Annotated in this window: 105 protein-coding genes and 1 tRNA gene (2 of these 106 running past the window's edge); 62 read left to right on the forward strand and 44 right to left on the reverse strand. The window is 67.2% G+C overall.

What is annotated here, in order from left to right; genetic code table 11:
- Both QUE68_RS26090 and QUE68_RS26095 read right to left on the reverse strand, forming a co-directional pair.
- Positions 1–369: the 5' portion of a ClpP family protease gene (locus QUE68_RS26090; protein WP_284234819.1), read on the reverse strand. The gene continues 222 nt to the left of window position 1, outside the view; the window shows 369 of its 591 coding nt (coding positions 1–369); the start codon lies at positions 367–369; its stop codon lies off the left edge, out of view.
- Complete coding sequence (locus QUE68_RS26095) at positions 366–977, reverse strand: ClpP family protease (protein ID WP_286274661.1); 612 nt, start codon at positions 975–977, stop codon at positions 366–368. Before QUE68_RS26095 ends, QUE68_RS26090 begins: the two co-directional genes overlap by 4 nt.
- A gap of 132 nt (positions 978–1,109) precedes the next feature.
- Here QUE68_RS26095 and QUE68_RS26100 point away from each other — a divergent pair, with 132 nt between their 5' ends.
- The 3 genes from QUE68_RS26100 to QUE68_RS26110 are packed head-to-tail and all read left to right on the forward strand — an operon-like array spanning position 1,110 to position 3,883.
- Positions 1,110–1,760: a GAP family protein gene (locus tag QUE68_RS26100; protein ID WP_286274662.1), complete on the forward strand. Its 651-nt coding sequence runs from the start codon at positions 1,110–1,112 to the stop codon at positions 1,758–1,760.
- Between the two features lie 35 nt (positions 1,761–1,795).
- The gene (locus QUE68_RS26105) at positions 1,796–2,962 is read left to right on the forward strand and encodes an FAD-binding oxidoreductase (RefSeq protein WP_286274663.1); all 1,167 of its coding nucleotides are present in this window, start codon (positions 1,796–1,798) and stop codon (positions 2,960–2,962) included.
- A gap of 18 nt (positions 2,963–2,980) precedes the next feature.
- On the forward strand, positions 2,981–3,883 hold the full coding sequence (locus QUE68_RS26110; RefSeq protein ID WP_286274664.1) for an aldose 1-epimerase: 903 nt from the start codon (positions 2,981–2,983) through the stop codon (positions 3,881–3,883).
- 13 nt (positions 3,884–3,896) lie between these two features.
- Here QUE68_RS26110 and QUE68_RS26115 read toward each other — a convergent pair whose 3' ends face one another.
- From QUE68_RS26115 to dnaK, 4 genes are read right to left on the reverse strand one after another with little or no spacing between them, the layout of a single operon-like run.
- A complete protein-coding gene (locus tag QUE68_RS26115) occupies positions 3,897–4,298 on the reverse strand; it encodes a heat shock protein transcriptional repressor HspR (RefSeq protein ID WP_284236111.1) in 402 nt (133 codons plus the stop codon).
- Positions 4,298–5,476 carry a molecular chaperone DnaJ gene (dnaJ, locus tag QUE68_RS26120; RefSeq protein WP_284234814.1) on the reverse strand — a complete coding sequence of 393 codons (1,179 nt, stop codon included), beginning with the start codon at positions 5,474–5,476 and terminating at the stop codon, positions 4,298–4,300. Before dnaJ ends, QUE68_RS26115 begins: the two co-directional genes overlap by 1 nt.
- Positions 5,477–5,516: 40 nt before the next feature.
- Positions 5,517–6,131, reverse strand: a complete 615-nt coding sequence (grpE, locus tag QUE68_RS26125) for a nucleotide exchange factor GrpE (RefSeq protein WP_286274665.1) — start codon at positions 6,129–6,131, stop codon at positions 5,517–5,519.
- Positions 6,128–7,984 carry a molecular chaperone DnaK gene (gene dnaK, locus QUE68_RS26130; protein ID WP_284234812.1) on the reverse strand — a complete coding sequence of 619 codons (1,857 nt, stop codon included), beginning with the start codon at positions 7,982–7,984 and terminating at the stop codon, positions 6,128–6,130. Before dnaK ends, grpE begins: the two co-directional genes overlap by 4 nt.
- 384 nt (positions 7,985–8,368) lie before the next feature.
- Here dnaK and QUE68_RS26135 point away from each other — a divergent pair, with 384 nt between their 5' ends.
- The 11 genes from QUE68_RS26135 (at position 8,369) to QUE68_RS26185 (ending at position 18,233) form a co-directional block, all read left to right on the forward strand.
- Entirely contained in the window at positions 8,369–8,584 is a 216-nt protein-coding gene (locus tag QUE68_RS26135; RefSeq protein WP_284234811.1) for a hypothetical protein, read from the forward strand.
- A gap of 176 nt (positions 8,585–8,760) precedes the next feature.
- Complete coding sequence (locus tag QUE68_RS26140) at positions 8,761–9,777, forward strand: methionine ABC transporter ATP-binding protein (RefSeq protein WP_286274666.1); 1,017 nt, start codon at positions 8,761–8,763, stop codon at positions 9,775–9,777.
- Positions 9,774–10,514 carry a methionine ABC transporter permease gene (locus QUE68_RS26145; RefSeq protein WP_286274667.1) on the forward strand — a complete coding sequence of 247 codons (741 nt, stop codon included), beginning with the start codon at positions 9,774–9,776 and terminating at the stop codon, positions 10,512–10,514. Before QUE68_RS26140 ends, QUE68_RS26145 begins: the two co-directional genes overlap by 4 nt.
- Before the next feature lie 16 nt (positions 10,515–10,530).
- Positions 10,531–11,433 carry a MetQ/NlpA family ABC transporter substrate-binding protein gene (locus QUE68_RS26150; protein ID WP_286274668.1) on the forward strand — a complete coding sequence of 301 codons (903 nt, stop codon included), beginning with the start codon at positions 10,531–10,533 and terminating at the stop codon, positions 11,431–11,433.
- 19 nt (positions 11,434–11,452) lie between these two features.
- Positions 11,453–12,253: a class II aldolase/adducin family protein gene (locus QUE68_RS26155; RefSeq protein ID WP_284234807.1), complete on the forward strand. Its 801-nt coding sequence runs from the start codon at positions 11,453–11,455 to the stop codon at positions 12,251–12,253.
- Positions 12,254–12,305: 52 nt separating this feature from the next.
- On the forward strand, positions 12,306–12,845 hold the full coding sequence (locus QUE68_RS26160; protein ID WP_284234806.1) for a hypothetical protein: 540 nt from the start codon (positions 12,306–12,308) through the stop codon (positions 12,843–12,845).
- A gap of 94 nt (positions 12,846–12,939) precedes the next feature.
- Positions 12,940–14,352, forward strand: coding sequence for a glucose-6-phosphate dehydrogenase (zwf, locus tag QUE68_RS26165; RefSeq protein ID WP_286274669.1), 1,413 nt, complete (start codon positions 12,940–12,942; stop codon positions 14,350–14,352).
- Positions 14,345–16,171, forward strand: coding sequence for a glycoside hydrolase family 15 protein (locus tag QUE68_RS26170; RefSeq protein WP_284234804.1), 1,827 nt, complete (start codon positions 14,345–14,347; stop codon positions 16,169–16,171). Before zwf ends, QUE68_RS26170 begins: the two co-directional genes overlap by 8 nt.
- Before the next feature lie 2 nt (positions 16,172–16,173).
- Positions 16,174–16,803 carry a TIGR03085 family metal-binding protein gene (locus QUE68_RS26175; protein ID WP_286274670.1) on the forward strand — a complete coding sequence of 210 codons (630 nt, stop codon included), beginning with the start codon at positions 16,174–16,176 and terminating at the stop codon, positions 16,801–16,803.
- 22 nt (positions 16,804–16,825) lie between these two features.
- A complete protein-coding gene (locus QUE68_RS26180; RefSeq protein ID WP_284234802.1) occupies positions 16,826–17,758 on the forward strand; it encodes an LLM class F420-dependent oxidoreductase in 933 nt (310 codons plus the stop codon).
- Between the two features lie 40 nt (positions 17,759–17,798).
- Positions 17,799–18,233: a hypothetical protein gene (locus tag QUE68_RS26185; RefSeq protein ID WP_286274671.1), complete on the forward strand. Its 435-nt coding sequence runs from the start codon at positions 17,799–17,801 to the stop codon at positions 18,231–18,233.
- On the opposite strand, the gene QUE68_RS26190 is transcribed toward QUE68_RS26185, so the two are convergent.
- From QUE68_RS26190 to QUE68_RS26205, 4 genes are all read right to left on the reverse strand, one after another.
- Positions 18,230–19,726, reverse strand: a complete 1,497-nt coding sequence (locus QUE68_RS26190; protein ID WP_284234800.1) for a dynamin-like GTPase family protein — start codon at positions 19,724–19,726, stop codon at positions 18,230–18,232. The genes QUE68_RS26185 and QUE68_RS26190 overlap by 4 nt on opposite strands.
- A gap of 14 nt (positions 19,727–19,740) precedes the next feature.
- The gene (locus QUE68_RS26195) at positions 19,741–21,609 is read right to left on the reverse strand and encodes a dynamin-like GTPase family protein (RefSeq protein WP_286274672.1); all 1,869 of its coding nucleotides are present in this window, start codon (positions 21,607–21,609) and stop codon (positions 19,741–19,743) included.
- Positions 21,610–21,688: 79 nt separating this feature from the next.
- Positions 21,689–22,732 carry an IniB N-terminal domain-containing protein gene (locus QUE68_RS26200; RefSeq protein ID WP_284234798.1) on the reverse strand — a complete coding sequence of 348 codons (1,044 nt, stop codon included), beginning with the start codon at positions 22,730–22,732 and terminating at the stop codon, positions 21,689–21,691.
- Between the two features lie 272 nt (positions 22,733–23,004).
- Positions 23,005–23,586, reverse strand: a complete 582-nt coding sequence (locus tag QUE68_RS26205; protein ID WP_284234797.1) for an Rv0340 family IniB-related protein — start codon at positions 23,584–23,586, stop codon at positions 23,005–23,007.
- Positions 23,587–23,801: 215 nt separating this feature from the next.
- Here QUE68_RS26205 and QUE68_RS26210 point away from each other — a divergent pair, with 215 nt between their 5' ends.
- The 3 genes from QUE68_RS26210 (at position 23,802) to QUE68_RS26220 (ending at position 31,434) form a co-directional block, all read left to right on the forward strand.
- Positions 23,802–25,658: an Hsp70 family protein gene (locus QUE68_RS26210; RefSeq protein ID WP_286274673.1), complete on the forward strand. Its 1,857-nt coding sequence runs from the start codon at positions 23,802–23,804 to the stop codon at positions 25,656–25,658.
- The gene (gene iniR, locus QUE68_RS26215; protein WP_286274674.1) at positions 25,655–28,141 is read left to right on the forward strand and encodes an isoniazid response ATPase/transcriptional regulator IniR; all 2,487 of its coding nucleotides are present in this window, start codon (positions 25,655–25,657) and stop codon (positions 28,139–28,141) included. The genes QUE68_RS26210 and iniR overlap by 4 nt, the downstream gene beginning before the upstream one ends.
- 215 nt (positions 28,142–28,356) lie before the next feature.
- The gene (locus QUE68_RS26220) at positions 28,357–31,434 is read left to right on the forward strand and encodes a heterodisulfide reductase-related iron-sulfur binding cluster (protein WP_286274675.1); all 3,078 of its coding nucleotides are present in this window, start codon (positions 28,357–28,359) and stop codon (positions 31,432–31,434) included.
- A gap of 16 nt (positions 31,435–31,450) precedes the next feature.
- Here QUE68_RS26220 and QUE68_RS26225 read toward each other — a convergent pair whose 3' ends face one another.
- Positions 31,451–31,861 carry a hypothetical protein gene (locus tag QUE68_RS26225; RefSeq protein ID WP_286274676.1) on the reverse strand — a complete coding sequence of 137 codons (411 nt, stop codon included), beginning with the start codon at positions 31,859–31,861 and terminating at the stop codon, positions 31,451–31,453.
- Between the two features lie 145 nt (positions 31,862–32,006).
- Here QUE68_RS26225 and QUE68_RS26230 point away from each other — a divergent pair, with 145 nt between their 5' ends.
- Together QUE68_RS26230 and QUE68_RS26235 are read left to right on the forward strand one after the other, a co-directional pair.
- Positions 32,007–33,296: a pyridoxal phosphate-dependent aminotransferase gene (locus QUE68_RS26230; RefSeq protein ID WP_286274677.1), complete on the forward strand. Its 1,290-nt coding sequence runs from the start codon at positions 32,007–32,009 to the stop codon at positions 33,294–33,296.
- A 104-nt stretch (positions 33,297–33,400) separates the two neighbouring features.
- Entirely contained in the window at positions 33,401–34,624 is a 1,224-nt protein-coding gene (locus QUE68_RS26235) for a YibE/F family protein (RefSeq protein ID WP_284234791.1), read from the forward strand.
- On the opposite strand, the gene QUE68_RS26240 is transcribed toward QUE68_RS26235, so the two are convergent.
- From QUE68_RS26240 to dcd, 6 genes are all read right to left on the reverse strand, one after another.
- On the reverse strand, positions 34,621–35,370 hold the full coding sequence (locus QUE68_RS26240) for a maleylpyruvate isomerase family mycothiol-dependent enzyme (RefSeq protein WP_284234790.1): 750 nt from the start codon (positions 35,368–35,370) through the stop codon (positions 34,621–34,623). The two genes, QUE68_RS26235 and QUE68_RS26240, sit on opposite strands and share 4 nt — an antisense overlap.
- Positions 35,371–35,372: 2 nt before the next feature.
- Complete coding sequence (locus QUE68_RS26245; RefSeq protein ID WP_284234789.1) at positions 35,373–36,710, reverse strand: cytochrome P450; 1,338 nt, start codon at positions 36,708–36,710, stop codon at positions 35,373–35,375.
- The gene (locus tag QUE68_RS26250) at positions 36,707–37,033 is read right to left on the reverse strand and encodes a DUF1330 domain-containing protein (RefSeq protein ID WP_284234788.1); all 327 of its coding nucleotides are present in this window, start codon (positions 37,031–37,033) and stop codon (positions 36,707–36,709) included. The genes QUE68_RS26245 and QUE68_RS26250 overlap by 4 nt, the downstream gene beginning before the upstream one ends.
- 9 nt (positions 37,034–37,042) lie before the next feature.
- The gene (locus QUE68_RS26255; RefSeq protein WP_284234787.1) at positions 37,043–38,383 is read right to left on the reverse strand and encodes a UDP-glucose dehydrogenase family protein; all 1,341 of its coding nucleotides are present in this window, start codon (positions 38,381–38,383) and stop codon (positions 37,043–37,045) included.
- 85 nt (positions 38,384–38,468) lie between these two features.
- Positions 38,469–40,088, reverse strand: coding sequence for a DUF7159 family protein (locus tag QUE68_RS26260; RefSeq protein ID WP_284234786.1), 1,620 nt, complete (start codon positions 40,086–40,088; stop codon positions 38,469–38,471).
- 157 nt (positions 40,089–40,245) lie between these two features.
- Positions 40,246–40,815, reverse strand: a complete 570-nt coding sequence (gene dcd, locus QUE68_RS26265; RefSeq protein ID WP_284229520.1) for a dCTP deaminase — start codon at positions 40,813–40,815, stop codon at positions 40,246–40,248.
- Between the two features lie 57 nt (positions 40,816–40,872).
- Between dcd and QUE68_RS26270 the strand changes: the two genes are divergently transcribed.
- Positions 40,873–40,946 (forward strand) — tRNA-Gly (locus tag QUE68_RS26270).
- A gap of 203 nt (positions 40,947–41,149) precedes the next feature.
- Here the strand turns inward: QUE68_RS26270 and QUE68_RS26275 are convergent.
- From QUE68_RS26275 to QUE68_RS26305, 7 genes are all read right to left on the reverse strand, one after another.
- A complete protein-coding gene (locus QUE68_RS26275) occupies positions 41,150–42,157 on the reverse strand; it encodes a YihY/virulence factor BrkB family protein (protein ID WP_286274678.1) in 1,008 nt (335 codons plus the stop codon).
- Between the two features lie 18 nt (positions 42,158–42,175).
- Complete coding sequence (locus tag QUE68_RS26280; RefSeq protein WP_286274679.1) at positions 42,176–43,072, reverse strand: diacylglycerol/lipid kinase family protein; 897 nt, start codon at positions 43,070–43,072, stop codon at positions 42,176–42,178.
- Positions 43,069–43,758 carry a phosphatase PAP2 family protein gene (locus QUE68_RS26285; RefSeq protein ID WP_284229527.1) on the reverse strand — a complete coding sequence of 230 codons (690 nt, stop codon included), beginning with the start codon at positions 43,756–43,758 and terminating at the stop codon, positions 43,069–43,071. Before QUE68_RS26285 ends, QUE68_RS26280 begins: the two co-directional genes overlap by 4 nt.
- Before the next feature lie 77 nt (positions 43,759–43,835).
- Positions 43,836–44,570 (reverse strand): phosphatase PAP2 family protein, encoded by a 735-nt coding sequence (locus QUE68_RS26290; RefSeq protein WP_284229529.1) that lies wholly within the window; start codon positions 44,568–44,570, stop codon positions 43,836–43,838.
- A gap of 103 nt (positions 44,571–44,673) precedes the next feature.
- Positions 44,674–45,021 (reverse strand): hypothetical protein, encoded by a 348-nt coding sequence (locus tag QUE68_RS26295; protein WP_284229530.1) that lies wholly within the window; start codon positions 45,019–45,021, stop codon positions 44,674–44,676.
- Between the two features lie 103 nt (positions 45,022–45,124).
- Positions 45,125–46,297 (reverse strand): BTAD domain-containing putative transcriptional regulator, encoded by a 1,173-nt coding sequence (locus QUE68_RS26300; protein ID WP_284229531.1) that lies wholly within the window; start codon positions 46,295–46,297, stop codon positions 45,125–45,127.
- Positions 46,294–48,147 (reverse strand): serine/threonine-protein kinase PknD, encoded by a 1,854-nt coding sequence (locus tag QUE68_RS26305; protein ID WP_284229532.1) that lies wholly within the window; start codon positions 48,145–48,147, stop codon positions 46,294–46,296. Before QUE68_RS26305 ends, QUE68_RS26300 begins: the two co-directional genes overlap by 4 nt.
- A gap of 187 nt (positions 48,148–48,334) precedes the next feature.
- On the opposite strand from QUE68_RS26305, the gene QUE68_RS26310 reads away from it, so the two are divergent.
- Positions 48,335–49,150, forward strand: coding sequence for a cutinase family protein (locus QUE68_RS26310; RefSeq protein ID WP_284229533.1), 816 nt, complete (start codon positions 48,335–48,337; stop codon positions 49,148–49,150).
- A 26-nt stretch (positions 49,151–49,176) separates the two neighbouring features.
- Here the strand turns inward: QUE68_RS26310 and QUE68_RS26315 are convergent, their stop codons facing one another.
- A complete protein-coding gene (locus QUE68_RS26315; protein ID WP_284229535.1) occupies positions 49,177–49,938 on the reverse strand; it encodes a class I SAM-dependent methyltransferase in 762 nt (253 codons plus the stop codon).
- 218 nt (positions 49,939–50,156) lie between these two features.
- On the opposite strand from QUE68_RS26315, the gene QUE68_RS26320 reads away from it, so the two are divergent.
- A complete protein-coding gene (locus QUE68_RS26320; protein ID WP_284229537.1) occupies positions 50,157–50,678 on the forward strand; it encodes a hypothetical protein in 522 nt (173 codons plus the stop codon).
- Between the two features lie 7 nt (positions 50,679–50,685).
- Here the strand turns inward: QUE68_RS26320 and QUE68_RS26325 are convergent, their stop codons facing one another.
- Positions 50,686–51,978 (reverse strand): hypothetical protein, encoded by a 1,293-nt coding sequence (locus QUE68_RS26325; RefSeq protein ID WP_286274680.1) that lies wholly within the window; start codon positions 51,976–51,978, stop codon positions 50,686–50,688.
- A 363-nt stretch (positions 51,979–52,341) separates the two neighbouring features.
- Here QUE68_RS26325 and QUE68_RS26330 point away from each other — a divergent pair, with 363 nt between their 5' ends.
- The 7 genes from QUE68_RS26330 to QUE68_RS26360 all read left to right on the forward strand — a co-directional run bounded on the left by QUE68_RS26330 (position 52,342) and on the right by QUE68_RS26360 (position 61,799).
- Positions 52,342–53,490: a zinc-dependent alcohol dehydrogenase gene (locus tag QUE68_RS26330; RefSeq protein ID WP_284229541.1), complete on the forward strand. Its 1,149-nt coding sequence runs from the start codon at positions 52,342–52,344 to the stop codon at positions 53,488–53,490.
- A gap of 12 nt (positions 53,491–53,502) precedes the next feature.
- Positions 53,503–54,078, forward strand: coding sequence for a hypothetical protein (locus QUE68_RS26335; protein WP_286274681.1), 576 nt, complete (start codon positions 53,503–53,505; stop codon positions 54,076–54,078).
- Between the two features lie 178 nt (positions 54,079–54,256).
- Positions 54,257–55,627, forward strand: a complete 1,371-nt coding sequence (locus QUE68_RS26340; protein ID WP_286274682.1) for a glycosyltransferase family 2 protein — start codon at positions 54,257–54,259, stop codon at positions 55,625–55,627.
- 166 nt (positions 55,628–55,793) lie between these two features.
- A complete protein-coding gene (locus QUE68_RS26345; RefSeq protein WP_286274683.1) occupies positions 55,794–57,764 on the forward strand; it encodes a glycosyltransferase in 1,971 nt (656 codons plus the stop codon).
- The gene (locus QUE68_RS26350) at positions 57,761–58,096 is read left to right on the forward strand and encodes an STAS domain-containing protein (RefSeq protein ID WP_286274684.1); all 336 of its coding nucleotides are present in this window, start codon (positions 57,761–57,763) and stop codon (positions 58,094–58,096) included. Before QUE68_RS26345 ends, QUE68_RS26350 begins: the two co-directional genes overlap by 4 nt.
- Positions 58,089–60,545, forward strand: coding sequence for a SpoIIE family protein phosphatase (locus tag QUE68_RS26355; protein WP_286274685.1), 2,457 nt, complete (start codon positions 58,089–58,091; stop codon positions 60,543–60,545). Before QUE68_RS26350 ends, QUE68_RS26355 begins: the two co-directional genes overlap by 8 nt.
- A 117-nt stretch (positions 60,546–60,662) precedes the next feature.
- On the forward strand, positions 60,663–61,799 hold the full coding sequence (locus tag QUE68_RS26360) for a fatty acid desaturase family protein (RefSeq protein ID WP_286274686.1): 1,137 nt from the start codon (positions 60,663–60,665) through the stop codon (positions 61,797–61,799).
- Here the strand turns inward: QUE68_RS26360 and rfbA are convergent.
- The 3 genes from rfbA to QUE68_RS26375 all read right to left on the reverse strand — a co-directional run bounded on the left by rfbA (position 61,758) and on the right by QUE68_RS26375 (position 64,985).
- On the reverse strand, positions 61,758–62,621 hold the full coding sequence (gene rfbA, locus QUE68_RS26365; RefSeq protein ID WP_286274687.1) for a glucose-1-phosphate thymidylyltransferase RfbA: 864 nt from the start codon (positions 62,619–62,621) through the stop codon (positions 61,758–61,760). The two genes, QUE68_RS26360 and rfbA, sit on opposite strands and share 42 nt — an antisense overlap.
- A gap of 49 nt (positions 62,622–62,670) precedes the next feature.
- The gene (locus tag QUE68_RS26370; RefSeq protein ID WP_286274688.1) at positions 62,671–64,230 is read right to left on the reverse strand and encodes a sugar transferase; all 1,560 of its coding nucleotides are present in this window, start codon (positions 64,228–64,230) and stop codon (positions 62,671–62,673) included.
- 164 nt (positions 64,231–64,394) lie between these two features.
- Complete coding sequence (locus tag QUE68_RS26375) at positions 64,395–64,985, reverse strand: hypothetical protein (protein ID WP_286274689.1); 591 nt, start codon at positions 64,983–64,985, stop codon at positions 64,395–64,397.
- Between the two features lie 94 nt (positions 64,986–65,079).
- Here QUE68_RS26375 and QUE68_RS26380 point away from each other — a divergent pair, with 94 nt between their 5' ends.
- The 6 genes from QUE68_RS26380 (at position 65,080) to QUE68_RS26405 (ending at position 71,504) form a co-directional block, all read left to right on the forward strand.
- Positions 65,080–65,427, forward strand: coding sequence for a DUF1330 domain-containing protein (locus tag QUE68_RS26380; protein ID WP_284229554.1), 348 nt, complete (start codon positions 65,080–65,082; stop codon positions 65,425–65,427).
- A 424-nt stretch (positions 65,428–65,851) separates the two neighbouring features.
- Positions 65,852–67,507 (forward strand): ABC transporter substrate-binding protein, encoded by a 1,656-nt coding sequence (locus QUE68_RS26385; protein WP_284229555.1) that lies wholly within the window; start codon positions 65,852–65,854, stop codon positions 67,505–67,507.
- Positions 67,508–68,545 (forward strand): ABC transporter permease, encoded by a 1,038-nt coding sequence (locus QUE68_RS26390; protein WP_286274690.1) that lies wholly within the window; start codon positions 67,508–67,510, stop codon positions 68,543–68,545.
- 3 nt (positions 68,546–68,548) lie between these two features.
- Positions 68,549–69,511, forward strand: a complete 963-nt coding sequence (locus QUE68_RS26395; RefSeq protein ID WP_284229559.1) for an ABC transporter permease — start codon at positions 68,549–68,551, stop codon at positions 69,509–69,511.
- Positions 69,508–70,512: an ABC transporter ATP-binding protein gene (locus QUE68_RS26400; protein ID WP_284229560.1), complete on the forward strand. Its 1,005-nt coding sequence runs from the start codon at positions 69,508–69,510 to the stop codon at positions 70,510–70,512. Before QUE68_RS26395 ends, QUE68_RS26400 begins: the two co-directional genes overlap by 4 nt.
- Positions 70,509–71,504: an ABC transporter ATP-binding protein gene (locus tag QUE68_RS26405; RefSeq protein WP_284229561.1), complete on the forward strand. Its 996-nt coding sequence runs from the start codon at positions 70,509–70,511 to the stop codon at positions 71,502–71,504. The genes QUE68_RS26400 and QUE68_RS26405 overlap by 4 nt, the downstream gene beginning before the upstream one ends.
- A gap of 5 nt (positions 71,505–71,509) precedes the next feature.
- Here QUE68_RS26405 and QUE68_RS26410 read toward each other — a convergent pair whose 3' ends face one another.
- The 3 genes from QUE68_RS26410 to QUE68_RS26420 all read right to left on the reverse strand — a co-directional run bounded on the left by QUE68_RS26410 (position 71,510) and on the right by QUE68_RS26420 (position 74,007).
- Positions 71,510–71,929 carry a PASTA domain-containing protein gene (locus QUE68_RS26410; protein ID WP_284229562.1) on the reverse strand — a complete coding sequence of 140 codons (420 nt, stop codon included), beginning with the start codon at positions 71,927–71,929 and terminating at the stop codon, positions 71,510–71,512.
- 1 nt (position 71,930) lies between these two features.
- Complete coding sequence (locus QUE68_RS26415; RefSeq protein ID WP_284229563.1) at positions 71,931–72,179, reverse strand: hypothetical protein; 249 nt, start codon at positions 72,177–72,179, stop codon at positions 71,931–71,933.
- An 82-nt stretch (positions 72,180–72,261) separates the two neighbouring features.
- Positions 72,262–74,007, reverse strand: coding sequence for an Hsp70 family protein (locus tag QUE68_RS26420; protein ID WP_284229564.1), 1,746 nt, complete (start codon positions 74,005–74,007; stop codon positions 72,262–72,264).
- 192 nt (positions 74,008–74,199) lie between these two features.
- On the opposite strand from QUE68_RS26420, the gene QUE68_RS26425 reads away from it, so the two are divergent.
- Complete coding sequence (locus tag QUE68_RS26425; RefSeq protein ID WP_284229565.1) at positions 74,200–74,658, forward strand: nuclear transport factor 2 family protein; 459 nt, start codon at positions 74,200–74,202, stop codon at positions 74,656–74,658.
- Positions 74,659–74,669: 11 nt separating this feature from the next.
- Here QUE68_RS26425 and QUE68_RS26430 read toward each other — a convergent pair whose 3' ends face one another.
- Complete coding sequence (locus QUE68_RS26430) at positions 74,670–75,323, reverse strand: L,D-transpeptidase family protein (RefSeq protein WP_284229566.1); 654 nt, start codon at positions 75,321–75,323, stop codon at positions 74,670–74,672.
- Between the two features lie 116 nt (positions 75,324–75,439).
- Here QUE68_RS26430 and QUE68_RS26435 point away from each other — a divergent pair, with 116 nt between their 5' ends.
- On the forward strand, positions 75,440–76,936 hold the full coding sequence (locus QUE68_RS26435; RefSeq protein ID WP_284229567.1) for a bifunctional phosphatase PAP2/diacylglycerol kinase family protein: 1,497 nt from the start codon (positions 75,440–75,442) through the stop codon (positions 76,934–76,936).
- Here QUE68_RS26435 and QUE68_RS26440 read toward each other — a convergent pair.
- Positions 76,890–77,564, reverse strand: a complete 675-nt coding sequence (locus QUE68_RS26440; protein ID WP_284229568.1) for a phosphatase PAP2 family protein — start codon at positions 77,562–77,564, stop codon at positions 76,890–76,892. The two genes, QUE68_RS26435 and QUE68_RS26440, sit on opposite strands and share 47 nt — an antisense overlap.
- Positions 77,565–77,786: 222 nt before the next feature.
- On the opposite strand from QUE68_RS26440, the gene QUE68_RS26445 reads away from it, so the two are divergent.
- On the forward strand, positions 77,787–79,388 hold the full coding sequence (locus QUE68_RS26445) for a purine-cytosine permease family protein (protein WP_284231400.1): 1,602 nt from the start codon (positions 77,787–77,789) through the stop codon (positions 79,386–79,388).
- Between the two features lie 48 nt (positions 79,389–79,436).
- Here QUE68_RS26445 and QUE68_RS26450 read toward each other — a convergent pair whose 3' ends face one another.
- Positions 79,437–79,829, reverse strand: coding sequence for a YchJ family protein (locus QUE68_RS26450; protein ID WP_284229569.1), 393 nt, complete (start codon positions 79,827–79,829; stop codon positions 79,437–79,439).
- Between the two features lie 161 nt (positions 79,830–79,990).
- On the opposite strand from QUE68_RS26450, the gene QUE68_RS26455 reads away from it, so the two are divergent.
- The 7 genes from QUE68_RS26455 (at position 79,991) to QUE68_RS26485 (ending at position 90,137) form a co-directional block, all read left to right on the forward strand.
- Entirely contained in the window at positions 79,991–81,346 is a 1,356-nt protein-coding gene (locus tag QUE68_RS26455; protein ID WP_284234777.1) for an HNH endonuclease signature motif containing protein, read from the forward strand.
- 70 nt (positions 81,347–81,416) lie between these two features.
- On the forward strand, positions 81,417–82,778 hold the full coding sequence (locus QUE68_RS26460) for a sulfatase family protein (RefSeq protein WP_284229571.1): 1,362 nt from the start codon (positions 81,417–81,419) through the stop codon (positions 82,776–82,778).
- A gap of 76 nt (positions 82,779–82,854) precedes the next feature.
- Positions 82,855–83,655, forward strand: coding sequence for a trehalose 2-sulfotransferase (gene stf0, locus QUE68_RS26465; protein WP_284229572.1), 801 nt, complete (start codon positions 82,855–82,857; stop codon positions 83,653–83,655).
- Entirely contained in the window at positions 83,652–84,575 is a 924-nt protein-coding gene (cysD, locus tag QUE68_RS26470) for a sulfate adenylyltransferase subunit CysD (protein WP_284229573.1), read from the forward strand. Before stf0 ends, cysD begins: the two co-directional genes overlap by 4 nt.
- Positions 84,575–86,446 carry an adenylyl-sulfate kinase gene (gene cysC, locus QUE68_RS26475; protein ID WP_284229574.1) on the forward strand — a complete coding sequence of 624 codons (1,872 nt, stop codon included), beginning with the start codon at positions 84,575–84,577 and terminating at the stop codon, positions 86,444–86,446. Before cysD ends, cysC begins: the two co-directional genes overlap by 1 nt.
- Before the next feature lie 122 nt (positions 86,447–86,568).
- Positions 86,569–88,725, forward strand: coding sequence for an adenylate/guanylate cyclase domain-containing protein (locus QUE68_RS26480; protein WP_286274691.1), 2,157 nt, complete (start codon positions 86,569–86,571; stop codon positions 88,723–88,725).
- Positions 88,722–90,137 carry a mechanosensitive ion channel family protein gene (locus QUE68_RS26485; RefSeq protein WP_284229576.1) on the forward strand — a complete coding sequence of 472 codons (1,416 nt, stop codon included), beginning with the start codon at positions 88,722–88,724 and terminating at the stop codon, positions 90,135–90,137. Before QUE68_RS26480 ends, QUE68_RS26485 begins: the two co-directional genes overlap by 4 nt.
- A gap of 83 nt (positions 90,138–90,220) precedes the next feature.
- Here QUE68_RS26485 and QUE68_RS26490 read toward each other — a convergent pair whose 3' ends face one another.
- On the reverse strand, positions 90,221–90,985 hold the full coding sequence (locus QUE68_RS26490) for a trans-aconitate 2-methyltransferase (protein ID WP_284229577.1): 765 nt from the start codon (positions 90,983–90,985) through the stop codon (positions 90,221–90,223).
- Between the two features lie 19 nt (positions 90,986–91,004).
- Here QUE68_RS26490 and QUE68_RS26495 point away from each other — a divergent pair, with 19 nt between their 5' ends.
- A complete protein-coding gene (locus QUE68_RS26495) occupies positions 91,005–91,892 on the forward strand; it encodes an amidohydrolase family protein (RefSeq protein ID WP_284229578.1) in 888 nt (295 codons plus the stop codon).
- A 112-nt stretch (positions 91,893–92,004) separates the two neighbouring features.
- Positions 92,005–93,216, forward strand: coding sequence for an alpha/beta hydrolase family protein (locus QUE68_RS26500; protein ID WP_284229579.1), 1,212 nt, complete (start codon positions 92,005–92,007; stop codon positions 93,214–93,216).
- 9 nt (positions 93,217–93,225) lie between these two features.
- Here the strand turns inward: QUE68_RS26500 and QUE68_RS26505 are convergent, their stop codons facing one another.
- A complete protein-coding gene (locus QUE68_RS26505) occupies positions 93,226–94,131 on the reverse strand; it encodes a class I SAM-dependent methyltransferase (RefSeq protein WP_284229580.1) in 906 nt (301 codons plus the stop codon).
- A 31-nt stretch (positions 94,132–94,162) separates the two neighbouring features.
- A complete protein-coding gene (locus QUE68_RS26510; protein ID WP_284229581.1) occupies positions 94,163–95,062 on the reverse strand; it encodes an oxygenase MpaB family protein in 900 nt (299 codons plus the stop codon).
- Positions 95,063–95,171: 109 nt separating this feature from the next.
- Here QUE68_RS26510 and QUE68_RS26515 point away from each other — a divergent pair, with 109 nt between their 5' ends.
- Complete coding sequence (locus QUE68_RS26515) at positions 95,172–95,765, forward strand: TetR/AcrR family transcriptional regulator (protein ID WP_284231402.1); 594 nt, start codon at positions 95,172–95,174, stop codon at positions 95,763–95,765.
- On the opposite strand, the gene QUE68_RS26520 is transcribed toward QUE68_RS26515, so the two are convergent.
- Complete coding sequence (locus QUE68_RS26520) at positions 95,762–96,340, reverse strand: VOC family protein (RefSeq protein WP_284229582.1); 579 nt, start codon at positions 96,338–96,340, stop codon at positions 95,762–95,764. The two genes, QUE68_RS26515 and QUE68_RS26520, sit on opposite strands and share 4 nt — an antisense overlap.
- 104 nt (positions 96,341–96,444) lie before the next feature.
- Here QUE68_RS26520 and QUE68_RS26525 point away from each other — a divergent pair, with 104 nt between their 5' ends.
- The 6 genes from QUE68_RS26525 (at position 96,445) to QUE68_RS26550 (ending at position 104,425) form a co-directional block, all read left to right on the forward strand.
- Positions 96,445–97,581 (forward strand): alpha/beta hydrolase, encoded by a 1,137-nt coding sequence (locus QUE68_RS26525; protein WP_284229583.1) that lies wholly within the window; start codon positions 96,445–96,447, stop codon positions 97,579–97,581.
- Positions 97,557–98,534, forward strand: coding sequence for a 2-hydroxyacid dehydrogenase (locus QUE68_RS26530; RefSeq protein WP_284229584.1), 978 nt, complete (start codon positions 97,557–97,559; stop codon positions 98,532–98,534). The genes QUE68_RS26525 and QUE68_RS26530 overlap by 25 nt, the downstream gene beginning before the upstream one ends.
- 52 nt (positions 98,535–98,586) lie before the next feature.
- A complete protein-coding gene (locus tag QUE68_RS26535) occupies positions 98,587–100,776 on the forward strand; it encodes an acyl-CoA dehydrogenase (RefSeq protein WP_284229587.1) in 2,190 nt (729 codons plus the stop codon).
- Positions 100,777–100,882: 106 nt separating this feature from the next.
- Positions 100,883–101,770 (forward strand): LysR family transcriptional regulator, encoded by an 888-nt coding sequence (locus QUE68_RS26540; protein ID WP_286274692.1) that lies wholly within the window; start codon positions 100,883–100,885, stop codon positions 101,768–101,770.
- 106 nt (positions 101,771–101,876) lie between these two features.
- Positions 101,877–103,373, forward strand: a complete 1,497-nt coding sequence (locus QUE68_RS26545) for an APC family permease (RefSeq protein WP_284229589.1) — start codon at positions 101,877–101,879, stop codon at positions 103,371–103,373.
- Between the two features lie 32 nt (positions 103,374–103,405).
- The gene (locus QUE68_RS26550) at positions 103,406–104,425 is read left to right on the forward strand and encodes an aminotransferase class IV (RefSeq protein ID WP_284234771.1); all 1,020 of its coding nucleotides are present in this window, start codon (positions 103,406–103,408) and stop codon (positions 104,423–104,425) included.
- A gap of 4 nt (positions 104,426–104,429) precedes the next feature.
- Here QUE68_RS26550 and QUE68_RS26555 read toward each other — a convergent pair whose 3' ends face one another.
- Complete coding sequence (locus QUE68_RS26555; RefSeq protein ID WP_284229595.1) at positions 104,430–105,233, reverse strand: transglutaminase-like domain-containing protein; 804 nt, start codon at positions 105,231–105,233, stop codon at positions 104,430–104,432.
- A gap of 207 nt (positions 105,234–105,440) precedes the next feature.
- A complete protein-coding gene (fadD2, locus tag QUE68_RS26560; RefSeq protein WP_284229597.1) occupies positions 105,441–107,147 on the reverse strand; it encodes a long-chain-fatty-acid--CoA ligase FadD2 in 1,707 nt (568 codons plus the stop codon).
- A gap of 97 nt (positions 107,148–107,244) precedes the next feature.
- Between fadD2 and ligD the strand changes: the two genes are divergently transcribed.
- The 7 genes from ligD (at position 107,245) to QUE68_RS26595 (ending at position 112,326) form a co-directional block, all read left to right on the forward strand.
- Positions 107,245–108,489 carry a non-homologous end-joining DNA ligase gene (ligD, locus tag QUE68_RS26565; protein ID WP_284234770.1) on the forward strand — a complete coding sequence of 415 codons (1,245 nt, stop codon included), beginning with the start codon at positions 107,245–107,247 and terminating at the stop codon, positions 108,487–108,489.
- Between the two features lie 162 nt (positions 108,490–108,651).
- Positions 108,652–109,107: an STAS domain-containing protein gene (locus QUE68_RS26570; protein WP_284229600.1), complete on the forward strand. Its 456-nt coding sequence runs from the start codon at positions 108,652–108,654 to the stop codon at positions 109,105–109,107.
- Between the two features lie 241 nt (positions 109,108–109,348).
- Positions 109,349–110,773, forward strand: a complete 1,425-nt coding sequence (locus QUE68_RS26575; RefSeq protein WP_284234769.1) for a sugar porter family MFS transporter — start codon at positions 109,349–109,351, stop codon at positions 110,771–110,773.
- Between the two features lie 102 nt (positions 110,774–110,875).
- On the forward strand, positions 110,876–111,190 hold the full coding sequence (locus QUE68_RS26580; protein ID WP_286274693.1) for a hypothetical protein: 315 nt from the start codon (positions 110,876–110,878) through the stop codon (positions 111,188–111,190).
- Between the two features lie 119 nt (positions 111,191–111,309).
- A complete protein-coding gene (locus QUE68_RS26585) occupies positions 111,310–111,720 on the forward strand; it encodes a phage holin family protein (RefSeq protein WP_284234767.1) in 411 nt (136 codons plus the stop codon).
- Entirely contained in the window at positions 111,707–112,033 is a 327-nt protein-coding gene (locus QUE68_RS26590) for a DUF3618 domain-containing protein (RefSeq protein ID WP_284234766.1), read from the forward strand. The genes QUE68_RS26585 and QUE68_RS26590 overlap by 14 nt, the downstream gene beginning before the upstream one ends.
- On the forward strand, positions 112,030–112,326 hold the full coding sequence (locus QUE68_RS26595; RefSeq protein WP_284234765.1) for a DUF4235 domain-containing protein: 297 nt from the start codon (positions 112,030–112,032) through the stop codon (positions 112,324–112,326). The genes QUE68_RS26590 and QUE68_RS26595 overlap by 4 nt, the downstream gene beginning before the upstream one ends.
- A gap of 113 nt (positions 112,327–112,439) precedes the next feature.
- Here the strand turns inward: QUE68_RS26595 and QUE68_RS26600 are convergent, their stop codons facing one another.
- The gene (locus QUE68_RS26600) at positions 112,440–112,778 is read right to left on the reverse strand and encodes a hemophore-related protein (protein WP_284234764.1); all 339 of its coding nucleotides are present in this window, start codon (positions 112,776–112,778) and stop codon (positions 112,440–112,442) included.
- Positions 112,779–113,036: 258 nt separating this feature from the next.
- On the opposite strand from QUE68_RS26600, the gene QUE68_RS26605 reads away from it, so the two are divergent.
- Positions 113,037–113,765, forward strand: coding sequence for a DUF72 domain-containing protein (locus QUE68_RS26605; protein WP_284236107.1), 729 nt, complete (start codon positions 113,037–113,039; stop codon positions 113,763–113,765).
- A 19-nt stretch (positions 113,766–113,784) separates the two neighbouring features.
- On the opposite strand, the gene QUE68_RS26610 is transcribed toward QUE68_RS26605, so the two are convergent.
- Positions 113,785–114,543 (reverse strand): class I SAM-dependent methyltransferase, encoded by a 759-nt coding sequence (locus QUE68_RS26610; RefSeq protein ID WP_284234763.1) that lies wholly within the window; start codon positions 114,541–114,543, stop codon positions 113,785–113,787.
- Positions 114,540–115,019, reverse strand: the 3' end of a protein-coding gene (locus QUE68_RS26615) for a methylenetetrahydrofolate reductase (RefSeq protein ID WP_284234762.1). Its footprint extends 495 nt past the window's final position; 480 of the gene's 975 nt are visible here — the last part of the coding sequence; its start codon lies off the right edge, out of view; its stop codon occupies positions 114,540–114,542. The genes QUE68_RS26610 and QUE68_RS26615 overlap by 4 nt, the downstream gene beginning before the upstream one ends.

Genomic DNA, 115,019 nt, shown 5'->3' on the forward strand with positions numbered 1-115,019 from the left:
CACCACCCTCGAATGCGGCAACACCGCTCGCCGGCCCGGCGCGCCCGCCGCGAGCAGCACCGCGCCTGCCGCCACGGCCTGCCCGATGCACGTCGTGGCTACCGGTGCCCGCACGAACCGCATGGTGTCGTAGATCGCCAGCATCGCTGCGAGGTCGCCACCCTCGGAGTTGATGTAGAGACTGATCTCCTGCTCCGGGTTGTCGGCCTCCAGGTGCAACAGTTGCGCGATGAGAGCGTTGGCGACGCCGGAGTCGATCGCCGTGCCCAGATAGACGATCCGCTCCGTGAGCAGATGCGAGTAGACGTCCATGATCCGCTCGCCCGCGGCGTTGCGCACCAGCACGTTGGGAATCGTGTAGCTGCTCATGCGGGCGCCCCGATTCCGAACTGCCGCTCGCGATTCGGCACGACCTGGGTGAACTGCTCGACGACGTGGTCGACGAACCCGTAGGTACGCGCCTGCTCTGCGGTGAACCAGCGATCGTGCAGCGAGTCGGTGAAGATGCGCTCGACGTCCTGCCCGGTGTCGTCGGCGATGATCCGCAGCACGGTGTCTCGGGTATGCCGCAGGTCGTCGGCCTGGACTTCCACCTCGACCGCCGAACCGGCGATGCCCGCCGAGCCCTGGTGCATCAGGATGCGCGCGTGCGGGAGCGCGAAGCGCTTGCCCCGTGTCCCCGCCGACAGCAGGAACTGACCTGCACTGCACGCCAATCCGAGCGCGAGAGTCGACACGTCGCACGGCACCAACCGCATCACGTCCCGGATGGCGAGCATCGAGGGCACCGATCCGCCCGGTGAGTGAATCCACAGCGCGATGTCCTGCTGGGCGTCCTCGGTGGCGAGCGCGAGTAGCTGTGTCGCCAGGACGGTCCCGTTGTCGTCGTCGAGCGGGCCGTCCAGCACGAGCACACGCTGACGTAGGAGGTTGTCCCGCAGTTGCTGATGGAACTGAGGCGGTTTGTCGTCGGTCATGCATCGACGATGCCTTGGCGTCAGCACCTTTCGCTGCCCACGCTGCTCTGAGCAGAACGGCCCAGCGTGCGGAACGGGTGCGGCCTCGCGAAAGTCGACGCACGTTCACCCGATCTTGTTACCTTTACCGCGATGTTGGCCGAACTGATCCCCCTGGCCCTCGTGGTCGCCCTGTCGCCGCTGTCGATCATCCCGGCGGTCCTCGTGCTGCACTCACCCCGGCCCCGGCCGACGGGGTTGGCCTTCCTGGTCGGCTGGGTCGTCGGGCTGACCGCACTCACGCAGCTCTTCGTCGAGGTATCGAACCTGCTCGGCGGGGGTCTGGACAGGCCGCCGGGATGGGCGTCGTACGTCCGCATCGTCGCGGGCGCGGCGCTCATCGCGTTCGGCGTCTACAAGTGGCTGACCCGCCACCGGGCCGAGCACGCACCGAAGTGGATGAGCGGTTTCGCGAAGATCACCCCGCCGCGCGCCTTCCTCACCGCGATGGTCCTGGTCGTCGTCAACCCGAAGGTCCTGTTCATGTGCGCCGCGGCCGGCCTGGCGATCGGCACCGAGGGCCTGGGCCGCACCGGTGCGACGCTCGGCGTGCTGTACTACGTCCTCATCGCGTCGTCCACCGTCGTGCTGCCCATCCTGGCGTATGCGGTGACCGGCGACCGGCTGGATCAGCCCTTGGCCCGACTCAAGGACTGGATGGAGGCCCAGCACGCGACTCTGGTCGCCGGGATCCTCGTCGTTCTCGGACTTCTAGTGCTGTACAAGGGGATTCACGGGCTGTAGTCGGACTCCACGGCTCAGCGCCTAAGATCGAGGGCGTGGGACTCGACGACCGTGATGCGCTTGCGACGCTGCGCGCCGCGGTCGACCCCGGGGCCGGTTCCGACGAGCTGATCCGCCGGTTCTACACCCGATGGTTCGCCATCGACACCGCGGTTCGCGATCTGTTCCCACCCGATCTGAATCATCAGCGCACCGCGTTCGCGACGGCCATGACCTGGCTCCTCGGCGAGCTGGTCGAGCAGCGCGCCGAGGAACCCGTCGCGTTCCTGGCTCAACTGGGTCGGGATCACCGCAAATACGGTGTCGTGCAACGGCATTACGACAGCATGCAGGACGCGCTGATCACTACGTTGCGCAGCCACCTGATCGACGAGTGGGACGATCGGCTCGCCGACACTGCCCAGCAGGCCGTCCAGTTGTTCGTCGGCATCATGCGGGGTGCCGCGGACGCCGAGAAGGGGCCACCGTTTCACGACGGTACGGTGATCGAACACCTGCGGGTCACCCGCGACGTCTCGGTGATCCGGTTGCAGCTGGACGATCCGCTGTACTTCCATCCCGGCCAGTACGTCACCGTCCAGGTGCCGCAATGGCCACGTCGCTGGCGGTATCTGAGCCCGTCGATCCCGGCCGACCGCGGTGGCGCCATCGAGTTCCACGTGCGCTCGGTGGCCGGCGGCATGGTCAGCACCGCCATCGTCGGCGAGACCAAGCCGGGCGACCGGTGGCGACTGTCCAACCCGCACGGCGCGATGCACGTCGACCGCGACGGCGGTGACGTGCTGATGGTGGCCGGTGGGACGGGTCTCGCCCCGCTGCGGTCGATCATCATGGACCTGAGCCGCTTCGGGGTGAACCCGCGCGTGCACCTGTTCTTCGGCGCTAGGTTCCCCTGCGATCTCTACGACTTGAAGACGCTGTGGCAGGTCGCGGCGACCAACCCGTGGCTGTCGGTGACCCCGGTGTCGGAGTACTCCACCGATCCGCCGTGGGCGGCCGATTACCCGGCCGTGACTCCGCCACGCGGTCTGCACGTCCGCCAGACCGGCACGCTGCCCGAGGTGGTGACGAGGTACGGGGCATGGGGCGACCGCCAGATCCTGGTGTGCGGCGGACCGCAGATGGTGACGGCCACGAAGGCGGCGCTGATCGCCAGGGGTGCCGATCCGCTCGGCATCCAACACGATCCACTCGCCAGTTGAGCGTGACAGAATCTCCGGATGTCCGAGTTCGAAGCCATCACGCTGACCGACCCGTCATCCTCGGTGACCGCCACCTTCGTGCCGCTGGCGGGGATGGTGGCCACGTCGCTCCGCGATGGCGACCACGAGTTTCTCGGTCAGCGCCGCGGCCTCGATGCCTACATCACCGCGGGTAAGACGATGGGCATACCAATCCTGTATCCGTGGGCAAACCGGTTGAGCGCCAGCAAGTATGGGATCAACGGCGCCGTCGTCACGCTCACGCCCGGCACCGGCGGCGTGCGGACCGACGAACACGGCGTGCCGATCCACGGCGTGCTGGCCGCCTACCCCGGCTGGCTCGTCACGGAGCGTTCGGCCCATTCCCTGACGGCCGTCCTCGACTACGGCGGCAAGCCGCGGCTGCTCGCGTCGTTCCCGTTTCCCCATGTCCTCACGCAGAAGGCGACGCTCACCGACCGCACCCTGACCATCGAGACCACGGTGATGCCGACGACCGCCGCATCAGTGCCGCTGTGCTTCGGGTACCACCCGTACCTGACGGTGCCCGGCGTCCCGCGCTCGGACTGGCTGCTGGAGACCCCGACGATGCGGCATCTACCGGTGGACAACTGGGGCATCCCGACGGGCGCGCACGAAGACTGGATCGGTTCCGCCGAACCGCTGGGTGCCGACGTGTACGACGATGGCTTCGATCAGGTGCCCGCCGGCGCGCGGTTCACCCTGTCGGGTGGCGACCGACGCGTGGAGCTCACGTTCGTCAAGGGCTACCCCGCCGCCCAACTCTTCGCGCCGAGCAGCGACGACATCGTCGCGATCGAACCGATGGCGGCGCCCACGGATGCGTTGCGCCGCGGCAATTACCGCTTCGCCGTCGCGGGCAGGCCGGAATCGGCAGTGTTCTCCGTGAAGGTCACCTAAGCGACGGCGCCTGCTACTCCTGACGCCGACGGCGGACGGATCGGGGCTGCCACACCACCAGCGCCGTGCTCTTCGGCACCACCGCGACGTCGCGCCGCTGATTGGCGCGCAGCCGATCCAACTCGTCGGCCATCTCACTCATCCGCGACCGCAAAGCCTCGACCTGATTGGTCAGCTCGATGATGCGCTTGATCCCGGCCAGGTTGACGCCCTCGTCCTGGGACAGCCGCTGCACCTCGCGGAGCAGGTCGACGTCGTGCTGGGAGTATCGGCGCCCGCCCCCCGAACTGCGCTGCGGACTGACCAGCCCGAGCCGGTCGTACGTCCGCAGCGTCTGCGCGTGCATGCCGGCGAGCTCGGCGGCCACCGAGATCAGGAAGCCGCGGGCGGTCTCCTCGTGGTTGCCGGCGCCCATCACGCGCCCGTCCATCCGGCCCGCGGGTCGAACCCGGCGGCCCGCTCCGCCTTCGCGTAGGCCTCGAGTGCCTCGGCCGCCTCACCCTCGAGGTTCGGCGGAACCGCGACCTTCACGGTGACCAACAGGTCGCCGTGACCGCCTGCGCGCTTGGGGACGCCCCTGCCCCGCACCCGCAGGATTCGACCGTCGGAGGTGCCCTTGGGTACCCGGACCCCGACCTTGCCCTCCAGCGTCGGCACGGAAAGCGTTGCGCCCAGCGCCAATTCGTGGAAGCTGACCGGTACCGTCACGGTGAGGTCGTCACCGTTGCGGCCGAACACCTTGTCCGGGCGCACGTGCACGGTCACGAACAGATCCCCCGAGGGGGCGCCGCGGAGACCGGCTTCGCCCTGACCCGCGAGGCGGATGCGCTGACCGTCTTCGACACCGGGTGGGATCCGCACGTTGATGGTGCGCGTGCGGGTCGTCACTCCCGTGCCGCGGCACTCGTCGCACGGATCCTCGATGATCGAGCCGCTGCCCCGGCATTCGGTGCACGGCTCGGAGAACCCGAAGGCGCCCTGATTGCGGTTGATGACGCCGGCGCCGTTGCAGCTCGGGCACACCTTCGGGCTGGTGCCCGGACGCGCGCCGCTGCCGTGGCAGTTGGTGCACGGCGCGGGGCTGGTCAGCCGCAGCGGCATGGCGACGCCCTTGGTGGCCTCGAGGAACGACAGTTCCGTCTCGGTCTCCAGGTCGTTGCCGCGCCGCGGACGGCTGGGCCGTGGCTGCTGTGCGCCCCGGCCGAAGAGGCCGCCGAACAGGTCGCCGATGTTGGCCCCGCCCGACTGCGGAGCGGCGTCGAACAGATCGCCGAGGTTGAATTCGGCTCCGTCGCCGCCGAATCCGCCGAAGTTACCGCCACCGCCGCCACCGCTGTATCGGCGACCGCCGCCGTTGGCGAAGAGCCGACGAGTCTCGTCGTACTCCTTGCGCTTGGCCTTGTCCAGGAGGACGTCCTTGGCCTCGCCCACGGCCTTGTACCGCTCCTCGGCCACCGGGTCGTTCGGATTGCGGTCGGGATGGTTCTCGGCCATCAACTTGCGTGCGACGGACTTGATCTCGCTGTCGCTGGCGTCGGAGGTGACGCCAAGCTCCTTGTAGAAGTCCTTCTCAACCCACTCGCGCTGAACCATGGTGCGTCACCTCCTCACCCTTCTGCATCGTCGTTCCTGCTTACTCGTCTGATTCTGAGTCGTCGTCGCCACTCTGGTCACCAACGGGGTCCGAAACCTCGTTCGTGTCGGGGGAATCGACGACGCCGACCATCGCGTGCCGGAGCACCGGGCCATCGCCGAGGCGGTAACCCTGACGCATCACCGAGCCGATCACCGGGTTGCTGCCGTCGCCCTCGTGCTGCACGGCTTCGTGCAACGACGGGTCGAACGGATCGCCCTCCACACCGAAGGGCACCAGCCCGATGGTCTGCATGGCGGCCGTGAGCTTGTCGGCGACCGACTTCAGTGGACCGGACTCCAGGTCACCGTGGCGGCGGGCACGCTCGAGGTCGTCGAGCACCGGCATCAACTGAGTGGCCGCGAAGGCCTTACCGCGTTCGGCCGCAGCCTGTTCCTGTCGCACGGAGCGCTTGCGGTAGTTGTCGTATTCCGCCTTGACGCGTTGCAGCGTGGCCTTGAGCTCGGCGGCCTCGTCGTTCGCGGGTGCCGGCTCCGGCGCCGACCCGCTGGGGGTCGACGCCGCGCCTGCATCACGCACAGCACCCGTCTCGGGATCGACGCGCCGTTTGTCGGTGATGGTCACCGGCTCGTGCGGATCGTTCTCCTGAGTCACTTGCGCTCCTGCTCGTCGTCCTCCACGACCTCCGCGTCGACCACGTTGTCGTCGGCGTTCGAGGAGCCGTCGGCCCCAGCACCTCCGCCCTGCTCGGCCTGGGTGGCCTCGTAGATCGCCTGGCCGAGGGCCTGGGACTCGACGCCGAGCTTCTCCATCGCGGACTTGATCGCCGTGATGTCGTTGCCCTCGAGGGCGGACTTCGCCTCGGTGATGGCGGACTCCACCTTGGACAGCGTCTCCTCGGGGACCTTGGAGCCGCCATCGGCCTCACGTTGTTCCTTGATGAACTTCTCGGTCTGGTAGACCAGCGCCTCGGCGTCGTTGCGGGCCGTGGCCTCTTCGCGACGCTTGCGGTCTTCATCGGCGTGTGCCTCGGCGTCCTTGATCATCCGATCGATGTCCTCCTGGGAGAGGCCGGAGCCCTCCTGGATCTTGATCGTGTTCTCCTTGCCGGTGCCCTTGTCCTTGGCGGTGACGTGCACGATGCCGTTGACGTCGATGTCGAAGGTGACCTCGATCTGGGGCGTGCCACGCGGGGCGGGCGGGATGCCGGTCAGCTCGAAGCTGCCGAGCATCTTGTTGGCCGAGGCAATCTCGCGCTCACCCTGGAAGACCTGGATCTGCACCGAGGGCTGATTGTCGTCGGCGGTGGTGAAGGTCTCCGACCGCTTGGTGGGGATGGTGGTGTTGCGCTCGATCAGCTTGGTCATCACGCCACCCTTGGTCTCGATGCCGAGGCTCAGCGGGGTCACGTCGAGCAGCAGGACGTCCTTGACCTCACCGGCCAGCACACCTGCCTGCAACGCGGCACCGACGGCCACGACCTCGTCCGGGTTGACGCCCTTGTTGGGCTCCTTGCCGCTCATCTCCTTGACCAGTTCGGTCACGGCGGGCATGCGGGTGGAGCCACCGACCATCACGACGTGGTCGATCTCGGAGACCGAGACGCCCGCGTCCTTGATGACCGACTGGAACGGCTTGCGGGTGCGGTCCAGCAGGTCCTGCGTGATCTTCTGGAACTCCGCGCGGCTGAGCTGCTCGTCGAGGAACAGCGGGTTCTTGTCCGCGTCGACCGTGATGTAGGGCAGGTTGATCGACGTCGACTGGCCCGAGCTGAGTTCGATCTTGGCCTTCTCGGCCGCTTCGCGAAGACGCTGCATGGCCATCTTGTCCTTGGTCAGGTCGATGCCCGCCGAGGCCTTGAACTTGTCCACCAGCCAGGTGACGATCCGGTCGTCCCAGTCGTCGCCACCGAGGTGGTTATCGCCGGAGGTGGCGCGGACCTCGACGACACCGTCGCCGATGTCGAGCAGCGAGACGTCGAACGTGCCGCCACCGAGGTCGAAGACCAGGATGGTCTGCTCCTTGTCGGCCTTGTCCAGGCCGTAGGCCAACGCCGCCGCGGTGGGCTCGTTGACGATGCGCTGGACCTCGAGGCCGGCGATCTGGCCGGCTTCCTTGGTGGCCTGACGCTGCGCGTCGTTGAAGTAGGCGGGCACGGTGATGACCGCGTCGGTGATGTCCTCGCCCAGGTAGCTCTCGGCGTCGCGCTTGAGCTTCATCAAGATGCGCGCGCTGATCTCCTGCGAGGTGTAGTCCTTGCCATCGATCTCGACGGACCAGTCGGTGCCGATGTGGCGCTTGACCGAACGGATTGTCCGGTCGACGTTGGTGACCGCCTGGTTCTTGGCGGGCTGACCGACCAGCACCTCACCGTTGCGCGCGAACGCGACCACGGACGGGGTGGTACGGGAGCCCTCTGAGTTTGCGACGACGACGGGTTCGCCGCCTTCGAGCACCGAGACGACGGAGTTGGTGGTCCCGAGGTCGATACCGACCGCACGAGCCATAGTTACTGCCTCCTGAATAGAGAAATGCTTACGGGTCTGAGTGGACCACGCTCAAGCTTGCCCCCGCGGGTACGCGGCTGTCAAGCCAGAGTTGAGCCTGATTCACTCAAGTTGTCGACTGGGTCAACGGGCCGGGTGGGTGATTCATTCCCCACGCAGCCCGCCGAGCCCGTCGAGTGTGCGCACCCATCCGCCTCCCCCGGCGCGTGGCGGATGACACCGCACACTCGCGGGTCTAAGCGCTCGGCGAACGCTCGGCGTTCCCCCATTCGGTGGATACGGCATTCATCCGGTTCATCCACCAATCCCCCGACAGACGCCAGGCGCGCGGCGCGAGATAGTTGTCCCAACGCCGAAAACGGCACTCAGACAAAAGGAGTCGACATGAACACCATCACGCGCACCATCGCCGCCACCGCCATCCTCGGCGCCGCCGCACTCGGCCTGGCCGGCACCGCCAACGCGGTCACCAACACCGAGCCCACCGGCCCCGGCTACGCCTACAGCCCCGGCACCTACGCCACGCCAGCCCCCACGGCCAAGCCCGGCTGGCACGACAACCACGGCCCCGCCTACATCGCCCACCTCAACGGCAAGTAGGCCCGGCCCGAAACACCCCAGGACCCACCAGGCCCTCCCCAACCAATCCCCGGGGGAGGGCCTGGTGTATTTCCCGTCGCAGCAGTGTGACCGTGCTGGCGTCAAACCGATCGGCGCTGCACTCACGGTGATCGCAACGGTGTTTTCGACACGAGCAGTTCTGAGAACCTTCCCCGGTGATCGAACTGACGAACTTGACCAAGTCCTACGGACGTGGTGAACATCAGACGGTGGTGCTCGACGGGGTCACCTTCCGGGTGGACGCCGGTGAGATCCTCGCCGTGGTGGGCCCCAGCGGAGCGGGTAAGAGCACGCTCGCACAGTGCATCAACCTCCTCACCCCACCCACGTCCGGATCGGTCGTCGTCAACGGTGAGGACCTGACGACCCTGTCGTCCCGAAAGCTGCGGGTAGCGCGCAGGCGCATCGGCACGGTATTCCAGTCGGCGGGTCTGCTCGAACGGCGCACCGCGGCCGAGAACGTGGCCCTTTCACTGCAATACCTGGGCGTCACCCCCTCGGAGGCCACGCGGCGCGTCGCCGAGCTGCTCGATCGCGTCGGGCTGGCCGAACGCGCCGGACACTATCCGTTCCAACTGTCCGGAGGCCAGCGCCAGCGGGTCGGCATCGCCCGGGCCTTGGCGCTGCGGCCCTCCGTGCTGCTGTCCGACGAGGCGACGGCCGGGCTCGATCCCACTACCACGGACTCGGTGGTCGACCTGCTGCGAGAACTTCGCGACGACCTCAACCTGTCCATCGTCTTCATCACCCACGAGATGGACACCGTGCTGAAGATCGCCGACTCGGTGGCCCGGTTGGATCACGGCAGCATCGTCGAGTCGGGCCGTATCGTCGACCTGTTGACCGATCCTCGATCATCGTTGGGATCGGAGTTGCGACCGCAGCGCACTGATGCTGAACCAACTGCGGGACAACAACTCTGGAACATCGTCTATGACGCCCCCGACGTCCCCGCCGACTGGATAGCCGAAGCGTCGCGAGACTTGGACGTGCCACTGTCGGTCCTCGGCGCCTCGGTTCAGGTGGTGGGCGGCGTCAGCGTTGGCGGGGTGACGCTGGGCGTGCCCGCCGAGCTCGGCGACGACGTGCGGGAGGTGCTCGCGCGTTACGGGCTCGCCGCCGACCTCGCCGACGACTCGCCACGGGCCAAGGCGCTGGAGGGCGTGGCATGACCGAGACCCTGCTCGCCAACGCCAAGGTACCCGTCGGCGAACTGCCCGAACTGTTACTGCCAGCCCTGCTCGACACGTTGATCATGGTGGGCATCGTGATGGCGATCGTCGTCATCGTCGGCGTGCCGCTTGGCGCGCTGGTGCACAACTTGGCACCCGGCGGGCTGTTCGAGAACCCCGGCCTGCATACGGTCTTGAGCTGGATCATCAGCATCGGCCGCTCGCTGCCGTTCCTGATCCTGATGGCGTCGATCATGCCGTTCACCCGCTTCATCACCGGCACCAACATCGGTATCGCGGCCGCGGTGGTGCCGATGTCGCTGGCGGGTATCGCGTTCTTCACCCGGATCGTCGAGAACTCGCTGCGGTCGGTGCCTCCGTCGGCCGTGCAGGTGGCCCGCGCCTCGGGCGGGTCGCGCCTGCAGATCATCCGCACCGCGCAGCTCAACGAGGCCGTACCGTCCATCATCGGTGGTCTGACCATCAACGTCATCGCGATGATCGAGTATTCGGCAATCGCGGGCACCATCGGCGCCGGCGGAATCGGTTATGTCGCAGTCACCTACGGCTATCAGCGATTCGACCAGGGCGTCATGCTGGCCACCATCGTGATCCTCGTCGTCACGGTGGCCGCCGTCCAGCTCACCGGTGACGCCCTCGTTCGCCTGACCACACCCCACAGCCGGCTTCGGTCCGGTGCCATCCGTCCACAACGCCGACGCGCAATCGCCGTCTGATCTCGAAAGGTCCTTCATGACAACCACACCCACCAAAGTCGACGAATCCGACGACCACGGATTCGAATTGCGACGCCGATCCAAGTGGATCTGGCCCGCGGTCGGGCTCATCGTCGTCGTGGTCGCGGTCGTCTCCGCCAGGTTCCTGTTCTTTGGCGACACCAAGTCCCCCAACGAAATCCCCGGCGCCACCCTGGTAGTCGCCACCAACGAGGGCAACGCGGCAGAGCAGGCTCTGATCGAGTTCATCGCCACCGACGTCGCGCCGAGGCACGGCATCAAGGTGGCGTTCCGCGGTCTGGCCGACAGCAACACCATCAACCGGGCCGTCAGCGACGGTGAGGTCGCGGGCACGATCTATCAGCACGAGTTGTGGCTCGGCCAGGTGCTCGAGGCCAACCCCGACTTCCGCGAGACGGCTGCGACACCGGTCTTCCGATGGGGTTTCGGGATCTGGTCGGACAAGTACACCGATCCGTCCCAGTTGCCCAACGGCGCCAATGTGTCGCTGTACTCCGACCCGGCGAACGAGGCCCAGGGGCTCTGGCTGCTCGAGCGCGCGGGACTGATCACGCTGAACCCGGCGGTGGACAAGTTCCAGGCGACCCAGAAGGACATCGTCGCCAATCCCAGGAACCTGAAGTTCACCCTGCTCGACTTCGCCGCCCAGTCGCGATCGCTGCCGGACCTCGACGCGGCGGTCGGCTACACGGAGTACTACCTGGCCGCAAAGATTCCGATCAGCCACCAGATCTTCGCGCCGCCGGCTCCCGACGAGTTCGCCGGGCAGCTCACCATCGGCAGCAAGTGGGCGGAGACGGACAACGTCAAGAAGCTCGTCGAGACGTTCAAGGACCCGGCCGTGCAGCAGTACCTGGCCACCGATCCCAGCGTGAAGAACATCCTGCTGCCCCTCTAGCGGTCGTACGATCGACCCCATGGCCGATACCGGAATCGAAGACGCCAAGAAGCTTGCGGGCGGGAACGTCGCCGCGCTGCTTCCCCGCACCGACCGCACGGTCGAGGAGGAGCGGCTGCACCGCAAGCAGAATCTCGCCGCGGCGTTCCGGCTGTTCAGTCGGTTCGGGTTCGACGAGGGCGTGGCCGGGCACATCACCGCCCGCGACCCCGAGTTCACCGACCACTTCTGGGTGAATCCGTTCGGGATGCACTTCGGGCACATCCGGGTCAGCGACCTCCTGCTGGTGCGCCACGATGGCGAGATCGTGCACGGGGACATGCCGGTGAACCAGGCCGCGTTCGCCATCCACTCCCAGGTGCACGCCGCGCGTCCGGACGTGATCGGCGCCGCCCACTCGCATTCGGTGTACGGCAAGACGTGGTCGACCCTGGGCCGGGTGCTCGACCCGATCACGCAGGACGCGTGCGCCTTCTACGACGACCACGCCCTCTTCGACGCCTACTCGGGCGTCGTCCTCGACCTCGAGGAGGGCAAGCGCATCGCGCACGCCCTCGGTGACCGCAAGGCCGCCATCCTGCGCAACCACGGCCTGCTCACCGTCGGGCATTCGGTGGAGGAGGCCGCGTGGTGGTTCATCACGATGGAGCGGTCCTGCCAGGCGCAGCTGATGGCCGAGGCGGCGGGCACCCCCGTCCTCATCGACGAGGAGATGGCCGCGCTCACCCGCGGTCAGGTGGGGAGCCACTTCGCGGGCTGGTTCAGCTTCCAGCCGCTGTTCGCCAAGATCACCCGCGAACAGCCCGACCTGTTCGACTGACGGGTGAGTCGCAGGCGTCACTTCCGTCACTGACTGCGTAATCTTGACGTCGATGAGGGTGCAGCTGATCGCGGCGAGCCTGCTGGCGGCGGGCGCGCTCCTGGCGGGCTGCCAGTCCACGATCTCGGGCCACCCGCAGGGCAACGCCGGCAACCCCACCGAGCCGAGCTTCCCCACGTCGCAGCCGACTCGATCGACGCCCACCCCGACCGCCCTGCCTCCGACACCGTCGGCGACCGCTGCGCCGCCGGCGAACACAGTCCTCCCGCCGGAGAACGGCTACGTCTTCGTCGAGACGAAATCGGGCCAGACGCGTTGCCAGATCAACGCCGCAGAGGTGGCCTGCGAGGCTCAGTTCGCCAATGCGCCCGTGGTCAACGGCGTGCCGGCCTACGGCGTCCGGGTCTCCGCGGCCGGGGCCATGGAGTGGGTCGTCGGCAACCTGGGCGACATCCCGGTCGTCACGCTCGACTATCAGACCTACTCGGCGGAGGGGTGGACGGTCGTCGCGACCGAGGACGGCACCCGCTTCACCAACGACGGCACCGGGCACGGCATGTTCGTGGCCATCGAGGGTGTCGAAGTCTTCTAGACGTTTAGCCGAGTCGTCGCAATGGGAAAAGAGTCCCGGTGACGCATCACGACCAGACCCGCCAGAACGCCCCCCTCGACGTGTCGGTCGCCGCATGAGCGCCGAGGAGCGTCCTGGCCCGCACGTCTTCGTGCTTTTCGGTGCGACGGGAGACCTGGCCAAGCGCAAGCTCTTTCCCGGCCTGTACCGCCTCGCCGCGGCGTCCCGGCTGCCCGAGGAGTACGCGGTCATCGGATCGGGCCGCCACTCCCCCGGGTCCGACGAGGAGTTCCGCGCCAAGGTGCGCAGCGGGCTGGAGGACTCCGTCGACGACATCGACACCGATGTCCTCGAGGATCTGTTGGGCCGCTGCACCTTTCAGACCTCGGACGCCGACGACGGGGCGGACCTGGCCGCTGCCGTGAAAAATGCCCACTCACGCCTTGGCGAGGATTCGCGCACCCTGATCTACCTGTCCGTGCCACCGACCGCCATGCAGGCGATGATCGGCATGCTGGGCCGCGAGCACATGACCGACGACGCCCGGGTGGTGGTCGAGAAGCCGTTCGGCACCGACTTGGACTCCTCCCGCGAACTGGACGCTGCGCTGAAGGACGTGATCAGCGAGCAGCAGGTGTATCGCATCGACCACTTCCTCGGCAAGGAGGCGGTGCAGAACATCCTGGCGCTGCGCTTCGCCAACGGCCTGATCGAGCCTGCGTGGAATCGGGAGCACGTCGTGTCGGTCCAGATCGACGTCCCCGAAGAGCTGACCATCGAGGGCCGCGGCGCCTTCTACGAGTCCACGGGCTGCTTCCGCGACATGATCTCCACCCATCTGTGCCAGGTCCTCGGATTCGTGGCGATGGAGCCGCCGGTCCGAATCGACGAGGAGTCCCTGCGCAACGAGAAGGCCAAGGTGTTCGCCGCCATGCAGCCGCTTGACCCCGAGCGGGTGGTCTTTGGCCAGTACGACGGCTATCTCGACGAGGACGGCGTCGCCGACGACTCGAGCGTCGAGACGTTCGTGGCGCTGGAGGCCTTCGTCGACACCGAGCGGTGGCAGGGCGTTCCGTTCTACCTACGGACCGGCAAGGCGCTCGCCGCCACCCGGCGCACCGTCACGCTGACCTTCCGCACGCCACCGATGGGCCGCTTCGACGAGGGCGACTACGGACCCAACCAGCTGACGATCGAGTTGAGCGACACCCCGGTGTTCGGCGTCAGCCTCGTCGCGAAACGACCGGGACCGCGAATGGAATTGATGCCGTTGACCTTTCATCTGGACATCGGCGACGAAGATCCCGACGACGTTCCCCTGGAGGCCTACGAGCGGCTCCTGCTCGACGTGATGCGCGGCGATCAGACGCTGTTCACCCGCGCCGACGAGGTCGACCGCTTGTGGCAGATCTGCCAGCCGGTGCTCGACGCGCCGCCGACACCGCTGTCCTACGAGCGCGGATCGTGGGGTCCCCAGGAGGCAATCAGCTTGGCCGGGCCGGAGGGGTGGCGGCTGCCCGATGCCTGACGACTGGCCGGCGATCGCCGACCACGGCCTGATCGGCGACCTACGGACCTGCGCACTGGTTGGCACCGACGGAACCATCGACTGGTTCTGTGCGCCACGCTTCGACTCGCCGAGCGTGTTCGGGGCGATCCTCGACACCGAGCACGGCGGCTCCTGGCGGCTTGCGCCGAACGGTCCGATATCGCGCACGCAGCAGTTCTACTTCCCCGACACCGCCGTCCTGATCACGCGGTTCCTCACTCCCGACGGCGTCGCGGAAGTGCACGACTTCATGCCGGTGCTCGGCGCCGGCGATCCAGAGCACCGACAACGCTTGGTGCGCAGGGTAAGTGGCGTCCGCGGCAAGATCACAATGCACATGCGGGTCGACGCCAGACCAGACTACGGGCGTGAGCACTGCATCGCCGAGGAGAGCGGCGACGGGGTGCTGATCACCGGCGACGGAGTGCGCCTCGGGCTGGTGGCATCGACCGACTTGACCATCGACGAGGGCTCGGACAACACCTGCGTCTGCGCGGAAGTCGAACTGACGCAAGGCGACAGCGCACTGTTCGTACTCGAGATCCTCGACGGTGACGACGCGCCGTCGAGCAACGCCGTAGACATGACCGACGAACTCCTCGACGCCACGGCGTCCTACTGGCGGTCGTGGCTCAGCAAGTCCCGCTATGTCGGCCGGTGGCGCGAGACGGTGCACCGATCCGCGATCACCCTCAAGCTGTTGACCCACGAGCCGACCGGCGCCATCATCGCCGCACCCACCACCAGCATCCCGGAATTCATTGGCGGCAGCCGCAATTGGGACTACCGCTACGTCTGGGTCCGCGACGCCGGCTTCAGCCTGTATGCCCTGCTACGACTCGGCTTCACGGAAGAGGCCAGTGCGTTCACGGCGTGGCTGTCGGAGCGCCTCGGCGAGGAACGTGTGCAGAACGACGGCGTCGGACCGCTGCGCGTGCTCTACGACATCGACGGCAAGCGGCCCGTCGAAGAGGTGGAACTCGGGCACCTGCGTGGCTACCGCGACTCCAAGCCGGTGCGCATCGGCAACGCAGCGGTCGATCAACTTCAACTCGACATCTACGGCGAGCTCATCGACTCGGTGTACCTGTTCAACAAGTACGGCGCCGGCATCAGCAGCGACGCCTGGGATGACGTGATCGAAGTCATCGACTGGGTGATGAAGAACTGGGACCGCGACGACGCAGGCATGTGGGAGGTGCGTGGCGAGCACCGTGCGTACACCACGTCGCGGATGTTCTGCTGGGTCGCACTGGAGCGCACGATTCGCATCGCCCGCCAACGCGGGCTGCCCGGCGATCTCGTCCTGTGGTCGAAGACGCGCGACGACATCTACGAACGCATCATGTCCCACTCCTGGAACGACGAGCTGCAGGCCTTCACCCAAACCGAGGGTGGCACCGACCTCGACGCCGGCGTGCTCCTGATGCCCATGGTCAAGTTCCTCTCCCCGGCCGACCCCAAGTTCCTGTCCACGCTCAAGGCGGTCGAGGAGGACCTGGTCACCGACACGCTGGTCTTCCGCTACTCACCGGAATCCGACGGACTCGACGGCGAGGAGGGCACCTTCTCGCTGTGCTCCTTCTGGTACGTCGAGGCGCTGACCCGGGCGGGTCGCCTCGACGATGCCCAATTGGCGCTCGAGAAGATGTTCACCTACGCCAACCACGTCGGCCTGTATGCCGAACAAGTCAGCGCCACCGGTGACCAGGTTGGTAACTTTCCGCAGGCGTTCACTCACTTCGCACTCATCAGCGCCGCCATAAACTTGGATCGAGCACTAGACAAGGGAAGATAGCCATGAGCCAATCCGTAGCTCAGCGGGAACGCGCCGCACTCGTCACGACGATGCGCGGCGTCGGACCGGACCAGCCCACGCTCTGCGGGGACTGGAACACCCGCGACCTGGCCGCACACCTGGTCATCAGGGAACGGCGGCTCGACGCTGCGCCGGGCATCCTGATCCCGAAGTTGGCGGGTTACACCGAGCGCGTACAGACCCAGGTGGCCGCCGCGAACGACTGGAACGTGCTGCTGGACCAGATCGCGTCGGGCCCACCGCTGCTCTCGCCGTTCAAGCTGCTGGACCCCTTCGTCAACGTCGCCGAGATGTTCATCCACCACGAAGACGTCCGGCGGGCTCGAAGTGACTGGCAGCCAAGGGAACTCGATGCTGAGACGACGGCGTCGGTCGCGCGGCAGGTCGGTCTCATGTCGCGGATGACGATGTCGAAGACGCCGGCTGAGGTGTCGTTGCGGACCCCCGACGGGAAGACCCTGGCCACCGTCGGCAAGGGTTCCGCCGTCACGGTCACCGGAGAACCCGGCGAGTTGCTGATGTTCATCTCCGGGCGGGACCAGGCCAAGGTCGCCTTCGCCGGTGATGACGACGCCGTCGCCGCGGTGCGGGGCGGAAAGCGCGGGCTGTAGTTCCGGCCCCTAGGCTGGGCGCATGGACTTCCGCGTCTTCGTCGAACCGCAGCAGGGTGCCACCTACGCCGATCAGCTGGCAGTAGCCAGGACCGCGGAGGCAGCCGGATACTCGGCGTTCTTCCGCTCCGACCACTACCTCGCCATGGCCGGTGACGGCCTGCCGGGGCCCACCGACTCGTGGGTGACGCTGGGCGGCATCGCCCGCGAGACGTCGACGATCAGGTTGGGCACGATGGTCACCTCGGCCACCTTCCGGCATCCCGGCGTGCTGGCCATCTCCGTCGCCCAGGTCGACGAAATGAGTGGCGGCCGTGTCGAACTGGGTATCGGGGCAGGCTGGTTCGAGGCCGAACACGAGGCGTACGCCATCCCGTTCCCGCCGCTCGGCGAACGCTTCGACCGGCTGAGCGAGCAGTTGGACATCATCACCGGCCTCTGGGGCACCCCCGTCGGCGAGACCTTCGACTACACCGGCACGCATTACTCCATCACCAACTCGCCTGCGCTGCCGAAACCCACGCAGACGCCGACCCCGCCGATCATCATTGGCGGTGGCGGACCCAAGCGGACTCCCGCCCTGACTGCGAAGTTCGCCTCGGAGTTCAACATTCCGTTCGCCGACCTCGACACCCTCAAGACACAGTACGGACGCGTCGCCGCGGCGGTCGCGGACGCGGGCCGCACACCCGACTCGGTGACCTACTCCGCGGCGTTCGTGCTGTGCGCCGGACGTGACGACGCCGAGATCGCCAAGCGAGCGGCGGTCATCGGCCGCGAGGTAGACGAGCTGCGCAGCAACTCCCCGTTGGTGGGCTCGCCCGGCGAGATCGCGGACAAGATGGATGCCTTCGCCGAGGCCGGTGTGCAACGGGTGTACCTCCAGGTTCTCGATCAGTCCGACCTCGACCACGTCGACTACTTTGCGGCCGAGGTCATCCCGCAACTGGGCTGACCCGGTGGCCGCGGCACGCCCGCGGCTACTATCGGAGGCCGTGACCGGCAAAAGCGGCTCTGGGGACGACGAGCCCGCGTGGCACGAGCGCACCTCGACCGTCGTCGGCGCCAGCGCGGCCGCCCTCGCGGCGGTCGGCCTGCTGTGGCTGGTGATCTCCTGGATGGCCGGCGGTTCCGACGATCCGGGGCCCGCGCAGTACTACCTCGAGCCCAGCGTGTCGGGCAGCAGCACGGCGCCGTCGACGACCACGACGAGCACCGAGACGATCACCAGCACAAGTCCCCCGGTCACCACGGACATCAACCCCGGTGACACCACGACGACGTCGAGTACGGACACCACCTCCACCTCCACCTCCCCCGGCGAGACGACTCCGCCGCGGACGCGGCGCTCGACGACCGACGGTGACGGGTCCTCCACACGTCAGCGCCCCCGGCTGAACGAGACCCGGACGCTGTACCCGCGGCCCTAGCGGCCCTGGGCCGCGAAGTCGGCGACCATCGCCTCGGCACTGCGCACCGCCGCCCGGCAAGCGCGGGTGGTAAACGGGTCGTTGAGCGGATGGTCGGCGCGACGCCGCCATCGTTGCGAGGCGGCGAAGGCCGCCCGCGGGCCGTCGTAGGGGGCATCGGGCTGCAGGCCGAGCCGACTGGCCGCATCGGTTCCCGAGCCCCCGATGATGCGCCGCAGCGACGCCATCTCGTCGTCGTTGAAAGTGGTTGGCCGCGAGCGTAGTTGGCTCAGGAGTCGCAACTCCTCGAACGCGTGGGTATCGGCCAGCAGCGGATCGATGTCAGCGACGATGTACGGCGTCGCGAAGATGGGGTTCGCCTCGACGAACCGGCGCAGGGACAGCAGCGCGGTGTGCGCCTTGAGCAGATCGGACCGTTGCGCGAACTGCTGATCGATGACGTCCCGCAGCGCGACGAGCCCGCTGCGCTCCAGCAATTCGTCGGCCAGGGCGACCGAATCGCTGATGCCGGCCCGCAACACCGCGATGGAGATCCGGATGCCGAACATGCCGAAGCGCTCGAGCAACGCCGCCCGGGTGGCGGCATCCACGGGTAGGGCCGGGCCTCCCGCACCGTCCTCGCGGACGAACCGGTCCACCGACAGCATCGCCTTGGCCAGCTCGGCGGCGTCCACCGCGGCCAGCTTCTCGAGTGCGACGAACTCGCTCTGTCGCAGGGTGCGTGCGGTGAGGGCCAGCAGCCCGGAGACCGGGACGACGGCCTGGCAGATTCCGGTCTTGTCCATCTCGGCGGTGAACCGCGCGGCCACGTCCCTGGCCGACAGCATCGCGTCGATGCGGCCCGCGCCGATCTCGTCGGCCCGCGACGCGACGCCAATGACACCGAGCGCACCCGCCGATCCGCCGACCAGCGTGCCGATCTGGGTGAGGAGCGCGATGTCGGCCGCGTTGAGTGTGCGCAGCAGGAAGACGACGGCGTCGACGCGGGGGACGCCGTCGTCGGGGACCAGCAGGCGCAGAGTCCGCTCGGAGACGTCGCGAGACAGTGACGACGTGCCGGGGGTGTCGATGATGGTGGTGTCGATGAGTTCGGCGGCGGGCCACTCGACGTCGAGGTCGATGACGTCGTCGGGGTCGAGGCTGGCGAAGTCGAACGTCAGACCCGCGCCCCGGGAGATGGGCACGTTGGATCGTCTCCCGCCGCGGTGATTGGCCGTCACCTTGGGCGTGGCGCCGTTGCGGAACCACGTCACGATGCGCGTGGCCTCGGTGGCGTCGGTCGGCGCGATGTCCTCGCCGACGAGCGCGTTGACCAGTGTGGACTTGCCCGCCTTCAACGTGCCGGCCAGCGCGATGCGGATCGGCTGGTTGAGGCGGCGGCCGATCCAGTCCAGTTCGTTGTGGACGTCGGGACGCTCGCGGTAGGCGGGGTCGCTTCGATACGCCTGGACGGTGCCGCCGAGGATCGCGCGCACTCGGTCACTGGTACTCATGTCGGCTCACCAGCTTAGGCGGGGCTCGCCTCCGGTCGCGGCGACAGGTTGACGGCGTGCTCGGTGACCTGACGGAGAATGTTCGATCGCCGCTCGAGTTCCCGCACGCGGGTGTCACGTTCGTCCATCTCCATCTTCGCCGCGGCCAGTGACGCCTGGAGCGATTCGTTGAGTGAGCGAGTGGTCTGGTTCGCGATGTCGCGGTAGTGGTCGCGGAGCTGACGCTGGACACCCTTGAGCCGGTCGCGGGATTCCTTGCTGACGATGAAGGACACGTCGTCGACGAAGCGGCGCACGTTGGTCTTGGCCTCGTTGCGGACCCGCATCATGCGGTTCTCCATGTCCTCCTTGTACGCCTTGCGTCCGAGCACCAGGCCCGCACCGAGCGACAGCGGATTGAACATGCCCAGGCCGGCGAACGAGGTGAGCATGCCGAACATCAGCACGCCGCCATAGGAGCCCCGCATCCCGGTAACCACCTTGTGGCCCTTGCCAATCGGCTTGGCCTCCAGGCGGGCCAGGGACTTCATCTCACCGAGGCCGGCCCCCATGTCGCGGGCGTTGATCTGCGGCATCTTCACCGAATCCAACCCGGCCTCGGCGAAGGTGCGGCCCACCTCGTGGGCGAGGGCCTCGGCTCGCTGGTAGGCCCAGACGAAGTTGTCGCCGACGGCGACGGCGATGGCGTTCTCCAACTCGGCGCCGATCTCGGCCCAGTGCTGCGTCGGGTCGCAGTCGTCGATCGCGTGCTCGGTGTGTTGGGTGATGGCGCGGAACCGGGCCCGCAGGTCGTGGTCGACGTCTGCGGTCAGGTCGGTGATGCCGTCGTTGAGCACCTGCTGCCACAGCGCGGTGTGCTGCAGAGCCTCCTGCGCCTCCTGCTTGCGCTGCTCGAGGTCGGCATTGAGTGCATCCCTGGCCTCCGGGTCGTTGATCGAGGCCAGCTCGGTCTCCACGGCCATCGTCAGGTGTTCGGCCGCGGACCGCACCTCGGCGAGCACCTGGTCGCGAATGCGGTCGTTCTCACGGCCCAGCACCTTCTCGCTGAGGAACTTGACGATCGCCGGGAAGTTCGACTCCTCGTTGAGTTCCTTGTCGTTCATCTGGATGGCGTGGCTGCGCAGTATCGAGGACACCGGCACGACGGGCACATTCACGCCGGCCCGCCGAAGATGCCCGACGTTGGCCTCGACGATCTCCCGCCAATGCGGATACAGGTCGGACTTGGTGGCGAGAATCGTTGCGACGGGACAGATTTCGACGGCCTGGCGAATGAAGGTCATCTCCGGCTCGGTGAATTCCTGGCTGGTGTCGCTGACCATCAGCATGGCGTCGGCGTCGGGAAGCAGGCCCAGTGTCGCGGACAGGTGCGGCTGGCCGTGACCGCCGACACCCGGGGTGTCGACGAAGGCCAGTCCGTTCTTGAGCAGCGGGCTGGGGGCGGTGACCTCGACGCGCAGCACCTCGCGCCCGCCCGCCTGAGGTGCCCGGCGCAGGTCGTTGCGCAGGTCGGCGACCGGGATCTCGATGGCCTCCGGCTCGGCACCCTCATCGCGCGCGACGATCAGCCGGGCGGTGGCCTGCTCGCCGTAGGACACCACCGTCGTCAGCACGGTGGTCTCGTCGTCACCGACCCGGGCGACCGGCACGTTGAGCAGTGAGTTGAGCAGTTGGCTCTTGCCCTGCTTGAGCTGACCGGCGATAACGACGCGGATTTGCGGGTCGGTGATCCGCTCCTTGGCCCTGGCGAGCCGCTCCACCAGATCGCCCCGGTCGTAGGCCGCCGCGATCGTGGTGCTGTGATCGATCAATTCGACGATGACCTCGACCCGTCTGCCCGGCCCGCCGGGCGCGACCTTGCGGGGGTCGTTGGGTTGCGTCATGAACTCCCTCTTCTTCCGTCACCGTAGACGCGAGACTGGCGGGGACCCCTGAGGAGTCCCCGCCAGTCGTCGGGCTGGATCAGAAGGCATCCAGGTTGGTGTCGTTGTGCGACGCCAGATCGGTGTCGTTGTGCGACGCGATATCCGTCGAGTTGCCCGAGGCCACGTTGCTGGTGAAGCTGTGGTCGTCCACCGTGGTGTCGACGTGGTTGTCGGTGTGGGTCTCGGTCTCCGTCGACAGGTTCGTGTTGACCGAGTTGTCGGTGTGGTTGCCGCTGCCCAGATCACCGCCGACCGACGTCTGGTTGCCGCCGACGCTCGAGGTGGTGGAGTGCGACGAGGTGTCGTTGACGATGATCGACCCGCCGCCACCGCCGCCACCGGCGTTGGCCTCGTTGCCGCCGGTGCCGATGCCGAGCAGGCTGCCGCCGCCACTCGAACCGGCGCTGCCGCCGTTGCCGCCGGACATGTCGTTGTCCTTGATGACGGTTCCCTCGTTGCCGGTGATGATGTCGCCGCCGGAGTGCTGAGAGGTGTCGGTGACCTTGGTGTCGTTGCCCTCACCGATGAGGATCGGCGAGTGGCTGCCGCCTTCGATGTAGCCGGTGTTGGCGCTGTTGCCCTCGCCGACCACGTTGCCGTCACCGTTGACGCTGGTGGTGTCGATGTCGCCGGCGTTGCCGGTGTTGACGACACCGCCGTTGGTGGCGGAGTTGCTGGTCTTGTCGCCGAGGGTGATGTCGCCGAACCCCAGGTTGAAGGCACCCTGCTGGGCATTGGAGCCAGCGTGCTGATCGGGGCTGAGTAGTGAGGTGTCGTTGTTGCTGGCGAGCTCGGTGGCGTTGTGGCTGGCGAAGTCCGTCTGCGGCGCGAAGGCCGTCTGCGGGGAGAACGCCGCGGGGATGTTGTGGTAGCTGGCGACCGCGTGCTGCAGACCCTGAACCGGGTTTCCGCCGCCGAGCAGGACCCCGGCGGGTGCCGCCGAGGCGGCGACGGCCTGGAACTGTGCGGCGCTGACGTTCTGCAGACCAACGGAGCGCAGGGCGCCGTCGGGATCCTGGATGTAGCTGGCCGCCGACGCGGGGCTGCGGAACAGGTCGAGGATGAAGTCGAGGAGGTTCATGGGAGTGCCTTCCGGTGGTGGGTGTTCAGGTCATGTCGCCGGCCTTCCGGCGATCTGTCCACTACGTTATGGGCCCGTCGGTGCCCTGGAAACGGGGCCGCCACCCCTTGCCGATCGGGGCTGTTACGGGGTGCCCTAGGGGCATTCGTTAGGGGATTAGGGGACATAGGGGTGTCCAACAACGTGGATCGCTGACCTGCACTGATGGAGCCCCGAAACGACGACAGCGCGGCCATTGCTGGCCGCGCTGCCGTGATTGCTGGGTAGCTGGGTCACGTCAGGACATCGAAACCCGGGTCGTGAGACGGGTCCTGATGATCGTCGAGCGGGTGATGGAGGTCGGCGAACGAGTCGTCCGTCGACGCGGACCCGACGAGGTGCGGTTCGTCGATGACGGGCGCATCCAGGGCCATGTCGAACTCCGAGGGAGCCGCGACGGACGGCACGCTCGGCTCGCCGAAGCCGTGATCGACGATGGTGGGCGCGGACTCCTCCGGCAGGCTGACGACGTTGGCCACGGTGCGCACCTGATCGGCCAGTTCTCCCGTCGCCCAGTCACCGCCCTGGAGCGGCAGGTGGTCGTCGAACGCATCGAACGCCGCCGTCGCCGCACCGCTGGCCCAGATGTTGTGGGCCGAGTCCAGGAGAGGATCGCCGACACCGGCGCCTCCGCCGGTCGGTGCGACCGCCGACATCGACTCGGCGACGACGGGGATCAGGTGGTTAACGTCCGCGCTGGTCACGTCGGTCAGGTTCGCGTCGGCAATGGCCTGAGCGGGGTTGGCGGCGTACTGGGCGGCAGCGTCGGGATCGCGCACCAGCGCCATGACGAAGTCCAAGAGCGAGTTCGCCACGGGTACGTCCAATCGTCGGCTCGGGTATTTGGGTCAGCTCGAATGCTATCGGCGGCGCCCGGTCCTGGGATCGGTGCTGAGCCCACCCTCGGCCTCCGGGCATTAGGGGGAGGTGCGTTAGGGGTTCAGGACCGTTAGGGGGATGACGTTCGCAACGGCCCGGACAGCCGCTATGGTGAGGGCTGATTTTTCTTCGATCCGGCAGGGATGTGCTTATGAGCGAACCACGCGGAACGACCGAAGCGCTGGGTTTGTCCGTCGGGACCACGAATTTGGTGGCGGCCCGCGTCGGTGCGGCGCCGGTGACGCGACGATCGACCCTCACCGTCTTCTCTGACCGCCCGCCGGAAGTGGGCGAGCTTCCCGGCCAGAATCAGCCCGGGCTCGTGCTGACGGGGTTCGTGGAACGGGTCGGCGATCCAGTGCCCCTGGTGGCGTCGGACGGGTCCACCCACCGCGCCGAGGTCGTGCTCGTCGAGGCCCTGGACGTGATGGCTCGCACGGCCGGCGGCGGCGCTCCGGTCACCATTGCCGTACCCGCGCACTGGGGCCCCGGGGTCGTCGGCACCCTCCGCAACGCACTGCGGGCCAAGCCGGGCCTGTCCCCCGGCGGCGTCCCCGCCACGCTGATCCCCGACGCGGAGGCCGCCCTGGCCGGCCTGCGGACGGCGCCGGGACTGCCGTCCGACGGCGTGGTGGTGTTGTGCGACTTCGGCGGTGGCGGTACCTCCATCACTTTGGCCGACGCCCGCTCCGGCCTGACGCCCATCGGCAGCACCGTCAGATACCCCGACTTCTCCGGTGATCTGGTCGATCAGGCGTTGCTCAACCACGTCGTCGCGGGCATCGCCGACGCCAACTCCGCAGACCCCGCCAGCACGGCGGCGGTCGGGTCGCTCAGCAGCCTCCGCGATGAATGCCGCGCGGCCAAGGAACGGCTGTCCGCCGACACCGCCACCGTGATCCAGGCCGAGCTGCCCGGTTACTCCTCCGACGTCCGCATCACCCGATCCGAGCTCGAGCGACTCATCGAGGCGCCGCTGGCCGGCCTGCTCTCGACGGTCACGGACACGTTGCAGCGCCTGCGCATTCCGCTCACCAGCGTCTCCGCGGTGGCCACCGTCGGTGGTGGAGCTGCCATACCGCTTGTCACCCAACAGCTTTCCGAACAGCTCCGCGCACCGGTGGTGAGCAGCCCGGTACCGGTCCTGGCGAGCGCGGTCGGCGCGGCCATCGTCGCCGCCGCGGGTTTCGCCGGCGCCGGATTCGATGACGCCCAGACGGGCATGGCACCGACCGGCATGGCTCCCACGGCGGACGCACCGACGGGTCTGGCGCCGACGATGGGCTGGGCAGCGGGCGCCCCCCTGGCGGGCGCGCGGCCCGACGACGCCACCGGCGCGGACGCGCTGGCATGGTCGCAGGATGACGACGTGCCGACTGGCGAACCCGTGCCGTACGCCGGTGGTGAGTACCAGTCCGAGTACTCGTCGACGGGCGCCAGGCCAGAGCTGGCGTTCGCCCACGACGAGGAGGACGACCTCCCCGATTCGGCGCCACTGCCCTGGTACAAACGGCCGCCCGTGCTGTTCGGCGCGGCGGCGGCCGCCGCGCTGCTGGCGGTCGGCGGGCTCGCGGTGACGCTGACCGGCAACTCCACCGACAGCGGTACCGTCACCGAGGTCGTCACGATCTCGTCGACCGGCGCGAACGGCTTGGTGACCACTAGCCTCTCCACGCTGACCTCGGCCCAGTCGTCGGAGAACGGTGGCTCGTCGGCCACGACGACGATCTCGAACTCACCGACGCCGACGTCGACGTCACCTACCAGCACGACGACCACCACGTCCCCCACGACGACCACGACCACCACGACGACGACGACCACCACCACGACGACCACGACGCCCACCACCACGACCACGACGCAGCCGACGACGACGACCCCGCCGCCCACCACCACGCCACCGCCGGTCACGACCACCCAGCCGCCGATCACGCCGACCACGGTGGCCCCGCCGCCCGATACGCCGACCACTCCGGTGATCGCCCCGGTAGCACCGGGTCAGTGACCACGAGCGCCGCGGTTGCGTCGTGGGCGTCGACGCCCACGGAGCCCGCGAAGGTGCTCGTCTCAGGCGGCGTCGGCACGGGAAAGACGTTGCTTCTCAACGACATTCGATCCTCGTTGCGCGCATCCGGGCTCACGGTGATCGCCAGGGCGCCGCGGGACGCCGATCCCGCGGACGCCGCGGTGGTCATCGACGATGCCCACCTCCTCGACACCTCGGAGTTGGAGCGCCTACGCGAGCTCGTCGGTGATCGGGCGGCCACGATGGTGCTCGCGATCGAACCGCTGTCCCATCGACCCGCACTCACCGCCCTGCGCACGGCCATGATGCGGGAGGCGCCCGTCGTCGCGCTGGGCCCGCTGACGCCTGCGGAGGTGCACCGGCTGGCGGTCGACGTCCTCGGTGGTCCCGCACCGATCAATCTGGTTCCGGCGATCATGGCGGCGACCGAGGGGCTGCCGTTCCTGGTTCACCCCGCCCTGGCAGCCGTGACGTCCGGCGACCGGGGACCGGCAGGGGACGTCGTCGCCGCGGCGACCAGGGTCGCGCTGATCGAACGGTTGCGCCTCGTCGACGAACCCGTGCTAGACACCCTCCTGCTCTCGTCGCTCAGCCAGGAACTCGGGCCGGACGACGTCGCCGCCGCGCTGGGAACGGACCAGGACGAGGCGCAACGACTGGTCGACGTGGCCCGCGCCAGCGGGTTGATCGCCCCGTCGCACCGCCCCGCGTTCACCGACTCACTGCATCGGAGCGTGGCGCAGATCGTCGGCGCCGCGCGACACCGGCGCGTCGAAGAAGCGTTGCTGGAGAAGCAGATTCAGAATTCGACCCTATCGATGGACCTGGCCCTGCGACTCGCACAGCACGGCCTGCGCGACGCCCGGCTGGCCGAGGCGCTCACCGATCTCGCGGCCCACAATCGGGGGCGTCCGGCGACGGCCGCCCGCCTGTATCGCGCCGCGACCGACGTCGGAGCGCGCGAGATCGACGCCAAGCTCGCCGACGCGCTCGCACTGACCGGGGACTGCGCCACAGCGGGCCGGCTCGCCGACGAGTTGCTCGGCTCCGACGACCCCGAAGCGCGGGCCGCGGCGGTGCGGATCGGCGCGAGCGTCGCCGTGCACGACGGGAGCGCGGCCCAGGCCGCCGAGTTGTTCCGGTGGTTGGGGCCCTACCCCGACGCAGTCATCGGGGCCGCAGCGGTCGTGGCGGCCCTCGGCGTGGGTGACGTCGCGGCGGCGCAGGCCGGGATGAGCGGCGACGCGTCGGGCCCACCGACGTCGACCGCGCGCGCGGCCCGCAGCCTGGCCGAGGGGCTGCTGCTCACCCTCGACAGCACCTACCCCACGGCGATCGCCAGGTTGGCCCAGTCGATGACCGAGCAGTCGGCCGACGTCGTCACGCCCGACACCCCTGCGGCCCTGATCGCGTTGGTGGCCTTGCACGGTGGCGACTCGGTGCGCGCCCGCAGCGTGATCTCCAGGGCCGTGCGGCAGACCGGCGGCGACGACGGTTTCGTCGCCCACCGGCACACCCTGCTGTTGGCGTGGGCGCGGATGCTCGACGGCCAGCTGGCGGCCGCCTCGGCTGATGCCGCGTCGGTCGCACGGGCGCAGCTGCACCGGCGTGATGCGCTGTGGGCGGCCGCGTTGCAGACCGCCATCGCGCGCCGCGGTGGCGACAGCGGTGCCGTGCAGAAGCACTGGTATACCGCGATGGAGGTCCTCAGCGAGTACTCCATGGACGTCTTCGCGCTGCTTCCGCTCGGCGAACTGTGGGTGGCCGCCGCACGGCTGCGCCAGGTGGACCTCATCCAGCCCGCCGTCGACTCGGCGTTCGAACTGCTTGACCGACTTGGCAATCCGACGCTGTGGTCGGTCCCTCTGCACTGGTCGGGCGTCCACGCGGGCATCCTGGCCAACTCCCCGGGGTCGGTGGCGCCCCACGGTCAGGCGATGACGGCCGCCGCGCCCCACAGTCCGTTCGCGCGCGCGCTGGCGTCGGCGGGCCGCACCTGGTTGCGCGTGCTGGCCAACCACGTCGACACCGGCGAGGTCACGGCGGCCGCGCGCTCGCTGACGCAGTTCGGGCTCACCTGGGACGCGACCCGGCTCGCGAGCCAGGCGGCCCTCCAGACGCCCGACGGTCGCGTGTCGGGGGTCATGCTGCAGTTGGCCCGCGACCTCAAGGTCGCCGCGCCGGGCGGGGAGGACGCCACCGACGCCACCGAGGCGCCCGCCGCGGCCGCGCCTGCGCAGGCGAGCTCGTCGATGGCGCCGTCGTTCCGACTGTCCGAACGGGAGCGCGAAGTTGCCGAGTTGCTGTTGCAGGGCATGCCCTATCGCGACATCGGCAGTCAGCTGTTCATCTCGGCCAAGACGGTGGAGCACCACGTAGCGCGCATCCGGCGCAGGCTGGGCGCGGAGTCGCGGTCCGAGCTGCTATCGATGCTGCGCGCGATCCTCGGGTCGAGCGGCTGAGGCGTCCGACGTGACAACCGCCACAGCTTTCCCACACCGAACGTCCACGACTTGCGCAATCAGCCCTGCGGCCGTACGCAACCAACCGGTGAGTTAGGACAGCCTTCGTAGCGACGCCAGAGCTACGGATGCCACTATGAGCTGGCATCTAGCATAAGTTACCGGGCAGTAACCGGACCCCCACTGTGCGTTGACTTCAACCCGGGAGGCTTCGCGTGGACACGCAGACTCTGATCAGGCTGACCCTTGGCCTCCTGTTGACGGCCGTCGTCTTGGCCTTAGCCGCAAAACGCGTGCTCTTCCTGACGAACCTCATCCGGTCGGGCCAGCCGACGATCGACGAAGGCGCCCGCAAGGACAACCTGAAGGCGCGCATCACCACGCAGTTCACCGAGGTGCTCGGGCAGAAGAAGTTGCTGAGCTGGTCGATCCCGGGCATCGCCCACTTCTTCACCATGTGGGGCTTCTTCGTCCTGGCGACCGTCTACTTCGAGGCCTACGGCGTTCTGTTCAACCCGAAGTTCGCCATCCCCTTCGTCGGGCACTGGGATGCGCTCGGCTTCCTGCAGGACTTCTTCGCGCTCGCGGTGTTGCTCGGCATCATCACCTTCTCGATCATCAGGCTCCGCTCCGAGCCCAAGGAGTACGGCCGCGACTCCCGCTTCTACGGTTCGCACACCGGCGGCGCCTGGCTGATCCTCTTCATGATCTTCAACGTCATCTGGACCTACGCGCTGTTCCGCGGTGCGGCCGTCGCGACCGGAAACCTGCCCTACGGCTGGGGCGCGTTCTTCTCGCACAGCATCGGCGCCGCACTCGAGCCGCTCGGCGAAGGCGTCAACGAGATCATCGAGACGGTGGCGCTTCTGCTGCACATCGGCGTCATGCTGGTGTTCCTCCTGATCGTGTTGCACTCCAAGCACCTTCACATCGGCCTGGCTCCGGTCAACGTGACGTTCAAGCGGCTGCCCGACGGCCTTGGCCCGCTGCTGCCGATGGAGTACGACCGCGAATACATCGACTTCGAGGATCCCGCCGAGGACGCGGTACTCGGCCGGGGCAAGATCGAGGACTTCACCTGGAAGGGCTACCTCGACTTCACGACGTGTACCGAGTGCGGCCGCTGCCAGTCCCAGTGCCCGGCGTGGAACACCGGAAAGCCGTTGTCTCCCAAGCTCGTCATCATGAATCTGCGCGACCACCTGTTCGCCAAGGCGCCCTACATCATCGGTGGCCAGGAGAGCCCGCTGGAGAACACCCCCGAGGGTGGTCTCGGCGAGAACCTGCGCGGCGAGAAGAAGCACGACGAGCACGCCCACGTGCCCGAGTCCGGCTTCGAACGCGTTCTCGGCTCGGGTCCCGAGCAGGCCACCCGCCCGCTCGTCGGCACCCTCGAGCAGGGTGGCGTCATCGACCCCGACGTGCTGTGGTCCTGCACCAACTGCGGTGCGTGCGTCGAACAGTGCCCGGTGGACATCGAGCACATCGACCACATCGTCGACATGCGCCGCTACCAGGTGATGGTGCAGTCCGAGTTCCCGGCCGAGCTCAACGGCTTGTTCAAGAACCTCGAACGCAATGGCAACCCGTGGGGCCAGAGCGCCAAGGAGCGCACGAAGTGGATCGACGAGGTCGACTTCGACGTGCCCGTCTACGGCGAGGACGTCGACTCGTTCGACGGCTTCGAGTACCTGTTCTGGGTGGGCTGCGCCGGCGCCCTCGAGGACCGCGCGAAGAAGACCACCAAGGCCGTGGCCGAATTGCTCGCCACCGCAGGCGTGAAGTTCCTGGTGTTGGGTTCCGGTGAGACCTGCACGGGTGACTCCGCTCGCCGCGCGGGCAACGAGTTCCTGTTCCAGCAGCTGGCGGCTCAGAACGTGGAGACCATCAACGGGGTCTTCGAAGGCGTCGAGACCGTCGACCGCAAGATCATCGCCACCTGCCCGCACTGCTTCAACACGATCGGCCGCGAGTACCCGCAGCTGGGCAGCAACTACACCGTGCTGCACCACACCCAGCTGCTGAACCGCCTGGTGCGGGACAAGAAGCTGGTCCCCGTCAGCCCGGTCAGCCAGGACGTGACCTATCACGACCCGTGCTTCCTCGGCCGCCACAACAAGGAGTACGAGGCGCCTCGTGAGCTGATCGGCGCGTCGGGTGCCACGCTCACCGAGATGCCGCGCCACGCCGACCGCGGGCTGTGCTGCGGCGCCGGCGGTGCGCGGATGTGGATGGAAGAGCACATCGGCAAGCGCGTGAACCACGAGCGCGCCGAGGAGGCGCTGAATACCAACGCGTCCAAGATCGCGACCGGCTGCCCGTTCTGCCGCGTGATGATGACCGACGGTGTCGGTGACCGCGCCGAGGAGATGGGCAAGGAGGCCGAGGTTCTCGACGTCGCCCAGCTGCTGCTCGCGTCCTTGGACAAGGGCGCCGTCACGCTGCCCGCGAAGGGTGCGGCCGCCGAGGCGGCGGCTTCGAAGGCCGCCACCGCTCCCGCGGAGGCCAAGCCGATCGACACCGAGCCGGAAGCCGAGCCGGTGGCGGCCAAGGCGGACACGGCAGAGCCCGAGGCACCGTCGCCGTCCGCAGCACCGGCCAAGGGCGGCCTGACCGTCGCGCGCAAGCCGGGCAAGAAGTCTGCCCCGGCCGCCGAGACCTCGACCTCGACCGAAACCGCGCCTGCGGTGGAGACGGAGACGGCCGCACCGGCCAAGGGCGGCCTGACCGTCGCGCGCAAGCCGGGCAAGAAGACCACCGCCGCCCCCACGCCCACCGCCGACGCCGCCCCCGCGGCAGCGCCCACGGAGACGGCGCCCACGGAGACGGCGGCGGCCGCCGAGCCGGTGAAGGCCGAACCGGCCGTCAAGGGTCTCGGCATCGCCGCAGGCGCGCGCAAGCCCGGCAAGAAGAAGGCAGCGGCGCCCACGGATACGCCGCCTCACGAGAACGACTCCACGGTGGTGCAGCCGGCCAACGTCACCCCCGACGCGGCGGTGGCGGGCACCGATCCCGCCGACTCCGCGGACTCGGACCTCGGTATCGAGAGCCCGAAGGACGAGCCCCCGGTGAAGGGTTTGGCGATCGCTCGTCGTCCCGGCAAGAAGAATGCCGCGCCCGCGAAACCTGCTGAGCCGCAACCGGAACCGTCAGCGCCAGCCTCCAACGGCGCGTCGGCCGACGAGCCTGTGAGTGAAGCCACGCCCAGTCCCCCGGCCGAGCCCGCTCAACCCGAGCCACCGGTCAAGGGCCTGGGCATCGCACCTGGGGTGCGCCGTCCCGGCAAGCGCTAGTACGTAGCTGTGGCGGTCACACCTGGCGGAGCTGGAACGGTTCCTGGTTGACGTTGCCGCCAGGGCAGCCGTAGTTCGAGTCTGTGGTGATCGTTCCGGCCAAGGTGACGGGATCGAGCGTCATCGAGATGTATGCCGGCGCGTAGCTGCCGTCATCGCAAATGACGCCGTCGGGCTTGGTGACCTTGAAGTTCCACACCCCGTTGGCGAAGACGGCGGGAACGGTCCAGCCCTGGTTGCTGGCGACACTTCCGGTGCACGCGGCCGCAGTGCAGGTGGTCGCGATCGTCCACATGTTCTCGGAATCGCCGCCGGAGAAGGTGCCATTGAGAAGCGGCGGATCCGCGACGGACGGGGACGCCAAGCCGACGGCTAGCGCCATCATCGCCGCCGCCATGGTGAGCGTGCGTGTGACTACCAGCTTCATTCTCTGCGCCTTCCGAGCGGTGCGTACTCAGCAAGTCAACAGTCAACGCGGCGCAAATCGTGGGACCGTGGCCGACTCGTCGCACGATCGATGGCGAATCGAGCCCTGACCGGGCTGCGGGGCGGACGTCGGCTGGGAAAAGCGCTTGAACAGCCATGGGACACTTGGATCCGTGAGTACCCACCAGCTGCCCTGGCACACCAGCCATCAGCCGCGGCCAAGGACGTTCACGCAGTCGACCAAGCTGCAGGACGTGCTCTACGAGATCCGCGGCCCGGTGCACGAACACGCATCGCGGCTGGAGGCCGAGGGGCATCGGATCCTGAAGCTCAACATCGGCAACCCCGCGCCATTCGGCTTCGAGGCGCCGGACGTGATCATGCGCGACATGATCCAGGCGCTCCCCTACGCCCAGGGTTACTCCGACTCCAAGGGCATCATCTCCGCCCGACGCGCCGTGGTCACCAAATATGAATTGGTAGAAGGCTTCCCGGGCCTCGACGTCGATGACGTCTATCTCGGCAACGGGGTTTCCGAGCTCATCACGATGACGCTGCAGGCGCTGCTCGACAACGGCGACCAGGTCCTCATCCCTGCACCGGACTATCCGCTGTGGACGGCGTCGACGGCACTCGCGGGCGGCACGCCCGTGCATTACTTGTGCGACGAGACCCAGGGCTGGATGCCGGACGTCGCGGACATCGAGTCGAAGATCACCGAACGCACCAAGGCGCTGGTGGTCATCAATCCGAACAACCCGACGGGCGCGGTGTACACCCGCGAGAACCTTCAGCAGCTCGCCGATCTCGCCCGCAAGTACCAGCTGTTGCTCCTCGCCGACGAGATCTACGACAAGATCCTCTACGACGACGCCGAGCACATCGCGATGGCGTCCATAGCGCCTGACGCCCTGTGTTTGACCTTTAATGGGTTGTCGAAGGCCTACCGCGTGGCGGGCTATCGCTCGGGTTGGCTGGCGATCACCGGCCCCAAGGAGCATGCAGCCAGCTTCCTCGAGGGCATCAACCTGCTCTCCAACATGCGACTGTGCCCGAATGTGCCCGCGCAGTACGCCATTCAGGTGGCACTCGGTGGACACCAGAGCATCGAGGATCTGGTACTGCCCGGCGGCCGACTGCTGGAACAGCGTGACGTCGCGTGGAACAAGCTCAACGAAATCCCCGGTGTCTCCTGCGTGAAGCCGGCGGGTGCCCTCTACGCGTTCCCTCGCCTCGATCCTGAAGTGCACGAGATCCACGACGACGAGCAGCTGGTGCTCGACCTGCTGCTGCAGGAGAAGATCCTGGTGGTGCAGGGCACCGGCTTCAATTGGCCCGCACCCGATCACCTGCGCATCGTGACCCTGCCGTGGGCAAGAGACCTGTCCAACGCGATCGACCGCCTCGGCAACTTCCTGGCCAGCTACCGGCAGTAGCGGCTCAGTCCGGCGGCGGGCGCGGTCCGGCCGCTGCAGTGGCCGCGCGGTTGTACTCGCGTTCTTCGTGGATGCGGCGGGCGCGCCACACATACCCTGTCCGGGTGGCGCATTCGCACTCGCACTCGACGTCCTCCGGTCCTGCACCGCTGGGTCCGGTGGCAGCCAAGATCGTCGTCGGCCTGCTCGTCGCCATCGGCGTCGCCGTCATCGCGGCGATGGCCCTGCTGTGGCCCAGTCACCAGAGCGTCGACATCCCCCTGCCCTTCCAGAACGCCGAGGGCGGCGCAGTCACCACGGAAGCGGGGCACGTCATCTCCAGTGCCCAGGGCGCGTGCGGCAGCCCGTCGGCTGGCGCCGTGCTGACGTCGGCACCCGTCGCGGCTCCGCCGGGTGGCGGTCAGTGCGTGCAGTCGCTCGTACAGATCGACTCCGGCCCCAACAGAGGCGCCGACACACTGCTGGAGTTCAGCGGCGGACCCGGCCAGCCCAGCCTCGCCGTGGGCGACGACATCCGCGTCAGCAGGCAGGTCGACCAGAACGGCGGGACGTCGTACGCATTCTTCGACTTCGAGCGGGCGTGGCCGCTGGCGATACTCGCCGCCATGTTCGCGGTCGTGGTCGTCGCCGTCGCGCGGTGGCGGGGACTGCGGGCGATCGTTGGCATCGTCGTGGCGTTCGCGGTCCTGATGGTGTTCCTGCTGCCAGCCCTGCGCGACGGCGCCCCCGCCGTCCCCGTCTCGCTGGCAGCGTCGGGGGCCATCCTCTACGCCGTCATCTATCTGGCGCACGGAGTCAGCCTGCGCACCAGCGCGGCCTTGCTCGGCACTCTGACGGCGCTCCTACTGGCGGCCGTATTGTCCTGGCTGGCAATCGAATTGATCCATCTCACCGGCCTGTCCGAAGACCAGAACAACGAAGTGGCCGCCTACATGGGCAACGTGTCCATCACCGGACTGCTGCTCGCCGGGTTCATCATCGGGTCACTCGGCGTACTCAACGACGTCACGGTCACACAGGCGTCGACCGCCTTCGAGATCGCCGAGCATGGTGCCAATCGCCGCGCCATCTTCAGTGGAGCGATGCGGGTCGGTCGTGACCACATCGCCAGCACCGTGTACACCCTGGTGTTGGCGTACGCGGGCAGTGCACTCCCGTTGCTACTGCTCTTCAGCGTCGCGAACCGTTCGCTAGGCGACGTGCTGACGAGTGAGAGCGTGGCCATCGAAATCACCCGGTCCGCGGTCGGCGGCATCGCATTGGCGCTGTCGGTGCCGTTGACGACGGGCATCGCGGCGGTGCTCGCCACACCACAATCGCAGCCCTAGAACGGCGTTCCGGCTAGCCAGGTGTCCCACACCTCGGGGTCACCGAGCACCTCGACGTCCGCCTCGGCAACCGTCCGGCGACGGGTCAGCGCCAAGAACAAGTCGACGGCCCTGCCCCGGACCGCAGCTTCCCCCTTCGCGTGGTCGTGTGACCACTGCAAGCCGTCCTCGTCGTTGGTGATCGTCCACTCCCCCGTCGGGCCGAGCTGGGCATCGGAGGCATGCAGGTGAAGGGTCAGGCTCCGGCCCAGGGGCGGATGGCGCAGATCGGCGCCCACGATCGCCAGCTCGATCCATTCGCTGATGCCATCGGCGGCGAGTTCCGACGGCAGGTCGAAGGCACCCCCCAGGGCCAGCACGGCGTCGGCGCGGTGCACGGTCGCCTCGTGGACGCGACGGCGAATCCACCAACCTGCGGGCCGCGATCCACGGAACGTCCACACCCTGGCCTCGGGCCCGACACGGTCGACGGCATCGATGACCAGCTGGGCGCCGGAGTTGAGCCATTCGATCGCACCGTCGCGATCCTCGGGCGGCTTGCCGTCGCGCACCTCGCGCGGATCAAGCGGCTCGCGCCGGCGTTCGGCGATGATCTGCGCCGACCACCTATTGCCCCGCCCGACGTGTTTGAGCAGCTGGTTCATGGTCCAGCCGGGGCAGGTAGGCACCGGAGTCTCGGGGTCGGCGTCGCGAACGACGTCACCGAGGGCCCGGGTCTCCTCGAGCAGCGTTGCGCGGAAGTCCACGCCTAGGAACGTACCGCCGTCCGCGCCTCGCCGAGCCTGATCGGCAAGGTCGACCAACCGCGAAGCACCCTGGTGTCGCGACGACTTCCGCCGCCCGCGAGCCGCGCGTCGGGGTAGCGCTCGAAGAAGGCCCGCAGACCCACTTCGCCCTCGGCGCGGGCGAGCGCCGCACCGAGGCAGAAGTGCCTGCCGCCCGAGAACGACAGGTGCTTACCCGCGTTGTCGCGGGTGACGTCGAAGCGGTGCGGGTCGGCGAACACCTCGGGATCGCGGTTGGCCCCGGCGAGGTACAGGATGACGGGTTCGCCGGCCGCAATGCGATGACCCGCCACCTCGATGTCGATCTTGGCGATGCGTGCACTCAACTGCACGGGTGATTCCAGCCGCAGGATCTCTTCGACGGCACCGGGCCACAGTTCGGGTTTCGCCAGGAGCATCGCCAGTTGGTCGGGATGTTCGAGCAGGATCCGAATCCCGTTGCCCAGCAGGTTCACCGTAGTTTCGAAGCCCGCGGCCAGCACCAGACCGGCGGTGGCCCGCAGCTCTTCGTCATCGAGACGGGTGCCGTCGTCACCGGCCTGGATGATCTGGCTCATGAGGTCGTCACCGGGATGGCGCTGCAGCCTCCCGAGGTGCTGCGCCAGCCAGGTGTTGAATCCGTCCAGGCCGTGCTCGACGCTCAGGTACTGGTGCCACGACAGGCCGATGTCGAGACTGGGCGCGGCGAGTTCGCCGAATTCCAGGATCCGGGGGCGGTCGTGGTCGGGAACGCCGAGGATGTCGCCGATGACGGTCACCGGCAGCTGCGCGCAGTAGCCGTCCACGACGTCGACGGTGTCGGCCGGTCCGGCATCGATCCCGTCGAGCAGGTCGGTGGCCGCCTGCTCGACCCGTTCCCGAAGTGCCGCAACGGCTCTGGTGGTGAAGACCGACGAGACGGTCTTGCGGTAGCGGGTGTGCTCGGGTGGCTCGACCGACAGCATCGACGGCGGCAGCAGCGGATGCAGCCGACCCTTGACGGCGGTCTTGCTCTCGAGCCACCCCAACGGGCCGGGAAGCGTCTTGCCGATCGCCGTGACCACGAAGTCGTCGGAACGCAACAACTGGTGAGCAATCGCGTGATCAGCGGTTAGCCACGCCGCTCGCCCGCGCACTAGCCGCCCGCGCTGGCGGATCTCGTCGGCGAAGCCACCGGGATCGGCGCGCACCGCCGGGTCGCTGATCAGCCTGCCCTGCATGTCCCCGCGCTTGGCGCCGTAGGACGCCAGGGCACGGATGACCCCGTGCAACGCAAACCAGTGCAATCGCTGCTTGACCTTGGGCCTGCCCGCCGACGTCATCCCTCGAGCTTAAGCACGGGCCGTAGATCGTCCAACCGATCGAAGAGTTGCCAGACGTAGGACGACGTGCCGTTTTCGCGGTGAGCGTGCAGGTCCGCGAGGGTGGGGTCGTTGCAGTAGCCGTCGAACGCGTCCTCGTCGGGCCATTCCACCAGGATCAGCACCTGCCGTCCGGCGACCTCGCCCTGGACGTTCTCGCGGAACTTGCCCAGCGCCACGACCTTGCCGCCGTACCTGGCGACCTCGGCGACCGACCGCTTGGAATAGGCCAGGTATTCGTCGCGGTTGGCGACGTCGAACAGGTTCAGCGCGTAGACCGTCATGGCCACACGTTACGACGAGACGGGCACCGGAATCCGGCGGCCCAGTGCGTACATCTGCCACCCGGCGTTCCGCCACCTGTCCACGTCGAGGCAATTGCGGCCGTCGACAACGACTTTCGCACGCACCGTGGCCGCCAGCTCGGCGGGGTCGAGGTCGATGAACTCCTGCCATTCGGTGAGCACCAGCACGGCGTCGGCGCGGTCGCACGCCTCGAAGATCGACGTCGAGTAGTTCAGCGTCGGAAAGAGGTGACGGGAGTTCTCCATGGCCTTGGGGTCATAGACGTTGACCGTCGCACCGTTCAGTTGCAGCAGGCCCGCCACGTTGAGCGCGGGTGAGTCGCGGACGTCGTCGGACTCTGGCTTGAACGCGGCGCCGAGGACCGCGACGTTGGCTCCGAGCAGCGAACCGCCGCACGCCTTGGTGGCCAACTCCACCATCCTGGTGCGACGGCGCATGTTGATGCTGTCGACTTCGCGAAGGAAGGTCAGCGCGTGGTTGGCACCCAGTTCACCGGCGCGGGCCATGAATGCGCGGATGTCCTTGGGCAGGCAGCCGCCACCGAATCCCAAGCCGGCGTTGAGGAATCGCCTGCCGATCCGTGGGTCGTAGCCCAGTGCATCGGCAAGCAGTGTCACATCGGCGTCGACGGCCTCGCACACCTCGGAGATGGCGTTGATGAAGGAGATCTTGGTCGCCAGGAAGGCGTTCGCCGACACCTTGACCAGTTCCGCCGTCTGCAGATCGGTGACCAGAAACGGCACCCCAGTTTCGAGGATGGGTGCATACAGCTGGCGGATGGCGGCCTCGGCCCACAACGAATCCTGTTGTACCCCAAGCACGATGCGGTCGGGATGAAGCGTGTCGTGGATGGCGAACCCCTCGCGGAGGAACTCCGGATTCCAGGCGATCTCCACGCTGACCCCGTCCGGGGCGAGTTCACGGGCCCGCTCGGACAATTCGGCTGCGGTGCCCACCGGAACGGTCGACTTGCCGACGATGACCGCGGAGCGCTTGAGCCGTGGCACCAACGTGTCGATCACCGCGTGGACGTGACGCAGATCGGCGCCGTATTCACCCTTCTTCTGCGGGGTTCCGACGCCGAGGAAGTGCACGTCGGCGAAGTCGACCGCTTCCTCGTAGTCGGTGGTGAAGTGCAGTCGGCCCGCATCGAGGTTGTCGCGCAGCACCTTCCGAAGTCCGGGTTCATAGAACGGAATGTCACCCGACGCGAGCTTGGCCACCTTGCCCGGGTCGACGTCCACCCCGATGACCTCGTGACCGAGCGCGGCCATGCCGGCGGCGTGGGTCGCGCCGAGGTACCCCGTACCGAACACAGTGCATCGCATACTGCCTGAATAGGCTTCGGCGATGAGCTAACGGCGAAGTGACACCAAGCGGCAAACCAACGCTGGGTAACGAGTGAACACCGGCTTAGCCGCGGCCCCCGCCACCACCGGCCGGAGCGCAGAAGATCAGGAAGCAGTTCGAACCGCCTCCGCCACCGGAGCCCCCGTTGCCACCGCCGGAGCCGCCGCGGCCGTTACCGCCACCGGAACCCGGCCAACCGTCGTCGCCGGAACCCTGGTTCCGCGGCGGCTGCCACGGGTTCTGCGGGTACTGCGGGTACTGCTGCTGTGGCGGGTATTGCGGGTATTGCTGCTGTGGCGGGTACTGCGGGTACTGCTGCTGGGGATATTGCTGCTGCGGATACTGCCCGTACGGATACCGAGGGTATTGCTGCACCGGCGGATTGAAGATCCGCGGCAGCAGGGGCGGTATCACCGCGGGCACCGGCGGGGCGACCACGGGGACCGGATCCGGGGCGGGCGCCGCGGGCGGGTCCGTAATGGGCGCGGGCGGAGCCTGCGGAGCCGGCGCCTCTGGGGGCGCCACGTAAACCTGACGCCGGGGCGCCTGTTCCTGCTGCACGACGGGGATCGGTGCCTTGATGGTCTCCGCCGGCGGAGCAGCGGGTGCGGGGGCAGGCGCCGGGGCGGGGGCAGGCACGGCCTCCGGCAGCGGCGCCGCGGGTGCGGCGGCATTCGGCACGATCGCGCTCTGACCGGGATCGGGCCGCTGATCGGCCGTCGGCCGGATGCTGACAGCCAGCGAGATGACAAGGGCGATGACGCCAATGACGAACACCGACGTCAGGGCGCTTCCGACCAACAGGAACGGCTTGCGACCCTCCTCGACGGGCGGGGTGACGAAGTCCTCGCCGAAGTCCTCGTCGAAGCCGATCTCGGCGAGCGGTACGACGGCCGCGGCGGCCGGGCGGAGTTGGGTGTCGGCCCCTGCCAGCCCGGGGTAGTCGTTGCCGGCCGTGGCGCCGTCGGGGTCCTGTGAGTAGGCCAGCCCGACGGTGGAGGCGTCGAAGATCGGCGCGCTGGCCGCTGCCAGCGCGGCGCCGCGGGCGAGGGCCAACCCCGACTCCTCGGGGGCGTTGACCGGGATGGAGACGAGGTCCTGCAGGTGCGCCTTGACCGATGCGACATCGACCCCGGAGCCGACGACGAACATGCCCTGTGGCGGTGAATCCTGCGCGGCGACGGCCGACGCCATCTCGGCGAGCACGGCCATCGCATCGGTGCTGTGCAGGCTTCGGCTGAGCACCTTGACGATGGAGCCGTCGTCGGTGCGCACGACCGACAATGTCGCCGTGTCGCGATCGAGGAACAGAAGGCCGGTGCTCTCGTAGCCCACCGCGCGACCGGCGGTCTGGGCGAGCGCTCCCGCGGCGTGGAGTTCGGAGACGAGGATTGCGTCGTCGACCCCGGCGGAGGCCAGCGCGTCGCGCAGTTCGGCGGCTTCGGCGTGGTCACTCCAGGTGACGCCGATGGCCTTCAACTGGTGCCCACCCTCGCGGGCGCTCTCCAACGTTCCGAGGACGGCAGCGACCACCTGAGCCGATGCGCTCGACGTTGCCGAGCCGTCGGACGGCGTCACGTCGAAGGTGTCGTGATCGATGGTTGCACCATCGCCATGAACGCCTTCGACCAGCACCAACCGGACCGTCTTTGGCGTCAGGGACACACCAAGAACGATGTCCACGAACCCTCCAAATATTAGCTGCGTTCGATATGTTCTTCTGACGGTGGGCTCAACGCCACAGCACACCCTGATGTTTCATCGCCGTCACCAGCGCGGTCGTTACAGCCGCCGCGAACATCTCCCAGCCCGCGTTTCGACCCTACTCGCGTCGGCTGTGTCAGTGCCTGATGAAGTTTTGGTAGGACCGTGACGGAGTGGGCCCGCGCTGGCCCTGATACTTCGATCCGACCTTCGCGCTGCCGTAGGGATGTTCAGCCGGACTGGTCAGTCTGAGCAGGCAGAGCTGGCCGATCTTCATGCCGGTCCACAACGTGATCGGCAGGTTGGCGACGTTGGATAGCTCGAGCGTGATGTGCCCGCTGAAGCCAGGGTCGATGAAGCCGGCCGTCGAATGCGTCAACAACCCGAGGCGGCCGAGCGACGACTTGCCCTCTAGCCGACCGGCGAGGTCGTCGGGCAGCGTGCAACGTTCCAGGGTCGAACCGAGGACGAACTCGCCGGGATGCAGGACGAAGGGCTCGCCCTCCTTCGGCTCGACCAGGGTGGTCAGGTCGTCCTGGCGCAACGCCGGGTCGATGTGGGTGTACCGGGTGTTGTTGAACACCCGGAACAGGTTGTCCAGCCGAACGTCCACGCTCGACGGTTGGATGAGGCTGTCGTCGAACGGGTCGATCCCCAGCCGCCCGGCGGAGACCTCGGCCCGAATGTCGCGATCGGAGAGCAGCACCCGACGAGCCTAGCGGGTGAGGTGCTAGCCTTCGTGATCACCAGCACGGCTGGTCAAGCCGATGTAGTTCAATGGCAGAACATCAGCTTCCCAAGCTGAATACGCGGGTTCGATTCCCGTCATCGGCTCCACGAAAGCCCTGTTAAGAATTGATCCCGGCGATCGGCCCACTTCGCATCGCAGCGAGACCACGCCCTTTGCTTTACGTCGCAGCCGAGATCATCTCCGCGCCTGCCGTCAGAGGAAGTCATGTTCCGACGACGACGCTCAAGACAGCCAAGGACGGAAGCGAGAATTGACGCTTTCTGCATGTTGGTCGATTCCCCGCAGCGGATCACTGAGCCCGCGGGGACACCAGCAGCCCGCCGACGCCTCCGGACGCCGGCATCGCAAGCGGATCGTCGTAGGCAGGGGCGGGCACCGCGGCGCGAACGGCCTCGAGCTGGGCGCCGAACGCGATGCCGAGGAACAGTGCCACAGAGGACAGGTTCGCCCAGAGCAGCAGCGCGAAGATCCCGGTCAGGGGACCATATGTGGACCCGAACGACCCGCTCTGAGCGACATAGAGCGCCAGCAGGCCGGTCAACAACAGCCAGAGCGCCAGCGACACACCGGATCCGAACGCCAGCCACGAGTAACCTGGCTGGCGCCGGCGCGGCGCGCGTTCCACCACGACCGTGAAGGATCCCCACGCCAGCAGCACTCCCAGGGGCCATCGGCCGGCCGACCACAACGCCTGCCTGGTGTCGCCCCATCGGTATGCGGCGGCCAGCGAGTCGCCGAGGGCGTCACCGGCGATGATGACCAGGAAGCCCAACAGCGAGAGCATCCCGGCAGTCAGCGCCATCAGTAGCGCCCGCCCGTACTTCTGCATGGCCGGCCGGTCGCGTTCGATGCCGTAGATGCGGTTGGCTCCTCGCTCGATCTGACCCATGGCCGTGGTCAGCGCGACGACCGCCGCCAGCAGACCGAGCCACAGCGCGAGTTGGCCCCCGGTGGTCCCCTGGTCCTGGGTCCGCTGTGCGGCCTCGTGCACCATGTCGTCGCGCTCGCTCCCAGGCAGCACCCTGGCGAGGGTCTCCATGATGACCTGCCCGAACTTCTCGTGGTGCAACGCGCTAGACAGGCCGACGGTCGCGATGATGAACGGGATGAAGGCCAGCGATATCTGCAGCGCCAGGGCACGCGCGTTGGTGAAACCGTCGGCGTACCGGAACCGGACGAACGAGTCCTTCACGAGGTTCCAGCGGCCGTAGCGCCGCAGCGTCGTGACGGCGTCGTCCGCCGAGAGGTCATCGCCGGCGAGTGTGACGGTCTCCGGTACGCGGGTCGAGGTGCCCATCTCAGCTCCCTTGCACGGTTACGCGGCCGTCGCTTCCGTCTGCGGCACGCGAATGACGAGCGCACCCGGCTCGATCCGCACGTCGAGACTGTTTCCGTCGTCGATGACCTCGCCGTCCATCTGCCGCGCCGCGTTCCGGTCGGCCTCGACGAGAACCGAGTGCCCACGGAAGCGCTGGAGGTGCGGATGCCAGCTGCGGCTACCTCGAATGACCCTCCATACCAACCGAACCCAGTCGCGCAGCGTCCGTGGCGATACCACCACCACGTCGAGCAAACCGTCGTCGGCGACCGCATCGGGCAGCAACTCGAGGCCGCCCTGCAACCGGCCGACATTGCCGACCAGCACGGTGCGGGCCGTCAGCAGCACGGGCGCGCCGCCATCGATGCTCAGCCGCACCCGCATCACGGGGTCGCGCAGGTGCCGCAGGCCGCTGGGGACGTAGGCCGACCAACCGGCGATTCGCTTCATGCCGTCGGTGGTGTCGGCCATCATCGCCGCGTCGAAGCCGATGCCCGCCATGACGGCGAAGGGCCGACCCTCAAGCCGTCCAAGGTCGATGCACCGGTCCGCACCGTGCACGGCGACCGCCAGCGCCTCGTCCAACTGAATCGGCACACCGAGGTTGCGCGCCAGTAGGTTTCCACTGCCGAGGGGAAGGACGGCGACGGGTACACCCGTGCCGGCCAGGGCATCCAGGCAACTCATCACGGTGCCGTCCCCGCCGCAGGCCACGACGAGTTGGACGCCCGCCGCGACGGCGGCCTCGGCCATGCTGCGGCCGGGATCCTCCGGCGTGGTCTCCAGCCATAGGGGGGCCGACCAGCCTGCGTCGGTCAGGGCCTCGGCCACGCGCTCCCGGACGGTGTCCGCGTCCGCCTTGGCCGGGTTGATGATGACCGCGGCGCGCTTCATCGCTCGCTCACCAGCCGTCGGTCGGTGTCACCCGAGGCGAGGCGTCGGCCGCGGGCATCGTGGCTGCGCACGACGTACAAGACGACCGTCAACCAAAGTCCGCCCAGAATGAGGCCGCCGAGCACATCGGTCGGGTAGTGCATGCCGCGGTAGACACGGCTGCCCCCGATCAGCAGGGGCACGGCGGCGCAGCCGACGACGGCGGTCACCGTGACCCAGCGATAGCGGCTGTGCCACAGGATGATTGCCGCGACCGATCCGTAGAAGCACACCGCGGCCGCAGTGTGCCCGGAGGGGAACGACGATGTCGGCGGCGCCTCGTCGAGGTGCGGTACGAGTGGTCGTGGGCGATGAATCAGGAACGTCGTCGCCACGAAGATGACCGTCTCTCCGGCCACTGCGCAGAGCACCACGATGGATTCGCGCCAGCGGCCGAACATCCAGCGGAATGCCACCGCAGCGAGTGCCGCAAGTGTGACGATCGTCGGTGTGGCCGAGAATGTCGTGATGATGGCGCTTTCCGAAATACCCTGCTGCTGGCGATATCCGACGAGCCGTGCAGGCAGATCGGCGTCCCACTTGCCGACCGCAGTGGAGGGCATCACGTTGGTGACGAGGTAACCGAGCGCCACCATCAACGCGACGAGGCCTAGTGCCGCGACTAGCAGCCACCGAACGTCACGCACGATGTCAGCGACCTTTCCGTGCATTCGTTCCAAATACCCGTTTGACGCTGGCGTTAATCGGAGACAGGCGGGTCTGATCACCGCCGCAGCGGGCGCTGCTCGCTGGCGCCGACGTCGGCCGGACCCTCAACCGGCTGTCCGGTCTCGCGTCGCCAGGCGGCGTAGGCCCACGTCGTGACCGCCACCCAGCCGGTGCCCAGCGTGATGCCGCCGAGAACGTCACTGACGAAATGGACGCCGAGCACCACCCGCGCGAGCGCAACGGCGCCGACGATCAGGATGGCCGCGATGGCGGCGGCGATGCGGCCGCCCCGCGGCAGAAACCGACAGACGATCAACAGAATCAGGCAGCAGCCGATCGTCGCGCCAAGCGCGTGGCCGGAGGGGAACGACATCCCGGATGCCGTCGAGACGGGATCCGGCAATACCGGGCGGGCCCGGCCGATGATCTGCTTCAGTGCGAGCCCGAGTCCAGCGCCGCCGAACACCGTCACCATCAGCCATGCCGCGTGACGTCTTTCGCCGTTGATCACGTACAACAACGCGACCAGCGTGAGCGCGACGCGGAACACGTTCGGGTCGAAGACGTCACTCACGACCTCGGCCGTCTGTGCCAGGTGTGGATGACCGACGTCGATTCTGTTGAACGTGTTCGCCGCCCCAGCGTCGAGAGCGCGCAGTGGCGGCCACCCCGCGCGGACGAGCAGGAGAACGAGCGCGAAGCTGGCCCCGGCGACGAAGGTGCCCAACAGGCCCGCGCCCAGACGCAGCCCGAAGTGCTCGTCTGCAGCGGAGAGATGGGCGTGAACCACCCGGCTCAACCTCGTCCGCATGCCCTGGGTGTCCCCTGTCCGGCGTCTCGATAAACGATGCGCTCGCGTCAGCGTCTTCGGCCGGCGTGGGCACGAACACGTCTCAGCGGAAGTGCGAGTGGGGTTGTTCGTTGCTGCCCTTCTTGCCCTGGCCGTCGTGCGGGCTGGCCGGAGTGAGGGGGAAGGCGATGTGCTCGCCGGTGGCGGCACTGCCGGGGGTGGGCACGCTCGAGACGTTCGAGCCCCTGGTCGCATCCTCGAGCTCACCGGAGATCGACCGGGCATCGTCGACGGCTTGGCCGGCGGTGCTGTCCATCGCGGTGCCGTCGACCGTGATGGTGGTTTCGGCGTCGGCGTGGGCCGGGGCGGCGATCGCGACGACGACTCCTCCGAACGAGGCCAGTCCGAAGGAGAACAGGGCCGCGGTGGTGGCGATGCGGGTCTTGATCATGTGAGTCCCTCTCCTCGTGGCCACCTGGTGTGGCTCGATGAGAAGAAGAATCCAGCGCGGCCCTCAACGGAACCTCAATGCCGCCGACGGCGCTGCTGAACGGTCAAGGGGCGGGCGGCTCGGCAGGTGCGATCTCGAACGTGAACTGGTAGCCGCCAATGCCGATGACGGCGCCGTCGCTGAGCGTCGCGCTGCCACGAATGCGCTGGTGGGAAACGTGCACGCCGTTGGCCGACCGCAGGTCGTTGATCACGAAGTTGGCGCCCGTGTCGATGATCGTGGCGTGGTATCGGCTCACCTTGGGATCGTCGAGCACGACGCCGTTGTCACCGCGGCGACCGATCCCGGTGGTCACCGTCTCCAGCGGATAGCAGCGGCCGGCGGCGTCGCGGAGCTGCGCCCGGCTCGATCCGGCGGGGGCCGACGTCGTCGTGTGACGCTCGAGCGTGGTGAGGATCTCCGACGCGTCGTTCTGCGCGATCTGCCGGACGTCCAACGGCTCCTGACGCAGGATCCGCTGCTCCAATGTGCGTAGCGTCGGCCCGGGTTCGATGCCCAGCTCGTCTGACAACACCGATCGCAATCGCCGGTAGGCGTTGAGGGCGTCAGTTTGACGCTCGGTCGCGTAGTAGGCAGTGATCAACTGGGTCCACAGCGGCTCCCGATAGGGATGCTCGGCCACGAGTCCTTCGAGCTCGCCGATCACCGAACCCCCTCGCCCACAGGCGATTTCGGACTCCGCACGTACCACGTGGGCCACCACCTTGTCCTCGACGAGTGCGGTGGCGAACGATTGGACGAAGCGGAACTCACGCAAGTCGTCGAGGACGGGACCGCGCCACTGCGCCAGGGCGGCCGACAGACGATCGCTGGCGAGGCCGAACCGACCGGCCGCGGCGGCTTGAACCCCGGCTGCCTTGTCGGTGGTGAACCGCCCCAGATCACAGGCCCCGTCGGGCACGTTGAGTTGATAGCCCGGTCGGGCACTGGCCAAGACGGTCTTCGGGTCGACGCCGGCCGAGCCGAGGACCTTGCGCAGGTTCGCCACGTACACGTGCAGGTTGTGTATCGCATCCGCCTGCGGCGCATCCTCGTCCCAGATCGCAGAGATGATCGAATCCCTCGGAACGGGGCGATTGCGGTTGATCAGCAGCAACGCCAATACCGCGCTCTGCTTGGGTGTGCCCAACGGCACCGGCTCGCGTCTCAGGCTGACCCGAAATGGACCCAGCACGCCGAAGTCCAGACCCGACGCAAGCACCGCACTCGATGTCATCGGCCAGCGACGAGTTTCACCACGGGGTTCGGGCCCAAATCCGAGACGTAGATGTTGCCCGCCCCGTCGACCGCCACGCCCTGGGGATCGTTCAGGCCGGTCAAGGGCAGCGGGATCGCCGCCGCCGCGCCCGGCTCGAGCTCGACGATCGCGGCATTACCGCGGTCGGTGACGTAGACGGAGCCCTTCGAGTCGACCGCCACACCGTGGGGATCGTTGACGCCGTTGAACGGGAGTGGTTCGGCCACCGTCGAGCCTGCCGGCAGCTGCATCACCCGGTTGTTACCCGTGTCGGTGACGACGACCCCGCCTGCCGCGTCGACGGCGACCCCGCGGGGATCGTTGAGGCCGACGAAGGGCAGCGTGATCGCCGCCGTCGCGCCGGCCGCCAGGAACAGCACCCGATCGTTCCCACGATCGACGACATAGACGTCGCCCGCCGGACTGACGATGATGCCGCGGGGATCGTTGAGGCCGACGAAGGGCAGCGTGGCCGCCGCGGGCGCGCCCGCGGGCAGCCACTCCACCCGATCGTTACTCGAGTCGGTGACGTAGACGCCGCCCTTGGCATCGACCGCCACGTCTCGCGGGTTCTTGAGCCCGGTGAACGGCAGCTGGGTCGCAGCCGTCGCGCCGGGCTCCAGTCGCATCACCTGATCCGTGCCGATGCCGGTGACGTACGCGGTCCCAGCAGCATCGACCGCGACCCCGCCAGCGACGCGAATCCCTGGGAACGGCAGTGCAATCTGTGACGAAAACCCTTGGCCGACCGGGAGGGCGGAGGTGGCGGAAGTGGCAGTGCCGTCTGACGGCTGCCGCCCGACGATGATGACTCCCGCGACGACGACGGCCACGGCCGCGACGGCCGCCATTACCGCGATAGCCCTGCGCGACAAATGAATTCGCTGGCGAGAGTGTGTTTGACCGGCCTCGATGGCGGGGAGTGTCGGATCCCCCGCCGCCGCACGGGCGGCCGCGGCAAGCTCGTGAACGGAGGCGTAGCGGTCGTCGGGATTCTTGGCCATCCCCTTGGCGATGACCTCGTCGAACGCTACGGGTACATCGGACTTCGTGACACTGGGTTGCGGCGGCGGAGTGTGCAGATGATGGGCGATTAACCCCTGCACGCCCACGTCGGAGGTGAACGGTGGCTGGCCGGTGAGACACTCGTACAGCACGCACGTCAGCGCGTACACGTCCACCCGGGAGTGGGTCTTGACTGCGGCGCCAATGGCCTCCGGCGCCATGTAGACCGCGGTGCCGATGGTTTCGCCGGCCTTGGTCAGCGTGTGGTCTCCGGACGCGTGAGCGATCCCGAAGTCGATGAGGTAGGCGAAGTCGTTTTCAGATACCAGGATGTTCGACGGTTTGACGTCGCGGTGTACCAGACCGACGTCGTGGGCCGCTTGAAGTGCTCCGGCAACCTGGACGATGATCGCCACCGCCCGTGACGGCGGCAAGGCAGCTTCTTGTTTGATCAGCGTGCGAAGGTCCTTACCGTCGACCAGTCGCATGTTCAGGAACAGCCGACCGTCCACATCACCGAAGTCGTGGATCGGGATGATGTGCGGCTCGGTCAGCTGCGCCACGGCCTCGCACTCCCGCCGGAACCGTTCGCGCGACTCCTCGTCGTCGGCGGAGTGTGCGGGCAAGACCTTCAGCGCGACCACCCGATTGGTCTGCGAATCGCGCGCCCGCCACACCTGACCCATGCCGCCCGCACCAAGCAGTGACAGCAGACCATAGCGTCCGAAGACCTCGGTCGGTACTGCGCCCGAGGTGGCGTCCCCGCCGTCGGTCGAGCCTCCGCCCTGCGTGGAGTCCCCGCCGTCTATGACCGTGTCATCCATTGCGGCTGATAACCCCGTCTCTGAGTGGCTAGCGCCACGCGCTCATTCAAACAGGCGAAACGGCAGTTTGGCGTCGGTTGCATCGACGGTGCGGCCCACGTTCTGGACGCACCTCGGTTCTTGAGGGTTCTCTATGTGTTTGCCTTCCCACGGCGCGTCCCGTTGACTCCTGTGTCACGATTTGCGTATGGGGAAATTGGGGCTCTTGATAACTGCTGGGGCGGCGATTGCCGTGTCGGCGACGCAGGTCTTGCCCGCGCCGAACGCAGCTGCCGCGCCGTGTCCCGACGCCGAGTTGGTGTTCGCGCGCGGCACCACCGAACTGCCTGGTACCGGCCCCACCGGGGAGGCGTTCGTCAGCTCGCTGCGCTCGCAGCTCGGCCCGAAATCGCTCGGCGTGTACGCCGTCGACTACCCCGCGACCACGGACTTCCCGACCGCCATCGAGGGCATCAGGGACGCGCGGGACCACGTCCTCTCCACCATCGCGAGCTGCCCGGACGCCGCGCTGGTACTCGGCGGCTTCTCTCAGGGCGCGGCAGTGATCGGCTTCCTCACCTCGAGTGTGGTGCCCGACGGTGTGTCACCTCAAGACGTCCCCGCCCCGATGCCGGCCGAGGCCGCCGAACGCGTGGCGGCCGTCGTGCTGTTCGGAAAGCCGTCCGTGCGCTTCATGAAGGCGATCCGCGACCCGGACGTGGTCGTCGGACCGAACTATGCGGCGAAGGCCATCGAGTTGTGCGTCGACAACGACCTGGTGTGCGACCCACATGGGCGAAGTTTCTCCGCGCACAACCAGTACATGGAGTCAGGTCTCGTAGACCAGGGCGCATCATTCGTTGCGCAACGGCTGCAAGCTGTTTGGGCCGTTGACACGACGGAGCCGTCGACCCCGACCCCCGCGCTGTTGTCCACACCTGCGCACGGGCTGGCATCAGCGAACACCCCGTCCAGCATCGACGCGCTTCCCGGCCCGGCGCCGCTTCCCGGCCCCGCAGCCTGAGCGCCAAGGCAACTCGGTCCCACGCGTTACGCGACGCGCCTCAGCCACAGGCTGCCCGGGCTTTCGTGCGCCGCATCGGGGAAGTACCGGGCGACGATCTCGGGGTGCTTCTGCCATACCCAAGAACTGAAGAACAGGATCTCGAAGGAGCTGTTATAGCTCAGGAATGAGCGCAGCAGGTACGACTCGTTCCAGCTCCGACGCTCCCTGAGCCAGGTCTCGGGGTACTCGAATGGGTAGAAGATGTCGTGGACGTGCACGATGACGCCAGGCTTGAGTCGTGGCAATATTCGGAACAAGAGCCAATTGACGTCACTTCCGGGCTTGCTGACATGGGTGCTGTCGATGAAGAGGATGTCGCCCTCGTCGAGGATGTCGAACGTTTCGACGGGAACATCCTGAACTGCCTTGCGGTGAATCGTGGTGGCCGCCGGGTCGCGGCCCTTGAGAAGCCCGAGGAGTCGTTTCGGATAGGGCTCGATGAATGTCAGTTCCATGTCGGGCAATTCACTATCGCGCACGTCGAGGGCAATCGCAGACGAGAACCCAGAACCCACCTCGACGACGCGTTTGGGGCGAAGCGTGGTCAACATCGAGTAGTACACCGCGCCGTCGCCGAGCCCGAACCACACGTTGTCGGGACTGTACCGGTCCCATGACTTCGAGAAGTGAGACCATTTCGGCCCCAGGCGATTCGCCATGACGAGCTGTTCGTCGACGTGTAGTTCGTATCCTTCGTCGAGTTGCATGTCGGCGCGCTGATCGCGCGCCCGACCGGCATCGCTCACGCTCGAAATCGGTGAATAGAAATGTCCTGGAGGCCGAAACAAGCGCAGAGTTCTCGCGGTACTCAACGCGTGGTTCGCAGCCTCGGACATCTTCATGATCGGACACTAACTCCCGACCGTGCTCAAAAGTGTCGGCTTCGTCAATAAGGACCAAGCCGCCATCGACCCACGGCGTCGATCCCCCCACCAGCAAACTCGCGCGTTAACATCGAGCCACTATGACCCACTCCGCCGAACCAGATGACCAGCAACTGCACCAACCGGCCGACACCGTCAGGCGGAGCCCGTGGCGATGGGTCAGCCTCGCCCTCGCGGTGATTGCGGTCGCCGCGACTGGGGTGGCCGTCTGGGCTCTCACGCGGTCGCCGTCCGACACGGCGCCAGCGCCTACCGCGCAACAGGTTCAGGAGGCCAAGGCGCGGGCGTGCGAGGCCTACGCCAAGGTGCGCACGGCCGTCGCGCTGCAGACTCAGGCCGAGGTCGGCACCGATCCGATTGCGACACAAGCGCTTGCGGCCAATGCACGCCTGGCGATGTCCGTCGGCAGCGAGCACCTCGTCGACAACTTGAGTTCCGCCACGCCACCCGAGTTGGCGGGACTGCTCCGCACGCTTGCGACGGATCTTCAGAACCTCACGATCAACGCTCTCGCCGGGACCGCAGACGACGAGGCCGGCCAAGTCGCCCGACTACGCGACCTCGAGACGAACAGCACGAAGATCGTCGACCTCTGCAAGTGACGCCGAACTAGCCTGCTGCACTTCCCGATCCGGTGTCGCCGCCGTTGTCGGCACTTCCGGTGCCACCGGTGGACCCGGTGCCACCGGTGGACCCGGGACGGGTGCCGTTGAACGCATCGAGCACATCGGTGATGGGCTTCAACGGCTTCCACGGATCGAAGGGCTTGCTTCCGCCGCCGCTGGTCGTCCCAGCACCCGTCGTCGGGCTGAGGGGCGCGCCGTTGACGCCAGGAATCACGACCTCCGGCTTGGTGTCGTCGATCTTCGACGTAGCGACCTTCGGGGTGTCCTCGGCGGGTGGCGCCGTCGCGGCGCTGACGGGCTCGACGGCGGCGGCCTTCGGAGCCGGGTCATCGACCGGCTGGACCGCGGGCGGGTCGGTCACCAGCGGCTGCACGATCCCGGGCGGCGGCGGGGTGATGCCGGCAAAGGGGGTGTTGGCGGCGGTCATGTCCGGCGACATCGTGAAGGAGATACCGGGCGGGAAGATGCTGGTGCTGATCGACGGCAGGACGTTGAAGTCGAACGTCATCGACCCGATCTGCGTCGTGGTGTGCAGACCGCCGATGTAGTAGTCGTTGATCGGGCCCGCCCCGAAGTCGCGGGAGACGACGAATCCAGTCGTTCCGGTGTTGGTGATGAGCCCCGGGATCCCGCCCGACCACCGACCGATGTCGACGGCACTGAAATCGTCGGGCTGGCCGCTAGGCAGGAGCGTGCCACTCGGTGCCTGAGTGAGGCCGATGGCCTTGAGGACGTTCAAATTGAAGAACATCGGGCCGAAGGTGTTGGCGGTCTGCAGGACCCCGGCGTGGGTGCCGATGAACGGGTCGTAAGCGGCACCGTCCTCCGTGAAGCCCACGACGCCGACACTGCTGGCCAGCCCCGCCACTCCCAGCACCCACTGATCCAGGCTGGTCACGTTCGCGGTGGCCGGCTGGGCGCCGTTCGGTGCCTGGTTGGCGCTGATCGACCTGATGGAGTTGAGGCCGAAGGCCAGGGGTCCGACCTGATTGATGCTGTCGAGCGTGCCCTTGGCACCAACGGCAATGCCGTTGCTGTAGTCGCTGATCGCCGATAGCGCGGCGACACCGGAACTGCCGACCGGCGAGCCGGGGCCGACACCCCACGGGTAGGCCTGACTGAAGGCGAAGTCGAAGGGCTGGGCGGCGGTTCGGACCTCGGGGACGGGAGTGCGTTCGGGGGTAGCGGCGAGCGATCCGTATTGGACCATCAGCAACGCGGCGGCGCCCACCGCCGTTACACCGGCGCCCACGGAGAGATACTTCGTTCCGATCATGAGATCCCCTTTTGCAGCAGTTAAGCCCTGCGCCGCGCAGTGTGTAGGGTCAAGTTACCCCCACTGCTTTCAAATGCAAAGGATCCAGCTAACTCCGCGCGCCACCGAATCCACGTTGCCGACCGCTGGGTCGATCCAGCGCCAGGAAGTGCTCCTCGACTGCCTTCCCGGGCCCGCCGGGCACGTTCGCCCGACGCCCGGAAATCCGCGCCGGTGTCAATTTTGCGGCCCCTTCATCGACGCATCCACCCACGCCTCCGGGGACGGCTCGGTGATAGCTGCTCGCAACCCGATTCGACCTCGGTGTTTCGGCGATCCACCACCGGGTAGCACCCCCGGAGCCGAACCGAGGAGACGTCACTCATGCGCGCAATGGTTTATCGCGGCCCGTACAAGATCCGGGTCGAGAACAAGGAAATGCCGCCGATCGAGCATCCGAACGACGCCATCGTGCGGGTGACCATGGCGGCGATCTGCGGATCGGATCTGCACCTCTATCACGGGATGATGCCGGACACCCGGGTCGGCATGACCTTCGGCCACGAGTTCGTCGGCGTGGTCGAAGAGGTCGGGCCGTCGGTGCAGAATCTCAAGCGCGGCGACCGCGTGATGGTGCCGTTCAACGTCTATTGCGGGTCGTGCTACTTCTGCGCCCGCGGCCTCTTCTCCAACTGCCACAACGTGAATCCGAATGCCACCGCCGTCGGCGGCATCTACGGCTACTCGCACACGTGCGGCGGTTATGACGGCGGGCAGGCGGAGTTCGTCCGGGTCCCGTTCGCCGACGTCGGCCCCGCGATCATCCCGGAATGGATGGACGAAGAGGACGCGCTGCTGTGCACCGACGCTCTGGCAACGGGCTACTTCGGTGCCCAGCTGGCCGACATCGCCGAGGGTGACACCGTGGCGGTGTTCGGCGCCGGGCCGGTCGGTCTCTACGCCGCGAAGTCGGCGTGGTTGATGGGCGCCGGCCGGGTGATCGTCATCGACTACCTCGAGAACCGGTTGGAGAAGGCGCGCACCTTCGCCCATGCGGAAACCCGCAACTTCGCCGAGTACGACGACATCGTGGTCGAGATGAAGAAGGCCACCGGGCACCTGGGCGCCGACTCGGTGATCGAGTGCGTCGGAGCCGAGGCCGATGGCAACTTCCTGCAACACGTGACCGCCGCCAAGTTCAAACTCCAGGGCGGCTCACCAGTGGCCCTGAACTGGGCCATCGACTCCGTCCGCAAGGGCGGCACGGTGTCGGTCATGGGCGCCTACGGACCGATGTTCAGTGCCGTCAAGTTCGGTGACGCGATGAACAAGGGCTTGACGTTGCGGATGAACCAGTGCCCGGTCAAACGGCAGTGGCCGCGGTTGTTCTCACACATCCGCAATGGCTACCTCAAGCCGAACGATATTGTCACCCATCGCATTCCGTTGGAGCACATCGCCGATGGCTACCACATCTTCTCGGCGAAGCTCGACGACTGCATCAAGCCGATCATCCTTCCCCAGGCCAGCTGACAGGAGCACGTCATGGTGTACACCGCAGACCATCCGCCGATCCCCAACAGCGACGAACTGCGCGCCAGAATCCCGGGCTGGGGTGCCGACCTCGATCCCGCCGATCGACCGTCGGTGCCGCGGCTGAAGTTCGACCCCGCGGCGACGGGCGCGCACTGGGACTTCCCAGAACGGCAGCCGGAGAAGTGGCCGCGCGAGCGATCGATCGAGCACGCGATGCTCACCCCGGTGTTCGGTACGTCGACACCACCTCGCGGCCTGTCGGGCGTCGTGCGCCGCTATGCCTACCGGTACAGCGAGGGCCGCGCCGCGCACTGGCTCCTGCTGATTGCGGCCGACCGGGTGGACGCCGCCGAAAGCCACGTCCTGTCCTTCCTCACGCTGCGGCCCGACAATCCGTTCACCGAGACGGGGATCAGGAGCGAGTTCACCCATCACGGCTTCAAGGCCAGGACGGGCACGACGCGCGTCGACAACTCGCACACATGGATCGACCCGATTCTGGTTGCTGGGCCGTGGGTGCTCACCACCGCGCTGCTCCTCAGGGCCGGCCGGAGGCTGACGAAGCGGACCCAAGCCCCCGCCTGACCCAGAAGCGCCATTCGGGATTCGGGACCTTGGACACTGTCGGGCGGCAGCTACGTCGATTTAGCATTGACGGATTGCTTCGCCGCCAATTGCGTGCGAAATGAGCTGCGGCACGTCATTGTGCTTCAAAGCGATGCATCGCTCGCGAGACACGTTTGTTCGACGGTGAGGATTCTCCGTGGATGGCAGTCACCAGTATCACTCCCGCAGCCGATTGGTCGCACTGGTGGCCGCCCACAACGAAGAACGGCAAATTGGTGCAGCGATACAGTCACTGCTCGATCAGACGCGACGCCCCGATGAAATAGTCATCGTTGCCGACCGCTGCGTCGATCGGACGATCGAGATTGCGCTGCAATTCAGTGCTTCGGTGATTGAGAGCGTTGGCAACGTTCATCGCAAGGCTGGTGCGCTCAATCAGGCGTTGGCCCGGATTCTTCCCACGCTCGACGCCGATGACTTGGTGATAATGATGGACGCCGACACGGAACTCAATTTCGAGTTTCTCGAAGCTGCTGAGCGCCGTCTGCGGACCCATGAAGACAGCAGGCCGACCGTCGGTGCGGTCGGATCGGTATTCCTCGCCATCTATCCCGTCACCCAGATCGTCGAAGCGGTCCAGCGCAATGAATACCTGCGCTACGCCCATGACCTGAAGCGGCGCAAGGGTCGGGCAGAAGTCATCAGCGGCACCGCAGGCATGTACCCCGTCGCGGTGCTGCGTCAGGTCGCCGCCGAACGGGGCAGCCGCCTGCCCGCTGGTGGGTTCGTCTACGACAACACCGCTCTGACCGAGGACAACGAGCTCACGATGGCGGTCAAGCATCTCGGGTATCGGTGTGCGTCGCCGACCGAATGTACGGTGCGGACAGAACTCATGCCCACCGTGAGAACGTTGTATTTCCAACGGCTGCGCTGGCAACGAGGGGCGCTGGAGAACCTGCGCATGTACGGGCTGACGAAGTACACCGCGCCATACATTCTTCGACAAATGGCGATCTACCTCGGCATCCTCTTTCTGCCGTACTTCGTGGCCGTGGTGGTCATAGCGATTCTGCAGACCGAGAGATTTCCGTGGTCGTGGCCGTGGTTCTTCATCAGTTCGATCTTGGTGATCGAACGGGTGTGGACGGTGCGCCGTGGTGGTCGACGTGCAGTAATACTCTCTGCGCTGATTCTGCCCGAGATCACCTATGACGTGTTCCTTCACTTCGTCTTCTCGATCGCTCTGGCCGACGCGGTCACCGGGACTCGCGCCAGTTGGGATCACCGCGAGGCGGTCCAGCAGGAGGTGGCCGGGCTGATCACCCAGACCGTGCGGACAATCGTTCAGATAGCCGTTCCGATATGTGGCCTCGTTCTCGCAGCGTTCCTCGCACTCCTCACCACCCAACTTGGAGTGCAATGGGTGGTGGTCGGTGTGATAGTCGGGTCCGGTATTGCCCACTCCGCCCTGCGGGCAACGCGGTTCGATCCGATGGGCCGCGTGTTCGGCAGCAGCGAAAATCTCGCCAAGATTCGCATTGCGGGTTCAAGTCCCGTGTCATAACCCTTCTTCCAAGACGTATGCATGCTTGACTGACGTTTGCGCAAATTGATTTGCAGCAGCTGGGGAGTTCGACTGGGAGGCCTCGCGTGAATCATCGGGGGAGCGCCGATAACTCGTATCGGGCGGGCGAAGAATCGGGGTTAGCGAGCGTGCCCGGCCGCCTGCCATGACGTCCCATTTGGCCCGTGCGAGCAACGCGCCATCGACGTGGTTGCGGTTGCTGATCACCCTCGTCGCGCTGCTGGGCATCAACTACATCGCATGGCGATGGTTGGTGTCGATCAACTGGTCGGCGTGGTGGGTCGCCGTGCCGCTGGTGCTGGCGGAGACCTACAGCCTGGTGAACGCGATCCTGTTCGGCGTGACCATGTGGCAACTACGGCGCCGATCCGCCCCTCCCCCACCAAGCGCCAACGCCACCGTCGACGTCCTCATCAGGAGCTACGACGAACCCGTCGCTTCGGTGGTGGCAACCACGGAAGCGACCCAGCGCATCCGTTTCCCCCACCAGACCTACCTGCTCGACGAGGGTGACCGACCTGAACTCGGGGCTGTGGCCGCCGCCGCGGGTATCGGCTACCTTGGGCACCCGACGAGCCAGCGGAACGAACCGCGGCGCCCTAGGGCTCGCAACCTCGACGACGCGCTGATGGCGACGAGCGGCGAGTACGTCTTGGTTCTCGACGCCGATCAAGCGCCCGATTCGCGCATCCTCGACAACACGCTCGGCTACTTCGACGATCCGCGGGTGGCGTTCGTTCAGACGCCGCAGTACCTTCACGGAGCGCCGTTCTCTGATCGGCTGGGAAGTCAGGCACCGCGGTTCCACGGGCCCATCCAGCAAGGTAGGGACGGCTGGAACGCGGCTACCTTTAGTGGGACCAACGCCGTGCTCCGGCGCGAGGCATGGATGCAAGTCGGGGTAGACGCGTATGTCCGGGCAGTGGAGGACACCGTCAAGCGCGCGCTGGCGGCGGCCGAAAGGATCATCCGCCGCACGAAGAGAACTGTTGGACAAGATGATTCGACCGTTCGCACGGCACTAGACGGCGTTCAGCTCGCCGTCGACAACGCCTGGCGCGCCGTCGAGCGCGGACTGCCGCTGGCCGAGGTCACCCATAGGTTCAACCAGCAGGTCGACACTGCTTCACACACTCTCGTCGAGGCGGACATCACCGCCATACGCACCGATTTGGAAGCCATCGCCATGCTCACCGGCGGTACGGACTACGTCACCGACACCGTGGTATTCGACGAGGCGGTGCTTGCCATGCTCGCGAGCCGGGACTGGTCTCCGCTCGGGGCGCTCGAATCGATCAGCACCATGATCCGGGCGATCGACGTCGCCTACGACGAGCCTGGGCCGGTGCCGCCGACGACGACCATCTCGGTGGCCGACGACCTGGCCACCTCCATGCAACTGCACGCCACGGGGTGGAAGTCGGCCTACCATCCCGAAGTGTTGGTCGAAGGACCTGCACCCGACGACGTTCGCACCGTGATCGCTCTGCAATTACATCGAGCGCAGGGCACGACTCAGGTTCTGCTGCAGCACAATCCACTGCTGAGAAAGGGCCTGGGCCTTGGTCAGCGGCTTGTGTACTTCTCCACCATGTGGGCCTATCTTGCCGGGTTCGCGACACTCGTCTACATCGCTGCGCCCGTGCTCTTCCTGACTTTTGGCGTCATGCCCGTGCACGCGTACAGCTGGGACTTGTTCGGCCGGCTGATTCCCTTCTTGGTCCTGAACCAGGTGTTGCTCATCGTGGTCGGTCGGGGCACTCGGGTTTGGCGCGGACAGCAGTACGGCTTCGCACTGTTCCCCGTCTGGATCACCGCCTGCCTCACGGCCCTCTTCAGCCTGCTCTTCGGCAGGCCGGTGGACTCCTCAGTGCCATCGAGGAACCGGCACAGGTCGGGCGGAGGTCCGTGGCGTCTCATCAGATGGCAGCTCGTGGCGATGGCGGTGCTGGTGGTGGCGTCGGTCATCGGCCTCGTGCGGCTTTACTACGGAACCGCGTCGGTGCTCGGCGTGACCGTAAACGTGTCCTGGGCGCTCGTCGACGTGGCGATGCTGAGCGTCGCATTTCAGGCGGTACGCCATCGTGGCCACCGGCAGACAGAAGGAGTGGCATGACCAAATTTGCCGCGCGAACAACGGATTCTGGTGTCGTCGTCATCGCCCCAGAGGGGCGCCTGAACATGGTGGCGGCACCTGAGTTGCGCAAACAGCTGCATGACCTCGTCGATGGCGGAAGCAACCGCGTGGTCGTCGATCTCAGTGCGATCGAGTTCATCGACTCCTCGGGTCTGGGTGCGCTCATCTCAGGGCTAAAACTTACTCGCAGCGCCGGTGGGGACCTCCGCATTGCAGCGCCGCGGGAACAGGTTCTGACCGTATTGGAGCTGACCAACTTGAACCGCGTGCTCCGCACCTACGACTCGGCGGACCGCGCATTCGATGACTGAATACGCGTTGGAGACCGTGACGGGGCCCGACACGCTGGACCAGATCCAACGTACTTTGGACGGGGCCTGGGCCGCCGCGGACGTTTCGGACGAGGCGAAGTTCTCCATCGAACTCGCTGCCAGCGAGATAGCCTCCAACATAATCGAATACGCGGGCGGCGAACGTCCAGTCCGCCTGCGGATGGTGATCACCACTCAACCCGAGTCGGTTCTCGTGTCGTTCACCGACGACGGCGATCCTTCTACGGTCGACCTGAGCCGTGTCGTCATGCCGGACCCCACCTCGGAACGTCACCGCGGGTTGGCGATTGCGCAGAGCGTGCTCGACGAACTGTCTTACCGCCGTGACGCGATGGGCAATCACTGGACGCTCAGTCGCCTGCGGTCCGAAACGATCGCCCGACCGAGTGACGGAGTCTGCTCAAGCCCACCAGCTAGCCCGAACGCACCGGTGTTAGCGCGCTCGTCTGCGATACCCGACGCGGTGTTCATCCCCGTGGTGTTGGTCGTCGTGCTGTTGGTCGTTGCGCTGTCCTCTGCGACTCAACCTGCCGCGTTGGCCACCGCGGCGTGGTGGCCGACCGCAGGCATCGGCCTCGGCCTCGGCCTGCGCTACCGGCGGCGCTACGCGGGGGCGCTCGCCCTGGGGGTCGCCGCGATCACGCTGTCGCTCTCGCTCTGGGCGGGTCGACCGGTTGTGCTCTTCACCGCATTGGCGGCTCTGGGTGCAATCGAGATGGTCCTTGGCGTGATGCTTCTCCGGGGACGCCGAGATGTATTGCCGGCCCTCGCCACGCCCCGTGATCTCGGCCGGCTACTCGCCGTCGTCTTGTTCACGGCCGCGATGTACGACCTGGCCGCCTCCGGTATGAGCTTCGTGCTCGGCGACCTCGCCGGCGCGTGGGCCCGTCTGGTGACGTCCTTTCCCAAGCACGCTGCGGGCATGCTCCTGATAACGCCGCTGTTCATGGAACTGCCGCGCCGTCCGCGACGGGCGGGCTACTTCGAGTCGGCGGCCCAGATCATGACGCTCCTCATCGCGGCCGTGGTGGTCTTCTTCATCGCTCCGGTGCCACTTACCTTCCTGACGGTCCTCCCGTTGGTGTGGGCGGCGATGCGGATGTCGACCCGAACGCTGCTCATCGAGATGCTGGGAGTCGCGGTGATCGCGTCCCTCGGCAGCTCACATGGAATGGGCCCGTTCTCCTTCGAGCGTTACGGCCCTGCGACGGGCACCGTGGCTCTTCAGGTGTTTCAGCTGTCGATGGCCGTCGTATTCCTGGCACTGTCCCTCACGGTGGGTAGGGAGCGTGACACCGCCACCCGCCTGCGCGGCAGTGAGGAGTTGTTTCGCAAGAGCTTCAACTCGTCGGTCGCAGGCAAGCTGATGGTCATTCGCGGCGCTACGGAGTGGACCGTCGAACGCTGCAACCCCGCGGCAATGGAGTTGCTTCCCGGGTTGCGAGACGGAGTCGTGCGTATGGACGCCCTCATCGGCGAGGAAGGCTCGCGAGCACTATCTGCGGCCGCCGACGCGCGTGTCGAGGAAAGCGCGCGCCTCACGATTGCCCTCACCGATGGGCGCAGCATGGACGTCAGCGTGGCGGCGATCGCGGAACAACCCGACGGCATGTTGTTCGCCCTGCACTTCCACGACATCACCAAGGAACTGCGCGTGCGCCGGTTGGAGCAGGAGGAACTTCGCCTTGCTGGCGACATGCAGCGCGCGCTCCTACCGGGGCACCTGCCCGCGACTCCCGGTTGGACGTACGGGGCCATCGCCGCGCCGGCCCGCCAGGTCGGCGGTGACTTCTACGACCTGCGCCTCATGCCGCCCTACATGGCCGTCAGCTTGGGCGACGTGATGGGCAAGGGCGTCGGTGCTGGCATGTTGGCGGCGGCGACACGGGCCACGCTGCGGTCCCACGATGCCGACATCAGCCCGGCCGACGTCGTCAACCGCGCAGCGCGCGTTCTGGAAGACGACCTGAAGCGCGCAGACGCGTTCATCACCCTTGCCTACGTGCTGGTCGATCTCGATTGCGGCAAATTCAGGTTCACCGACGCCGGGCACGGCCTCTGCTTCCTCGTGCGAGCTGGGACCTGCGAAGTCGAACGTTTGGCGACCGACGACCTGCCGCTCGGTGTCGGTACGTCATGGCACGAAGTCACCAGTGTGCTCGACCCGGGCGACACCGTACTGCTCGTCAGCGACGGCGTCCTCGAACTGTGGGGCGGGAGCCCGGTCGGATTGCTCGACGCCATCGCGCGGACCGCGAGGAGCTACGAAGCCCGACCCCAAGCCTTCGTCGAAGCCCTCTGCAGCGGCATCAACGACACACTCGATCGCGACGACCTCGCCGCGGTCGCGCTCCGGCGCCAGGGGGGAGATAGCGTCCCGGGACGACGGTCCTGTGAACGTCTAGGCTGTACGCACACACACGGGTAGGGACGCCGCGGAACCCGCGATTTCCTGCGCACGCGTCTTGGGCCGGGACCCCGCCGATACGCGACCCGGCACCGACCGGTGCGGGCCGTCCGAACCGACCAGGAACTTCGATAACGCATGGCCATCTCCGATGTCGCCGAATACGCCCATTTGAGCGAGTCCGACCTGACGGCGTTGGCCGCCGCCCTCGACGACATCCGTCGCGACGTCGAGGACAGTCGCGGCGCCAATGACCGCAACTACGTTCGCCGCACGATCGCCTTCCAGCGTGCCCTCGAGGTGGCCTCGCGGCTGACGATCGCGGTCAGCAAGCGCAGGCGCGGCTGGTGGCTCGGCACCGTGGGCCTGGCAGCCGCCAAGAGCATCGAGAACATGGAGCTCGCCCACAACATCGGGCACGGCCAGTGGGACTGGATGAACGATCCCGAGATTCACTCCACCACGTGGGAATGGGACATGGCGGGCCTGTCGTCGCAGTGGCGCTACTCCCACAACTACCGCCACCACGTCAACACCAACGTCCTCGGAGTCGACGACGACCTCGGCTACGGCGTCCTTCGGGTCACCCCCGACCAGAAGTGGAACCCGAGCTACCTCTTCGCGCCGCTGCGAAGTGTGTTGTTGGCGCTGGGCTTCGAGTGGGGCATCGCCCTGCACGACCTGTACTCCGAACACGAACGCGCTGACAACGACCTCCCGAAGTCCGTTCACAACCGGGCGCTCCTGCGCAAGGTCGGGCGTCAGGTGACCAAGGACTACCTGCTGTATCCGGCGCTGAGCCTGAAGCGGTGGCGGCGCACGCTGGGCGCCAACGTGGTGGCCAACGTCCTACGCAACGTCTGGGCATACGTCGTGATCTCGTGCGGCCACTTCGCCGACGGGGCGGAGAAGTTCACCCCGGAAACGCTCGAGAACGAGACCAAGGCCGAGTGGTATCTGCGACAGATGTTGGGCAGCGCCAACTTCGACGCGGGGCCCGTGATGGCCTTCATGAGCGGGAACCTCTGCTACCAGATCGAGCACCACCTGTTCCCCGACCTACCGAGCAACCGGTATGCCGAGATCGCCAGTCGCGTGCGGCCCCTGTGCGCCACTTACGGCCTGCCCTACACGACGGGGCACCTGGTCCGCCAGTACGTGACGACGGTGCGCACCGTGTTCACGCTGGCTCTACCGAACCGCTTCTCGCAGAACGGTTCCCGCGTTTCGCAGCTAGGGCTCGAGCAACTGCATCAGGTACGCGCCGTATCCTGACTTCAGCAGCGAGCGCGCCCGTTGGGCCAGCTGCTCGTCATCGATGAACCCCAGCCGCCACGCGACTTCCTCCGGCGCGCCGATCTTCAGGCCCTGCCTGCGTTCGATGGTGCGCACGTAGTCACTGGCATCGAGCAGTGAGTCGAAGGTGCCGGTGTCCAGCCACGCGGTGCCGCGCGCCAGCACCTCGACGCCGAGGCGGCCCTGTTCGAGGTAGGTCCGGTTGACGTCGGTGATCTCGTACTCGCCCCGGTCCGACGGGCGCAGGGAGCGCGCGATCTCGACGACGTCGTTGTCGTAGAAGTACAGCCCCGGCACCGCGTAGTGCGATTTCGGCGTCGCCGGCTTCTCCTCCAGCGACAACGCCCTCCCGTCGTCGCTGAACTCGATGACGCCGTAGGCCGAGGGGTTGGCGACCCAGTACGCGAAGATCGCGCCGCCGTCGACATCGCTGAAGCGGGCCAGGCTGGTACCCAGGCTCGGTCCGTAGAAGATGTTGTCACCCAGTATCAAAGCGACCGAATCGTTTCCGATGTGGTCGGCGCCGAGGACGAACGCCTGAGCGACCCCGTCGGGCCGGTCCTGGACCTTGTAGGTGATGTCGGTGCCGAACGTGGAACCGTCTCCGAGCAGTCGGGTGAAGGCCTCGACGTCACCCGCCGTGGTGATGACCTGGATGTCGCGGATGCCCGCCATGATCAACGTCGACAGGGAGTAATAGATGAGCGGTTTGTCGTAGACGGGTAGCAGTTGCTTGCACACGCCCATGGTGATCGGATACAACCGCGTACCCGTCCCGCCCGCCAGGATGATTCCACGCATGGGAGCACCCTAGGTCAGACACGGCCGCCGTCGGCGGTGAACCCACCGCTCAGTAGGCGCCGTGACCGGTGAGCACCACTCGTGCCGTGCGGAAGATGATCGCGAGATCCATTGCCATCGACCAGTTCTCGACGTACGACACGTCGAGCCGTATCGAATCCTCCACCGATAGGTCCGACCGGCCGCTGACCTGCCACAGTCCCGTCACCCCCGGCCGGACGAACAGCCGGGTACCCATCAGGTCGTCATACGTCGCGACCTCCCTGAGCACTTGTGGCCGTGGCCCGACGACGCTCATCCTGCCCTGGACGACGTTGAAGAACTGTGGCAGTTCGTCGATGCTGAACTTGCGCAGCCACCGGCCGACGGGCGTCACCCTCGGGTCGTTCTTGAGCTTGAAGAACAACGCGTTGCCGTCCTCGCCGATCAAGTCGGCGATCCGGGCGTCGGCGCCGGTGTACATGCTGCGGAACTTGGTCATCCTGAACGTCTTGCCGTCCATCCCGATCCGCTCGGCGTGGTAGAAGACCGGGCCTGGGCTGGACGCCTTGACCGCGACGGCCGCCACCAGCATCACGGGTGCCGCGGCGATCAGAGCGATCGTCGCGAAGCACAGATCGAATGCGCGCTTGGTCCACGAATTGGCCCGCGCATACTGCGGTTTCTCGACGTACAGGATCGCCATGCCCGCGACGGGGAAACAGGTGATCCGATTGTCGGCGGCATCGATCAGTCCCGCGGTGACGATCAGGTCGACCCCGCGCTCTTCGAGGTCCCAGACGAGTCGCTTGGTCTCCCGTGGCCCGAGGTCCTCGGTTGCCGAGATCGCCACGGTGTCGGCACCGGTGAGCCGGACGGCCTCGATGATCGCCGTGTCGATGCCGACGATGGGCACCTCGGCGCCCGCGATCACCACGGCGGACCGTTCGGGGGTCGGACCCTCGGGCGTGCACAACCCGACGATCCGGTAGCCCAGTTCGCGCTCACCGGCGAAGTTCGCGGCGATCTCGGCCGCAGCCTGACTGGTCCCGACCACCAGTAGCGACGACCGGAGCCGTCCGCTGGCACGTGCCCTCCGCGTGATGCTGCGCCACAGGTGTCGGCTCAGCAACAGGCCGAGGAGCCCCAGCGGAAAGGCGATGGCCAGGTAGTCCCTGGCGAAGTCCATGTTGAGCAACAACGCCAGCATGGCGATGACGCCGAACATCGCGAACGTCGCCGAGAACACGCGGCGGTACTCCTCGACCCCGCGACCGAGGATCCGCGGAGCCCGGCTGTTGACCAGCGTCAGCAAACATAACCAGAGTAGCGCCAGTGCACCGGATACCGCGGTGTAGTCGATTCCGGACCTGGTCGTCCAGATGAGGTCGGTCGTATCGCCGATCTTGCCGAAGATCACCAGCTGTGCCGTATAGACCGCACCGGCGACGACGACGACGTCGCTGAGCAACACATTCCTGGCATGGGCGGCCTGCCCGCGCTCCCGGACGGAGCTGAAGGATCTTCGGCTGCGCGGCAACAGAATTCGGCCCGACAACGAGGTCGGGGCGATCGTCGATTCCGCCACGTCGAGTTCCGAACCAGGTTCGCCGGGGGACATTGCCACCATCGCCGCTGCACTCCTCCGCGGCCCAGGTGCTGGATCGAGGGGAAGCCTCGGGGTGACGACAGCGCGGGACTCGTGGCGTGATTAGAGCACGCTGGACGTGGTTTTTCCCGGTTAAGCCCGCCTACAGTTCGAGCGCGCCGTTCGCAGTCGACAGTCTCGCAAACCTATCCCGGCGGCGCAGGTGCGCTGGTGGGCGGCAGCGTGACCGTTTGCGTGACGGTGCTGGTACTCGTGCTGGTGCTCGTCGAGACCGTCGTGCTGGTGCTGGGCGGCGTCGTGGTCGTCGTGGTGGTGGTGGTCGGTTCCGTCGTCGTGGTGGTCGTCGGCGTCTCGGAGGTCGTGCTGGACTCCGGAGCCTGCGTCACCGTCTCCGTCCCGCCCGTCGGCGGCGGTACGACGGAAGGGTTGGACGACGTCGACGCGGTGGTGGTGCTCGACGTCGTCGTGGTGGCGTCGGAGCCGTCGCCCCCGGTGAGCGACACGATGGCATAGACGATCGCGGCGATGAGGATGACGCCAAGGGCGCCGAGGCTCACCAGCCCCGGCGGGGTGCGATACCAGGGCGTTGGCGTCGGCGGTTCTGCCGGTTGCGGCTGCTGGCCGTACGGGTCGGTGCCCGCCCCGTAGTTCGCGTACGCCGTCGGCTCGCTGTAGGCCTGCGGCTCATTGCGGGGGTAGCTGCCGTACTGCGTCGGCTCACTGTCGGAGGAATACGGGTCGTCTGGGGGTCCGCCGGGACCTTCGTTACGCGCCACGAGGTTCGATGTTAACCGAGTCGCATCTCCGCTCCCCGGGCGATTACCCGTCGGGTAATGGACCGCCGACAACGTTTCGACGAGCATCGCCACCATGAGCGACGCCATTCCCTCGTATGCCGTGGCCTATCTGCGCGACGTCGAGTTCGGGGACGAGGTCATCCGGTACATGCGCGAGATCGACGACACCCTCCGACCGTTCGGTGGTCGGTTTCTGGTGCACGGCGGCGATCTCGACGTTCGGGAAGGGCACTGGAACGGGGCGCTGGTCATCATCGGCTTTCCCGATCGCGACTCGGCCGTGCAGTGGTACGAGTCGGCCGCATACCAGCGCATCCTGCCCCTGCGGTTGAACAACTCGGTGTCGATGGTGGCATTGGTCGACGGGGTCACGCCAGGCCACACCGGCAGCGCGCGGGTGGACGAAATCCTCGCGGGCTAGGTCCGAGCAGCGTCTCGGCAGGCCGTTCGGGCGCGTCCCGACACCCCCGAAACGCACGAACTTCAAAATTTTCTTGCGCCTACCGCCGCTCTTCGGGGTCTCGCTACTCACAGCCCATCACCAGCGCAGGTGTCAATTTTCCGGTGATCGGGCTCTGCAGCAGTAATAATTCCTGTCTGGGAGCAGGGCCAGTTGCCCGCACCGGTGAACTTCAGCAACGGCCAAAGTGCCCGAACGGGTACCCCGACACGACGCCGCGTCCTGGGATTTCGCAGGCCAGAGGCCCCTTTACGGAACCGATTCCTGTCAACCCGAGTTGCCATCCGCCATATTTCGGAAAAGATGCAATGGCACACCGGCAGGAGGCGTACAGGTAATGGACACCGCCGGGATACGGACTCGACACCTGACCAAGGGGATTCTCATGAGCAAGTTGCGCAAGGCAGTGACCGTCGGCGTGGCCGCGGCACTGGCGACCTTCGGCGTCGCCGCATGCGGTGGTGACTCCGGGAGTAGCGGTGGAGGTGGTGGCGACGGCGGGGGCGAGATCAACGTCTCGATGACGTCGTTCCCCGACTACGTCGACCCGCAGCTGTCGTACACCCTGGAGGGCTGGGAGGTGCTGTACAACACCTACACGCCACTGCTGACCTACAAGCACGCCAAGGGCGAGGAGGGCACCCAGGTAGTTCCCGCGCTGGCCGAGGCCATGCCGGAGATCTCCCCCGACGGCAAGACCTACAAGCTCAAGCTGCGGCCCAACATGAAGTACTCGGACGGCACGCCCATCAAGGCGTCCGACTTCACCTACGCCATTCAGCGATTGTTCAAGGCCGACTCCGGCGGCTCGGTGTTCTACGAGGACATCGTCGGCGCCACCGAATACGCCGATGACGAGGCGCCCACGATCAGCGGCATCGTCACCGACGACAACACCGGCGACATCACCATCTCGCTGAAGGACGCGAACGGCACGTTCACCGAACTGCTCGGCCTGATGTTCGCCGCACCGGTTCCGCCGACCACCCCCCTCGACAAGGACGCCACCAACAGCCCGCCGCCGTCCAGCGGCCCGTTCATGATCTCGAATGTCGAAGCGCCGCAGACGCTGACGCTGGAGCGCAACCCGAACTTCAAGACGGTCCAGGATGCGGGCGCAACAGAGGTCCCCGACGCCGGAGTCGACAAGATCACCGTGACGCAGAACAAGAGCAACTCCGCGCAGGTGACCGGGGTCGAGCAGAACACCATCGACTTCATGACCGATCCGCCGGATGCCGACCGGCTCGCGGAGGTGAAGAACAAGTTCGCCAGCCGCTTCCGCATGGAGGACTCGATCAACACCTACTACTTCTGGATGAACAACCAGACCGCGCCCTTCAACGACATCCGGGTGCGCCAAGCGATCAACTACGCCGTCGATCCGGAGGCCCTGAACCGGGTGTTCGGCGGGCGGATGCATCCGACGCAGCAGATCCTCCCCCCGGGCATGCCCGGTTACGAGGAGTACTCGCTCTACCCGGGTCCTGACATGGCAAAGGCGAAAGCCCTCATCGCAGAGGCGAATCCGGCCGACAAGGACATCACCGTCTGGACCGACGACGAGCCCGACCGCAAGCGCATCGGCGAGTACTACCACGACCTGCTGACCCAGTTGGGGTTCAACGCGACGCTGAAGGTCATCGCCGGTGACGTGTACTTCACCACGATCGGCAACCAGTCGACGCCGGACCTCGACACCGGCTTCGGTGACTGGTTCCAGGACTTCCCGCATCCCGACGACTTCTTCCGGCCGCTGCTCAACGGTGCCAGCATCCTGCCGACGAATGGCAACAACTACTCGCGGGCCAACTACCCCGACCTCGACGCCAAGATGGACGAGCTGCGCACCAAGCAGCTGTCGGACCCGGGAGTGAAGGAGCAGTACGCCGCGCTCGACAAGGCCTACATGGAGCGGGCGGCGTGGGCGCCGTACGGCAACGAGGAATTCACCACCTTCCTGTCCGAGCGGATGGACTTCGACAAGAGCTATCACCATCTGCTGTTCAACCAGGACTACTCCTCGTTCGCCGTCAAGTAGATGAGCGTCCCCATGGGGGACGTCGAAGCACCGGGCATCCCGCCCCTGCCCGCCGACGTCCCCTCTGAAGCCGTCCGCGGTCGCAGTCCCTGGTACCTGGCGTGGATCCGGTTGCGCCGCAACCGGGTCGCGCTGGGCTTCGGCGTGCTGTTCATCGCGATCGTCGTCCTCTGCCTGGCCGCCCCACTGTGGGCCGACCACGTCGCGCACACCGGACCCGACGAGAACCACATCACCGACAAGGTGCTGATCAGCGGGCAGGAGGAGTACGTCGTCTCACCTGACGGCACCCCCATCGGCCCGGGCCTGCACGGCCGCTATCTGCTCGGCGCCGATCAGAACGGCCGCGACGTGATGGTCCGACTGCTGTACGGCGGGCGCACGTCGATCTTCATCGGCGTCGCCGCCGCGGTCGTCACGACCGTGTTGGCGGTGCTCGTCGGGCTGTTGTGCGGCTACTACCGTGGCTGGCTCGACGCCATCCTGTCCAGAGCCATGGACGTGATCTGGGCGTTTCCCGTGCTTCTGCTCGGCATCGCCCTCGGCACGGCACTCGCCCTGGGCGGCCTCAAGATCGGTGACTTCGTCGTCCAGGGCGACTCGCTGTGGATCCCGATCATGATCATCGGTTTCGTCTACGTGCCCTACATGGCTCGGCCCATCCGCGGCGAGATTCTGGCCCTGCGGGAGAAGGAGTTCGTCGAGGCCGCCGTCGCGCAGGGCAAGGGTCCGATCCGGATCATGATCTCCGAGCTGCTGCCCAATGTGGTGTCGACGATCATCGTCTTCTTCACGCTCAACATCGCCAACAACATGCTGCTCGAATCGTCGTTGTCATTCCTCGGGGCCGGCGTGCGTCCGCCGAGCGCGTCGTGGGGCACGATGATCGCCGACGGTTATCAGAACATCTACACCGCACCACATCTGACGATCGTCCCCGGCATCATGATCGTGTTGACGGTGTTGTCGCTCAACGTATTCGGTGATGGACTGCGAGATGCGCTGGATCCGCGGGCCAAGATCAGGCTGGAGCACTAGACCATGGTGTCCTTCGCCGTACGGCGACTCATCGGAATGATCGCCGTCCTCTTCGCGATCTCGGTGATCGTCTTCCTCATCTTCAACGTCATCCCGAACTCCGATCCCGCCCAGCGCATCGCGGGCAAGAACGCCAACCCTGCTTTGATCGCCCGCGTCAGTGCCGATCTCGGTCTCGACCGATCCCTGCCGGTGCAATACCTGACGATGATGAAGCAGATCTTCACCGGTCAGCTCACGTCGTATGCCAGCTCTCAAAACGTCGGCGAGCAGATCTGGAAGGGGCTTCCCGCCACGCTGTCGCTGTGCATCGGCGCGGCGGTGCTGTGGATGGCGCTGGCCGTCGTGTTCGGTTACCTCAGCGCCGTGCACGCAGGGCATTTCACTGACCGGGCGCTGACCATCCTGGCGCTGGTCGGCATCTCGGTGCCCGTGTTCTGGCTCGCGGCAATCCTGTTGTACTACTTGAGCTTCAAGGCTCAGATCTTTCCCACCAGCAGCTACGTGCCGTTGACGAAGAACCCCGGCCAATGGGCGTATCACCTGGTGTTGCCATGGATCACGCTCGCGGTGCTGTTCGTCGGCTTCTACAGCCGGGTGCTGCGCTCCAACATGCTCGACGTGATGAACGAGGACTACGTGCGGACCGCACGGGCCAAGGGCATCAGCGAGCGCCAGATCCGCATCAAGCACGTCCTACGCAACTCGATGATCCCGATCATCACGTTGTTCGGGTTGGACTTCGGTGCGGTCGTCGGCGGCGGCGCGATCCTGACGGAGACGGTGTTCAACATCAACGGTGTCGGGCTGTACGCCGGACAGGCCATCGGCAGTCTCGACCTGCCACCGCTCATGGGCGTCACCATGTTCGGCGCGTTCTTCATCGTGTTCTTCAATACCGTCGTGGACGTCCTGTACGCCTTCCTGGACCCACGCATCCGACTCGGCGAGGCGGCCCCCGCATGATTCTCTCCGTCAAGGACCTCACGGTCAGCTTCGCCACCGACGGTGGCGTCGTCCGCGCGGTGGAAGGGGTGTCGTTCGCTCTCGACAAGGGCGAGATCCTGGCCATCGTCGGCGAATCCGGCTCGGGCAAGAGTGTCACCGCGCAGACCATCCTCGGCCTCACCCGCGCACCGAATGCGACGATCACCGGCTCGGTGGAGTTCGACGGCCGCGACCTCACCGAGATGAGTGACGAGCAACTGCGCGACGTGCGCGGTAAGCGGATCGCGATGATCTTCCAGGATCCGATGACGTCGCTGAACCCGGTCTATCGCGTCGGGGAACAGATCGCCGAGATGATCCGGGCCCACCGCAAGGTGTCCAAGCGCGAGGCCCGCGACACCGCCATCGAACTGCTGCATTCGGTTGGCATCCCCAATCCCGAACGGCGCGTTGATGACTACCCGCACGAGTTCTCCGGTGGCATGCGGCAGCGGGTGATGATCGCGATGGCGCTGGCGCTCGATCCCGACGTCCTGATCGCCGACGAACCGACCACTGCGCTGGACGTCACGGTGCAGGCGCAGATCCTGCGGCTGTTGGACAAACTCAACCGGGAGCGGGGACTGGCCGTAGTGCTGATCACGCACGACCTCGGCGTCGTGGCCGAGATCGCGGACCGGGTCGCCGTGATGTATGCCGGGCAGATCGTCGAGGACGCCACGTTGGAGAACCTGTTCTACGACCCTCAGCATCCCTACACCTGGGGTCTGCTCGGTTCCCTGGCCCGACTCGATCAGCCACGCCCGGTGCGGCTCGCCCAGATCGTGGGATCGCCTCCGTCGCTGCTGCATCCGCCCACGGGTTGCCGGTTCGCCGCGCGCTGCCCCCACGAGTTCGCCAAGTGTGCCGAGCCACCACCGCTCGACGGTGACCGCTGCTGGCTGAGCCCTGACGACAAACGACGGCTCCGCGACGTCGACGGTCGCATCGGGTTGCGAAAGCCAGTGGAGGCATCATGACCGAACCGCTGCTCGAGGTCACCGACCTCGTCAAGCACTTCCCCATCAAGTCGGGCGTGGTCGTCGACCGCGTGGTCGCCCACGTGAAGGCCGTCGACGGGGTGAGCCTGACGATCGGTGAAGGCGAGACCTTGGGCCTGGTCGGCGAATCCGGTTGTGGGAAGTCGACTCTGAGCCGGGCCATCATGCAGTTGACCGCCCCGACGTCGGGATCGGTCCGCTTCTGCGGTGAGGAACTGGTCGGCAGGTCGCGCCGCAGTCTGCGACCGGTCCGGCGCCAGATGCAGATGATCTTCCAGGACCCCTACGCCTCTCTGAACCCGCGCAAACGCGTCGGCCAGATCATCGGCGAGCCCATGGAGTTGCACGGGCTGGCGAGTGGCCGCGACGTCCACCGGCGGGTGCAGGACCTACTCGACCGCGTCGGCCTGAGCCCGGAACACGCCGACCGGTACCCGCACGAGTTCTCCGGCGGTCAGCGACAGCGGATCGGGATCGCGCGAGCCATCGCCCTGCAGCCGAAGCTGATCATCGCCGACGAACCCGTCTCGGCACTGGACGTCTCGGTGCAGGCACAGATCGTGAACCTGCTGGAGGATCTCCAGGATGAGCTCGGCCTCTCGTATCTGTTCGTGGCGCATGACCTCGGCGTCGTCAGGCACGTCTCGGACCGGGTGGCCGTGATGTATCTCGGCCGGATCGTCGAAAGCGCGCCGTCGGCAAATCTTTACGAGCGGCCGATGCACCCGTACTCGAACGCGTTGCTGTCGGCGGTGCCGATTCCGGACCCCAAGCTCAACATCGCCCGTGAGCGGCTGGTCCTCGAAGGTGACGTACCCAGCCCCATCAACCCGCCATCGGGCTGCCACTTCCACACCAGGTGCCCGTGGTCGACCGAGGAGTGTCACGTGGACGACCCGCGGCTGGCCGAGCTGGAGAGCAGCCACGTGGTGGCCTGTCACCATCCGCGAAACCTAGCCGTGCACAGCTGATTCCGTCACTTCGACGGCGCGGCGGTGGCTGCTGCCGCCTTCGCCGCGGCATCGGCCGCCGCCTTGGCGGCCTTGCCCTCGGGGCTGGCCGCCGAGAAACCGGGCGTCTTCGCGGATGCCGCCCCGTCATCGCAGTTCAACGACACCAGTAACTGGTTGGTGGCCGATCCGCTGCTGTCCTCGGGGGCGGGGACCGTGCGGGCCACCGTGTCCACGACCAGACAGTCGGGCCACGCCTTCCGATCGCCGACGACGGTGGAGATGACGGGTTTCAGGCCCGCGTCGCTGATGGCCGATTCCGCGTCGCCGTACTTCTGGCCGACGACGTCCGGCGTCGAACCGGCCTGCGCCACACCGGCACCGAACAGAAGGGACGCCGCGGTGACCGCTATCGCGAGGACCGTCCCCGTGGTGAGGGTGCGCACGTCAGCCCCCGCTCTTCGGCACGGCCTTGGTGACGGGCTCCACCGAGGTCGGCGTCGTCCAGGTCGCCGTCGCGCCCATCGTCATGGCGTTCTCCGTCGGCTGGACGAACGTGGTGTTGGCCGGCGCAGCGCCGGAACCCGCCAGGTCGGCACCGCTCGAACTGCCATGTCCAGCGCCGAGGCTCAGGGCCCCCAGCGTGACGAACGCGGCAGCCCCAGCCAGGCCAAGCGATCTCTTGGTCTCGATCATTCCCAGATGGTGGACCACGCACCCAGGAGATTGCTTGAACGCGACTGTGACGTTGCTTGCCGCGATGTGCGGCTCACAGGAATCAGTAGGGGAACTGCGGCTGCTGCTGGTAGGCCGGCGGTTGATATGGCTGGTACGGCGCGGGAGTCACCGGCACTTGGACCGGGATCGGCACGGGCACGAACGGGACGGTGATGTAGCTCGTCGTCATCGTCGGGGTGCTCGTGGTGGTGGTGGTCGTAGTGGTCGTAGGCGTCGTCGTGGTGGTAGTCGTCGTGGTCGTGGTGGTCGTGGTCGTGGTCGTGGTGGTCGTGGTCGTCGTGGGTTGGGTGGTCGTCGTCGTGGTGACGGGCGGCGCGACGGTGACAGTCTCGGTCGACGGCGGTGGCGGCGGCGGCGGTGCCTCGCTGGTGATGGTGACGACATTCTGCGGCGGCGCTTCGGTGGCCGGCGGGGGCTGCGGTGGGAGGCTCGTCGGCGGCGGCGCAGGTGGCGAAGTAGCGGTCAGGGGCGCCGGGCTCGGGGTGGGCCGAGATTCGTCGGTGGCACTGGTCAGTGCGACCGCGACACCGCCGACCGCGACCAGCGCGACCACGGCGGCGATCCCGAAGATCAACTGCGGCAAGCGTTGCCATGACCGCGGCTCATCGCCCTGTCGCGGGTGGTACTGCGCCACGACACGCGTGGTGCCGGAGTCGCCGTAGGGGTCGGCATACGGGTTCTCACCCGTGTACGGGGCGGGGTCTCCCAGCGTGTCGTCGTCCTGCGACCAGGCCAGCGCGCGGAACGTCGACGAGTCGGACGCGGCGGCCGTGATCAAGGACGCGGGTGCGACACCGGTCTGCGCGTCGGCATCCGCGCCATGGGCGGCGAAGAGGGCAGCACCGACGGCGGCGTCGAGGGCCGGGTGCGGCGTCATCACGACGGCGCCGCGGTCCTCCTCGGTCAGTCTCCTGGCGACCAGCGGAATGCGGGCACCACCGCCCACCGCGACCACCGCGGTGACGTCCGCGGCCGGAATCCTATTGCGCAGCAACGATTCATCCAGTTCGGCCAGCACCCCCGCCAACGGCGTCGCCATCAGCGTCTCCAGCTCGTCCCGCGTCACGCGAACCGTGGTCTGATGTCCCGGCAGCTCGACGGGGACGTCGGCGACCGGCGACTCGGACAACTCCTCCTTGGCCCGCCGGCATTCTTCGCGGAGCCGGGTCAGCGACCCGACTGCGGTGGTACTCGCAGGGTCGACCTCGCGGGCGATGCCGTCGAGCACGTGGACCAGCAGGGCCGCGTCGATCTGGTCGCCGGAGAACTCGGTCAGCCGGGTGGTCTCGATCGGCTCGAACGACGCCGAGGCGTCAGCGAGCGTCAGGCTGGTGCCACCACCGCCGAAGTCGAGCAGCGCCACGACGCCGTTCCTAGGCAGCCCGGGGTTGACCGCCAGGGCGGTCAATGCCGCCACGGCATCGGACACCAGCCGTACCGGAACGCCGTTGGGTGCAAGACTCTGCGTGGAGCGCATGGCGTCGCGAAGCGACCGCAGGGTCGCGCCCGTCCAGTGGGCGGGGACGGCGACGGCGATCTGCGCGGACCCGTCGGCCACCATCGCGTCGGCCACCAGGGCGTCGAGCGCCTCGACCATCAGCACGTCGGCGCGGTACGAGCTGCCGTCGTCGGCGATCAACGGCACCGGGTCTCCGACCCGTTCGACGAAGCCGCTAAGCACCTGACCGGCCCGGGGCAGCACCGATCGCCGCGTGACGGGTAGGTCGCCGACGCGGGCCGCGACCAGATTGGTCGTCCCGATCGACAACCCCAGCGGGTCGCTCATGACGGGTCGACGATAGCCCGTCCCCGTGGGGATGCTCGCCAGACACTCCGCACGACGACCCGTGAACAGCGTTCTGGCAGCGGCGTTTTGGCTTTCATAGTCGACGCACAGCAAGGCCACGCCCTGACGAACCCGTCAATCGGACTCGGGGAAGGCCCGACGTCGTTGGCCCGGCTGTGCTGCAATGACGCCATGGGTGACATCGAAGACATTCAGCGCATCAAGTACCGGTACCTGCGGGCCCTCGACACCAAGCACTGGGACGAGTTCGCCGACACGCTGACCGAGGACGTGATCGGCGACTATGGCGAATCGCTCGGCGAGGAGCACCACTTCACCGACCGCGCCACGCTGGTCGAGTTCATGCGCAACGCGATGCCCGCCGACGTCATCACCGAACACCGGGTCACGCATCCCGAGATCGACGTCGACGGTGATGAGGCGACGGCCACCTGGTATCTGCAGGACAAGGTCATCGTGCCCAAGTTCGACTTCATGTTGATCGGCGCGGGTTTCTATCACGACCGCTATCGCCGGACCGCCGACGGCTGGAAGATCAGCGTCACCGGCTATGACCGCACCTACGACGCCTCGTTGTCGACCAAGGCGCTCGACTTCAAGGTGAAGGCGGGCCGCGCCATCCAGCTCTGACGCGAGCCGATCTACTTGGAGACCGCGATCAAGGCGCCGGGGCGCAGCCACTCGATGATGCCGACCAGGGTGTCGTCGTCGATGCTCACGCACCCGGCCGTGGGGCCGCCGCCGGAGGAGTGCAGGAAGAACGCGCCGCCGTTGCCGGGCACCCGTTGCTTGTTGACCCCCATCACCACCGCATGCTCGTACTGCGGGATCTGGAGATTCTCGGTGCCACTCCTGGGGTTCGTGTCGAACGGGCACTGCGCCTTCTTGCAGACCTGCATCGTGTTGTAGGTCGCGCTCTTCATGTCACCGTCCCACCAGTGGTCGGGACCGACCTGGACGTACGGCAGCCCGCCGCCGGGCTTGGGGGCCGTGCCGAAGGCGAAGTCGAGCGTGAACACACCCATCGGCGTCAGCATCTGGCCGTCGTGCGTCTCCGGAGCCATCCCCGCCGATCCCACGTGGGCGGGGATGCCGGCGGCGATCGCCTGCCAGCCGGCCGCCGTCCGCTCGTACACGTCGACCTTGGCCTTCGAATCGCCTACGCCGACAACCGAAATGACTTGAGTCGCCGCACCGACGCTCGGCGCGAACCACGGCATCAGCTCGGCGCGGGCCACCGGCGTCAGGGCCAGCCCGACGACCACCGCGCACAGCGAGATCAGCAGTCGGCGCACGGCTTCAAGGTCAACACAACCGCTCTTCGACGTCAAGTAAAGGTTTAGCAACGATCCTCGGAGCAAGAGATGAGTTGTGCCCAAGGCCCTTTCACGCGGCCGCTAGGTTGGACGTCATGCAGTTACAGGGAAGAAGATTGTTCCAGTATCGCGGCTTTCGCCAGATCGGCGAAGGCCTGGGCACGCTGGACCGTGAGGTGTTCGAGGCCATCGCGGAGTCCCCCAGCCCCCTGCTGGACGGGTTCATGCCCAAGGTCACCGCGGCCGCCGATCACTCGAAGCTATGGTTCGCGATCGCGGCCGCACTGATGGCCACCAAGCACCCGTCGGTGCAGCGCGGCGCTGGGCGGGGGCTCGCCTCCCTTGCCGTGACGAGCGTGGTGGCGAACCAGGTGGCCAAGCGGGTGTGGAAGCGCGCGCGTCCGGAATGGGCTTCGGTCCCGGTGCTGCGGCGGTCCCGCCGGATGCCGACCTCCAACTCCCTGCCGTCGGGCCATTCCGCCAGCGCGGCGGCGTTCGCCGTCGGCGTCGGTCTGGAGAGCGCACCCGTCGGGCTGGGGCTGGCCCTGCTCGCCGGCATGGTCGGGGTCTCCCGTGTCGCCACCGGTGCGCACTATCCCGGTGACGTGCTGGCGGGATTCGGTCTCGGCGCCGCGATCGCCGTGGCGGGTGCCCGGATCGTGCCGCCGATCGTCGAGGCGCGCATACCGGTCGCTGATCCGCTGCGCATCCCCACGCTCCGACGCCCAGACGGCGCCGGCGTGGTCCTCGTCATCAACCCCGCGTCGGGCAGCGGTACCGGGGCACGGGTCATGGACGAGGCCCGCGACGCGCTGCCCGCCATGGAGATCGTCGAGCTCGCGGAGGATGACGTCGTCGAAGAGGTGCTCCGATCGGCGGCCGAGCGCGCCGAGGTCCTCGCCGTCGGCGGCGGCGACGGCACGGTGGCCTGCGCGGCCGCTGCGGCTCTGGCGTCCGACCGGCCCCTGGCCGTCTTCCCCGGTGGGACGTTCAACCACTTCGCCAAGGACATCGGCTGCGACACGGTGACCAAGACCGTCGAGGCGATCCGGGACGGCAGCGTCGCCTCCGTCGACGTGCTGAAGCTCAACGAGATCGGGACCGTGATCAACACCGCGAGCATCGGCGCCTATCCGACGTTCGTGCAGAAGCGGGAGAAGCTCGAGCACCGGATCGGCAAGCCGCTGGCCGGGGTGTACGCGATGTTCTACACGCTGCGACACGGGGTGCCGGTCCGCATCAAGTACGACAACAAGGTGGTGAGGACGTCGCTGTTCTTCCTCGGCAACTCCTCCTACCTCCCATCGGGCTTCGCACCCGCCCGACGACTTCGGATGGACGACGGTCTGATGGACGTCCGCATCCTGGAGACCGAGAAACGGTTCAGCACACTCCGCATCCTCACCGCGCTCGTGCTCGGCCGGCTCGTTCGCAGCCCGCTGTACCACGAACTACGGGTGCCGGAGTTCACCTTCCGCGCGGTCGACGGCCCGACACTGCTCGCCCACGATGGGGAGCTCGCCGACGAGATCGAGGAGGCGACCTTCATCGTCCGGTATCGAGCGTTGCCGGTGTTTCGTCCGCTGCCGTGACGCGTCGGGCCCGCAGGATCGGCAGGCACGCCACCAGGTAGAGATACCCGAGGGCCCACCCCGCGATGACGTCGGACAGGTGATGGACGTTGAGCGCGATGCGCCCGACCCCGACCAGCACGATGACGACGACGCCGGCTGCGACTGCCCATCGTCGGTACTCGCGGCGGACGTGCGGCAGGAGGACCACCGCCAGGGCGGGCACGGCGACCATCGTGCCGACCGCGTGACCGGAGGGAAACGACGTGGACAGCGCGTCGACCATGGCGGTGTCCGGCCGGGGCCGGTCGGCGAGGCGTTTCGCCACTTCAGTGAGCACCGCCGACAACTCGACGCTGACGATCAGGAAAATCGCGGTGCGGACCTGGCGGGTGGCGAACGCGTAGAAGATCAGTCCCGCGGTCACGATACGCAACGTCACCGGGGAGAACACCGTGCACCACACGTCCCAGAACGTCACCCAGCCGTGGTGCTCGAGTCCCATGCGGTGGCCCACGTCGAGCGTCGCGGTGTCCGCGGCGGCAAGCCAGCCCCACCCCCTGGCCCACCCCACCCACATGGTGGCGTAGACGAGGCAGCACAGGGCTGCGAGCCACCATAGCTTCGTCGAGAAGCCGCATCGCCTCATCTGTAACACCTTGCCCGACCGTAACGAAGAGATCAGTAGCGCCCGCGCTGCCGTCACAACCCCGACTCTTGACGGCAGTGCGGGCCATTTTCGAATTTGGTGGGAACACCGCCGTGACGTGGCGGAAACAACCCCGTCCTAGGTTTGCCAACCATGACTCAAGAGCTCAGCAAGGAGCCTGACGCCCCGGGCGGGGCCGACCTCGACGCAGGTCTGGACCAGATGACCGCCACCAAGGAGACCTTGGAGGACTACACGCTGCGCTTCGCTCCGCGGAGCTATCGCAAGTGGTCGACGCGGGTGGTGGGCATCTCGGCGCTGGGCGGTATCGCCTACCTCGCCGACTTTGCCATCGGCGCCAACATCGGCATCGCCTACGGAACGACCAACGCGCTGTGTGGCATCCTCATCTTCGCCGTCGTGGTGATGCTGACCGGTTTCCCGGTCGCCTACTACTCGGCGCGCTACAACATCGACCTCGACCTGGTCACCCGCGGTAGCGGCTTTGGCTACTACGGCTCAGTGGTCACCAACGTCATCTTCGCAACGTTCACCTTCATCTTCTTCGCGCTAGAGGGTTCGATCATGGCCCAGGGTCTGCAACTGGGCCTCGGCATTCCGCTGTGGCTCGGTTACGCCGCCTCGACGCTGATCATCTTCCCGCTCGTCATCTACGGCATGAAGGTGCTCTCGACGCTGCAGGTGTGGACGACGCCGCTGTGGCTGATCCTGATGGTCGCGCCGTTCGTATACCTGGTCGTCAGCCACCCGGAATCGGTCGGTCAGTTCTTCGCCTACCAGGGCGAGGACGGCGTGCAGGGCTTCGACCTCGGCTCGACGCTGCTGGCCGCGGGCGTGTGCCTGTCGCTCATCGCGCAGATCGCCGAGCAGAACGACTACTTGCGCTTCATGCCCCCGAAGACCCCGGAGAACAAGCGCAGCTGGTGGACCTGGATGTTCCTGGCCGGCCCCGGCTGGGTCATCTTCGGCGCGATCAAGCAGATCGTCGGCCTGTTCCTCGCGGTATACCTGATCGCCAACGTGGCGGACAGCGCGGGCATCGCCAATCAGCCGGTCCACCAGTTCCTGGAGATCTACCAGAACTTCCTACCGCCGTGGCTGGCCATGACGCTGGCCGTGGTGCTGGTGGTCATCAGCCAGGTCAAGATCAACGTGACCAACGCCTACTCCGGCTCGCTGGCATGGACCAACTCGTTCACCCGTGTCACGAAGACCTATCCCGGCCGCCTGGTGTTCCTGGGCTTCAACCTGCTGATCGCGTTGGTGCTGATGGAAGCCAACATGTTCGACTTCCTCAACACGATCCTCGGCTTCTACGCCAACTGCGGTATGGCCTGGGTCGTGGTGGTGGCCTCCGACATCGTCTTCAACAAGTACCTGTTGAAGCTGTCGCCGATGCAGCCGGAGTTCCGTCGCGGCATGCTGTACTCCTTCAACCCGGTCGGTTTCGGTTCCATGCTGATCGCGGCCGGGCTGTCGGTGATCGCGTTCTTCGGAGGTCTCGGCGAGGCCATCCGGCCGTACTCGCCGCTGGTGGCCATCGGTCTGGGACTGGTGCTTCCGCCCATCATCGCGATCGCGACCAAGGGCAAGTACTACCTCCGTCGCACCGATGACGGCATCGATCTGCCGATGCTCGACGAGTACGGCAACCCGTCCGACGCCCACCTGAAATGCCATGTCTGCCATCACGACTACGAACGGCCGGACATGATCGCGTCAGCGGACGCGAAGGGGTACATCTGCTCGCTGTGCCTGTCGACGGACAAGACCGGTGAGAAGGTGCTGCCCGCTCAGACGTGAGGCGAGACCGGTCATGCGTCGCGCGGCTCGCTCGTACCGGACGAGTGCCTAGCCGACGTCCCCGTCGACGTAAAGCCAACGGCCCCTGCGACGTTCGAAGCGGCTGCGCTCGTGCATGGCTTCCGGACGGCCGCCGGCTTCGAAGCGAGCCGTGAACACCACCACCCCGGTCTCATCCCCGACGCCACCGCCGCCGGTCGCGGTCACCTCGAGCGAGGTCCAGACGACGTCGGGGTCGACGGTGACGTGGGCGGGCCGGGTTCTGGGATGCCAGGTACGAAACAGGTAGTCGGCGTCACTGGTCGCGTAGGCGGCGTACCTCGAGCGCATCAGCGTCTCGGCCGTGTCGGCCTGCCGCTCGCCATGATGCAGCGGCTGACAACACGCCTCGTACGCGGAACCGCTGCCGCAGGGACACGGCCGGCCGAACGTTTCGCTCACCACTAGCAGCCTGCCATCCCGCTACCAGCCACGGCGGTGGTGCGCAGGATTCATCCACAGGTGCACGGGTTGTCCACAGCACGTAAACCCCTGCGCCACTTGAGTTTCACTGGTCACATCGGCGGGGTGTTCTGTCGGTGGTTCGAACTAGTGTTCGAGTCATGAGTTCGGATCGGGTCACCACCGCGGTCGCCGCCTATCGCGCGGCGGCCGCGGAGCTGGCCGAGCTGGACTGCGACGCGTTCAGCCACACCGAACTCCTGGAGCTCCTCGGCGAGGTGGAGACCGTCACGTGGGCGATGCCGACCCTCGAACACCGGGTCATCGCCCGCCTGCAACGCGAAGCCGCCCCGACCGCGCTGGGCGCGAAGTCCTTGAAGGACGTCCTCACCCAACGGTTGCGAATCTCGGGCCGCGACGCCGCCCGCCGCCTCGCCGAGGCCACCGAACTGGGCCCCCGCACCGCGTTCACCGGGGAACCGTTGGCGCCGGTCTACGAGTCGACTGCCGTCGCGCAGTCCGCGGGACGGATCGGGCCCGAACACGTCACCGTGATCAGCGACTTCTTCACCACACTGCCGCACTGGGTGGACCCCACCACCCGCGAACAGTGCGAGACCGACCTGCTGAGGGTGGCGACCAAGTTCGGACCCGACGACCTCCGGCGAGCCAGCGCACGACTGGCGATCCTGATCGATCAGGACGGCCCCGAACCCGATGACCGCGACCGCGCCCGCAAACGTCAGGTGCACCTGGGTCCGCAGCAGCCCGACGGGATGAGCCGCATCACCGGCTGGCTCACTCCCGAGGCGCGCGCCACCTGGGAACCGATCCTCGCCAAACAGGGCGCCCCGGGCATGTGCAACCCCGATGACTGCACACCGTGCACCTCCGGCACCCCGAGCCAAGCCCAGATCGACGCCGACACCCGCACCCTCGGCCAGCGCCAGCACGACGCGTTCGTCGCCCTGGGACGCACCGCGCTGTCCTCGGGAGAACTCGGCCAGCACAACGGGTTACCGGTCACGGTGATCGTGTCCACCACGGTGCAAGACCTCGAAGCCGCCGCCGGGTCCGGGATCACCGCGGGTGGGACCGCGATCCCGATGGCCGATCTGATCCGGATGGCGTCGCACGCGACGCACTACCTGGTGGTGTTCGACCAGCACACCGCCGAGGTGCTGCACTGCGGGCGGTCCAAGCGGATCGCCCCCACAGCGCATCGCATCGTGCTGCACGCCCGCGACCGCGGGTGCACCAAACCCGGCTGCACCGTCCCCGGCTACGGCACCCAGGTCCACCACGTCAACGGCTGGGCCAAGAACCACGGACAAACCAACATCGACGAAGAAGTCCTCGCCTGCGGCGCGGACAACCGCCTCGCCGAACACGGCTGGACCGTCACCATCGGACCCAACGGCGTCGAATGGATCCCACCCCCCGAACTCGACACCGGCCAACCCCGCATCAACTACCACCACCACCCGCAGCGGTTGCTCGCCGAACCGGGGCCCTGAAGAGTGCTTCCGCACGACTGCGAGCCCAACGGTTGCCGAAACCGCGAAGACCCTGTTCCGTGTATCAACGATGACCGACAACGTGCTCATCGTGCACTGGCACGATCTTGGTAGACATCTCGGCGCCTACGGTCACGCGGACGTGCACAGCCCGCGGCTGGACCAGCTGGCCGCCGAGGGCATCCTGTTCACTCGCGCGCACGCGACCGCGCCGCTGTGCTCGCCGTCGCGGGGATCGCTGTTCACCGGGCGCTATCCGCAGAGCAACGGGCTCGTCGGACTGGCCCACCACGGCTGGGAGTACCGGGCGGGTGTACGCACGCTGCCCCGGCTGCTCGGCGAATCCGGTTGGTACACGGCACTGTTCGGTATGCAGCACGAGACGTCGTTCCCGAGCCGCCTCGGCTTCACCGAGTTCGACGTGTCCAACTCGTACTGCGAGTACGTCGTCGAACGAGCCGCGACCTGGTTGCGAGACCCTCCCGCGGAGCCGTTCCTTCTCACCGCGGGCTTCTTCGAGACGCACCGACCGTACCCCCGCGACCGCTACGAACCCGCGGACGCCGGCGCGGTGGAGCTGCCCGACTACCTGCCCGACCGGCCCGACGTGCGGCAGGACCTCGCCGACTTCTACGGCTCGATCGCCGTGGCCGACGCCGCGGTGGGCCGGCTGCTCGACACCCTGGCCGAGACGGGTCTGGACGCCTCGACGTGGGTGGTGTTCATGACCGACCACGGACCCGCCCTGCCACGGGCCAAGTCGACGCTCTACGACGCCGGCACGGGGATCGCCATGATCGTGCGCCCGCCGACCCGACACGGGATCGCCGGTCACGTCTACGACGAACTCTTCAGCGGCGTCGACCTGGTACCGACGCTGCTCGAGCTGCTGGGCGTCGCCGTACCCGACGACGTCGACGGGGTGTCGCACGCCGAGGCCCTGCGGCAGGAGCAGCCGGTGCCGGTGCGCCAGGAGGTCTACACGATGAAGACCTACCACGATTCGTTCGATCCGATCCGCGCGATCAGGACGAAGGAGTTCAGCTACATCGAGAACTACGCGGCGCGACCCCTCCTCGACCTCCCGCTCGACATCGCAGCGAGCGCCCCCGGCCGGGCGGTCGAGGCGTCCAGCGCGACACCGCGCCCGAGCCGCGAACTGTACGACCTGCGCAACGATCCCACCGAGCGGTACAACCTGCTCCTCGGCGCGCCCAGCGACGAGGCGGAAGCCACGGCCAACGAGTTGTCGTTGCTGCTCAACGACTGGCGAATGAAGACCAACGACGTCATCCCGTCAGATTTCGCGGGGACCCGGATCTCGGCCAGGTACACCGAAACATACATGCACGTCAACGCAATTCAGCTCCCCAGCCGATCGGCCCTGGCAGCCGGACGGGGCATCGAAGAGGAAGCCCGCGCGCCACAATAGTTGCGCTCGTGACGATTCGAATCGTGGTGCGGACGCGGACTGGGCAACGCCATTTCGATCCGGCTAGGCTCTCGACATGGCCACCCCGCCCGCCTATCTGGTGCTTGCCTCGCAGCGGAGCGGCAGCACCTTGCTCGTCGAATCGCTCAGGGCCACCGGGGTCGCGGGCGAGCCGCAGGAGTTCTTCCAGTACCTGCCGACCACCAGCATGTCGCCGCAACCGCGGCAGTGGTTCGACGGCGTCTCCGACGAGTTGATCCTGCGTCTGCTGGACCCGCTCGACGAGGGCAAGCCCGACCTCGCGCCACCCGAGATCTGGCGCGATTACATCCGCACCGTGGGTCGCACGCCCAACGGGGTGTGGGGCGGCAAGCTGATGTGGAACCAGACGCCGCTGCTTCTGCAGCGCGCCGAAGGACTGCCCGACCGGTCCGGCACGGGCCTGCTGTCGGCGATCCGCGACGTGGTCGGCACCGACCCGGTCCTGGTGCACGTCTACCGCCCCGACGTGGTGTCGCCGGCGGTGTCGTTCTGGCGCGCGGTGCAGACCAGGGTGTGGCGTGGCAGGCCCGATCCCGTCCGCGACGCGCGCGCCGAATATCACGCCGGCGCCATCGCGCACGTGGTGACGATGCTGCGCGACCAAGAGGAGGCGTGGCGGGCGTGGTTCGCCGAGGAACAAATCGACCCCATCGATGTGTCTTACCCGGTGCTGTGGCGAAACCTGACCGAGGTGGTGGGTACGGTCCTGGAGGCGCTCGGGCTCGACCCCCGGCTCGCCCCGGCGCCGGTGCTGGAACGCCAGGCCGATCACCGGTCCGACGACTGGGTGGATCGCTACCGCAGGGACGCGGAGAAGGAAGGTCTTCCGGTATGACGGTTCAGACGCGGGACGACACCCACGTCGAGGAACTACGGCTGCTCGAGGCCGAGTCGGTGCACATCATCCGCGAGGTGGTCGCCGAACTGCAGCGACCGGTGCTGCTGTTCTCGGCGGGCAAGGACTCGATAGTCCTGCTTCGGCTGGCCGAGAAGGCCTTTCGGCCGTCACCCCTGCCCTTCCCGGTGCTGCATGTCGACACCGGCCACAACTTCGGTGAGGTCATTGCGTTCCGCGACCGCCGGCTGGGCGAGCACGGTCACAAGCTGATCGTCGGCTCGGTGCAGGATTCGATCGACAGCGGGCGCGTGCAAGAGGTCGGCGGACCCGCGGGGTCACGCAATCGGCTTCAGACCCGCACGCTGCTCGACGCTCTGGAAGCCGGCGGTTTCGACGCCGCGTTCGGTGGAGCGCGCCGCGACGAGGAACGCGCCAGGGCCAAGGAACGCATCCTGTCCTTTCGCGACGAGTTCGGCCAGTGGGACCCGCGGGCGCAACGGCCCGAGCCGTGGTCGCTGTACAACGGCAGGATCAAGAAGGGCGAACAGGTCCGGGTGTTCCCGCTGAGCAACTGGACCGAGTTGGACATCTGGCGCTACATCGAATTGGAGAACCTCGAGCTGCCGTCGATCTACTTCGCCCACGAACGCGAGGTGGTCGCCAGGGACGGCATCCTGCTCGCCGTGTCGGAGTACGTGCAGCCCACCGCCGATGAGACCGCCGCCGTCGAATGGGTCCGCTACCGCACCGTCGGCGACCTCACCATCACCGGCGCGGTCCGTTCCCACGCCATCGACATCACCGGTGTGATCGCCGAGATCTCGGCCGCGACGGTGTCGGAGCGCGGTGAGACCCGCGCCGATGACCGGACGTCGGTGGCGGCGATGGAAGACCGGAAACGCGAGGGGTACTTCTGATGGGGGCGAGGTCGCTCCTTCGCATCGCCACGGCGGGTTCGGTGGACGACGGCAAGAGCACGCTGATCGGCCGGCTCATGCACGACACCGACAGCCTCCCGCTGGATCACCTCGAAGCCGTCACCGACGATGAGGGTGTCGCCGATCTGGCGGCGCTGTCGGACGGGCTGCGGGCCGAGCGCGAGCAGGGCATCACGATCGACGTCGCCTACCGCTTCTTCTCCACCGAGTCGCGCAGCTACATCCTGGCCGACACCCCCGGCCACGAGCGCTACACGCGCAACATGTTCACCGGCGCCTCCAACGCGCACGTCGCGATCCTTCTCGTCGACGCCCGGGCGGGTGTGCTGCGCCAGACCCGCAGGCATGCCAGGATCGCAAAGCTGTTGGGCATCAAGCACTTCGTGGCAGCGGTGAACAAGATCGACCTGGTTGACTTCGACCAGGGTCGGTTCGACGAGGTGGCCGCCGAACTACAGCAGATGGCCGCCCGCCTCGGGGGTGCCGAGCTGTCCGTCATCCCCATCGCCGCCAAGCACGGGGACAACGTCGTGCACCGCTCCGAGAACACGCCCTGGTACCCCGGGCCGACGCTGCTGGAGTATCTCGAGGGCATCGAGCTGTCCGCGCCGCAACCCGAGGCCGCCAAGCTACGGCTCCCGATCCAGTGGGTCTCCCGGCCCACCACCGACGAGAGAAGGCGTTACACGGGCCGGCTGGCAGCGGGAACCATCAGCGTCGGGGACCCCGTCGTCTCCCTCCCGGCGGGCACCCGCTCCACCGTCACCGCCGTCGACACGCTCGACGACGGCCGCGCGACCGCCGTTGCGCCGCTCTCGGTTTCGATCGAGTTGGCCGATGACATCGACGTGGGCCGTGGCGACGTATTCATCAGCGGCGCCGACGACGCCACGGCGCCGGTGCTGGCCCGTGAACTCGACGCCACCGTGTGCTGGTTCGCCGAGACACCGCTGCGCGCCGGGGACCGGGTCGCGCTGAAGCAGACGACCAAGACGGTGCGGGCGACGGTGCAGGCGTTGCACACGCGGTTGGACCCCGAGACGCTCGACGAGCTCGACAATCCAGTCGAGTTGTCGCTCAACGACATCGGCGAGGTGACACTGCGGACGAGTTCGGTCGTGATCGCCGACTCGTACTCCGACAACCGGGACAGCGGCGCGTTCATCCTGATCGACGAGACGTCCAACGACACCATCGGCGCCGGCACCATCATCGAGCCGCGCGAGGTGAAGCCAGGCACGCAGAGCCGCAACGACGTTCGCTGGCATCCGTCCGCATTGGACCGCAAGCACCGCTGGTCGGCGACCGGTCAGCGCGGCGCCACGATCTGGTTCACCGGTCTGCCCGCCTCGGGCAAGTCGACGGTCGCCGTGGCCGTCGAGCGCGCCCTCGTCGAAGCCGGCGACGTCGCCTATCTGCTCGACGGTGACAACATTCGCCACGGACTGTCCGACGACCTCGGCTTCTCCGCCGGGGATCGAGCCGAGAACATCAGGCGCGTGGGCCATCTCACGCGTTTGTTCGCCGACGCCGGGGTGGTCGCACTGGCGTCGTTGGTGTCGCCGTTGAAGTCCGACCGCGAGATCGCCCGCGCCCTCAACGACGCCGCCAAGCTGCCGTTCATCGAGGTGTACCTCTGCACGTCGGTGGCCGAGTGCGAGCGTCGCGATCCCAAGGGTCTGTATGCCCGCGCCAGGGCCGGGGAGTTGAAGGGCCTCACCGGCGTCGACGCACCGTACGAGCCGCCAGAGAACCCCGATCTGGTGCTCGACACCGCGGGCGCCGACGTCGACGAGCTGGTGGCCAAGGTCCTCGAGGTGCTCGACGCCAAACGCCGAGTGGCCAGTTAACCCACGCTTCGGGTGCCAAATCGTGAGATAAGTAGCCACTCGCGCGCGATGAAGCGTTAGCATTCGGCGCGGCTGTCCATGCCGTCAATTCAATTCCGTCAATTCTTCGATGGGTGTACCGAATGGCTCGAGTGGCTCATTTGTCGATGCGTGGCAACACACCCCGGCTTCGGGCTCTGGGGTTCCAGTCGAAACTGCTCGTGCTGCTCCTGACCGTGAGCGTGATCTCGGTGCTGATCGCGGGCGCGATCGGATACGTCTCGGGCACCAATTCGCTGCGGGCCACCGAATATCAGCGCCTGACCCAGTTACGCGAATCGCGAGCGCGCGAGATCACCGCCTACTACCAATCCATCGCGAACGGCGCGTCGATCGTGACGCACGGAGCCACCGCGGTCGGCGCCTCCCGCGACTTCAACGCCGCCTTCGCCGAACTCCAGGCAACACCACCGCCACCGACCGCTCAGGCGGCATTGTCGAACTACTACGAAACGGTATTCGGTCCGCAACTGGCCAAGGCGACCGGAAAGGACGTCGACGCCACGCTGTTCGAGCCCACCTCCAACGCGGCCGCCTACCTGCAGAACGCGTACACGGTGCCCGCCCAGGGAGACTTCGCCGCCGCCCTGGAGGTCGACACGGCCGGTGATCCAAGCGCGTGGTCGGCGGCGAACGCGAAGTACCAGCCGTTCTTCGCAGACCTGACCACCCGTTTCGGATTCGAGGACGCCTTGATCCTCAACACGTCCGGCGACGTCGTCTACACCGCCTACAAGGGCACCGACCTCGGCACGAACGTGCTCACCGGCCCGTACAAGACCACCGAGCTCGCGGCTACCTATCGTGATGCGGTACAGGCGGTTTCGGTAGACGAGACGTTCGTATCCGACTTCGAACGGTACGCACCGTCGTACGGCAAGCCCACCCCGTGGGTCTTGACGCCGATCGGCAGCGGTGGCGTCATCACCGGTGTGCTGGCGCTGCAGCTGTCACTCGATCAGATCAACGCCGTGATGACGGGTGACGGAGATTGGGAGTCCGACGGGCTCGGGAGGTCTGGCGAGACGTATCTCGCCGGCCCCGACAAGCTGATGCGCTCGGCGTCCAGAGAACTGCTCACCGACCCGGCGAATTACGAGAAGGAGGTCGTCGCCAACGGCACCCCGGAGGACGTCGCGAAGCGTGAGGTCGAAGTCAAGGGCAGTGTGCTCCTTCAACCGGTCGACACCCTCGCCGTCAATCGGGCGCTGGTCGGCGAATCCGGTGTCACCACCGCGGCCGACTACATCGGACCCGAGGCCCTGGTCGCCTACGCACCACTGGACATCCCCGGCCTCGACTGGGTGCTGGTCGCCAAGGTGGATGAATCGGAGGCCTTGGCACCGGTCAACGCCTTCGCCCGCAACCTCGGGCTGTCGATCGCGGCGATCGTGTTGGCGGTGTGTCTGATCGGCCTGCTGTTCAGTCGGATCTTCACCAGACCGCTGACGAGACTGGCCGAAGCGGTGCGACGGGTCAGCGGGGGTGAACGCGGCGTGGCGGTGCCGGTGACGACCAAGGACGAAGTCGGCGATCTCGGTGCGGCATTCAACGAGATGAGCAACGCGCTGCAAGTCAAACAGGAGTTGATCGACGAGCAGCGGGCGGAGAACGACCAGCTTCTCGCCAGCCTCATGCCGGAGACCGTCGCGCGGCGGTATCGCGAGGGTGAAGCGACCATCAGCAGTGACTTCCGCGATGTCACCGTCATCTACGCCGAACTCGTCGGCTTCGACGCCTTCGCCCGCGCCACGTCATCAGATGTCTCGGTCGGCTTGCTGAACTCGATCATCGAAGGTATCGACGAGGCCGCCGAGCGACACGGGATCGAGCGGGTTCGGCACCTGCACAACGGTTTCCTCGCCACGTGCGGGTTGGTCGTACCGAGGGTGGACCACGCCAGCCGAACCGTGGCGTTCGCCAGTGAACTCACCGAGATCATCGAGCGCACCAACATTCAGCACGACGCCGAACTCGCCATCCGCGCCGGGATCGACAGCGGAGCCGTGTCCAGCGGCCTGATCGGCCAGCGCTCCAAGGTCTACGACCTGTGGGGTGAAGCGGTCGACCTGGCTCACCGCGTGCACGCAGCCACGAAGGGTCCCGGCGTGTTCGTCAGCAGCCGTGTGCACGATGCGCTCGACGGCATCTACACATTCGGCACAGCCGGTGTCGTGCCCGGCGGGGGCGGGAGCGAGACCATCTGGGCTCTCCAGACCACCGCGCAGCGACTGTCATGACCGGCATCACCGGGCAAGCCTGGTTCTGGCCCGCGCTGGCCATCGTCATCGGGTTGCCAATTCTGCTTCTGGTCCTGACCGAGTTGTACAACCTCCTGGCACGCCGGCAGAGCAGCTATGCGAAACCAGTTCTCCTGCTGCGTAACTACGTGCTACCGGCGTGTGCCCTGTTCATCCTGCTCGACCAGGTCGAGGACGCGAACCTGGAGGGGAGCTGGGCCCGGATCGCCGCGACGGTGTTCGGCTTCCTGGTCATGCTGTTCCTCCTGTCCGGTGCCAATGCCGTCCTCTTCGGCGAAGCGCGCGAGGGCAGTTGGCGCAAGCGCCTGCCGACGATCTTCATCGACCTCGGCCGGCTGGTGCTCATCGTCGTCGGCATCGGGGTGCTGCTGTCCTGGGTGTGGGGCGCCGACATCGGCGGTCTCGTCACGGCGGTCGGGGTGACCTCCATCGTGATCGGGCTCGCGGTACAGACGGCCGTCGGCCCGGTCATCGCCGGATTGCTGATGCTCTTCGAGCAGCCGTTCGCCATCGGCGACTGGTTGGACACCGATGACGCCAAGGGCCGTGTGGTGGAGGTCAATTGGCGGTCGGTCCACATCGATACCGGCAACGGCATCCAGATCATTCCAAATGCCACCTTGGCGACCGGATCGTTCACCAACCTGAGCCGGGTCACCGGCGCGGCCTTCCGGGCGACCGCGACGGTCGGGTTCAGTGCCGACGACCCGCCGGGCATCGTGACTCGAACCCTACTCGCCGTAGCCGACTCACTTCCGGCGAAGGTGCCCACCCTTCCCGCTTCTGTGACTTCGCTGGGCGAGGCCAAGTACAAGGTGTCCGTTCCGGTTTCATCACCCGCCGACGAGGGACCGGCGCGCAACCTGCTGCTCCATCGCGCCTGGTATGCGGCCCAACGCGCCAGCCTCCACCTCGACGGGGCCGAGTGTGAGCCGCATACCCACACCGACTACGTGGCCGACGCACTGCGGTCCGTCGCCGCGACGCTGGGGCTGGGTGACGACGCCGTCTCCACGATGTCCACCCGCGCGCGGCGGCTCGCGTACGCCGAGGGCGAGACCATTCAGCAGGCCGATTCCGTGCCCGACGCCATCGGCTTCATCACCGAAGGCACTGTGGCGCTGGTCGTCTACGCCGACGACGGGATGGAGTTGACCATCGGACATCTCGGGACGGGTGACTACATCGGGACCACCACCCTTACCCGTCAGCAGGTCGTCAGCGGTGTGGTGGCGACCTCGGACGCGGTCATCGTCTCCGTGTCGCGCGACGCCATCACCGACGTGGTGCGGGCGAATCCGCGACTGGCCAGGAGCCTCGGCGCGGCGATCGAGATGCGGCGCGCTGCGGCGTCGGCCGCCCTCGCCGAAGCCAATCGGGGAATCCGCTAGCCAGTCTGCGCGAACATCGTCGAGCGGCCAGTTATCGCACGTTCTTGACGGGCAAGCGTGGCGTAAGTGGCCACTCGCGGGGGTTAGCCAGTCTGCGCGACGACGAAGATGCGCCGGAATGGGAAGAAGGTGCGCCCGTCGGGACGCACCGGATAGCTCTCGTCGAGCAGCGGGATCAACTCGTTGCGGAAGCGCTCCCAATCCTCGTCGCTCAGAGCGCCCTTCACGGACGTCAGCGCGGTTCCCGTGATCCAGTTCAGCACCGGATGCTCGCCGGTCAGCTCGTGCACGTAGGTGGTCTCCCAGGTGTCGACGGCACAGCCCGCGTCGGCGAGCAGCGCGGCATAGTCGACGGCCGAGTCGACGACCCTGCCCACGCGGAACGGGATGTCGCCCAACTGCCTCACCCACCTGGCACTGGACGCCAACTCGCGGACCGCGGCATGTGAGGGGGCGTCGAAGTTGCCGGGCACCTGTGCCGCGAGCCACGCGCCGCGGGGAAGCTCCCGGGTCCAGCGGACGAGCAGCTCGCGATGGCTCGGAACCCAGTGCAGCGCAGCGTTGCTCACGACGACGTCAGTATCCGGCGCGGGCGTCCACGCCTCGAGCTCGCCGAGGCTGGCAGCCAGCCCACGCCCCCGCGCCGCCTCGACCATCTCCGGCGAGCTGTCGACGGCTTCGATGACCGCATCCGGCCAGCGGTCCGACAGCGTCACCGTCAGGTTCCCGGGCCCGCAGCCGAGGTCGACCACGCGGCGTGGCGACTCCGCACCCACCCTCGAGAGCAGCTCGTAGAACGGCCGCCCGCGGTGGTCGGCGAAGGCCAGGTACACGTCGGGATTCCACATGGTGACATCCTGTCTGACGATGCAGGAAGCAACGGCCATACGGTCCATCTGGGAAGCGCTCGGGCTGCCGGGCATCATCGACGTGCATACCCACTTCATGCCCAAGCGCGTGATGGACAAGGTGTGGCAGTACTTCGACGACGTCGGGCCGCTCGTCGGCAGACCCTGGCCGATTACCTACCGCACCGAGGAGGCCGAACGCCTCGCGACGCTGCGCGGTTTCGGCGTGCGCGCGTTCACCTCGCTGGTCTACCCGCACAAGCCGCAGATGGCCGCATGGCTGAACCAGTGGGCCAGCCAGTTCGCCTCGACCACGCCGGACTGCCTGGCCACCGCGACGTTCTACCCCGAATCGAGTGCGCAGGACTACGTCACCGCCGCGATCGACGGCGGCACCCGGGTGTTCAAGGCCCACGTTCAGGTCGGCGGCTATGACCCGGGTGACCCGCTGCTCGACGGGGTGTGGGGCGTAATCGAGGAGGCGCAGATCCCCGTCGTCATCCACTGCGGTTCCGGCCCGGTCCCCGGCGCGCACACCGGACCCGACCCGATCCGGGCGGTGCTGGCCCGGCACCCGCGACTCCTGCTCGTCATCGCCCACATGGGGATGCCCGAGTACGGCGCGTTCCTCGACCTCTGCGACGACTACGCGCAGGTTCGGCTGGACACCACGATGGCCTTCACCCCGTTCGCCGAGGACATGGCGCCCTTCCCCGACGCGGATCGCGCGCGCCTCGTCGCTCTCGGTGACCGGATCCTCTTCGGCAGCGACTTCCCCAACATCCCGTACGGCTACCTTGAAGCCATGCAGGTGCTGACGGCGCTCGACGGGATCGACGACGACTGGCTGCGCGGGGTGTTCCACGACAACGCCGCCCGACTCTTCGGACTGCCCGCCCACAGCTGAGTGACGGCCGGCACATGGGAGCAGTGCCAGGCTGATCGGCGATGGTGGCGGTCGTGACGACGCGGTGGCCGCGCCTGGGACTCGCTGCTGAGGGGCCGGGTTACGATCGCACGTGTCTCGTTCCCAGCCACCCGTCGTCACCACTCCGGTGGATCCCCCCATTCCGGTCCCCAACGTCGCAGGCGCCGATGCGTCCATCGGCGGCCTGCCGCGGCGGGTCGACCTGACGTGGGAGCAGAAGCTCATCGTCGACTCGTCGGCACTGGCCGACCTGGGCCTGCGGACCGCCATCGCGTCACTCGTCGGGGCGGCCATGCTACCGAAGGTCGTTGGTGCGGCGTTGCGGCCCAACGACTCTCGCGCCGAGCGCGCAGCCGCTGAGTTCTACGCCGATCTCGCCGCCGCCAAGGACCCGGAACGGTCGTTCCCCGCGCCGACCCAGCTCCCGCGGGTGTCCTCGCGGCCGGCCAACCCGATCGCCGAGTGGACCGCACACGGGCGAGTGCGGAACATCCGGTTCAGGAGCAGCTTCGAGGCCGTCAACCCCGCGATGCGCGACCGGCGGCGCGGGTACGCCCGCAACAACGTGGTGCACGCCCAGCACTGGCAGCACGACGACGGTCCACGACCCACGCTGTGCCTCATCCACGGCTTCATGGGGTCGGCGTATCTGTTCAACGGGTTGTTCTTCTCGCTGCCCTGGTTCTACCGGTCGGGGTACGACGTGCTGCTCTACACCCTGCCGTTCCACGGGCGTCGGGCCGAAAGAGCTTCGCCCTACAGCGGTTACGGCTACTTCGCCGACGGGATGTCGGGGTTCGCCGAGGCCATGGCGCAGGCGGTTCACGACTTTCGATCCGTGCTGGATTACCTCGAGCACACCGGCGTCGACCGGATCGCGCTGACGGGCATGTCGCTCGGCGGGTACACCTCGGCGCTGATCGCCGGTGTCGACGACCGCGTCCAGGCCGTCATCCCCAACGTTCCCGTCGTCACGCCGGAAGCCGCCTTCGACGACTGGTTTCCGGCCAATCTGCTGGTGAAGTTGGGCAACCGGGTGACGGGCACCGACCGCGAGGCGTCCGCCGCCGCGTCGGCCTATCACTCACCGCTGAACTATGCACCGCTGGTGGCTCGGGACCGGCGGCTCATCATCACCGGTCTCGGTGACCGCCTGGCACCGCCGGAACAGGCCGAATTGCTATGGCGCCATTGGGATCGGTGCGCGTTCCACTGGTTTCCCGGCAACCACGTGTTGCACGTCAGCCAACCGGACTACCTCCGCCGGATGACCCGCTTCCTGCGGCCCTTCATGTTCTCCTAGCGCCGCGAATCAGCCCTTGACCGCGCGCACCAGACTGTTGGCCGCCGCCATGGGGCCCGCGTCCGGGTCGTCGGGCGGCACCGGCCGGCCGACGTCGGCGAGGTAGCCGGCCAACGGCGTCGGGGTGGCAGTCCACCCGCGGGCACCGAACCACTCGTCGGCAGGGGCGATCTGCTCGTTGTAGACGAGGGTGAAGAAGGTGCCCGCCTCACCGGCGTCACGTTCCTCCTGCTTCTTGGCCTCGAAGACCTGCCGCGGCATGGGTCTGCCCTCCTCGACGGCCGCCCAACTGCCCGGACTCGACAGGGCGTCGATGCCGGCGAACAACTGTTCCTGAGCCTCGGCGGGCAGATAGATCAGCAGGCCTTCGGCGATCCACGCCGTCGGAACGGCGGCGTCGAAGCCGCTGTCGGCGAGCGCCTTCGGCCAGTCGTCACGCAGGTCCACGGCGACCTCGCGCCGATCGGCACGCGGGGCGTCCCCGAACTCGGCCAGCACGTCCCGCTTGAAGTCCAACACCGTAGGTTGGTCGAGCTCGAAGATGACCGTCGCGTCCGGCCACGGCAGTCGGTAGGCCCGCGAATCGAGACCCGCCGCGAGGATGACGACCTGACGCACCCCGGCCGCGGCGGCGGCGGCGAAGTACGTGTCGAAGTACTTGGTGCGGGCGCCCTGGAAGGACACGAAGTGGCCACCGAACTCGGTCTCGAGCAGCTGTCGTCCGCGACTGCCCGAGGCCTTGCCGTCGAGCATGTCGGCCCACTCCCCGCCGACGGCCCGGCAGAAGATCTCGGCGTACGGGTCCGCAGCCAGCGGTTCGGGCTTCTGCGCCTCCAATGCCCTTGCGGCGGCGACGAACAGGGCCGTCGACCCGACGCTGGTGGTGATGTCCCAGGTATCCCGTTCGGTGCGCACCAGCCGACCCTACGCCGGGAAGCCGAGCCGGCTACACCAGCGGGCGGCCGGTCCTGATCCGCCAGTCGAGATCCTTGAGCAGCACGTTGAACGGGAACTGCCGGACGAACCGGGGTGACAGGCGGGTCGTCGTCCGCAGCAGTGCCATCAGCCGATCGAACCGGCGCTGCCGGTGGGCATCCCAGGGCAGCCGCATCTCATCCCGGAAGCGTTGCGGCAGAAAGCCGGTGGTGATCAGCAGCGCGAGCTCCTCGTTCCAGCGCTGCAGCGGACCCGGCAGGGTGACGCCACGTATCCGGCTCGCGGCGATCGGGTACAGGTAGTCGCGCACGGTGTCGTCGATGTGGACCTTGGCGAGCTGCTCGTGCCAATACGCGTCGAAGGCGGCGCGGTCGGCTGGCCACATCTCCGGCGGCACCTGCAGCGTGGTGCCCAGCGACATGCCCTCGGCGTAGTGCCGGTCGGCGGTGTCGTCGTCCATCTCGCCGACGAAGGTCCGGTAGGAGTCGACGGCGCCCTTGTACAGACAGGCGGCGACCCACATCTGCAGGTCTCGGTCGAACGCGTTGTACTGCACCGGGCTCTCGTCGGTGGAGTACACCTGCGCGTGGGCCCCGTTCACCGCGCGTCGGAAGGCGGCCTTCTGCGCGTCGCTTCCGCTGCCCGCCACCGCCAGGTACGTGAACGTCGTGCGCGCCCGCTTGATCGGATGGCGGTCGATGCGGCCGCTCTCGACTCGGCTCTCCAGAACCCCGTAGCCGACGCCGGGCCTGGCCAATTGCATGATCACGTTCGCGGGCCCGAGCAGCAGACCCACGCCGAGCAGACCTTCGTCGATGGTCGGCCCGCCGCGTGTGGGCGAGCTCCGGCGCGCCGACGGGAGGGCAGGCGCACTGATCGCGCGTTCGACGTGATTCTCACCGACCGACATTTGAGCATCCCTCATCCGGCAAATCAGGCAACGCGTGTTTCCAGATATTGCACCGGCGACCAGCAGGTGTCAACATGGCCGGGTGGCGAATGTCCGGCCCTACGGTGGCATGCAGGCGCGCGACCGGGTGGCCGAGCGCAGACGACGACTGCTCGACGCGGGGCTCGAGGTGCTCGGTGGCCCCGTCCAACCGACCGAGCTGACCGTTCGTGCCGTCTGCACCGAGGCCGGGATCTCCGCGCGGTACTTCTACGAGAGTTTCACCGACAAGGATGCGCTGGTCGCAGCCGTCTTCGACCGGGTCATCGCCGACCTCGCCGCGACCACCCAGGCGGCCGTCGCCGCCGCGCCCCCCGAGGAAGAGACCCGATCGGGTATCGCCAACCTGGTCCGCGCGATCGCCGACGACACCCGGGTCGGACGCCTGCTGTTCAGCGCGCAGCTCTCCCACCCGGTCCTGGCCCGCAAGCGGGCCGAGCTGGGCGGCATCTTCGCCCTACTGTCGGGCGAGCACGTCACGACCGTCTCCCGGCTACCGCATGACGAGTCGATCAAGACGGTCGCACACTTCGTGGTGGGCGGGGTCGGCCAGACTCTGAGCGCCTGGGTCTCGGGCGACATCCGGTTGCCCCAGGCCCAGCTGGTCGATCGACTGACGCGGATCGTGGACGCGCTGGCGGTGCGTGATCTCGATCGAACCTAGGACGGGACCGTCGGTCGTCGGCGGTCGGCGTCGGTCCTGGGCACCGTGACCGCGTCGTCATCGGTGAATTCCTTGGTCCAGCAGGCGAATTCGAGAGTGACGCCGTCGGGGTCCTGGAAGTAGAACGAGCGGACGTACACGCCGGGGTGGACCGCAGCGGACACTTGGGCGGGGCTCTCGTCGTGATTCAACACCGGCCCGACGCGAACGCCCTTGGCCTTCAACCGCTTCCGGTACTCGTCGAACCGTTCCGCCGGAACGTGGAAGGCCAGGTGGTTCAGCGACCCAACGGCACTGACGATCTCACCGATGCCGGGAATGGCGGCGGGGGCCGAGATGCCGGGGATGCCGTCGGGCGCGTCTGCGAACCAGAAGAAGGCGACGCAGTCCCCATTACCTGCGTCGAAGAAGAAATGCTGCCCCAGACCACCCGGCAGGTCGAGCGACTTGACCAGAGGCATCCCGAGGACGCCGCTGTAGAAGTCGACCGTCTTCTGCATGTCGGCGCACACCAGGGCGACGTGGTTGATGCCACCGAGCGCGAACTCCGCGTTCACGTTGTGCGGTTTGATCATGGCTGAACTCCGGTCTGGTCACCGAACGAATCCGAATCTAACATCGGTTTCAGTGTGGGGTCGGCGAATCTCGACGTGAGCCAACACAGTCGACGTCGACCTCTATGGGGGTGACCACCGTCATGACGCCGGGAGTGCTGCGCGAGTTCATCGGCTCCGACTCCCCCACCGCCCGCCGGGCCGGCTCGGGTGGGCACCCCTGCCAGGGGATCTACTACCGGGGCGTGGGCCGCAAACCGAAGGTGGCGGTAATCGCCACCCACTATCAGATCGACTTCTCCGAGCACTACCTCGCCGACTACCTCGCGACCCGCGGCATCGGCTTCCTCGGCTGGAACACCCGGTACCGCGGTTACGAGAGCAGTTTCCTGCTGGACCACGCCCTGGTCGACATCGGCGTGGGCGTGCGGTGGTTGCGCGAGGTGCAGAACATCGAAACCGTTGTACTGCTGGGCAATTCGGGCGGCGGGTCGCTGATGGCGGCCTACCAGGCGCAGGCCGTCGATCCGCACGTGACGCCGCTGGAGGGGATGCGACCCGCGACCGGCCTCGGGGAACTCCCCCCGGCCGACGGCTACGTTGCCAGCGCGGCCCACCCCGGAAGGCCCGAGGTGCTCACGGCATGGATGGACGGTTCCGTGGTCGACGAGAACGATCCACTCGCCACCGACGCCGACCTCGACCTCTTCGACGAACGCAACGGTCCCCCGTACGCGGCCGAGTTCATCGAGAGATACCGCGCTGCGCAGGTCGCCCGCAATCACGCGATCACCGACTGGGTCCAGGAAGAGTTCAAACGCATTCGAGCCGAGGGGTTTTCGGACCGCCCCTTCACGGTCCTGCGCACCTGGGCCGACCCCAGGATGGTCGATCCGACGCTCGAGCCCTCCAAGCGACCGCCCAACGCCTGCTATGTCGGGTTGCCGGTGAAGGCCAACCGGTCGGCGCACGGGATCGCCGCGGCATGCACGCTCCGCGGCTGGCTGGGCATGTGGAGTTTGCGCACCGCTCAGACCGGAGCCGAACCACACCTGGCGCGCATCGACTGCCCCGCTCTGGTCATCAACGCCGATCAGGACACCGGCGTGTACCCGTCGGACGCCCGCCGCATCCACGATGCGTTGGCGAGCAGTGACAAGACGCTCCTCGCGATCGACACCGACCACTACTTCACCACGCCCGGCGCCCGTAGCGAGCAGGCCGATACGATCGCGAAATGGATCGCGAAGCGGTGGCGGTAAGAGTCCTCGCCCATTTCACGCCGGGCGCCAAAGTGCACGAATACCTGGCACCTCAACGCGATTGGCTCGACGTCCGGTATTGCGCGGAGGACGACGACGACACCTTCTACCGCGAGCTGCCCGAAGCCGACGTCATCTGGCACGTCCTGCGGCCGCTGTCCGGTGGCGACCTCGAACGTGCGACACGGTGTCGGCTGGTCCACAAGCTGGGTGCCGGCGTCAACACCATCGACGTCGGGGCCGCGAGCCGGCTGGGCATCGGCGTGGCCAACATGCCCGGCGCGAACGCCCCCTCGGTGGCCGAGGGCACGGTGCTGCTGATGCTCGCGGCACTGCGCCGACTGCCCGCCCTCGACCTTGCCACCCGCCGCGGCGCGGGCTGGCCGTCGGACCCCACCCTGGGTGAGACGGTGCGCGACGTCGGCAGCTGTACGGTCGGGCTGGTCGGGTACGGCAACGTCGCCAAACAGGTCGAGACGATCGTTACCGCAATGGGCGCCAGCACCCTGCACACCAGCACCCGTGACGACGGCACGCCGGGCTGGCGACCGCTGGACGCACTGCTCGCCGACAGCGACATCGTGTCGTTGCACCTCCCACTCACCGAGCAGACGGCCGGCCTGCTCAACGCCGAGAAGCTGGCCGCCATGAAGCGAGACGCGGTGCTGGTCAACACCTCTCGCGGCGCGATCGTCGACGAACCCGCGTTGGTGAACGCGCTGCGCGCCGGGCCGCTGGCCGCCGCGGGCCTGGACGTCTTCGAGGTGGAGCCCGTCCCCGCGGACAATCCGCTGCTGAGCCTCGACAACGTGGTCCTGACACCGCACGTCACCTGGTACACCGCCGACACCATGCGCCGCTATCTCGCCGCGGGCGTCGACAACTGCCGCCGCCTGCACGACGGCGATCACCTGGTGAACCTGGTGAACGAGGAGGGTGTCGCGCGCGGCTGACGCCCAGGTAGGCTCGTTCCCAACCCACCGGTTGATTCAAGGAGCCCAGCGCATGCCCATCGCCATCCTCTCCGAGCACAACGACCTGGCGGCTTCCGTCCGGGACCTGGTCAAGCGCGTCGCGCCGTCCGACGTCCTGCACGACGCACTCGAGACCCCGATCTCCAACCCGCCCACCTACTGGAAGGCGGCCGCCGAACAGGGCCTCCAGGGTCTGCACCTCTCGGAGAACGTCGGAGGCCAGGGCTTCGGCATCCTCGAACTCGCCATCACGCTCGCCGAATTCGGCCACGGCGCCGTGCCAGGTCCCTTCGTCCCGTCGGCCATCGCCAGCGCACTGATCTCCGCGAACGACCCCGAAGCCAAGCTGCTCGAGGGGCTCGCCTCGGGTGAGGTCATCGCCGCGTACGCCATCGACTCCGGGTTGACGGCCACCCGCCAGGGCGGCGGGCTCGTCATCCGCGGTGAGGTCCGCGCCGTTCCCGCCGCCGCACAGGCCTCACTCCTGGTCCTACCCGTGTCGATCGACAGCGGTGTGGAGTGGATCGTCTTCGACGCCGACCAGGTCGAGATCGAACCCGTCAAGAGCGTCGACCCGCTCCGGCCGTTGGCGCACGTGCGTGCCAACGCCGTCGAGGTCGCCGACGATCGCGTGCTGTCCAACCTCGGCCGCACGCTGGCCCGCGCGCTGATCACGACGCTGTTGTCGGCCGAGTGCATCGGCGTCGCCCGCTGGGCCACCGACACCGCTTCGGAGTACGCCAAGATCCGGGAACAGTTCGGCCGTCCGATCGGACAGTTCCAGGCCATCAAGCACAAGTGCGCGGGAATGATCGCCGAGACCGAACGCGCCACCGCTGCCGTGTGGGACGCCGCCCGGGCCATCGACGAGTTCACCGGCGGAAATGCCGACGCCGCTTACCAATTCGCGGCCGCGGTCGCCGCCACGCTCGCCCCCGTCGCCGCCCAGCACTGTGCCCAGGACTGCATCCAGGTGCACGGTGGCATCGGCTTCACCTGGGAGCACGACACCAACGTGTACTACCGCCGGGCGATCATGCTGGCCGCCTGCTTCGGCCGCGCGGCCGACTACCCGCAGCAGGTGATCGACGTCGCGACCTCCACGGGCATGCGGCCGATCGACATCGACCTCGACCCCGACACCGAGAAGCTGCGCGAGGAGATCCGGGCCGAAGTCGCTGCGCTCAAGGCACTTCCGAGCGATGAGCGGGTCACTGCCATCGCCGAGGGCGGGTGGGTCACCCCGCACCTGCCCACGCCGTGGGGCCGGGCTGCCGCCCCCGTCGAGCAGATCATCATCGCCCAGGAGTTCTCGAGCGGGCGAGTCAAGCGGCCGCAGATGGGCATCGCCGCGTGGATCATCCCGTCGATCGTCGCCTACGGCACCGATGAGCAGCAGCAACGCTTCCTGCCGCCGACGTTCCGCGGCGAGATGATCTGGTGCCAGCTGTTCTCCGAGCCGGGCGCTGGATCCGACCTGGCCAGCCTGACGACGAAGGCCACCAAGGTCGACGGCGGCTGGCGCATCACCGGCCAAAAGATCTGGACCACCGGCGCTCAGTTCTCGCAGTGGGGCGCGCTGTTGGCGAGGACCAACCCGAGCGCGCCGAAACACGGTGGCATCACCTACTTCCTGCTCGACATGGCCAGCGAGGGCGTCGAGGTCAAACCCCTTCGCGAGCTCACCGGCAACGCGATGTTCAACACCGTGTTCCTCGACGACGTCTTCGTGCCCGATGAGTTCGTGCTGGGCGAGGTGGACCGGGGCTGGGAGGTCAGCCGCAACACGCTCACCAACGAGCGGGTGTCCATCGGCAGCAGTGAGCCGCCGTTCCTGGCTAGCCTCGAACAGTTCGTCGAGTTCTTGAAGGAAGGCCACTTCGACCAGATCGAACAGAACGAAGCGGGCCGGCTGATCGCCGAGGGCCATGCCGCCAAGCTGCTCAACATGCGCTCGACACTGCTGACGCTGGCCGGGGGCGACCCGATGCCCGCGGCCGCGATCAGCAAGCTGCTCTCCATGAAGACCGGTCAGGGCTACGCCGAGTTCGGCGTGTCGTCGTTCGGCACCGACGGGGCGATCGGAGACCAGGGCGAGCTCTCCGGCAAGTGGGGCGAGTACCTACTGGCCGGTCGGGCCACGACGATCTACGGCGGTACCTCGGAAGTGCAGCTCAACATCATCGCCGAACGCCTGCTCGGCCTGCCGCGCGATCCGTAGGTCGGCTGCCTGGTGACCTAACATTGCCTCCCGGGTCAATGGATGGAGGTCACTCACGAGCGGCAACGACCACGGCGTCACGCTGCGGCAGCTGCGGTACTTCGCCGTGCTCGGCGAGGAGCTGAACTATCGGCGCGCTGCGGAGCGGTTGTTCATCTCCCAGCCCGCCCTCTCCACGGCGATCAAACAGCTCGAACACCAGACCGGAGCGGTGCTGTTCACGCGCACGACGAGGGAGGTCGCGCTCACCGCCGCCGGCTCGACCTGGTTGCCGAGGGTGCAGGAGGCCCTCCGGAACGTGGACGCCTGCGTGGACGACCTCGTCACGGCGTCGCGGCGAGACCGACGCATCCGGCTCGGTTATCTGATCGGCACCGGCGCCGACGTCCTATTCCGCCTGGTCCGGCACTTCGAGTCCAACTTTCCCGAAATCACTGTCGAGCCAAGGGAATTCGACTTCAACGATCCCACGGCCGGCCTGGCCGACGGCATCACGGAGGTGGCCATCATCCGGCCGCCCGTCGACCTGCCGGAGCACCGGATGCTGATTCTCGACGCCGAGAGCTGGGTGGCCTGCCTGCCACGGGACCACCGGCTGGCGGAGCGGGCGGATGTCAGCATCACCGAACTACTGGACGATCCCATCGTCGTAGCGCCGGGCAGCGCGGGCCGGTGGCGTGACTACTGGATGGCGATGGACGCCCGCGACGGCAAGCCACCCACGATCGCGGCCGTCGCCGCCACCTACGAGGTGGAGACGACGACGGTCGCGCGGGGCCTCGGCATCAGCTTCACCAGCGAGGCCAGCGCCCGGCTGTACGGCAGACAGGGCATCGTCTACGTGCCGATCACCGACCGGCCCCGCAACTACACCGCCCTGGCCTGGCATCCGGGGCGCCTCAGCGAGGACGCCGCAGCCCTGATCCGCCAGGTGCACGACGAGTGGAGTTTCGGCGAAGGGCAGTCGCTGGAACGGCCCGCCACGTATTACTGATAGTCGGAAGTTATCAGTAGATCAGAATTTGGAACTTCCGCTGCGGGCGCAGGAGGCGTTTCCTCGGTGCATCCGAGTACGAGCGCACCCCCGAGCTGGAGCACCCATGACCGACACCGCTTCACCACCCACCGGTAAGCCCACCCTCTCCGACGAAGACGCCGGGCTGGAACAGTTCGGCTACACGCAGAAGCTCGACCGCTCCGTCGGCCGACTCGCCTCGTTCGCGATCGGCTTCGCCACGATCAGCGCCACCACGGCGGTGTTCACCGGCTTCGGTGCCGGCTACTTCACCGCGGGCGCCCCCTTCGTGTGGACGCTGCTGCTTGCCGCTGCGGTGTTCCTCGTCTGGGTCGTGATCGCCGCCGACCTGACGGCGAAGATCCCGCTGGCCGGCTACGCGTACCAGTGGACCAGCCGCATTCACGGCTCCAACATGGCGTGGTTCACCGGCGTGATGGCGCTCGCCGGCTGGATCTGCGGCATGACCGGCGTCGGGTTCATCCTCTCCGGCTATCTCGGCGGATTGTTCGGCTGGGCGATGAGCCAGACCGCGCAGATCCTGGTCGCCATCGGGGTAATGGCGGTCTGCATGCTGGTCAACCTCTACGGCGTGCGGTTCGCGACGATGGTCAACAACATCGGCGTCAGCCTCGAATTCGTCATCACCGTCGGGGCCACCATCCTGGTGGCAATCGTCGCGTTCTCGTCACCGGACAACCATCAACCGTTCTCGGTCCTGTTCACCGGAGGCACCTCCGACGGCAGCAACCCGTACATCCTGGCGTGGCTGGCCGCCTCACTCGGACCGTTCTTCGGCCTGATCGGGGTGGAGGCCAGTGCCGACGTGGCCGAGGAGACCATGAACGCCAGGCGCGTCATCCCTCGCACGATGTTCTATGCGCTGGCCGCCTCGATCGTCATCGAGTTCGGGATGTACGTCGTCTTCGTGCTGGCCATCCGCGATCAGGAAGCCCTCGCGGCCGCCTCCGCGGCGCCGATCGAGGAGATCATCACCCAGCAGGTCGGCCCGGTCATCACGAAGATCGTCGTCGCGGTGGCCCTGACCAACGTGATGGCCTGCATCCTGGCCAACATCCTGGTCGCCACGCGGCTCACCTATTCGATGGCCCGTGACAACATGCTGCCGTTCTCCCACGTCTGGCGGCACGTGTCACCGACCAACCGCACCCCCACGTACGCGGTGCTCGGCCTGTTCGGCTTCTCGACGGCGCTGCTGCTGTTCGCCCTGGTCAGCGAGAAGGCCTTCCTCCTCATCCTCGGGCTCTCGTCGCTGGCGGTCTTCGCCACCTACGTACTGCAGACCATCGCGCTGATCATCGGTCACCGTCGGGGCACCATCCCTACGGCCCAACCAGGAACGTTCGACCTCGGTCGGGCGCGGATGCCGATCTACATCGTCGGCCTGATCTGCTTCAGCGCAGTCTGCGTGGCGCTGATCTTCCTGCCGCAGTTCGCCGGTAACGGGTTCGTGTTCCTGGGTCTGGTCGTCCTCGCCGGCATCTGGGCGGTGACGGGGCTTCGCAAGCGACTGGCCACGGGCGAGGCCGGCCCTGACTTCGCCAAGACCCACACTTCCTGAAAATCACTAACTGTCAAAGGAATTGAACTGACATGACCCTCACCACCAGCCTGACCAGCAACCTCGTCGCCGTCGAACCGGGTGCCGCCATCCGCGAGGACACGCCCGCCGGCTCCGCGATCCAGTACAGCGATTACGAGCTCGACACGTCCAGCCCGTATGCGGGCGGGGTGGCCTGGATCGAAGGTGAGTACCTCCCCGCCGAGGACGCCAGGATCTCGATCTTCGACACCGGCTTCGGGCACTCCGACGTCACCTACACGGTGGCGCATGTGTGGCACGGCAACATCTTTCGCCTCGACGACCACATCGACCGCCTGCTCGACGGTGCGCGCAAGCTGCGCCTGGACGCCGGCATGAGCAAGGACGAGATCGCCGAGATCACGAAGAAGTGCGTCTCGATGTCGCAGCTGCGCGAGTCGTTCGTCAACTTGTCCATCACGCGCGGCTACGGAAAGCGCAAGGGCGAGAAGGATCTCTCCAAGCTCACCCATCAGGTGTACATCTACGCGATCCCGTATCTGTGGGCCTTTCCCCCGGCCGAGCAGATCTACGGCACGACCGCCATCGTGCCGCGCCACGTGCGTCGCGCGGGGCGAAACACGGTCGACCCCACCATCAAGAACTACCAGTGGGGTGATCTGACGGCCGCGAGCTTCGAGGCCAAGGACCGCGGCGCCCGCACGGCGATCCTGCTGGACTCCGACAACTGCGTCGCCGAGGGACCCGGCTTCAACGTGTGCATCGTCAAGGACGGCGTGCTGGCATCCCCGTCACGAAATGCCTTGCCCGGCATCACCCGTAAGACGGTCTTCGAACTCGCGGACCAGATGGGCATCGGGGCCAGCCTGCGCGACGTCACCAGCCAGGAACTGTACGACGCCGACGAGATCATGGCCGTCACCACCGCGGGTGGTGTCACCCCGATCAACACACTCGACGGCGAGCCGATCGGTGACGGCACGCCCGGCCCGTTGACCGTGGCGATTCGAGATCGCTTCTGGGCGTTGATGGATGAGCCCGGACTCCTGATCGAGGCGATCGAGTACTGAGCCACTAGCCGAGCGAGACGAGCTCCTCGACGTCGTCGACCGGCAGCATGCCCTCGACCCAGGCGTTGACACTCATGCTGGTGAGGTTGATCCCGCCGCCATGGTTGTCCAGGAAGGCGGTATCGGCGGCGTCGCGGCCGGTCGCGATGCGCACCATCGACTGACGGGGCGCCAGGCAGGTGGCGTCGACGACCCGCCACAGCCCGTCGACGTAGGCCTCGGCAACGGCGTGGAAGTCCATCGGATAGCAGCCGGGGGCGTAGACCGCGACGAGGCGCGCCGGGACGTTGACCGCCCGCAGCAGGGCGACGACCAGGTGCGCGTAGTCGCGGCAGACACCCTGACCGGCCAGCACGGTGTCCGCGGCGCCGTCGATGGGATCACTCGAACCGGGCACGTACTGCAGCCGCGTGCCGACCCAGGACGACACCTTCTCCAGCAGCGCCGAGGACTTCGCCAGATTGCCGAATTCCGTTGCGGCGAAACCGTAGAACTTGTCGGCCTCGGCGTATCGACTGGGACGCAGATACGTCGACAGGTCGATCTCGGCGACCGACGCCGGCTCCGCCTGACCCAGGATGGTCGCCGAGTAGTTCGCGGTCACCGTGCCCTTGCCCGCCTCGAACTTGTGGATCCGGGTGCCGTGCTGGCCGACGAGTTCCATCGGCTCGACCTCGTTGCCGTTCAAGGTGAATGACAACGACTCGGTGACCTCGGCACCCGGTTGCGGGGCAATGGCAATCTGAAATTCCAGGGTCGTCGGATCGAAGACCTCGACTTGGAGCTGCGCGCCAACTTCTCGTCTCATGCGCTTACCACTGCTTTCACTACGTCGATGGGGGGAGAGACGCGGCGCGCGCATCATGTCGGGCTCATCAGTACCCGATGCGAACGATGACCAAACGTCGGCAGAAGCCTAGGGGACGATCGAGTCGACGTCCCGTCGTCGACGCGGACCGCCGTCTTGCCGGCGAGGTCGACGTCCACGCCGGGGTACTACCACCGGGACGTGGAACTATTCCTCGTCCTGATCCTGCTCGCCGCCGACCTTGATGTCCTTCAGCTCGCGCTTGAGGATCTTGCCCGTCGGATTGCGCGGGAGCTCGTCGAGGAAGACCACCTCGCGCGGCACCTTGTAGCGGGCCAAGTTGTCCTTTACGTACGCCTTGATCGCGTCCTCGTCGACCGAGGCGCCCTCGGTCTTGACGACGAAGGCGCGCAGGCGATGTCCCCACTCCTCGTCCTCGACCCCGACGGCGGTCGCCTCGACCACGTCGGGGTGTCCGCTGATTAGATCCTCGACCTCGGCGGGGAACACGTTCTCGCCACCGCAGACGATCATCTCGTCATCGCGGCCGCTGACGTAGAGCAGCCCGTGCTCGTCGAAGTAGCCGACGTCGCCGGAGGACATGAGTCCGTCGATGATCGCCTTGTGGCCACCGCCGGTGTACCCCTCGAACGGGAAGGTGTTGCCGACGAAGATCCGGCCGACCTCACCCTTGGGCACCTCCTTGCCGTCATCGTCGAAGAGCTTCACCTTCACGCCCTTGACGACCGGTCCGACGGTGGATGGGTTGATGGACAGATCCTTGGGCCTGGCGATGGTCGCGAACGCGATCTCCGTGGATCCGTACAGGTTGTAGACGACGGGCCCCAGGTCCTTGAGCGCGCGGGTGGCGAGTTCGCCGCCCAGTTGCGACCCGGACACGAAGACGATGCGAAGGCTCGACAGGTTCGGCCGCGGGCTGGTCTTCTCGAGTTCGTCGAGGATCCGGGACAGCATGACCGGCACCACGACGATCGCCGTCACGTGATGCTTCTCGACGTCGGCGAGCACCGTAGCCGGCTTGAACCGCCGCCGCAGCACGAGTGTGCTGCCGAGCATCATCGCGATGGTGGCGTGCAGGAAACCGAGCGCGTGGAACATCGGGGCGGGTAGTGACGTCACCTCGCCCGCCTTGAACGGCACGTGCGAGAGGACGCCGCCGATCGGGGCGAGCGAGGGCGGCGTGCTGCGATTCGCGCCCTTGGGAGTGCCGGTGGTGCCGCTCGTCAGGATGATGATCTTCGAGTGCGCCCCCGCCTTCGGCGGCGGGCCGGGCCTACTCCTGGCGATCAGGTCGGCCAGTGTCTCGTCGGTGCTCTCCGACGGTTCTTCGGGCTTGTCGGGGTTGGTCGCGAGGGCGCGCAGCTTGCCCAGTTCCGGGTCGGCCGCCGAGCATGCCTTCGTGTACTCGTCGTCGTGAATGATCAGCCTCGCGCCCTCGCGCTCGGAGACCTCCTTGATCTGGGGGCCGGAGAACTCGCTGTTGAGCAGGATCAGTCGGGCACCGACCTTGGCGGCGCCGTAGAGCCCGATCAGGAACCACCGGTGGTTGCGGATCAACAGCGCGACACCGTCGCCGCCGCGGACGCCCAGTCCCAGCAGTCCGTGGGCGACGGCGTTGGCCGCGGCGTCGAGTTCACCGAACGTCAGCTCGCCGTCGTCGTCGATGATTGCCGTGCCGTGGGGGTTCCGCCGGGCGTTGAGCGCCGGGATCATGCCGAACTCACCCCAGCGCCGGATGTCGGCGATCATGGCCGCCACGTTTTGCGGCGGCTCCAGCTTGAGGGCGCCCGCCTCGAACATCTTCCTGGCGTAGTGCAGCTCGGCTGAGCCGCGCTCGAGGTACTGCTGAACCTTGGCCGCCGCCTGCAGGGGAAGCTCGGTGAGGTGTGGCATCGCCCCACAATATGTGACGGCGGTCGCAGACGGGCCAGGGTGCGCATCCCACTTCCCGTCGCTCCGCCCGGCTGGGTGCACAACTAGCATCGACGGCATGGCGTCGACTTCGCTGTCCATGGACATCGGCGGTCGGCCCCTGCGGGTAACCAATCCGGACAAGATCGTGTTTCCGGACGCGGGTGTGACGAAGCTGGACCTGATCGAGTACTACCTCGCCGTCGCCGACGGTGCCCTGCGCGGGGTCGCCGACCGACCGATGATCCTCAAGCGATTCGTCAAGGGCATCACCGAGGAGGCCGTCTTCCAGAAGCGGGCTCCGGAGAAGCGACCGGACTGGATCGAGGTGGCCGAACTCAAGTACGCCTCCGGCACGTCGGCCAAGGAGGCCGTCCTCACCGATGCGGCCGGCCTGGCGTGGGCGATCAACCTCGGATGCGTCGACCTCAACCCCCATCCGGTCCGCGCGCACGACCTGGAGCATCCCGATGAGCTCCGCGTGGACCTCGATCCCATGCCCGGCGTGGAGTGGCCGCAGATCGTCGACGTCGCCCTGGTGGCCCGCGACGTGCTCACCGAGTACGGGCTGACGGCCTGGCCGAAGACCTCGGGAAGTCGCGGCTTCCACGTGTATGCCCGCATCGAGCCGCGCTGGACCTTCCGCGAGGTACGCCTGGCTGCCGAGACCATCGCGCGCGAAGTCGAAAGGCGCGCACCGAATTTGGCGACCAGTCGGTGGTGGAAGGAAGAACGCGAGGGCGTCTTCGTCGACTTCAACCAGAACGCCAAGGACCGGACGGTCGCGTCGGCATACTCGGTGCGCTCGCGGCCCGACGCCCGGGTGTCGACCCCACTGCGGTGGGACGAGGTGCCCGGGTGCAGGCCAGAGGCCTTCACCGTCGCGACGGTGCCCGAGCGCTACGCCGACATCGGCGATCCGTGGGCCGGCATGGACGACGCGAGCGGCGGCTTGGAGGGCCTGCTCGTTCTGGCGAAGGAGTTGGGACCGGCCGAGAAGGCGCCCAAGGGAGCCCGGCGCGGCGATGATTCGACGCACCGCAGAGTGTCGGCGATGCCGCTGATCGAGATCGCCCGCACCAAGACCAAGGACGAGGCGATGGCGGCACTGGAGACGTGGAAGACCAAGTACGCCTCCGCCGCAGCGCGATTGGAGCCAATCGACGTCTTGGTCGACGGCATGCGGGGCCCGAGTTCGATCTGGTACCGCATCCGCATCAACCTGCAGCACGTCCCTGAGGCTCAGCGACCGCCGCAGGAAGAACTCATCGCCGACTACTCGCCATGGGCGAAGTACTCGGGCGCCCAGTGGCACGAGCGGTGAAACCCGCGAGAACCGTTTGCTGATCGGGGCCCCCACGGACTCTTAACGATGTTTTAGGAGTTACTCCCCGGTACCTTATTTTGGGCGCTTACCTTGGGATTCACGTCGGAGTGACGGCATCGCCGCCTTCTCACTCGGCAACCACCGAAGGGAGGCAGTGCCATGACAATCGACAGCACCAGCCCAGCAACGAAATCCCGCTTCCGCTATGGAAACCCGACGGTCGAGTGCAACGGCGCCGAACTCCACAAGCAGTGCCGGCAGCTCGCCACCGTGCTGACCATCTCCGGTGCCATCGACGAGGTGAACGTCGAAGTCGTTGCCGCACAAGCCAAGGGCTGCATCATCGCCGAGAAGCCGTTCATCCTCGATCTGAGTGGTGTGACGTCCTTCGCTGCACAGGGCATCGCCCTGCTCGACGTCATCGACGAGGCCTGCCTCGCCGCTGGCGACGAATGGTCGTTGATCGTCAGCCAGCCGGTGTCGCGCACTCTGCGCCTCTGCGGCGTCGACGAGATCTTCCCCGCCGAGGCATCGGTCGCAGACGCGCTGCACCATTTCTCGGACGTCGCAGGCCAGCGCCGCCGAATCCTGCCCATCCTCACCAAGTCCGCCTGAGCGAAGGAATCACGACATGCTGATCGACGTCCGCTGGCTACGTTTCCTGCTGCAGCGCCACTTCAGGCCCGCCGTGGTTCAGCCCATCGGCTGATCCGCCCGGCGCACCCGGCGAGAATGCCCACCTTCGCGAGGAGGTGGGCATTTCCATGTGAACACCTTGGTTCGAACTTTGAGAACGCCGGGTACAGCACCCTGGCGGCGCCAACGACGGTGGCGTCATCGGGCGGAGGTCGGGGTCATGAGTTCTCGCGAGGATACGACGGCGCAATCGGCCGACACCCGCCACACTGCGCCGGGCCAGCTCACCGGCGCGGTCGTCATGGTGGCGCTGGTATCGGCGGTGTCGGGGATGTTGTACGGCTATGACACGGGCATCATCTCAGGTGCACTGCTGCAGATCACCGAGGATTTCGGTCTTGCCGAGTCCTGGAAGCAGGTCATCGCGGCCAGCATCCTGCTCGGGGCGGTCATCGGCGCGCTGACGTGCAGCTACCTGTCCGAGCGGTGGGGCCGCAAGCGGACGCTGGTGATGCTCGCTGCCGTCTTCGTCATCGGTGCCGTCTGGTGCGCCTTGGCGCCCAACCCCACACTGCTGTCGGTGGGTCGGCTGGTGCTGGGCTTCGCCGTCGGCGGTGCCACGCAGACCGCCCCGATGTACGTCGCCGAGATGGCCCCGCCCAAGTACCGGGGCCGGCTCGTCCTCTGCTTCCAGATCGCGATCGGCGTCGGCATCGTGATCGCCACCATCGTCGGCGCCTCGGAGTCGATCCCGTGGCGGTGGTCGATCGGTGCCGCGGCCGTCCCCGCCCTCATCATGCTGGGTCTGCTGCTGCGGTTGCCGGAGAGCCCGCGCTGGCTGGTCAAGCAGGGTAACGGTGACGACGCCCGCGCCGTGCTCGACGACGTCCGGCCCTCGGGCTACGACGTGGACGGCGAACTCGACGAGATGGCGGCGCTGGCCCAAGAGGAGGAGACCGCCAAGACACGAGGCTGGTCCGGCCTGCGCAAGGCCTGGGTACGCCCGGCGCTGATCCTCGGCTGCGGCATCGCCATCTTCACTCAGCTCAGCGGGATCGAGATGATCATCTACTACTCGCCGACGATCCTCACCGACAACGGGTTCTCCGAATCCGTCGCTCTTCAAGTCTCGGTGGCGCTCGGGGTGAGCTATCTGGTCGCCCAACTGGTCGGTTTGTCGATCATCGACAAGGTCGGTCGCCGCCGGCTCACGCTAATCATGATTCCCGGTGCGGCACTGAGCCTGTTCGTGCTTGGTTGGCTGTTCGTGTCGGGCAACAGTGGCCGCGAGTCCATCCCGTTCATCATCGCCTGCCTGGTGGTGTTCATGCTCTTCAATGCGGGCGGGCTGCAGCTGATGGGGTGGCTCACCGGGTCGGAGACGTACCCACTCGCGGTCCGACCCGCCGGCACGGCGGCGCAGTCCGCGGCACTGTGGGGTACCAACCTGCTGATCACCCTCACCCTGCTCACGTTGATCAGCGGGATAGGCGTCGGCCCGGCCATGTGGCTCTACGGAGCGTTCAACGTCATCGCGTGGCTCTTCGTGTACTTCAAGATGCCGGATCTCACCGGCCGCAGCCTCGAGGAGATCGAGGGCAAGTTGAGCCGGGGCGAGTTCCGACCCGCCGACTTCGCCCGCTGATCCGTTCGGGGTGAAACCCTCAGTCCCCCAAGGCAATCTGATCTTGAACGAATTCTGCGACTCTCGCCACTCGCGGGTCGAGTTGATGGCACGCTTTCCCACATGGCTTTCAAACTCACCTACAGCGACGGACAAGAGACCCAGTACGACGATGACACGGCATGGGAGGTCGACGACGGCGTGCTCAAGATGGGGCGTCAGGAGGGCGACTGGACAGTCCTTGTCTCTCCTAGTCACTGGGCAGTGATCGAGGTGGCCGGCGCACGCCTGCACGACGACGACTCGGCCGACGACGAGACCAAGGACAAGGACAAGGACAAGGACAAGGACAAGGACAAGGACAAGGACAAGGACAAGGACAAGGACAAAGAGAAGCACGAAGACAAGCACGAAGACAAGGACAAGGACAAGGACTGAACCGGGCTGCGACACCCAAACCCGAACCCGTCACCGCGTGTCTTGGACGTTTGCGCTGCCCGCTCCGCGGGAAACGCGACTTCAACCGGGACACACCCGGGGATACGAAGGGAGCGGTGATGAGTGTGAGCTCAACGCCGACCGAGAACGCCTCGACCGGTGAACTAATCACCCAGCTGACCGCGCAGACGTCGCGGCTCGTTCGCGACGAGATCCGGCTGGCACAAAAGGAATTCCAGGAATCGGCCAAGCATGCCGGCATCGGTGCTGGACTCTTCAGCGTCGCGGGGGTGTTCGCCGTCTTCGGCGTCGCGACGCTGATCGCGGCGGCGGTCGCCGCCCTCGCGCTCGTCCTGCCCGTGTGGGCGGCGGCGCTGATCGTGGGCGTCGTGCTGCTGGCCGCAGGCGGCATCGCGGCACTGTCCGGCAAGCGACAGATTCAGGAGGCGTCGCCCGTGCCGGAGCAGACCGTGGCCAACGTCAAGGAAGACATCCAGGAAGTGAAGGACGCCCGCCATGACCGGACCTGACCACGCACAGCCCCAGCCGGGGCCAGACGCAGGCCTCGACGATCTCCAAGCCGACATCGAGCGGACACGCGCCGAGCTGGGCCAGACCGCCCAGGCCCTGACCGACAAACTCGACGTCAAGGGGCGCGCGGTCGGCGCCGCAGCCGACGCCAAGGATGCCGCCATCGAGAAGGTTGGCGCCGCCAAGAAGGTCGTCGTCGAGCACACCACCAACGCCGACGGCTCGGTCCGGTCTGCCGTGCCGTCCACCGCCGCCGCCGTGGTCGCCGTCGTCGCGGTAATCGTCGGCGTCATCCTGTGGCGGCGTCGATGATGGCCAGCAGCGCGCCGTCCACTACGGCCAAGGTGCTCTACCGCCCCATCGGCCTCGTCGGGTCCATCCTGGGGGGCCTGATGGCTGGCGCCATCTTCAAACAGGTGTGGAAGCGCGCGGCGCCCGGCGACAAGTCCGATCCTCCGACCGCGCTTCAGACCGAGTATCCGTTCAAGGAGATCCTGCTGGCGGCGGCCATCCAGGGTGCGATCTACTCCGTGGTCAAGACGGTGATCGACCGACAGGGTGCCCGCGCGTTCCAACGGTTGACCGGCGAATGGCCCGGCAGCTGACCGACTAGAGACGACACGAAAATGCCCGTCTCCGAGCGACTATCGCTCGGAGACGGGCATTCATTCGTGTCGGTGCCTGCCCCCGGGGGGGCTAACTACTGCCAGACCCTGGGTCAGTAGTTGTTGCAGCTCGTTGCCACCGAGTTGATCAACCCGTTGTACTGCGCTGCCTGCGGGAAACTCCGGACGAAGTCGATCTTCTGCTGACGCTCGGGTGAGGCCGGGGGCGCTGCAATGAGCCCCGCCAGGAACCCGTTGGCCGCCGGATCGCTGGCCAGCGCGTTCGCGGCAACCGGATCCTGAGCGTTCAGTGCGGCCATCACCTGGGGATAGGTGCACGTCGAGTTGACGATCGCCGCGTCACCGGGGGCTGCGGACGCAAGCCCGCTTCCCGCCATCGCGGCGAGCGCCAGACCGCCGAGTCCAGCAGCCACCTTCGTTGTCAAAGCCATTTCGTCCACCTTCCGACACGTGTATACGACGGCATCATCGAAGTGTCGTCACAGAGTTTAACCGTCACAGCCACCGCTCGCGTTACATCATCGCTGCCAGCGAAATCGCCGACACGCCGGTGAAATGCGACGGACTTAGCCAAAATGGGCCACGAATACCGCTCGCCTGGGGCTGCCGACGGTCAGCCCGAGGCCGGGGTTTGGGCTGCCCGCGACCGGGAAGACGTCGGTCGTGGTCGTGGGGATGCGTTGGACGTGGTGACGGTCAAAATCGGCACCTCGGGCTGGTCGTACGCGCACTGGAACGGTGTGCTGTACCGACCCGGGCTTGGGGCAACCGCCCGATTGTGTCGGTACGTCGAGGAGTTCGACACCGTCGAACTGAACGCGAGTTTCTATCGATGGCCGCAGTCGTCGTCATTCGCGCGGTGGCACGAGCGCCTGCCGCCCGGCTTCACGTTCTCGGTCAAGGCGCATCGCGGACTGACGCACTTCCGTCGCCTACGGGACCCCGAGGAGTGGGCCGAGCGCATCGCCTCGGCCTGGCAAACCCTCGGCGACCGTCCCAAAGTGCTGCTCGCGCAACTGCATCCCGATCAGCAGCGCGACGACGCCCGCTTGGCATGCTTCCTGGACTGCATGCATGGGGTCCGCGTTGCGGTGGAGCTACGCCACCCGTCGTGGAACGATCCCGCGGTCTACACACTGCTGGAACGACACGGTGCCGCCTACGTCGTCACCAGCGGCGCCGGGCTGCCCTGCGTCCTACGGGCCACCGCCGACTTCGTGTACGTCCGCATGCACGGACCCGATCGCCACACGATGTACACCGGTTCGTACTCCAAGGAGGACCTCCGGTGGTGGGCCGACCGGATCGGAGAGTGGATGGCACAGGACCGCGACGTCCTGGTGTACTTCAACAACGACGGCCACGGCTACGCCGTGGACAACGCGCGGGAACTCATTGGGCAGGTCGGCGGGGGATGAATCGACCACGCGTCACGGGTCAGTCGAGACGCCGCAGCGAAAGCAACTCCGAAGTCACCGCGGACGTCGACAGCGCCTTGCCGATGCGGTCGGACTGCTCCTCGGCCTGACGCCACGGGCGCTCGCCGCCATAGCGTTCGCCGAGGCGGGCGGTGACGGCGTCGACCCGCTCGTTCCACTCGTCGGGAACCGGGCCCAGATCGCCCGTGCCGCGCCATGCGTCGATGCGCAGTCCGGCGCGCGCGATCAAGTCCTCGAGCACCTCGACGGTCGGAAAGTTGTTGCCCTCCGGGTGATCATCAATGACGGGTTCACGGGCCACCAGCACGAGCAGTCCGATTCGGCCGGGTGGACGCACGACGCGGCGCATCTCGCGCAACAGCGAGAGCTGCGTCTCGGTCGTGCACAACACGCCGAGAGCCCATCCGGCGCAGACGGATTCATCAGCGATCGGAAGCGCCGAGGCGTCGGCGCGCGTCACGGGGTAGTCGAACAACGCCCGCGAGGCGCGGCAGGCTCCGGCCTCGGGCTCGACGAGCACGGGCGCGACCGATCGCGCGCCCACCGCGTAGGCCGCCGGCCCGCCGATGCCTGCGCCACAGTCCAGCAGGGTTTCACCCGCAGCGAGGTCGAGGTGGTCGATCAGCCAGTCGAGGGCGGCGGGGCTACCGCTCCCCCGACACCCCGCCGGGACGAAGTAGTCCTCGCCAAGGTCGAGCGCGACCCGCGCCGTCCATTCCGCGACGGTGTCGAACTCGGCTGACATCGCCTCGCTCATCGGGTGAGCGCCGTTCGGATCCGGGCGCCGACTTCGGCCTTGATCTCGGCACCGACGTGCGGGCCACTGGCGGATGCCAGGCCGGACAGGTTGACGCCCTCGATGCCGTCGATCTTTAACAGCGCGCATGCCTCGGCGACGGCCGCCTCGATTCCCGCCTCGACCGGATCGGCTGCGTTCACTACGTCCTCCACCACTCGTTGATCGACGTCGAGGCCGGGCAGACCCTGAAGGATCGCGGCCGACACCACGTCGGTGAACACGGCCACCCCCGCCAGTACCGGGATCACCAAACCGGCCGACGAGGAGGCCTCCATGAACCGTGCCGCCGCCTGCGGCTCGGGCACGTGATTGAGCACCGCGAGGCTGGCCCCGGCGCGCTGCTTCTGGACGAGGCGGCCCGGCCGGGCGCCAGTAGGTGGCGCCGTCGGCGTCTCGGGGACCGCCGCCGCCATGCCCACCGAGGCAGCCAGCGC

The organism is Mycolicibacterium sp. TUM20985, assembly GCF_030295745.1.
Classification (GTDB): domain Bacteria; phylum Actinomycetota; class Actinomycetes; order Mycobacteriales; family Mycobacteriaceae; genus Mycobacterium.

Coding starts and splice junctions, on each gene's coding strand:
- QUE68_RS26245 (WP_284234789.1), bottom strand. CDS start 36,710: ATGACGTCGGCGGGCAGGCCCAAGGTCAAGCAGCGATTGCACTGGTTT.
- QUE68_RS26150 (WP_286274668.1), top strand. CDS start 10,531: ATGACAACCACACCCACCAAAGTCGACGAATCCGACGACCACGGATTC.
- QUE68_RS26435 (WP_284229567.1), top strand. CDS start 75,440: ATGCAGTTACAGGGAAGAAGATTGTTCCAGTATCGCGGCTTTCGCCAG.
- QUE68_RS26455 (WP_284234777.1), top strand. CDS start 79,991: ATGAGTTCGGATCGGGTCACCACCGCGGTCGCCGCCTATCGCGCGGCG.
- QUE68_RS26545 (WP_284229589.1), top strand. CDS start 101,877: ATGACCGACACCGCTTCACCACCCACCGGTAAGCCCACCCTCTCCGAC.
- QUE68_RS26280 (WP_286274679.1), bottom strand. CDS start 43,072: ATGAAGCGCGCCGCGGTCATCATCAACCCGGCCAAGGCGGACGCGGAC.
- ligD (WP_284234770.1), top strand. CDS start 107,245: ATGGCGTCGACTTCGCTGTCCATGGACATCGGCGGTCGGCCCCTGCGG.
- QUE68_RS26370 (WP_286274688.1), bottom strand. CDS start 64,230: ATGGTGGCAATGTCCCCCGGCGAACCTGGTTCGGAACTCGACGTGGCG.
- QUE68_RS26550 (WP_284234771.1), top strand. CDS start 103,406: ATGACCCTCACCACCAGCCTGACCAGCAACCTCGTCGCCGTCGAACCG.
- zwf (WP_286274669.1), top strand. CDS start 12,940: ATGAGCGCCGAGGAGCGTCCTGGCCCGCACGTCTTCGTGCTTTTCGGT.
- QUE68_RS26420 (WP_284229564.1), bottom strand. CDS start 74,007: ATGAGCGACCCGCTGGGGTTGTCGATCGGGACGACCAATCTGGTCGCG.
- QUE68_RS26405 (WP_284229561.1), top strand. CDS start 70,509: ATGACCGAACCGCTGCTCGAGGTCACCGACCTCGTCAAGCACTTCCCC.
- QUE68_RS26210 (WP_286274673.1), top strand. CDS start 23,802: ATGAGCGAACCACGCGGAACGACCGAAGCGCTGGGTTTGTCCGTCGGG.
- QUE68_RS26115 (WP_284236111.1), bottom strand. CDS start 4,298: ATGGGCGCCGGCAACCACGAGGAGACCGCCCGCGGCTTCCTGATCTCG.
- QUE68_RS26575 (WP_284234769.1), top strand. CDS start 109,349: ATGAGTTCTCGCGAGGATACGACGGCGCAATCGGCCGACACCCGCCAC.
- QUE68_RS26325 (WP_286274680.1), bottom strand. CDS start 51,978: ATGATCGGAACGAAGTATCTCTCCGTGGGCGCCGGTGTAACGGCGGTG.
- QUE68_RS26350 (WP_286274684.1), top strand. CDS start 57,761: ATGACCAAATTTGCCGCGCGAACAACGGATTCTGGTGTCGTCGTCATC.
- QUE68_RS26160 (WP_284234806.1), top strand. CDS start 12,306: ATGAGGGTGCAGCTGATCGCGGCGAGCCTGCTGGCGGCGGGCGCGCTC.
- QUE68_RS26440 (WP_284229568.1), bottom strand. CDS start 77,564: ATGAGGCGATGCGGCTTCTCGACGAAGCTATGGTGGCTCGCAGCCCTG.
- QUE68_RS26480 (WP_286274691.1), top strand. CDS start 86,569: ATGGCTCGAGTGGCTCATTTGTCGATGCGTGGCAACACACCCCGGCTT.
- QUE68_RS26510 (WP_284229581.1), bottom strand. CDS start 95,062: ATGTCGGTCGGTGAGAATCACGTCGAACGCGCGATCAGTGCGCCTGCC.
- QUE68_RS26460 (WP_284229571.1), top strand. CDS start 81,417: ATGACCGACAACGTGCTCATCGTGCACTGGCACGATCTTGGTAGACAT.
- fadD2 (WP_284229597.1), bottom strand. CDS start 107,147: ATGCCACACCTCACCGAGCTTCCCCTGCAGGCGGCGGCCAAGGTTCAG.
- cysD (WP_284229573.1), top strand. CDS start 83,652: ATGACGGTTCAGACGCGGGACGACACCCACGTCGAGGAACTACGGCTG.
- QUE68_RS26310 (WP_284229533.1), top strand. CDS start 48,335: ATGGGGAAATTGGGGCTCTTGATAACTGCTGGGGCGGCGATTGCCGTG.
- QUE68_RS26415 (WP_284229563.1), bottom strand. CDS start 72,179: ATGATCGAGACCAAGAGATCGCTTGGCCTGGCTGGGGCTGCCGCGTTC.
- QUE68_RS26515 (WP_284231402.1), top strand. CDS start 95,172: ATGCAGGCGCGCGACCGGGTGGCCGAGCGCAGACGACGACTGCTCGAC.
- QUE68_RS26100 (WP_286274662.1), top strand. CDS start 1,110: ATGTTGGCCGAACTGATCCCCCTGGCCCTCGTGGTCGCCCTGTCGCCG.
- QUE68_RS26300 (WP_284229531.1), bottom strand. CDS start 46,297: ATGACATCGAGTGCGGTGCTTGCGTCGGGTCTGGACTTCGGCGTGCTG.
- QUE68_RS26610 (WP_284234763.1), bottom strand. CDS start 114,543: ATGAGCGAGGCGATGTCAGCCGAGTTCGACACCGTCGCGGAATGGACG.
- QUE68_RS26330 (WP_284229541.1), top strand. CDS start 52,342: ATGCGCGCAATGGTTTATCGCGGCCCGTACAAGATCCGGGTCGAGAAC.
- QUE68_RS26305 (WP_284229532.1), bottom strand. CDS start 48,147: ATGGATGACACGGTCATAGACGGCGGGGACTCCACGCAGGGCGGAGGC.
- QUE68_RS26485 (WP_284229576.1), top strand. CDS start 88,722: ATGACCGGCATCACCGGGCAAGCCTGGTTCTGGCCCGCGCTGGCCATC.
- QUE68_RS26600 (WP_284234764.1), bottom strand. CDS start 112,778: ATGGCTTTGACAACGAAGGTGGCTGCTGGACTCGGCGGTCTGGCGCTC.
- QUE68_RS26570 (WP_284229600.1), top strand. CDS start 108,652: ATGACAATCGACAGCACCAGCCCAGCAACGAAATCCCGCTTCCGCTAT.
- QUE68_RS26135 (WP_284234811.1), top strand. CDS start 8,369: ATGAACACCATCACGCGCACCATCGCCGCCACCGCCATCCTCGGCGCC.
- QUE68_RS26110 (WP_286274664.1), top strand. CDS start 2,981: ATGTCCGAGTTCGAAGCCATCACGCTGACCGACCCGTCATCCTCGGTG.
- QUE68_RS26360 (WP_286274686.1), top strand. CDS start 60,663: ATGGCCATCTCCGATGTCGCCGAATACGCCCATTTGAGCGAGTCCGAC.
- cysC (WP_284229574.1), top strand. CDS start 84,575: ATGGGGGCGAGGTCGCTCCTTCGCATCGCCACGGCGGGTTCGGTGGAC.
- QUE68_RS26200 (WP_284234798.1), bottom strand. CDS start 22,732: ATGAACCTCCTCGACTTCATCCTCGACCTGTTCCGCAGCCCCGCGTCG.
- QUE68_RS26530 (WP_284229584.1), top strand. CDS start 97,557: ATGGATCGCGAAGCGGTGGCGGTAAGAGTCCTCGCCCATTTCACGCCG.
- QUE68_RS26180 (WP_284234802.1), top strand. CDS start 16,826: ATGGACTTCCGCGTCTTCGTCGAACCGCAGCAGGGTGCCACCTACGCC.
- rfbA (WP_286274687.1), bottom strand. CDS start 62,621: ATGCGTGGAATCATCCTGGCGGGCGGGACGGGTACGCGGTTGTATCCG.
- QUE68_RS26595 (WP_284234765.1), top strand. CDS start 112,030: ATGATGGCCAGCAGCGCGCCGTCCACTACGGCCAAGGTGCTCTACCGC.
- QUE68_RS26275 (WP_286274678.1), bottom strand. CDS start 42,157: ATGGGCACCTCGACCCGCGTACCGGAGACCGTCACACTCGCCGGCGAT.
- QUE68_RS26395 (WP_284229559.1), top strand. CDS start 68,549: ATGGTGTCCTTCGCCGTACGGCGACTCATCGGAATGATCGCCGTCCTC.
- QUE68_RS26525 (WP_284229583.1), top strand. CDS start 96,445: ATGGGGGTGACCACCGTCATGACGCCGGGAGTGCTGCGCGAGTTCATC.
- QUE68_RS26095 (WP_286274661.1), bottom strand. CDS start 977: ATGACCGACGACAAACCGCCTCAGTTCCATCAGCAACTGCGGGACAAC.
- QUE68_RS26385 (WP_284229555.1), top strand. CDS start 65,852: ATGAGCAAGTTGCGCAAGGCAGTGACCGTCGGCGTGGCCGCGGCACTG.
- QUE68_RS26170 (WP_284234804.1), top strand. CDS start 14,345: ATGCCTGACGACTGGCCGGCGATCGCCGACCACGGCCTGATCGGCGAC.
- QUE68_RS26145 (WP_286274667.1), top strand. CDS start 9,774: ATGACCGAGACCCTGCTCGCCAACGCCAAGGTACCCGTCGGCGAACTG.
- QUE68_RS26390 (WP_286274690.1), top strand. CDS start 67,508: ATGAGCGTCCCCATGGGGGACGTCGAAGCACCGGGCATCCCGCCCCTG.
- QUE68_RS26295 (WP_284229530.1), bottom strand. CDS start 45,021: ATGATCAAGACCCGCATCGCCACCACCGCGGCCCTGTTCTCCTTCGGA.
- QUE68_RS26400 (WP_284229560.1), top strand. CDS start 69,508: ATGATTCTCTCCGTCAAGGACCTCACGGTCAGCTTCGCCACCGACGGT.
- stf0 (WP_284229572.1), top strand. CDS start 82,855: ATGGCCACCCCGCCCGCCTATCTGGTGCTTGCCTCGCAGCGGAGCGGC.
- QUE68_RS26520 (WP_284229582.1), bottom strand. CDS start 96,340: ATGATCAAACCGCACAACGTGAACGCGGAGTTCGCGCTCGGTGGCATC.
- QUE68_RS26590 (WP_284234766.1), top strand. CDS start 111,707: ATGACCGGACCTGACCACGCACAGCCCCAGCCGGGGCCAGACGCAGGC.
- QUE68_RS26255 (WP_284234787.1), bottom strand. CDS start 38,383: ATGCGATGCACTGTGTTCGGTACGGGGTACCTCGGCGCGACCCACGCC.
- QUE68_RS26355 (WP_286274685.1), top strand. CDS start 58,089: ATGACTGAATACGCGTTGGAGACCGTGACGGGGCCCGACACGCTGGAC.
- dnaK (WP_284234812.1), bottom strand. CDS start 7,984: ATGGCTCGTGCGGTCGGTATCGACCTCGGGACCACCAACTCCGTCGTC.
- QUE68_RS26345 (WP_286274683.1), top strand. CDS start 55,794: ATGACGTCCCATTTGGCCCGTGCGAGCAACGCGCCATCGACGTGGTTG.
- QUE68_RS26585 (WP_284234767.1), top strand. CDS start 111,310: ATGAGTGTGAGCTCAACGCCGACCGAGAACGCCTCGACCGGTGAACTA.
- QUE68_RS26490 (WP_284229577.1), bottom strand. CDS start 90,985: ATGTGGAATCCCGACGTGTACCTGGCCTTCGCCGACCACCGCGGGCGG.
- QUE68_RS26555 (WP_284229595.1), bottom strand. CDS start 105,233: ATGAGACGAGAAGTTGGCGCGCAGCTCCAAGTCGAGGTCTTCGATCCG.
- QUE68_RS26580 (WP_286274693.1), top strand. CDS start 110,876: ATGGCTTTCAAACTCACCTACAGCGACGGACAAGAGACCCAGTACGAC.
- QUE68_RS26195 (WP_286274672.1), bottom strand. CDS start 21,609: ATGACGCAACCCAACGACCCCCGCAAGGTCGCGCCCGGCGGGCCGGGC.
- QUE68_RS26225 (WP_286274676.1), bottom strand. CDS start 31,861: ATGAAGCTGGTAGTCACACGCACGCTCACCATGGCGGCGGCGATGATG.
- QUE68_RS26155 (WP_284234807.1), top strand. CDS start 11,453: ATGGCCGATACCGGAATCGAAGACGCCAAGAAGCTTGCGGGCGGGAAC.
- QUE68_RS26535 (WP_284229587.1), top strand. CDS start 98,587: ATGCCCATCGCCATCCTCTCCGAGCACAACGACCTGGCGGCTTCCGTC.
- QUE68_RS26495 (WP_284229578.1), top strand. CDS start 91,005: ATGCAGGAAGCAACGGCCATACGGTCCATCTGGGAAGCGCTCGGGCTG.
- dnaJ (WP_284234814.1), bottom strand. CDS start 5,476: ATGGTTCAGCGCGAGTGGGTTGAGAAGGACTTCTACAAGGAGCTTGGC.
- QUE68_RS26190 (WP_284234800.1), bottom strand. CDS start 19,726: ATGAGTACCAGTGACCGAGTGCGCGCGATCCTCGGCGGCACCGTCCAG.
- QUE68_RS26380 (WP_284229554.1), top strand. CDS start 65,080: ATGAGCGACGCCATTCCCTCGTATGCCGTGGCCTATCTGCGCGACGTC.
- QUE68_RS26175 (WP_286274670.1), top strand. CDS start 16,174: ATGAGCCAATCCGTAGCTCAGCGGGAACGCGCCGCACTCGTCACGACG.
- QUE68_RS26425 (WP_284229565.1), top strand. CDS start 74,200: ATGGGTGACATCGAAGACATTCAGCGCATCAAGTACCGGTACCTGCGG.
- QUE68_RS26445 (WP_284231400.1), top strand. CDS start 77,787: ATGACCGCCACCAAGGAGACCTTGGAGGACTACACGCTGCGCTTCGCT.
- QUE68_RS26320 (WP_284229537.1), top strand. CDS start 50,157: ATGACCCACTCCGCCGAACCAGATGACCAGCAACTGCACCAACCGGCC.
- QUE68_RS26335 (WP_286274681.1), top strand. CDS start 53,503: ATGGTGTACACCGCAGACCATCCGCCGATCCCCAACAGCGACGAACTG.
- QUE68_RS26250 (WP_284234788.1), bottom strand. CDS start 37,033: ATGACGGTCTACGCGCTGAACCTGTTCGACGTCGCCAACCGCGACGAA.